Below are 115,343 nucleotides of genomic sequence, written 5' to 3' on the forward strand. Positions count from 1 at the left end.
CCACGGCTATTGAATCTGTGAATACTATCGTGAATGACGATGGCTTCCTGCGGGCGTACAACACCGACTATATCGCTATCGCTAAGCTATTGAGCCAATATCAGGTACCAACTGAAAGCACCTTCATGCTACGAGGCAACGGCGGAATGGCCAAAGCGGTCGTTGCTGCGCTACGCGATGCCGGTTTCAAACACGGCCATATTATTGCTCGTAATGAGACAGCCGGAAAAGCGCTGGCGGAAAACTACGGCTATCAATGGCAGGCCGAAGTGGGCGATTTGACCGCCGATATGGTCATCAACGTGACGCCAATTGGTATGGCCGGAGGCGCAGAAGCCGAGACGCTAGCCTTTGAACCTGCAACCATCGAGCAGGCTAAGATTGTGTTTGACGTGGTGGCTCTGCCAGCAGAAACTCCGCTGATTCGCTACGCTCAAAAGCATGGCAAACAGGTGATTACCGGCGCAGAAGTGATTGCGATTCAGGCCGTTGAGCAGTTTGTTCTTTACACCGGTGTGCGCCCAACCGATGAACAGGTAGAACGCGCCGCCGCTCATGCACGTGGTTGATATGGTTTTCTGACCAGAACGTTTACCTGATTTCAGACGCAAAAAAGCGCGGTATCAAACCGCGCTTTTTATTTGCAACTTGTCGCTTTTGCCTATTGGGCGTTAGCCGCTTCCATTCCGACTAATCCCACTTTGAGATAACCCGCTTTACGCAGCGAATCCATCACGCTCATCAATGTTTCGTAATCCACACTCTTATCCGCCTGGAAGAAGATAGTGGTTTCCTTATTGGACTGCGTTTGCTTATCCAGCGCAACGGCCAGCGTTTCGCGGTCAACCTGCTGCTCACCTACGAACAGTTGGTTATCTGCTTTCACCGACAGGAACACCGGTTTCTCAGGACGCGGTTGTGGCGCGGCAGAGGACGCAGGCAGATCCACTTTGATGTCTACGGTAGCCAAAGGCGCTGCCACCATAAAGATAATCAGCAACACCAGCATGACATCAATGAAAGGCGTTACGTTGATATCATGTAATTCGCCGCTTTCATCAGGATTTTCATTCATGTGCATTGCCATAAATCACCCCGCACGCAGTTGGTGAGCATGGCTTGATGATTTGTCTTCTGCGGTGCTGCTAGCCAGATCCAGATCGCGGCTCAATAACAGCAAGGCTTGCGCGGCAACATCACCCACGTGGGCACGATAAGTCCCGATAAGGCGAGCAAAGATGTTATAGATAACGACCGCAGGAATCGCCGCCACCAGACCTAATGCCGTTGCCAGCAAGGCTTCGGCAATACCCGGAGCCACCACCGCTAAATTAGTGGTTTGCGAATGAGCGATACCAATGAAGCTGTTCATGATGCCCCAAACGGTGCCGAACAAACCGACGAATGGAGAGATAGCCCCGATAGTCGCTAGGAAGCCGGTTCCTTTGCCCATCTGACGGCTCACGGCAGCCACACGACGCTCCAGACGGAAAGAGGCGCGCTCCTTGATCCCGCCATTATCAGTGGATTCTGCCGATAGCTGACGCTCGTTTTCCGCTTCGCGCAGCAACATGCCACTAATGCTTTCCGGCGCAAAATCTTCAGCCTGCGCCAAAGCGTCGCTCAGATTAGTCGCCGAACCGAGTACAATATGCTCATGACGCAGGCGACGACGGGCACGGTACAATTCCATGCCTTTAGAGAATAAAATAGTCCAGGTAACAACCGAAGCCAGCACCAGACCAATCATCACGGCTTTCACCACTACGTCTGCGTGCTGGTACATGCCCCAAACGGACAAATCCATCGCCAGACCTTGTGGAACAACAGGCGCTGCCGGAGTCACAGATTGAACCGCAGGAGCGGCATCCGGCGTTGCTACAGAAGTCAGCTCCGGCTGCGGCAGCGGAGTTGAAACCGCGGCGGTGTGCTGCGTTGACGCGGGCGCCACGCCAGCGGCAACTGCGCTGCTATTACCTGGAGCCGCGAATGCCGGGCCAGATAAACCTGCGATTAACAAGAGCGCCATCACGCCGCGCCCTAACTTCACTCCCCGACCCTGGTTTGCGGCGAATGATTTATGTTCCATACTTTTGCCAGCTGTTTTCACGCTGCGCCTCCACCCAATATGCATATCAATTTAAGGACGAAATCAGTGGCGGATCATATCAAACAAATGACGGATTGATAGTAATTATCATTATTATTTGAGCCAATTTTTCTATCTAAAAGATAATTAAGGCAAACTCGCCGCTCAGAGCGCTCTTTTTCATCGCTAGCCTGCTTCAAACGCTGATAACACTTGGGCTAAACAAATAACAACCATAGGGTTTTATTCACATAAAACTCACTCACCATCGATTTTCTTTAGCAATAAATCATTACTTTCTGTGCGTTTTACAGCATTTTTTTGTGCGTAAACCGCCTTAAACAGCGGCACCCCCTCTTTAAACGCCATCCGGCTAAAAGCGCACTACATCAAATGTTCATCATGCTAATTTAAACAATTAACCCATCAGATAATGGCTGGCAATCAACCCAGACCGACACTAACCAAGCAAGGTGACCGCCCGTATGTCTTCAAAAAAATTAGAAACCACGTTGGTCAGCGCAGGGCGCAGTAAAAAATTCACCCTGGGATCGGTTAACCCAGTGATTCAACGCGCGTCGTCGCTGGTTTTTGACAGTGTAAAAGCCAAAAAGCATGCCACGATTAACCGTGGTAAAGGCGAGCTATTTTACGGTCGCCGCGGCACATTGACTCATTTCGCCTTACAGGAAGCCATGACCGAACTGGAAGGCGGCGCGGGCTGCGTGCTGTACCCTTGCGGCGCAGCGGCGATCAGTAATGCCATTCTGGCTTTCGTATCCGCGGGCGATCATGTATTGATGACCGGATCGGCCTACGAACCGGCGCAGAGTTTTTGCGATAAAATCCTGTCGCGGATGCAGGTCAGTACCCGTTATTTCGATCCGCTGATAGGCAGCGCCATTGGTAAGTTGGTTCAGCCTAATACCAAAGTGGTGTTTTTAGAGTCGCCCGGCTCTATCACTATGGAAATACAGGATATTCCCGCGATAGTACGCGCCATTCGCGCCGTTTCGCCCAAAGTGATTATCATCATGGATAACACTTGGGCGGCGGGTGTGTTATTCAAACCTCTTGATTTTGATATCGATATTTCCATTCAGTCTGGCACCAAATACCTGATCGGCCATTCTGACGCCATGCTGGGCATCGCCGTAGCCAATGCGCGCTGCTGGGAACAGCTGCGGGAAGACTCATATCTAATGGGGCAAATGGTGGATGCCGACAGTGCCTATCTGGCTAGCCGCGGCCTGCGGACGTTAGGTGTACGCCTGAAACAGCACGAAGCTAACGGTATCGACGTTGCCAACTGGCTGGCGCAGCGCCCTGAAGTGGCTCATGTTTATCATCCGGCGCTGCCAGACTGTCAAGGTCATGAATTTTATCAACGAGATTTTTCTGGCTGCAACGGGCTGTTCTCTTTTGAACTCAAGCATCGCCTGACCCAGCAACAATTTGAAAACTATCTCGACAACTTCCACCACTTCAGTATGGCATTCTCTTGGGGCGGCTTTGAGTCATTGATTCTGGCCTACCAGCCGGAAGATATTAAAGCGATACGTAAATATGAAGCCACCGCGCCTCAGGGCACTTTAGTTCGTGTGCATATTGGTTTGGAAAATACTCAAGATTTAATTGAGGATCTGGCCGCAGGCTTCGCTCGTATCGCTTCAGCGCAATAACGTCCCTATCGGTGGGAACTGCGCTAATTTTGTGCGGTTTTCACCGAAGTTAGTCTCTAAACCATCAACAGAATGAATATACCCCGCTAATTTTTAGGTTAATGAGGATAAGATCAATGTGGCCTGAGTCTATTACGGATACACTGTAAAGATTCACGGATTATCTTCCCCACAATAGGCAAACAGGAAAAGAAATGGATGTGTTACGCGAAATCCTTCATGCCTTATGGCAACAGGATTTTAGTAAACTTGCCGACCCCAATGTCATTTGGGTTATCTACGGCATACTTTTTACCACTTTATTTTTAGAGAACGGCCTGCTGCCCGCTTCCTTCCTCCCCGGAGATAGCCTACTGCTGCTTGCTGGCGCTTTAATTGCCAAAGGCGTTATGGCTTTTATTCCTACGCTGATTATTCTTACCATCGCAGCCAGTTTAGGCTGCTGGCTTAGCTATGTTCAAGGTCGATGGCTCGGAGATACTAAGGTCGTCAAAAGCTGGCTATTACAATTACCAATACATTATCGCCAGCGGGCGCACCAACTGTTTGTACGCCACGGTCTAGCTGCCCTGCTCATTGGCCGTTTTCTGGCTTTTGTTCGCACCTTGCTACCTACGCTAGCTGGCATTTCTGGCCTGAATAGTACCCGTTTCCAACTATTTAACTGGCTGAGTGGATTGCTCTGGGTCGGTGCAGTGGTGGGCCTGGGCTTCGCCCTGAGCCAAATTCCGTTAGTAAAACACTACGAAAATCAGGTCATGACCGCACTGATGATCCTGCCGGTAGCCTTGCTGTTGATGGGGTTGGTCGGCTCACTGATTGTGGTGTGGTGTAAGCGTAAAAGCGCCACCGAATAACGCGTTCAGACACGCTGGCTATCCGCTATTCATCGAGCCAGCGTGCCTTAGTTTCACTAGTGACTGCGCTGTTTTGCCCGCTCGTCGCTAGGCGTATGACCAAAGTAACGTTTAAATTCTCGGCTAAACTGCGACGCACTCTCGTAACCCACCCGAATAGCCGCCGTACTGGCCTTCAATCCATCGTGAATCATCAATATTCTGGCTCGGTGTAAGCGATAAGTTTTCAAATATTGCAGCGGAGAGGTATTGGTTACCGCTTTGAAATTATGGTGAAAAGCCGAAATACTCATATTCACTTCTGTTGCCAACTGCTCCACATTAAGATTTTCTGCAAATTGATTCTCAATGCGCCGTAATGCCTTAGCTATCTGATTAAAATGGCTGTGACGATTCACCAACTCCTGTAGCGGCGCACCACAAGGACCGGATAGCACACAAAACAGAATCTCACGCACAATATGCGGCCCTAACACTCGGGCATCCAGCGGTTTGGCCATAACGTCCAACAGGCGCTCTGTGGCACACAGCATCTCTTCCGTAAGCAATGCAGCGTTGACACCATTGGCATTACCTCGGGGTTTATCCAGCTCATCGTCACCAATATCCACCAGCAAATCCTGTAGCATTTGGTGATCAACTTGAATCGATAATCCGGCGAGGGGTTCTTCCGGGCCGGCAAAGGTTTCACATTCAAACGGCAGCGTCACCGTCAGTAACAGATAGTTTTTCGGATCATACTGAAAGATTTTACTCCCCAGATAGCCTACTTTTTTACCTTGAAAGATGATCACAATACTGGGGGTATACATCACCGGCGTACGTGGCTGATGGGCGTTAGAAAACAGCAGATTAACCTTAGGAACGGCGGACGTCGTCAACCCGTTTCCCTGTGCCAGTTGCGCGACTTTCTTTGCCAGTCCCCGCTGAATATCGTCAATGCCCACCATATCAACCTCATATTTCAGAAAAAACAAATCGACACGAATTTTGCTTTATTTCTCTCATTTCCTACAGTGGTTTATAGAAATAGGCAAGAAGTCGGCAGAAATGTGCATTGAGCTATATGGCTAAGTTACCCACAATAGCCCTCAGAGAAATTTGCCCAATAGGTTTTTTCCGTCGCAAGGACGCTGCCTAAGGGTGGGAAGCCCACTGGCTAATTTACTAGCCATTCAAGGTTAATATTGACTATTAGCCTATTAATCAACTACAGGTTGGATTATAAAATCATGCAAAACTTTACTCTTCATACCCCAACTAAAGTACTGTTCGGTAAAGGCCAGATTGCTGAATTAGCGAACCAAATTCCTGCCGGCGCCCGCGTTTTGATTACCTACGGCGGCGGTAGCGTGAAAAGTACCGGCGTGATGGATCAAGTCTATCAAGCATTGAAAAACCATCAATTCGAAGAATTTGGTGGTATCGAACCTAACCCAACTTATGAAACCCTGATGAAAGCCGTTGAACTGATCCGCGCCGGTGATTTCAACTTCCTGCTGGCGGTCGGCGGCGGTTCCGTTTTAGACGGCACCAAATTCATCGCAGCGGCCGTGGCTTACCCTGAAGATCCGTGGCAAATTCTGGAAACTACCGGTAGCAACATCACCGAAGCTATTCCTATGGGTTCCGTGCTGACTCTGCCAGCTACAGGCTCTGAAGCCAATAATGGCGCGGTAGTCAGCCGCCGTAGCACCGGTGATAAACGTCATTTCTTCTCACCGCACGTTCAGCCGCTGTTTGCCATTCTGGACCCAGTAGTCACCTATACGTTGCCTAAGCGTCAGGTCGCTAACGGCGTGGTAGATGCTTTCGTACACACCATTGAGCAATATCTGACTTATCCGGTAAATGCCAAGGTACAAGACCGTTTTGCCGAAGGTTTACTGCTAACCCTAATTGAAGAAGGCCCGAAAGCGCTGGAAAATCCTAAAGATTACGACGTTCGCGCTAATATCATGTGGAGTGCCACAATGGCGCTGAACGGCCTGATCGGTGCCGGTGTACCGCAGGATTGGGCGACTCATATGCTGGGTCACGAGCTGACTGCTCTACATGGGTTAGACCACGCACAGACGCTGGCAGTGGTGTTGCCATCTCTACTTGAAGCGAAAAAAGAGCAGAAACGCGCCAAATTGCTGCAATATGCCGAACGCGTTTGGAATTTGCATGAAGGGACCGAAGAGCAGCGTATTGATGGCGCGATTGCCGCAACCCGTAATTTCTTCGAAACAATGGGTGTACCAACCCGTTTGTCCGGCTACGGTCTGGATGGCAGTACTATTCCAAGCCTAATCAAAAAGTTGGACGAACATGGCTACCGCAGCCTCGGAGAACACGGCGATATTACGCTGGCAGATAGCCAACGTATCTACGAAGCTGCAATCTGATTCAATAACTATCGGTACAACAAAGGGTAAGGAGACATCCTTGCCCTTTCCCTTTCAAATGGACGACGGCAATAGCCTCGTTTTTTCATCCAACATCAAGACTTACTGCTAGGCTTAAATGCCATATCAGCGGTTTTCATTCAGCTGTAGTTCCTGCCCAAGGGATAGCAACAGCCCCCTTTCTGGTACTGCAACACCTTTCGCCCTATTGCATCTCGTTTATCCATGGGAGAGTCATATGTCGAACCAACCGGTTACCCCCTCTGCTGAATCTGATAATCACATCCACGCCTGGGCCGCTCCTGCTGCGGGTCAGCCACTAGAATCCTTCGCATTTGATGCCGGGCCACTGGCTGATGATGATATTGAGGTCAGCATTGATTATTGCGGGGTTTGCCACTCAGATTTATCCATGATCAACAATGATTGGGGCATCACCGCCTACCCCTTTGTCCCCGGCCATGAAGTGGTGGGAAAAATCACTCGTATTGGCGAACATGCCAAAAACAAAGGATTAAAAATCGGCCAGGTGGTGGGCGTTGGCTGGAATCGCGGCAGTTGCATGCATTGCCACCCTTGCGTTTCCGGCGATCAGCATTTGTGCCATGAAGTTCAGCCCACTATTATTGGCCGCCACGGCGGTTTTGCCGACCGGATTCGCAGTCATTGGGCATGGGCAATTCCGTTGCCGGACGGTGTGGATATAGCCAGCGCGGGGCCACTATTTTGCGGTGGAATCACCGTCTTCAATCCTCTACTGCAATACGATGTTCGCCCCACACAGCGAGTGGGCGTCGTCGGTATCGGCGGGCTAGGCCATATGGCGATTCGTTTTATGAAAGCCTGGGGCTGCGAAGTTACCGCTTTTACCTCGTCTAATGCCAAACGTGACGAAGCGCTTTCTCTCGGCGCTCATCGCGTGGTTGCCAGTAACGACAGCAAGGCGCTGGCAGAAATTGCGAACCAGCTCGATTTTATCTTAGTGACTGCAAATGCCTCCTTGGATTGGGATGCCTATGTCAGTACGCTGGCACCTAAAGGTCGGTTGCATTTTGTCGGTGCGATCCCGGAGCCGGTTCCAGTGCATATTTTTGCTTTTATCGGTAAACAGGCTGAGCTGTCGGCATCACCGACCGGCGCACCGGCTCGCTTGGCAGAGATGCTGGCGTTCTGTGCCCGTCACGATATTAAACCTCAGGTTGAACATTTCCCCCTGAGCAAGATAAACGACGCCATTAAGCACTTACATGCGGGAAAAGCGCGTTATCGCGTCGTGTTGGATATGCACGCTTAATGCATAAAATGATTAGCCTGATAATCAATAAATAATTTCGACTACAATAAATAGAGATAGATTACTGAGTGTACGGCTGGCTGCTTCGGCAAGACTGCCCGCAACTTTGAGGAGAAATTCATGACAAATCAACCGATTATTAAACTGCATGATGGCAGCATAATGCCGCAGCTTGGGCTAGGCGTATGGAAAGCCAGCCACGAGGAGGTTCAAACTGCGGTCACCAAAGCGTTGGAAATTGGTTATCGTTCAGTTGATACAGCGGCAATTTACAAAAATGAAGAAGGGGTAGGTTTAGCGCTAAAATCCGCAGCTATTCCTCGAGAAAAGCTGTTTATCACCACTAAACTCTGGAATGAAGATCAGGCTAATCCGCAACAGGCGCTAGAAACCAGCTTGGAAAAACTCCAGTTGGATTATGTGGATCTGTATTTAATTCACTGGCCCGATCCAAAACAAAATCGCTTTGTCGCAGCGTGGCGGGAACTGATTAAACTCAGAGAACAAGGGCTGACTCGCAGTATTGGCGTATGTAACTTCCATATTCCGCATCTGCAACGGCTGCTGGATGAAACCGGCGTCGCTCCGGTGATTAACCAGATTGAGCTACATCCTTTGCTGCAACAGAGACAGCTTCACGCTTGGAATGCCACTCATCACATTGCCACCGAGTCCTGGAGCCCGCTGGCCCAAGGTGGGGAAGGCGTATTTGAACAACCGCTGATTCATCGACTGGCAGAGAAATACGACAAAACTCCGGCGCAAATTGTCATTCGCTGGCATCTGGATAGTGGCTTAATCGTCATTCCTAAATCCATCACGCCGTCTCGTATCAGAGAAAACTTTGAAGTTTTTGATTTCAAACTGGAAAAAGATGAACTCAGCGAGATCGCCAAATTGGACATTGGCAATCGTCTGGGGCCAGACCCTGATAGTTTTTAAATGGTGGCAGCCGAACACCATAACAAAAATTACGCGATTTGGGTCAATAGCCGAACGGTAAACTGGCATCTTGAATCGGCTTTTTAATTTAGCTTTAAAGTCGTCGAGTCAAAGATATCACCCATCAATCCGCCAAGGATGGCGCGGATTGATGCATCGCATGAAAAGGTTCTGGAGTAGGTTAATGAGCTTTCTGCTTAACCCGGCCCGCGTTTGTCGATCTCCCCACGGGACGAGAGCCTGTTAAAGACGATTTGCCCTGGATATTTGCTGCCGCGGTTTTACCTGAACCTGATGACGCTTTACCTGATGACCCTTGACCCGATGTCATTTTATCTGACGTCGCTTTGCGAGACGTAACTTCGCCCGATATTGCTTTGCCTGAGTGGGCATTACCCGACGCAACGTTAGGTGAACCACCCGGCTGACGCTGGCGTGCGATAGCAGTGTGTTTAGTCAGCGCTGGCGTATGGTGACGCAAAGCTCGCCGTGCTTCCCGCTGCTCTTCTATCGTCGGCGCAGGCACCAGACACTCTCGGCGCCCACCGATTAAATGTGCCATGCCCATATCTTCCAAAGCGGTGCGAATCAGCGGCCAGTTGGCAGGATCGTGGTAACGCAGCAGCGCCTTATGCAAACGACGCTGGCGATCGCCTTTTGGCACCACCACGTCTTCACTTTTGTAATCAACCTTAGACAACGGGTTTTTACCGCTGTAATACATGGTGGTCGAGTTGGCCAATGGCGACGGATAGAAGTTCTGTACCTGATCCAGACGGAATCGGTTTTTCTTCAGCCATAGCGCCAGATTAACCATATCCTCATCCCGAGTGCCTGGGTGAGCCGAGATAAAGTAAGGGATCAAATACTGCTCTTTACCCGCCTGTTTAGAATAGGTATCAAACAGTTCTTTAAAACGCTGGTAGCTGCCCATGCCCGGTTTCAGCATTTTCGACAGCGGCCCTTCTTCCGTATGCTCTGGCGCGATCTTCAGATACCCTCCCACATGATGAGAAGCTAGCTCTTTGATATAACGCGGATCTTCTACCGCCAAATCGTAACGCACTCCGGAAGCAATCAGGATCTTCTTCACCCCTCTGAGATCGCGCGCTCGACGGTACAGCGAAATCGTGGGCTGATGATTGGTATCCATATGGGTACAAATCTCAGGATATACACAGGAAGAGCGACGACAAGTTTGTTCCGCACGCGGAGACTGGCAGCGTAGCATATACATATTGGCCGTTGGGCCGCCAAGATCGGAGATAACTCCGGTAAATCCAGGGACTTTATCGCGAATTTCTTCGATCTCGCGAATAATAGAATCTTCCGAACGACTTTGAATAATACGGCCTTCGTGTTCGGTAATCGAACAGAATGAACATCCGCCGTAGCAGCCACGCATGATATTGATCGAAAAGCGAATCATGTCATAAGCCGGTATTTTTGCGTCACCGTAAGACGGATGAGGAACCCGTTGATAAGGTAAAGCAAATACGCTGTCCATTTCCTCGGTGCTCAACGGAATCGCTGGCGGATTAATCCAGATATAGCGATCCCCGTGTTTTTGCATCAGCGCTCGTGCGCAGCCAGGGTTGGTTTCATGGTGCAGAATCCGCGAGGTATGTGCATATAACACTTTGTCTGCCTTAACTTTTTCATAAGAAGGCAGCAAAACATAGGTTTTTTCCCACGGTTTAGGCTTGGCGGCTCGCACCGTCACCGGTTTAGCTTCCTCGGCATCGGCTTTACCCTCCGGCGCGCAGGCTAAGTCATCACCGTAAGGATTCGGAATCGGCTCAATACGCCCCGGTTTATCCAAACGGCTAGAATCTACGCCGCTCCAGCCAGGCAAGGGCGTTTTACGGATCACGACGGTATTACGCACATCCTGAATATCAGCAATTTTCTCACCAGCCGCCAGCCGGTGCGCCACTTCAACCAATGGCCGTTCGCCGTTGCCGTACACTAACATGTCTGCTTTAGCGTCAATAATCACCGAACGCCGCACCGTATCTGACCAGTAATCATAATGGGCAATTCGGCGCAAACTGGCCTCAATACCACCTAATATCACTGGCACGTGCTTATAGGCTTCCTTACAGCGCTGGCTGTAAACCAAAGTGGCGCGATCCGGCCGTTTACCACTTTCATTATTCGGCGTATAGGCATCATCGTGACGCAATTTACGATCGGCGGTATACCGGTTGATCATCGAATCCATATTGCCCGCCGTGACGCCAAAAAACAGATTCGGCTCACCCAACCGCATAAAGTCTTCTTTATTGGTCCAGTCTGGTTGAGCAATAATTCCCACGCGAAACCCCTGCGCTTCGAGCATTCTGCCCACAATCGCCATACCAAAGCTCGGGTGATCAACATAGGCATCGCCGGTCACCACGATAATGTCGCAGCTGTCCCAGCCCAGCACGTCCATCTCCTCCCGTGACATGGGTAAAAAAGGCGCAGTACCATAGCACTCGGCCCAATAAGGCGTGTAGGAAAACAGATCGCGTTCTGGCTGAATCAGGCTGGTACTCATGGCAATACTCTTTAATCAGGAGATGGAGAGGAGGATACGGGTCAGGAAATCATCACAGGGCGGCGATTATACGCATTTATCCATGTAAAGAGGAAGGTTATCGGCGATTTCTTTGATCCCTCACCAACCGGTGGAGGTCGCCCAAGAGAAGATCGAATAGACAAACAAATAGTTGCAGGCAATGAGGCAGACCAGGCGGCGATAAACCGCCCGGTCTTGAAGAGTGGATTAAATCAAAGCAGGTTGTGTCACCAGTTGACCGGTAGAGCCGCGATCGGCCATTTCCAGCGTCTGGCTGTAGAACAAGAATGGGAAATGCTCAGAAGAAACCTGATTGAAATACACCAGCAACTCTACATCGCCATCGACCCAAACCGTATCTTTCCAACCACGGTCTTCCGCCATTGCCGGAGCGCCGTTCACATTTTTCACCAGGAAAGATACACCCTGAATATGGAAAGCCTGTGGCATATCGGCGTGCAGCGTCCACCGTTCCCACGTTCCCTGCTGCGCCTGGGCATCAACCCGATTCATATCCCAAATCGCGCCGTTAATGCCCGGTAGGTTATCGCCCAAACGAAATTCACGAGAGCGTACAACGCTGCCGTCAAGAATTTGGTCGGCCAATAGTCGCATTGGCAAATTATCCGTTACCAGCGGCAGTAAACCCGTCGGCTTCAAGGTCAAAACCAGCGTGGAGATCAAGATACTGGAGGGTTCAAACAGCCCGCGCAGACGATCCATAATACCCGCGGATTCACCGGCAGTGATGGAAACCTCGCTGCCCTGCGACATATCAATCAACACCTCACGTCGCTCACCCGGTGCCAGCGATAACTGTTGTACAGCAACGGGCGCGGGCAGAAAGCCCTGATCGCTAGCCACAACGTGGAAAGGTCGGCCATCGCTGATTTGCAGAGTATAGCGGCGGGAGTTCGAGGCGTTTAGCAAACGTAAACGTACCCATCCACGAGAAACTTCGACAAACGGACTTTGCACCCCGTTAACCAGCAAAGTATCACCGATAAAGCCGCCCTTGGCCGGCGGGTTATATTCCGGTACGCCAAAGCTGTCGAGTCGTTTGTCCTGAATAATAATCGGGAAATCATCAACGCCGTAGTGGCTGGGCAGCGGCAGCGCTTTGCTCACCTCATCCTCCACCAGCCACATTCCCGCCAGCCCGTTATAGACATGGGGAGCCATACGATTAGGCGTATTCGCGTGATACCAGCAGGTGGCAGCGCTTTGACGGATAGGCAGCACCGGAGACCAATCTACGCCCGGGGACATCATGCGCGATGCTCCGCCCATTAAAGTACCGGGAACCTGTAAACCGCTGATAGTCATAGAAACCGGTTCAGACAATCGGTTACTGTAAATCAACTTTACATCATCGCCGCTGTACACTCTGACCGTTGGCCCCAGATAGGAGCCATTGATGCCCCACACTTCCGCCTTTTTACGGCCAGACATGAATGCCCAGTGAGCGCGCTGTAACGTTAAAAACAGCGGTTGACCACGGCGGGATTCCAGCAATGGGGGAACCGGTAAGGGAGGTTGCTGCGTACCGCTAGCCTGTGCCCTCAATGGCAGTGAACCTGCGCACAGCGCTAAGCCCGAAGCCTGAATGAACTGGCGACGACTAAGTGACATATCTTCTCCGTGAAAAGCACTAACAAACCGTATGCAAAAGTTTTGCCCGCCAACGCCGCACGGGTATCAGCGGGCAAAACACTAACGATCAAAGTCGTTTAAAATAAAGGCATTTTTATTCTAGCGTATCCAGTAACATACTGGAGTCGCGTTATTTTTTTTCTGCTGCGTGCTGAGCAACTTCGGCATCAAGCTGCTCAATTTTGGTCGCCATCAGATTACGGCAATGCTCGGCAAGTTCGCGCACTCGCTCTTTACTGTAGCCGCTGGTATCAATAGGTGGCAGCATTTCTACTATCACTAATCCATTATTCCAACGGTTCAAATTAATATTACCATTGGTATTGGAAACACAAATCGGCACGATAGGTACGCCAGCGGCGATAGCAGCATGGAAAGCGCCGGTTTTAAACGGTAGCAGGCCACGACCGCGGCTGCGGGTTCCTTCTGGGAACATCCAGATAGAAATATTACGTTTCTTAACCTGCTCAACCACTTGCGCAATAGTTCCGTGGGCTTTAGCGCGATTATCTCGGTCAATCAGCAGGTTACCGGTCAGCCAATACAGTGGCCCAAACAATGGAATCCACAGCAGGCTTTTTTTACCAACGGTTACCGTACCAGGCTGAACCACATTCGACATGGTAACCATATCGTAATTATTCTGGTGGTTAGCGATATAGATACAGTTGCCATACTCTGCGGCTTCCGCTGGAATACGCTGTTCAACGGTGATACCGAATAATCGGGACATTCGGCCAAACAGGTGTCCGAAGGTCGCAACGTGGCGGGGATTTCGTGGACTGAAAAGACAGTAAATCGAACCGAACACACACACCAATAAGCAATACAAAACCGCCAGTACTGAGCGCAAAATTAATAACATAACAACCTCTTGAAAACCTAATCGACGCTAGTATAGCGGCTGCGATAAAAAAACACCGCGTAGATTCACCGCCATAATAAATTGCCATTACAGAAGGTTCAAATAATCTGGGGAAAAGGCCAACGGCCATGGCTGATCGATCAAAGCGGGTAAACGGATTAAATCAATGCCGATGCGGATTGCCAGCCTGAATATGACTGGCAATCCGCTCAGGGACAATAGTTACGCGTTATTTTCAGGCTGTTCAGGCCGCGCTGGCGCGTCCACTTCAACCCGGTCTATCTTCTGCAACCCTCGAGGCAACGGCGAGCCTTTGCGTCCACGTTCCGCGCGGAATTTCTGTAAATCTTCCGGACGCAGCGTCAGCTTGCGTTTGCCGAAGTACAGCGTCACTGAGGTCTGCGGAGGCAAGACAAACAGCCAAGCCAGCCCGTCTTCCCCTGCCGCCGCCTGCGCCGCCGGAATAGAGACGATCTTATTCCCTTTCCCTTTCGACAATTCCGGCAAATCGGCCACTGGGAACATCAGCATACGTCCAGCCATGGTGATGGAAAGCAACATATCATCTGGGCCATGAATTTCCAGCGGTGGCAACGCTTTCGCGTTTTCCGGTAGCGTAATCATGGCTTTACCCGCACGGTTCTTAGCCACCAGATCGTTGAAAGTACAGACAAAACCGTAACCAGCATTAGAAGCCATCAACAGTTTTTGATCGTCCGGAGCCATCAACACCTGCTCAATGGTCGCTCCCGGAGGCGGCGTTAGCTTACCGGTTAGCGGTTCACCTTGCCCACGCGCAGACGGTAGCGTCAGCGGATCTAGCGCATAGCTGCGCCCGGTGGAGTCAATAAACACCACCGGCTGATTACTCTTGCCGCGAGCAGCGGAGCGGAAGCTATCTCCCGCTTTATAACTTAAACCGCTTGGATCAATATCGTGGCCTTTGGCGCTTCGCACCCAGCCCATCTCAGACAGGACAATAGTTACCGGCTCAGAAGGCACAATATCGTGCTCGCTCATCGCCTTGGCTTCACTACGTTCGGTCAGCGGCGAACGACGATCATCACCATAAGCGACCGCATCTGCCTGAATTTCTTTTTTGATCAGCGTATTCAGCTTGCGTTCAGAAGCCAGTAGCGCCTGCAATTGATCGCGCTCTTTCGCCAGTTCATCCTGCTCGCCACGAATCTTCACCTCTTCCAGCTTGGCCAGATGACGAAGTTTCAGTTCCAGAATAGCTTCGGCCTGCGTTTCGGAAATCCCGAAATGCTGCATGAGCAATGGCTTAGGCTCATCTTCGGTACGAATAATATGAATCACTTCGTCGATATTCAGGAAGGCGACTAATAAACCCTCTAAAATATGCAGACGCTTCAATACCTTATCAAGACGATAGTTCAAACGCTTACGCACGGTATTGCGGCGGAACTCCAACCATTCGGTCAGAATATCTAGCAAGCCTTTCACCGAAGGACGATGATCCAGACCGATCATATTCATATTGATGCGGTAGCTGCGTTCCAGATCGGTTGTCGCGAATAGGTGGTTCATCACCTGTTCGAGATCGACGCGGTTGGTCCGCGGCACGATCACTAGCCGAGTCGGATTTTCATGATCCGATTCATCGCGCAAATCCTCTACCATCGGCAGCTTTTTCGCTCGCATCTGGCTGGCGATTTGTTCCAGAACCTTGGCACCGGAAACCTGATGAGGCAACGCCGTAATCACCGCGCTGCCGTCTTCTTTTTTCCATACCGCGCGCATCCGCACAGAGCCACGACCATTCTGATAAATCTTACGAATTTCGTCTCTTGGCGTAATGATTTCCGCTTCGGTTGGGAAATCAGGGCCTTGTACGAACTCTAGCAATTCTTCCAGCGAGGTCTGCGGCTTATCAATCAACGCCACGACCGCCTGAGCAATCTCCCGCACGTTATGCGGAGGAATATCCGTCGCCATACCTACGGCAATGCCGGTAGTACCGTTCAGCAGTATGTTTGGCAGGCGCGCAGGCAGCATTTTCGGCTCCTGCATGGTGCCGTCAAAGTTTGGCACCCAATCCACCGTTCCCTGCCCCAATTCACCCAGCAGCACTTCGGCATATTTGGATAAACGAGATTCGGTATAACGCATCGCTGCGAACGATTTAGGATCGTCCGGCGCCCCCCAGTTACCCTGCCCGTCCACCAGCGGGTAACGGTAAGAGAACGGCTGCGCCATCAATACCATAGCTTCATAACAGGCGCTATCGCCGTGAGGATGGTATTTACCCAGCACGTCACCCACGGTACGCGCTGATTTCTTAAATTTGGCACTGTTGCTCAGACCCAGTTCGGACATGGCATAGACAATGCGGCGTTGTACCGGCTTTAAACCATCGCCGATAAACGGCAACGCCCGATCCATGATGACGTACATGGAATAGTTCAAATAGGCGTTTTCAGTAAATGTGTGCAGCGGTAAGCGCTCTGCACCGTCATGAGTCAAATCACTCATTACTTAATTATCCTCAGACTCGGGCTAGAAGATCGTGGCTTACAGCCAATCATCACCAGAAGTTCATTATAGATTTCTGCTCGCGATAGTAACTCATCTGCGGGGTAACTGTCACAAATCCAAAGCAATCTACGCGGGCAAACCTGTCCGTTTTCGCCGCAAGCCACGAATTTTGCCATCTGGCGCTTTTGTCGCTAAAAGCGACAGTTAGGATGAATATCCCCACTTTGTTGCTTTTGAGTCAAAACTGTTCTGCTTAACAGCCTATTTTTCTATGCTAATGCAATCATTAGCATACTCTGAATTCGAGATAGGCCAGAAATAATAGTCACGCTGTGTACAGCATGTTGTTTTCACTGGTTGTCTTCACGCCACCCGGAGTATTCCATGAGTAACATACTGATTATTAATGCAAAGAAAGAATTTGCCCACTCAAAAGGGGCATTGAACGATACGCTGACCAAGGTTGCGACCGAGTGTTTGCAAGAAATCGGTCATCAGGTAAAGGTCACGGTTGTTGATCAAGGCTATAATATTGAAACTGAAATTCAGAATTTCCTCTGGGCCGATACGGTTATCTATCAGATGCCGGGTTGGTGGATGGGGCCACCTTGGATTTTGAAAAAGTATATCGACGAAATCTTTACCGAAGGTCATGGCCGTTTGTATCAAAGCGATGGTCGTAGCCGTTCGGAAAACAGCAAAAAATACGGTTCTGGTGGCCTGATTCAAGGTAAAACATACATGCTTTCCGTGACCTGGAATGCGCCGGCAGAAGCCTTTACCGATCCAAATCAGTTCTTCCAGGGCGTTGGTGTGGACGGCGTTTATCTGCCCGTTCATAAAGCGAATCAATTTCTTGGCATGGAACCTCTGCCAACTTTTATGTGCAACGACGTGATTAAACAGCCGGACATCGAAGGTGATATTGCGCGTTATCGCCAGCATTTATCAACGCTGTTCGCCTAAAGCCCAGCCCGATTTGGAGTGGTTATGATTAGCGTTTTTGCAGAAATTCAGGTTAAACCGGGCCGCCGTCAGGCGGTACTGGATTCCTTTGCCCAACTGCTGCCGGACGTATTGGCAGAGAAAGGCTGCAGCGCCTATGTGCCCCTGGTTGATGTGCCAACTCAGCTAGCTTGGCAACACAAAGCACCTCATTCCATTTTTATGTGGGAACAGTGGGCCAGCGTGCAACATTTGGAACAACATCTCGCCATGCCGCATATGAAGCAGCATCAGGAACGAGTGAAGGACGATGTGTTGAACGTAGTCATCAATATTATTGATCACGCCCTGCCAGCCAAAGCCTGATGAATTTATATCGATAACTTTTATGTCTGTCGCTTGAAGTCAGTAACACCCAATCAATGACATATTGATAGATTGCAGATTGCAGATTGCAGATTGGGGCAATATGACAAACAAACTGACCTTTAAGCACGCATCCCACTCCGTGACTGAAGTCAGTAAAAGCGATCAACATCCCCGCAGAATGAAAGCTAAAAAGTGTAATGTGTCTACCGGTTATCCGCCCTCATCGGGTAGCCGGATTTTCCCAATCTACGACTATTTTTCCGCTTTGAGCCAATGGCTACCCTGCAAGCGAATCTGCTCACTCACATAATCCAGAAAACAGGTGATCCTCGCGGCCAGCTGCGTATTGCGATAATAAACCGCATTGATCGGTTGCCAGGCTTCCAGCGTTTGCTCCGCTAGCACCTGTACCAAACGTCCTTCCAACTGATCTTTCTGCGTCATAAAGTCGGACAACTCGACGATTCCTTGCCCATTCAGCGCCAAATGGCGCAAAGTTTCTCCGCTGGATGCCGCCAGGCTAGGCGTTATCGATGAGCGACCGCCGGGCAAATAAGGCAACGCCCACTGATTCAGAAATTCCGGTTGAGTAAATCCTAATAAACTGTGTTCAGCTAGCGCTTCTATCGTTTCTGGCGCGCCGTGGCGCTGAATATATTCCGGGCTAGCCAGAATCCGCAGACGACTGGAACCCAATAAGCGGGCATGAATCGTCGAGTCGCGTAGAGCGCCAATACGTATGGCAATATCCGTTCGCTGCTCCAACAGATCAATATTCAGATCGTCGGTATTCAACTCCAGATCGATCTGCGGATATAACTCGCGAAAACCGCCAATCATCGGCACGATCACATGCTGCATAAAAGGCACCGCGGCATTGACTCGCAGCCTCCCGGCTGGTTTCAGCCGTCGCAGTGCGATTTGTTCTTCGGCATCATCCACCGCGCCAATAATCTGCCGAGCGTGAGCCAGAAACAGCTCTCCTTCCTCGGTTAACTCCAACCGACGCGTGGTACGCCGCAGCAAGGTGGTTTCCAGTTTTTGTTCCAGACGGCTCAGCGCCCGGCTAATACCCGATGTGGTTTGATTGCGCTGTTCCGCCGCCGCCGTGATCGAACCGCTGTCCACCACCGAGATAAAAGCTTGAAGTTCTTCTAAGGTGATTTTCATTATTGACATCCAGGCAAAGATTTAAGCTATTTAACCGCAAAACTCTATAGAAATGAAGCTGTGCTTAACGGCCAGAAACCACGACGCCCGGATCTGCAAGAATGCAGCCGGGCGTCGTTTAACGCAGAGATCCGCAAAAAAGAATTACACTTCGATTTCGGCGGTATCTCCCTTCTCTTGTAACCAATTACGCCGATCTTCGGAACGCTTCTTCGCCAGCAGCATATCCATCACCGCCATCGTTTTATCGATATCAGTATCGTCAACGGTCAGTTGCACCAAACGGCGAGTATTAGGATCGAGCGTAGTTTCACGCAGCTGTAACGGGTTCATTTCACCCAATCCTTTAAAGCGTTGGACGTTAGGTTTACCGCGTTTACGCTTCAACTGATCCAATACGCCGGCTTTTTCTTCTTCATCCAGCGCATAGAACACTTCTTTGCCCAAATCGATACGGTACAACGGCGGCATGGCCACGTAGACATGACCACCGCGCACCAGCGAGCTGAAATGGCGTACAAACAGCGCGCACAGCAAAGTGGCGATATGCAGACCATCGGAGTCCGCATCCGCCAGAATGCAGATCTTGCCGTAACGTAGTTGGCTCAGATCTTCACTATCAGGATCGATACCGATCGCGACTGAAATATCATGCACTTCCTGTGAAGCCAGTACCTCATCCGAGGACACTTCCCAAGTATTCAGGATCTTACCTTTGAGAGGCATGATGGCCTGGTATTCGCGATCTCGCGCCTGTTTCGCCGATCCGCCTGCGGAATCCCCTTCCACCAAGAACAGTTCGGTCATGCTGAGATCCTGCGAGGTACAGTCTGCCAGTTTGCCGGGTAAAGCCGGGCCGCTGGTCAGCTTTTTACGTACCACTTTTTTCGCCGCACGCATCCGGCGCTGTGCGCTGGAAATAGCCAGCTCCGCCAGTTGCTCCGCTGCCTGAACGTTCTGGTTTAGCCACAGGCTGAAGGCATCTTTCACCACGCCAGATACATAGGCCGCGCACTGACGAGAGGACAGGCGCTCTTTGGTCTGACCGGCAAACTGCGGATCCTGCATTTTGACGGAAAGCACATAGGCACAGCGTTCCCAGATATCGTCGGCGGACAGCTTCACGCCGCGCGGCAAAATATTGCGGTATTCGCAGAACTCACGCATGGCGTCCAGCAAGCCTTGACGCAGACCGTTGACATGGGTACCGCCTTGCATAGTAGGAATCAGGTTAACGTAACTTTCTGTCAGCAGATCGCCACCTTCCGGTAGCCATAACAGCGCCCAGTCAATAGCTTCGGTATCCCCAGCGGAAGAACCGACAAACGGCACTTCCGGCAAAGTAATCAGGCCGTTGACCGCTTCCATCAGATAATCGGTCAGACCATCGGCATAACACCAACGTTGTTCGGTGTTATTCACCATGTCTTTAAAAACGATTTCCACGCCCGGACACAGTACCGCTTTTGCTTTCAGCAAATGTGACAAACGGGAAACGGAAAAACGCGGGCTATCGAAAAAGGATTCATCAGGCCAGAAATGCACGCTAGTGCCGGTGTTTCGCTTACCGCAGGTACCAATCACCTGCAAATCCTGCACTTTATCGCCGTTTTCAAATGCCATGCTGTAAATCTGGCCGTCACGGCGAACCGTCACTTCCACTCGACGAGACAAGGCGTTAACCACTGAAATCCCCACGCCGTGCAAACCGCCGGAGAATTGGTAGCTCTTATTAGAGAATTTCCCTCCGGCGTGCAGACGACAGAGAATCAGCTCAATGGCCGGTACGCCTTCTTCCGGATGAATATCCACGGGCATCCCACGGCCATCATCAATCACTTCCAGAGACTGATCGGCGTGCAGAATCACGTCAATACGGCGGGCGTGTCCGGCCAGCGCTTCATCAACACTGTTATCTATCACCTCTTGGCCGAGGTGGTTTGGGCGCGTAGTGTCGGTATACATACCCGGACGACGACGTACTGGTTCTAGACCGCTGAGTACTTCAATGGCATCAGCGTTATAGCTGGATTGAGTCATGGTTTGATTAATGTTCGGCTAAGGGTTGGAGGGCTAGCGGTGACAGCCGGGTGAGTGATTACACTCACCGTATCTGGCGGCGATAACGTCACGCTGTATCAGGCAGTCGTTAGCCCTAAAAAATTCACAATCGGTGAGAAATAGTGTTCAAAGCCTACAAAGGCATGATTTCCACCTGATTCTACCGTTTGTCGACAAGAGGTGTAATAAGCAACCGCCTGTCGATAATCGAGGATTTCGTCCCCGGTTTGTTGCAATAGCCAGAGCAAATCAGGCGATTCCAACGGATCTATTTGCATGACTTTCAAGTCATAAACGTGACGAGACTCTAACACATATTGCTGACCCGTGTAGGGGTTCTGATTTTGCCCCAGATAATCAATCAACAGCTCAAAAGGACGTACCGCCGGGTTAACTATCACCGCCGGAATGCTGAAACACTGGGAAAGCCAAGTGGCATAATATCCACCCAGCGAGGAGCCGACAATGCCCAGATTCTGCCCGGCCTTGCTCATAATGATATCTTCCAGCATTACCGCCGCCTCTGCCGGATACGGTGGCAACTGCGGTACCAACATCTCAATGTGCGGATGATTTTCCTGCAACCAGCTTTTGAACGCGGTGGCTTTCGCTGACTGCGGAGAGCTGTTGAAACCATGCAGATAAAGAAGAGTATTCATTAATAGCCGTCCGCATCCATATTGGGGTTGAACTCGTCACTGTCCAAGCGGCGTACTTCCGTTTCCAGCGTACCGTCCGGCAATAAATCGAGGTAACGCCATCCCGGCGCTACGGTATCCAGAGTAAAGTTAGTACAGTGCGGTTTGAATTGCACACAGGTTGACGGGCTGGCCAGCAGGCGCTTGCCATACCAATCGAGATCCAACTCCTGATGAATATGTCCACACAGCAGCGTAGTGACGCGCGGATAGCGAATCAGTACATCGGCCAGCATATGGGCGTTGCGCAGACTGTGTTGATCCAACCAAGTACAGCCGGACGGCATCGGATGGTGATGCAGCAAAATCAAAGTGTAGCGTTCTGGATGAGCCTGTAAGCAGCGTTCCATCCACTCTAGCTGATGTTCGCTTAACTCACCGTAAGGCACACCAAAGACCTGGCTGTCTAATAAGAGAATCTGCCAATTATTGCCCACAAACGCCTGTTTTGATGGCGCAATATTTGCCTCGGCCAGCACATCTACCATTGCAGGCTGGAAATCATGATTTCCCGGCAACCAAAGGCATGGCGCAGACAAACGGGCAATACCCTGCGCAAAATGCTGATAAGCCGCTATAGACTGATCCTGTGCCAGATCGCCGGTCGCAACGATCAGATCATAGGGGTACTTTTCGGCAATAATTGCATCCAATACCGCACGATAGCTGCGTCCAGTATTGACACCCAGCAAGGTTTCATCCTCACCAGCAAAAAGGTGGGTATCTGTTATTTGTAATATTCTGACCCTGGCCCCACTCGCCATAGGCAGTTCAAACAGGCTTTCCAATTGGTATCCTTGTTTTAAGTCTGTCTAACAAACCGGAACCGCCACAGCTCCATGCGCCAAGCAATAGCGCAACCAGTCAGCAAGAAACTGGTTAATTTGATGCTTTTCGTCCCGTTGATGCAACTTTTTATTCGGATAATCATAACTTGCTTTGAACCGGGAGATCTGCTGACTGGCACACACTTCCGCTACCCTGGCATCATGATAAAGGCGTACCGACATCGAAGGCAGCCCCCAATGGCTGACGATTGGCGCAGTCTGCACAATCTCAACCACCGTAGTGTAGCGAGTCGATTCTAGGATAGTTAACCGATAACGGGTGCTATTGACCTGATAAGCCATGCTTTCATTCACTTCGTCAGTGCGCGGCGTTAAACGACGCAATTGTGCGTAATTCGTTTCGCACACCCGCATCATTTCAGGAAAATCAGGCGTATAGCGTTTAGACATTATTTTTCCCACTCTTTTCTCAGCAACTGATGGTGCAACGCCAGCCATTGTAATGCAATGACCGAGGCGGCGTTATCGATAACACCTTCTTCCACCCAGCGATAGGCCTGCTCGCGGCTAACCACGTGGACGCGAATATCTTCATTCTCCTCTTCCAGACCATGAATACCGGAGGCGGTGGTAGCATCCACTTCACCGACCATAATCGATAAACGCTCGCTGGTACCACCGGGGCTGGCCAGATAACTCAATACCGGTTTACAGCGCCCAACGATGATACCCGCCTCTTCCTGCGCTTCGCGACGGGCGACGTCTTCCACACTTTCCCCCGGTTCGATCATGCCAGCAACCATCTCCAGCAGCCAAGGGGACTCACTGGAATCAAGAGCTGCGATACGCAGTTGCTCCACCAACACCACTTCGTCCCGAACCGGATCATAAGGAAGCAAAACCGCCGCATGACCGCGCTCAAAAATCTCCCTTTTTACCTCACCACTCATTTCACCGTTGAATAGGCGATGGCGGAAGCGATACAGATTCAATGAAAAAAAACCGCTGTAAAGTGACTCACGTGCAATAATTTCCACATCATTCTTATTCAAAGTTACCGGTGACTCTTGGGGCAATGACATATACTTTTCTCCTACCTGAGTATTGTGCCGATATACTAATTTTTTATGACACTCGTTTTACTGATATAAAAAGTAAAAGTCTTCGCGGATAAAAAATGATAAGCGGCGGGCTAGCTATGCTGTCTGAGTTTAAAATAGCAAGCGTGACGGCCTTATGGGAATGGTTGGAAGAATACTGGTTTAAGTTTGTGTTAGATTTAGGTAAATAAAGGCAAGATGGCACAATCAGCCACCTTATCCCATTGGCAGACTCTGATAGAATCGGCAACAATTCGTCTATCGTCAGATACCATGGCAACATTTTGCGCACAACTGCTGCACAACAAGGAATGCAAATGAAGAAACTGCTCCCCCTTCTTATCGGACTGAGCCTTGCCGGTTTCAGTACCATGAGCCAGGCAGAGAACCTGCTGCAAGTTTATAAACAAGCGCGGGACAGCAACCCCGACTTACGTAAATCTGCCGCTGACCGTGATGCTGCATTCGAAAAAATCAATCAATCCCGCAGCCCGCTGTTACCACAGCTCGGTTTAGGCGCAGGTTATACCTATACCAACGGTTTCCGCGATAGCAATGGCATAGACAGCAATTCCACCTCAGGATCGCTGCAACTGACCCAGACCATTTTTGATATGTCAAAATGGCGCGCGCTGACCTTACAGGAAAAAGCTGCCGGTATTCAGGACGTTTCGTTCCAGACCAGCGAACAATCGCTAATCCTGACCACCGCTACCGCCTATTTCAACGTACTGAGAGCGATTGACTCTCTGTCTTACGTTCAGGCGCAGAAAGAATCGGTATACCGTCAGTTGGATCAAACCACTCAGCGTTTTAACGTAGGTCTGGACCCAATCACCGACGTACAAAACGCCCGCGCCAGCTATGATACCGTGCTGGCCGATGAAGTTACGGCGCGTAATAATCTGGATAACGCACTGGAAATTCTGCGTCAGGTTACCGGCGTTTACTACCCGGAACTGGCCTCTCTGAACGTTGAACGTTTGAAAACCGAGAAACCAGACGCAGTCAATAACCTGTTGAAAGAAGCAGAGAAACGCAACTTGGCGTTGCTAACTGCTCGCTTAAATCAGGATTTGGCTCGTGAGCAGATTAAAGCGGCCGAAACGGGCTATATGCCAACGATTGATCTGACCGCTTCTTCTTCAATTACTAATACCCGTTACAGCGGTAGCGCCAGTTCGCAGCAAATCAATAATGACGCTGGTCAGAACAAAATCGGTGTGCAGCTTAGCCTGCCATTATACAGCGGCGGAGCCACCAACTCGGCGGTTAAACAGGCGCAGTACAACTTTGTTGGTGCCAGCGAGCAGTTGGAAAGCGCACACCGTGGCGTTGTGCAGAACGTTCGTTCTTCGTTTAATAACATTTCGGCGTCAATCAGCAGCATCAATGCCTACAAACAGGTTGTGATTTCAGCCCAAAGTTCATTGGATGCCATTGAAGCCGGTTATCAGGTGGGAACGCGTACCATCCTGGATGTGTTGACTGCAACCACCACGCTGTACAATGCGAAACAGCAGTTAGCCAATGCCCGTTATGACTATCTGATCAATCAGTTAAACATTAAATCTGCTCTGGGCACGCTGAATCAGAACGATTTAATGTCGCTGAACGCAGTATTGGATAAGCCGGTTCCAACTGCACCAGACGCTGTAGCTCCTGAAGGCAAACAGCAACCTGCGGGCAGCTACGCACAAACCGCGTCTCAAACTGTACCTGTGACTCAGCCAGCGACAACAACTCGTAGTTCTGGTAATCCATTCCGCAACTGATTCTGACGTCGGCCTTTCCCCAAGGCTGACATTCTTCGGGCGTAGCCTTGTATGCGCCCGATTATTAATTTTCTCATGATTCCCTCTACGTCAGGGACAAGCATTTTTCATCGATGAAAAAAGAGAGCTAGCCCGCAGCATTTCGTATAGCAATGTAAAGTATGCCGCTGACCTACCCCTACGCTTTAATTTTATACATCTTTCCCCTATTCTTATGGCCACGCTATATGACTATAAATGGGATAAAGGGCAAAAAGCCCGGACATAGGACCAATGACGATGAAACGGACTAAAAACATCAATCAAGAGACATTCCGTAAATCCTGGCGTAACTATCGCTTAGCGCCTGTCGCGTTGGCGGTCAGTGCCGTATTTATGCTTGCCGGTTGCGAAAAAACCGATGAAACCGTCTCTCTGTACCAGAATGCGGACGACTGCTCACAGGCAAACCCATCCAAAAGCGCCGAATGCACCGCGTCTTACAATAATGCCTTGCAGGAAGCGGCTAAAACCGCGCCTAAATATGCAACTCGTGAAGACTGTGTGGCTGAATTTGGTGAGTCTCAGTGTACTCAGGCACCGGCTCAAGCCGGTATGGCTCCGACCTCAGCACCGGCGGAAGCTGGCGCAACGGCGCAGCCACAGCAGAGCGGTAGTATGTGGATGCCTCTGATGGCCGGTTACATGATGGGTCGAATGATGGGCGGAGGTGCAAGCCAACCGCTGTTTACCTCTAAATCAGCAGGCAGCCCGGCTAACGGCAAATTTGTTGACGCAACCGGTAAAAACTACGGCCCTGCGACCACCGGTCGTACCATGACCGTGCCTAAAACCGCACTGGCGCCAAAACCTGCGGTAACCAACACCATCACTCGCGGCGGCTTCGGTGAATCAGTAGCTAAACAGACCTCTATGCAGCGCAGCAATGCTTCATCATCCAATTCCAGCTCGCGCAGCATGGGTGGCTAAGGTCTGATTAATGAAACGCTTACCGATTACCGAGCGCCCGGACTGGCGCGAAAAAGCGACCGAGTTTGGCTTTAAATTTCACACCATGTATGGCGAGCCGTACTGGTGTGAGGATGCCTACTACGAATTTACGCTGGCGCAGATTGAAGAGCTGGAAGACACCACGGCAGAATTGCATCAAATGTGTCTGCAGGTGGTAGAAAAGGTCATTAATAGCGATGAGCTGATGGCAAAATTCCGCATTCCTAAACATGTTTGGGATTTCGTCCGCACTTCGTGGCGTACCAACCAGCCTTCTCTGTATTCCCGCCTTGATTTAGCCTACGACGGTAAAAGTCCGGCCAAGTTACTCGAAAATAACGCAGATACACCAACGTCACTGTATGAAGCGGCATTCTTCCAATGGCTGTGGCTGGAAGATCAGATCAACGCTAACAATCTGAGCGGCGATGCAGATCAGTTCAACAGCCTGCAGGAAAAGCTAATAGAACGCTTTACTGAACTTCGGGAAAACCACGGTTTTAGCCTGTTGCATCTGGCCTGCTGTCAGGACACCGAAGAAGATCGCGGTACGGTACAATATTTGCAAGATTGTGCTCTTGAGGCCGGATTACCAACCGAATTCCTGTTTATGGAAGAAATCGGTCTGGGCGAAAAAGGGCAATTTACCGATCTGGATAACCAGGTTATCAGTAATCTGTTCAAGCTCTATCCATGGGAATTCATGTTCCGCGAAATGTTTTCCACCAAGCTGGAAGACGCGGGCGTTCGCTGGCTGGAACCGGCGTGGAAAAGCATTATTTCCAATAAAGCTCTGCTGCCGCTGCTGTGGGAGATGTTCCCTAATCACCCAAATCTACTGCCAGCATACTTTGCCGAAGACAACCATCCGCCGCTGGATCACTATGTGACCAAGCCTTTGTTCTCACGGGAAGGTGCCAATATCCAGATCGTGGAAAATGGCAAAGAGGTGGCCCGCGTGGATGGCCCTTACGGTGAAGAAGGCATGATCGTACAGCAATTCCATCCGTTGCCACGTTTTGGCGATAGCTACACGCTGATTGGCAGCTGGTTGATCAACGATCAGCCTTGCGGTATTGGTCTGCGCGAAGATCGCGAATTGATCACGCAGGATCTGTCTCGATTCTACCCACATATTATTTTGGGCTAATCCCCAAAAATGATGTGCAAAAGGGAAGGCAATCGCCTTCCCTTCTATATTTAGAAAATCACTTATATCTATCCAATCATTAGCCTAAACGAACCGACAGCATACTCAGCGATCCCATTTCGATTCCTTCGGTCGGTAGAGAAATAGCTTCTTTTCCGTCCCAGGTTCCCAAAATATACAGCAGCGGCAAGAAGTGTTCTGGAGTCGGGTTAGACAGCGCCGCGCCCTCATGATCCATAAAATTGACCAGTGGATGGTTATCCCCCTGATAATCAAGGTTATCCCTGACGTACTGTTCAAAAGATTCGGCCCAAGGATAAGGGCTAGCCTCTCCCTGCCAGTTGACCATTCTCAGGTTATGAACCACGTTACCACTGGCCACAATCAGCACACCCTGCTCACGTAGCACCGCCAGCTTACGCCCTAATTCATAGTGATAAGCCGCAGGCTGGGTACCATCAACACTGAGTTGCACCACCGGAATATCGGCGTCAGGATACATTTTAATTAACACTCCCCAGGCCCCGTGATCCAAACCCCATTCGCCGGTATCGGCCATCACTTCGACAGGTTTCAGCAGTTGCTGAATTTGCTCTGCAAGTTCAGGCGAACCGGGAGCCGGATACTGAGTATCAAACAAAGCCTGTGGAAATCCGCCAAAATCGTGAATAGTGCGCGGTTTTCCCATTGCTGTTACCGCAGTTCCACGGGTATACCAGTGGGCAGAAATAGCCAGAATCGCTTTCGGACTAGGAATCGCCTCACCCAACGCACGCCATGCCAATGTATGAATGTTTTCTTCCAGCACATTCATCGGGCTACCGTGGCCGAGAAACAGTGCAGGCATACGAGAGGTGTTCATAGGAAATCCTTACAGTTAAATGAAGTTATCAGGCTCTAGCGACAGGTTGGCCGCCATACCTTGCCAACTACATTACGCGCTTTCTTTTCATTGCACAGCCGGATAACTATGAAGAAGATAGTCAATAAATTTGAATGGATAGCGAGCGAAGGCAAAGCGGGAATCCGCAGCGGAAACAGAAATGAAAAAACCGGGCTATTTTACCTGTTAAGGAAAATAAAACCCGGTTAACTCAGTCAGTTAAATCAGACAGTATTCAGGATGCTGCTCACCAAACTCAGCTGGCTTTCTGCGCATGAGCCAAGCGGTATTCCGCTAGGTCATCAATAGTCACTACTGGCATATCATGCTGTTTAGCAAAGGCAACCACTTCTGGCGCATGAGCCATGCTGCCATCGTCATTAGTCAATTCACACAGTACGCCTGCGGGTTTAAAACCGGCCAGCGTTGCCAAATCAATGGATGCTTCAGTATGACCACGGCGAGTCAGTACGCCACCCGGTTGACCGCGCAGTGGGAAAACGTGGCCTGGTCGGCTAAGATCCGCAGGCGTCGCATTATCCGCAATGGCCGCACGAATGGTGGTCAAGCGGTCAGCGGCAGATACGCCGGTGGTAACACCTTTAGCGGCTTCAATAGTCACGGTGAATGCGGTCTGGAACTGGCTGGAGTTGTTGGTCACCATCATTGGCAGCTCAAGCTGCTGACGACGTTCTTCGGTGATACACAGACACACAATCCCACTGCCGTGACGAATTGTCAGAGCCATTTGTTCTACGGTCATGGTTTCTGCGGCGAAGACAAGATCGCCTTCGTTTTCGCGGTTTTCGTCGTCTAGCACCATCACACCTTTGCCATTACGCAAGGCGTCCAATGCACGTTCTACACGCTCGAAAGGCGTGCCAAAATCTGATAGAAGGGTCTGATTCATGGTAAAAAACCTCATTAAATTATGGATTACCAGAATCAGGGCGGTCTTGAGGAGTGTTCGCCAAATATACGGCAAAAATAACGCAAGCGGGCAGTATGCCCGGCAGATACCGTTACTCTCTCCCATCCGGACTATAACCGTCGGCCCCGGAATTACACCGGATCTGCTGACCTCTACGCTGAATGAAATTAACCACTCAATGTGAGCGCTCGCGGGCTTCCACAATGCGGCACAAAAGTACCTAACTATGGTTTACCGCCGGTGGGGACTTTCACCCCGCCCTGAGAATAAGCCTAAAGACTATAACGCTAATGATTCGTCCGGGCAATTGGCAAAATGCAGAATTAAACCCTGGTCACAAAGGTTTATAGAATTGACGCCAGGTATTACACTATTAGGCAGTCACTAAACATCAAATTAGGGAAATACCATGATTGACCCGAAAAAAATTGAACAAATCGCCCGCCAGGTGCATGAATCCATGCCGAAAGGTATTCGCGAGTTCGGGGACGACGTCGAAAAGAAAATCCGCCAGGTGCTGCAATCGCAACTGACACGTTTGGATTTGGTTAATCGTGAAGATTTCGATGTGCAAACGCAGGTGTTATTACGTACCCGCGAAAAACTGGCCATGTTGGAACAACGGATGAGTGAACTGGAAGCCAAATTTAACACTGCGCCGGTTGCTGCGCAGGACGAAGCAGAGAAAACCGGCGAGTAATGATCTCCGCCGTTCAGCTAAAAGGGGCTTAAATGCCCCTTTTGTCGTTCATAGAAAACATCTGAATCTTAGCCGGTGAGTCAGCTATCAACTGTTGATATCGTTGTCTTTGGCAAAAGGAGCCAAAGTACCGCAAACATAATCAGTGCGTATAAACTTTTCCACCCAATCATCAGCAGCAATATGCAGCACAACAGGCTGCCAATTACCGCCATCCAGCGTGAACGTCCTTTCAATAAGCGAATACCCGCTAACATACACAGCAAATAAATCAGCACAAAAATACCGTTGGCGTAGACGATCAGCATATCCAGCGGCAGAGAAAACCAATAAGTCAGCAACGTAGCAGCCAGACAGCAACCGACTACGGCGCTCAGTGCATTGACCGGCGCTTGCCCAGCGGATAAGCGGGCCAAAGGGCTTTCTGGGCGACTGGCAGCCTGTGACCACACCATGCGAGCAAAGCTTTGGGTATAAATATTCACGCTGGCGAAGCACGCCAGATAGCCAATAATACAGGCGACCCAAAGTGCGTGTTGACCAAAAAGTTGCACCACTATGCCCGGTAGAGATGCGGCTGCGGCCTGCTCTGCGCCATAAGCATGGAAATGTAGTACGGCAACAGTACAACCCCAGTAAACCACTCCGGCCACCAGCATGCCGATCAGCAAGGCGCGAGGAAAATCCCGTTTAGGATGGCGGAATTCTGTCGCCAGATGCGCGAAAGCTTCCAGACCGACAAAACACCAGAACATGACCGCTAATGCATTGAATATATTGGGAGGAGAAACGTCGGCAATCGCTGGCCAGGGTATCTGAGCGGGACTGATTTCCCCCTGCCACCAAATCGCCGCAACCAAAGCGATAATCAACAGGGCGATCAGAGTTTGAATATTGGCGCTAGAACCTGCACTGCGGGTGCCCAGTAGCCAAATCACCAGTAAAGTAGCCAGTTGCACTATCAGCAAGCCGGTAGCGCTCCAACCAAAGGTGGCCTGCCAGAAACCAGCGGCAATCTGCAATGCCGCTGGTAAACCCACAGGAATCACCGATAAAAACAGCCAGCCCGTCACTTTACCCAAACGTGGGCCAAACGCCATATTGACGAAATGAGCCGCGCCGCCAGCACTAGGAAAATGACGCCCCAACGCGGCGAAGGCGATAGCAATGGGGAACACCAGAGCAATCAGTAACGGCCACGCCCATAGGCTGTCGTCGCCCGCCAGCATGGCGGCTAGCGCCGGTACAGCAAATACGCCGGTGCCCAGCAAGGACGTAGATAACAAACCAACGCCCTGCGCCAGCCCCAACTCCTGCTTTAATCCACTCACCATACCGCCTTATTGCCATTGGCCATGGCGCAGCATCCTTACCCTGATTCAGCGGATTGAGCTAACCGCGCCCGTTTTTTATCGACTGAATAATATTAGTCGTGGAAACACCATCTTCAAAGTTAAGTACCTTAACTTCACCGCCGGCGGCCCAGACTTCAGTGCTACCGGCGATATCTTCAGGCTTATAGTCTCCGCCCTTCACCAGTAAATCGGGTAGAACACCAGCAATTAAGCGCTGTGGCGTGTCTTCTTCGAAAGAAACGACCCAATCAACAGATTCCAACGCGCCCAACACAATCATGCGTTGATCCAGCGGGTTAACGGGTCGTTTTTCCCCTTTCAGGCGTTTGGTGGACGCATCGCTGTTAACTGCGACAATCAAACGATCGCCCAGTTTACGGGCATTAGCCAAGTAGGAGACGTGGCCTGCGTGCAGGATGTCAAAAATACCGTTGGTCATGACGATTTTTTCGCCTCGCTGACGCGCCTGAGCCACCGCAGTTTTAAGCTGTTCTTCACTCATCACGCCAAAACCGGTACTGGCACGACCACGGATGGCGTTTTCCAGTTCGATCGGAGAAACCGTTGAAGTACCCAGTTTGCCCACCACGACACCCGCGGCGGCGTTCGCTAGGAAGCAGGATTCTTCCAGCGTTTTGCCAGCGGCCAGTGCCGAGGCCAATACGCCAATCACAGTGTCACCCGCGCCGGTTACATCGAACACTTCCTGCGCCTGAGTAGGTAAGTGCAGCGGCGGTTGCCCCAGTTGCAACAAGGTCATACCCTGCTCGGAGCGCGTCACCAGCAGCGCTGACAGCTCGAAATCAGCAACCAGTTTCATACCGCGACTCACTAACTCATCTTCCGTTTTACACTGCCCAACTACCGCCTCAAATTCAGACAGGTTTGGTGTCAGCAGAGTTGCACCGCGATAGCGTTCAAAATCACTGCCTTTCGGATCGATAAGCACTGGCACCTTAGCCGCACGCGCCAGTTTAATCATCTGCTGAACGCTAACCAGAGCGCCTTTAGCGTAGTCAGAAAGCACCAATGCACCAATATGAGGTAATGCCTGCTGGATACGATCAAACATCGGCTGGGGATCGACACCTTCAAATCCTTCTTCAAAATCAAGGCGGATCAACTGTTGGTTACGGGAAAGCACCCGCAACTTGGTAATGGTTGGATGAGTTGGCAGAGACACAAAATCACAGCGCACGTTGACTTCATTCAGCTTGCTGGTCAACGCCCGCGCCGCATCATCAATGCCGGTTAAGCCAACCAGCTGTGACGCGGCACCCAAGGAGGCGATATTCATCGCAACGTTAGCTGCACCACCCGGACGTTCCTCGATAGTGTCCACTTTCACCACTGGCACCGGTGCTTCCGGCGATATCCGACTGGTCGGCCCATACCAATAGCGGTCCAACATCACGTCGCCAACCACCAGTACACCAGCGCGGCGAAAATCGGGCAGTGTAACTTTCATCCCATAGCTCCAAAACAGGTCATTATATTGTGTCGGATAATATCACAGGCTTTCGTTTACCAATAAAATCGGTTTTGCCTTATTACCTCAGATAGATGAATTTCAGTACAGGCAAGGGGATTTGAATAGCGGTTTTTTCCTCTTTTGCGCAGTGCATGGCAAAAAACCGGTGTCAGAGACAATATCCCTCAATGAAAAGAGCTATCCACTTCCCATCCACTACCAATTTACAGGTAAGAAAAAGGGGCGATATTCGCCCCACAGACTATTCCCAATAAATAATTAATAAAAATCATGAGAAAAGTTAAATAGTTAAATAGTTAAATAGTTATCCCAGCCAATGTTGCCAGCTGGCGACCACCTGTTCTCTCTCGGCAATAAAGCAATCGGCGGCAACTTTGCTGGATCGCTCCTGTAAAGCCAGATGGTGAATCTCATCCCGCATGGTGACGTAGGCTTTGGTTAACGCCGCCGCTTCCTGCTGTTCCATGATGCCATAATTGGCCATCAGCTCGAAAATACGCACGTTATCAGACCAACGGGTTAAACGCGGCTCACCGGCAGCGTAACGCAATACCAGATACTGAGCGATAAACTCGATATCGGTAATACCACCAGCATCGGCTTTAATATCAAAGGTATCCCGCTGTTTACTGCCTAAATGATTGCGCATTTTCTCACGCATTTCGCGCACTTCCTGCTGCAAAGTCAGATCGTTACGCGGTTGACACAAGATACGCTGCCGAATGGCCACAAATTCCTGATGCAAGCTTTCATCACCATACACCATGCGTGCCCGCACCAGTGCCTGATGCTCCCAGGTCCAGGCCTCGCTTTGCTGATATTCTGCAAAGGCTTCGATGGTGCTCACCAGCATCCCTGACTCACCGGAAGGGCGTAATCGTGCATCCACTTCATATAAAATACCCGATGAAGTGCGGGTGCTAAACAGATGCATCACGCGCTGCGCCAGACGCAGATAGAACTGGCGGCCATCGATACTACGCTCGCCGTCCGTCATCACATCTAACGGACAGTCCAACAAGAAAACCAAGTCTAAATCAGAGCTATATCCCAGTTCCCATCCGCCCAGTTTGCCATAGCCAATGACGGCAAAACCGCGCCCTTCTCGATTTTGTAAATGAGTTGGCTGGCCATAGCGTTTGACCATTTGATTCCAGGCTTGTTGAATCACTGCGTCAATAATGGCTTCGGCAAGATAGGTTAAGTGATCGCTCACTTTCATTACCGGCAGCGCTTCAGTGATATCTCCGGCAGCAATTCGTAGCTGCTGCGCCTGTTTAAACTGACGCAACGCTTCCAATTGTTGCTCCTCGTCATCCTCCGGAACCCGTAGTAAATACTGACGCAATTCATCGCGATAAGCGCCAGGAGCAAGGGGTTGATACAGCGAATGAGGGTCGAGTAATTCATCCAACAAAAGCGGGTAGCGAGCAAGCTGGCTGGCCACCATCGGTGACGCGGCGCACAGCTTAATAACGTGAGTCAGCGCTGCATGGTATTCCAGCAACAGCTCCAGATAGGTGGTACGGGTCACAATGCTCAACAACAGTTGAATCAGGCGACTTAGAGCGATATCCGCATCGCGACGCGGACAAACCTCCGCCAGCAAGCGTGGCATCAGTTGATCCAGCTTATCCCGACCGCGCGGCCCTATGGTGCGTTTATCTACATCATGACGGAAAGAAGCTAGCGTGCTAAGGAAGTGTCTGCGCGCATTTTCATCTAAATGCGGAGTCAGAGGCGCCAAATCATCCTCATCTAACGCATCCTGCCACAGACTGTTATACGAAACATAGCAGGAATCCTCGCCTACATCGGGTGTATCGTCGCCAATGAGGTCGTCAAATACCAAACGGACTGCCTGCATGTGATTGTCCAGCGTATCCGCCAGCTCCATCCAATTCCGTTTTCCCATTCCCCACGCCAAACGCGCTTGATTCAGCCCATCACTTGGCAAAGTTTGGGTTTGTTCATCACCAATCGCCTGTAAAAGATTCTCTAAACGGCGTAAAAACAGATAGCTGGTGCTGAGATCGTCAACCTGCCGCTGAGTAAGTAACCCCAGCTCTGCTACCGCTTGTAGCGTGGGCAGCAACGCTCGTTCCTGCAAACGCGGCTCGCGGCCACCGCGAATCAATTGGAATACCTGCGTAATAAATTCGATTTCCCGAATCCCGCCCGCGCCCAGCTTTATATTGTCTTTTAGGCCACGGCGTCGTACTTCGCGGGCGATCATCCCTTTCATATTACGCAGCGATTGAATCACGCTAAAATCTATATAGCGACGGAATACGAAAGGCCGCAGGGTTCGACGCAGTTCCTGGCTATAATCATCCTCCGCACCGCCCATCAGCCGCGCCTTCACCATCGCATAACGTTCCCAATCGCGGCCTTGTTCCTGATAATAGTCTTCCAGCGCGGCGAAGCTCAGCACCAGCGGGCCGCTGTCGCCAAAGGGGCGTAGCCGCATATCGACCCGATAAACAAAACCATCAATGGTTTGCTGATCCAACGCCTTTATCAGCCGCTGCCCTAAACGAGTAAAGAACTGCGCGTTATCCAGCTCCCGACGACCACCTTGGGTATGGCCATTTTCCGGATAAGAGAAAATCAGATCGATATCAGAGGAAAAGTTCAGCTCTCCGCCGCCTAACTTTCCCATTCCTAAAATCAGCAAAGGTTGTGGAACTCCCTCGCGATTACAAGGCGTGCCCCATTCTTTGCAACAGGTTTGATACAGCCAATCGCGGCTGGCAATAATAATGCTTTCCGCCAGCCAGCTCAGCTGTTGCAAGGTTTCTTCCGTGGTACTGGTCTGCAACGCCTGCGACCACGCAATACGCACCATCATTCGCCGTCTGAATAAGCGCAGAGCCTTCATCAGCGCAGCTTCATCCTGTACTTCGCTCAGCACCAAGCGCAGCCAATCCGGGTATCGTTGCCACTCATCCGCCTGCGGCGGCTGCTGGTGTAGCTCATCCAACCACTCGGGATGAATCAACAACATATCACTGACAAAATCACTTAGCGTCAGCACCGCAACGTCTTCTTCTGTTAACGTCCGGCTTATCGGAGGCTCATGAAAACGCTGTACAATACTTTGCGCTTGCACTTGTAATTCTGAGGAAAGTGGCAACATTTCGAATCCCTATACAAAACAGCCTGCAAAAAGCAGGCTGTTAATCAGTTAACGCGCAGCACCGTTGAGCCAGAAAGCTGGCTGGGCCAACGCCTCTTTACGGGCGGTATCACGCCAGTGTCCCTGGCGTTCAACAATAGCCTGTTGCAGACCAAACCAGCCATCAATGTATGGATGCCATTCGCTTTGCGGATAGAAACCGGATAACAGCTGGAAAGAGAGAATCTGACGATTCAAACGAGGTAACTGCGCCAGATAGCCGTCATCATCCATATGATGTGCAAAGGCTTCTTTCAAATCTGCAGCGCTGCGGCTCAGCATAATATCGGTGAAGCGCTTAAAGGAACCTTGTAACTTTGACTGGCCTTTAGCATCGAGGAACGGACGCCAGCCAGCGTTAACCAGCCAAGATGTGAGCGCCAACTTACATTTAAGATAAGTGGTGCTGTAGCACAATTGTTCCGCCTCAGCATTTTTCGCCGCCAGTAAAGGTTCCAGCTCGGTCAATAGTGCCCGCAGCTCAGTGCTGGCTTTACGTGGTACCAAGCCGCCAAATACCGTCATGACCTGACGAATCATCGCTAACGCTTCGATAATCATGGCTTTTGCCGATTCATCGCCACGCAGCCACAGTTCTTCATGGTATTGCCAGTGATCCAACGCCATTTCTAGGCCCGCAGACATTCCCTGCTCAACGGTAGACTTAGGCGCGGGCTGCACCACCAGCAACGGACGAACTTCCCGCGCCGGATTACCTTTTGCCAAATGGTAGCCGCGCGCAGCTTTACTCAGGCTCCCCTGACGCAGACCGCCGTTTTGCGCCAGTTCTGTCGCCAATGCCAGCAGATCCGCCTGATTCCCCTGCTTTAGCTCCAGCTCCACTTCGTGCAATGCTTCGCTGAGATCGTTGGCTGTCACATTGCCCAGATCTAAAGCCAGTTCAATCAGGCTTTGCTGGTAAGTAACTACCCACTTTTCACGCACAAAGTCGGTCTGAAATAGTGGCTTCAGTTCAGCCTGAAGCGCGGCGATATCCCAGCCTTCCGGCCAGATTTCCGCAGGGAACAGCGCCAAATCCAACTCTGGTTTATCAATAGTTACATTATATTCTGGACGCTGATGCAAACCGCCGACCACCTTGCCACCGGTTTTTATTGTCATTTCAAATTGCCCATCACAGCCGCGAATACGCAAACCCATATCATGCTCGCGCAGGCGACCGTCTTCGGTTTCAAAGTAGATATTGGTCAGCGTTTGTGGCGCGAAATGTTCATGTGGCCAGGACGCAATCTGGCCCGGCAAGGCAGCAATGGCTGCTGGAGTAGCGATAAATTTTAATTCTATTTCAACGGTCATAATTTCATTCACACCGATATTTGCGAGATTGTGGGCATTATGCGCCATTCGCGATAATTTGCCTGTTTTACACCGCTTTTTCTGTACGAAAAGTCTCGTGCAGCAGGCGAGTCAAACCCTATTTTAACCTGATTTGCCGAGTCTGCCCTACTAGCTTGATCAGACTAATTTTAGTTTCTGAAAAACCGGCGAAAAATAGCGTCAAACCCGCACAGGCATTGAGAGTAAGATAGTTCTCATTCCGGTTTATGCGTTGCGTCGGCAAACTGAACACTCTACTATCGTTCCATAAATTCACTCATAAACGATGATCTAATGCAGAAATTACGCCTAATTTGTCTCGCAGTGCTAAGTCTTAGCATCAGTTGGGGCGCGCACGCTGAAGAAAAACGCTACATCTCCGATGAGCTAATCACCTACGTCCATAGCGGCCCCGGTAACCAATACCGCATTCTCGGCACGCTAAATGCCGGCGATGAAGTCACCCTGATCAGCGTTAACGAAGCGGCAAATTATGGCCAAATTCGCGACAGTAAAGGGCGTACCACTTGGATTCCAATGGATCAATTGAGTCAGTCGCCAAGTATGCGAGTGCGTTTACCTGATTTGGAACAACAGGTTAAAACCCTGACGGACAAACTGGCTAATATTGATAATAGCTGGAACCAGCGTACCGCTGAAATGCAGCAAAAAGTTGCAGCCAGCGACGGCGTCATTAACGCGCTGAAACAGGAAAATGAAGCGCTGAAAAACCAATTAGTTGTCGCGCAGAAGAAAGTGAACGCCGTCAACCTACAGTTGGATGACAAGCAGCGCACCATTATTCTGCAATGGTTTATGTACGGTGGCGGCGTTGCTGGCATCGGTCTGCTGCTGGGTCTGGTATTACCACACCTTATCCCAAGCCGTAAGAAAAATAACCGCTGGATGAATTAATCGCGGAAACTATAGATTGAATTCTATCGGCTGCCATCAGGCGGCCGATTTCATTTGCTCGCCCCACCTCGCTATACTCTGGTCAGGCCTTAAGCCTCTTATTTCAGAATCATCGATACAATCGGTATCAGGAGAAAAACAGTGAATATCTACCTGGTCGGCGGTGCCGTACGCGACAATTTATTAAATCTGCCGGTCACCGAGCGGGATTGGGTCGTGGTCGGTGCCACTCCTGAACAGTTGCTTTCTCAAGGTTATCAACAGGTCGGCAAGGATTTTCCGGTATTCTTACATCCGGTCAGCCGCGAAGAATATGCGTTGGCGCGTACCGAGCGAAAATCCGGTCAGGGTTACACTGGCTTTACCTGCTATGCCGCACCGGACGTCACGCTGGAAGAAGATTTACTCCGTCGGGATCTGACTATCAACGCCATTGCGCGTAGCGTGGAAGGCGAACTTTTTGATCCTTATCAAGGCCGAAAGGATCTGGAAAACCGCATTTTACGCCATGTTTCTGACGCCTTTGGCGAAGATCCTCTACGCGTACTGCGAGTCGCCCGTTTTGCCGCTCGTTTTGCTCATCTGGGCTTTTCTATCGCTCCAGAGACTCAGGTATTAATGCACCAAATGGCCGACAGCGGCGAGCTTTCGGCGCTCACGCCAGAGCGCGTATGGAAAGAAACAGAAAAAGCCTTACTCACCCAGAGTCCGCAAACCTATTTTCAGGTTTTACGTGACTGCGGCGCGCTGGCTGTGCTGTTCCCGGAAATTGACGCGCTGTTTGGCGTGCCTGCTCCGGAGAAATGGCATCCAGAGATCGATACCGGTATCCATACTTTAATGACGCTGGCCATCGCCGCTCAGATTAGTCCAGAGGTTGATATTCGTTTCGCCGCACTGTGCCACGATTTAGGCAAGGGACTGACGCCCAAAGAATTCTGGCCGCGTCATCACGGCCATGGCCCCGCAGGTGTCAAACTGGTAGAAAAAATGTGCCAACGACTGCGAGTACCCAATCCTATTCGGGATTTGGCAAAACTGGTGGCGGAATATCACGATTTAATTCATACCGTCGATAAGTTGCGACCGGAAACACTGCTCAAGTTGTTTGACGCCATTGACGTCTGGCGCAAACCGGAACGTTTAGAGCAAATGATTATGACCAGCGAAGCCGATGCCCGTGGACGCACCGGCTTTGAAAATAATCCTTATCCGCAAGGCGATTATCTGCGCGCGGCCTATCAGGTTGCTAATGGTGTGTCGATCAAGGAAGTGGTTGCCAGCGGCCTGCAAGGCCTGGCGATTAGGGATGAAGTCAAACGTCGCCGTCAGCAGGCGCTGGCAGACTGGAAACTGGCTCTCGGCGAAACTAACTAGATCAGTGAACCTCAATAAGCAGACGTAAAAAAGCCCTGTAAAATCAGGGCTTTTTTTTGCATTCATTAACTTAAAAAGTTTACATAAATACCCAATACACTGCCGCTGCCACTACAAAACGGTAAATAGCGAAAGGCACAAACGAGATTCGCTTAATCAATGACAGGAAGGTTTTGATAGCAATCAGCGCCACCACGAATGCCGTAGCAAAACCAACGGCAAACATCGGTAAATCGCCTAATGTCAGGAAGTGTAGGCTCTTATACAAATCCAACCCACTGGCACCCAGCATCATAGGTACGGCCAGAATAAACGAAAATTCAGATGCAGCATAACGGCTCACGCCGGTCAGCATACCGCCAGAAATGGTCGCCCCAGAGCGGGAGAAGCCCGGCCACAGCGCTAAACACTGGAAGCAGCCAATCATAAATGCCTGACGGTACGTGATATCGTCCAGACCAACCGCTTTAGGGTTTTTAGGTTTCAACCATTCCGCCGCCAGCAGCAGTAGGCCGCCGACCACTAAGGCGTACATCACACTTTGAGGCTGAAACAGTGACTTTATCGCATCGTGGAATACCAGACCCAAGACGACCGCCGGAATCATGGCCAATAATATGTGCCCAAGCGTTAAATGACCGCCGGTCTGGCCATCGTTAGCCACTTTCTTACCGCCAAAGTGGATACCGATCAGGCCGAACAATCTGCGCCAGAACACCACGACCACGGCCAGAATCGAACCTAACTGAATGATAACTTCGAAAGTTTCAGCTTTCTCACCGGTAAAGCCCAAGAGATGGCCCACGATGATCATATGCCCGGTTGATGATACTGGTAGAAACTCGGTTAAACCTTCGACCACGCCCAGAATAAATGCTACAAACAGCGAATACATATCCGTCATCTACGCTACCCATACCCAATAAGAGAAAACCACAAAAAAACGGCAATGTTATAGAAAAACACTGCCGTTTAAATTCTATTAAATTGAAAACATCAACCGCCGTAATATGACCAGCTTATCAATAGATGGTTTCATTTTTATGGCACTTTGTCGCCAGAAAAATCAGCAGGTTCGCTCACCGCGTTCAATTATTACGCCGACATTGCGAGCTTCTGCCACTGCGCCTGGTTTGCTGACTTTGATTCTCACCCAGGGAGAAGCAAAACGCTGCAATAATATTTCGGCAACTTCTTCTGCCACTCGCTCAACCAGCGCAAAACGCTGCCCCGCGACGTGTTTCAAGATAGCATCGCTGATATCAGCATAGCTTAAACAATCGCTTACATCGTCACTGGCGGCCGCTTTGCGATTATTCCATCCCATTTCGATATCGAACACTAACTTCTGTTTAATAGTCTGTTCCCAGTCATAAACACCGATGGTGGTAATCACGCTGAGTTCTTCAATAAATACGATGTCCATCACGTCATTCTCTGTTTTTGTGCCTACCGGATATCACTTCCAGCCGAATATGCGTATTATCCACTGATGTTGCGATTAAAACGACCATTATTAAACGGGGCGGCGTTATGAGTGCTATCGCGCTTGGTATGATTCTCTTCGCGTATTTGTGTGGCTCAATTTCCAGCGCGATTCTGGTGTGTCGAATCGCTAAATTACCCGATCCTCGTGTAAACGGTTCAGGGAATCCCGGAGCGACCAACGTATTACGCATCGGCGGCCGCACTGCGGCGGCGGCAGTATTAGTGTTTGATGTGATAAAAGGTATGCTGCCGGTATGGATCGCTTATCTTCTGCATGTTTCCCCTCTTTACCTTGGAATTACTGCTATCGCCGCCTGTTTGGGCCATATCTATCCGGTATTCTTTAATTTCCGCGGTGGCAAGGGCGTAGCGACGGCTTTTGGTGCTATCGCCCCCATCGGCTGGGATCTCACGGGTTTAATGACCGGAACTTGGCTGCTAACAGTACTGTTGAGCGGTTATTCCTCATTAGGTGCGATTGTCAGCGCCCTGATAGCCCCATTTTATGTCTGGTGGTTTAAACCACAGTTTACCTTCCCGGTCGCCATGCTTTCCTGCCTGATACTGATGCGTCACCACGATAATATTCAGCGTTTATGGCGCGGTCAGGAAAGTAAAATTTGGGACAAGCTGAAGAAGAAAAGACAGAAGACCGCTGCCGAAGAAGCAGAAGAGCAGGAATTGGATGACTGATTGAGCGCGCGTCCACTCCCGTAACTCCGTTCTGATGACAGAGCGAGAGCGAAGCACAGCGCTAAGGATTGAAAAGCGGAGTGGACTAAAATCCATGAGCATTTTCAATGGCTGCGGCATCACAGCCGCAGTCCTGCTCAAACTTTCGGAAGTTCAGCCAACGGCCAACGCGGCCTCACAGACACCGTCAACTCGCTATTCACGCCAGTTTTCAGCCTGATCATGCCCGCATAAGCGATCATCGCGCCATTATCGGTGCAAAATTCAGGACGAGCGTAGAACACTTCGCCACCACGTTTTTGCATCATTTCGGCTAATTTACGACGCAATGTGGTGTTGGCGCTCACCCCTCCGGCAATAACTAAACGTTTGAAACCGGTTTGATCCAGCGCCCGTCTACATTTGATTGCCAATGTATCCACGACCGCATCTTCAAAGGCGCGAGCAATATCGGCGCGAGTCTGATCGTCATTGCCGTTGGCGCGAATGGTATTGGCGGCAAAGGTTTTCAGGCCGGAAAAGCTAAAATCCAGCCCTGGGCGGTCAGTCATTGGCCGAGGGAACGTGAAGCGGGAAGTCTCGCCTTGTTGGGCCATACGTGACAGCATCGGCCCGCCGGGATAATCCAGCCCTAACAACTTTGCGGTTTTATCGAAAGCTTCACCGGCCGCATCATCAACGGATTCACCAAGCAGTTGGTATTCGCCAATGCCGGTCACGCTGATTAATTGTGTATGACCGCCGGAAACCAGCAAAGCGACAAAAGGAAACTCAGGCGCGTTTTCTTCTAGCATAGGCGCCAACAGGTGGCCTTCCATATGATGAACCGGCACCGCAGGCACATTCCAGGCAAAAGCCAGCGCGCGGCCAATGGTGGCACCAACCAGCAAAGCACCGACCAACCCCGGCCCGGCGGTATAGGCTACGCCGTCAATATCCTCCGGTTTCAGATTGGCTTCTTTTAAAGCAGCCTGAATCAGCGGTACGGTTTTCCGCACGTGATCACGCGAGGCCAGTTCAGGAACTACGCCGCCGTAATCTGCGTGTAATTTGACCTGACTGTATAATTGATTGGCTAACAGACCGGTTTCATCGTCATAAACTGCAATTCCGGTTTCATCGCAGGATGTTTCTATACCCAAGACTCGCATTACATTTCCCATCATTCACGTGCGGCGGACAGTTTACCACAACCATGGGGACAGTCATGGTTTCTGCTATTTACTGTTTATTTAGTTTTTCAGAAAAAAATCATTTCCCTGTGCAATGACCTGATTTCTCTGCGGAAGGACGCCAGAATGTTGTTGAGTCTCACTATAATTGAAAAAATTGTTGATTCGTTCGACCCGAACCGCTGTTTAGTATATAATCAGCCCCCGCCGCACTTCTGACAATAAAACAGTGGTCGGTCAAACAGGGGCGTGCCTGTTTCAATTTGCTGTGGTGCTTTACAACGCAGCATCCATTGAAGTAAAATTCCGCACCATTTTGAGAAGGCTGGCACTTGGCCAGCAGAAACCGATTTCTATTGAGGTGAGAGGCACATGCCGGTAATTAAAGTACGTGAAAACGAGCCATTCGACGTAGCTCTTCGTCGTTTCAAACGTTCCTGCGAAAAAGCAGGTGTTTTAGCTGAAGTTCGTCGTCGTGAGTTCTATGAAAAACCGACTACCGAACGTAAACGCGCTAAAGCTTCTGCTGTAAAACGTCACGCGAAGAAATTGGCTCGCGAAAACGCACGCCGCACTCGTCTGTATTAATTCTTCGGGGGCAGCCCCGCAGCGTGATTTGTTAGTTTCTAAAAACGCGCAGACCGAGTAGTTGCAACGAAGGCCGTGCTTTCCGAAAGGAATGCGCGGCTTATTCTCGTTTATGGACTAGCGAATAGGGGCTTATGGCTGGACGAATTCCGCGGGTATTTATCAATGACTTGCTGGCTAGAACCGACATCGTCGATCTTATCGATGCTCGGGTAAAGCTGAAGAAGCAAGGCAAAAATTATCACGCGTGTTGTCCGTTCCATCATGAGAAAACACCCTCATTCACCGTTAATGGCGAAAAGCAGTTTTATCACTGTTTTGGCTGTGGTGCCCACGGCAACGCGGTAGATTTTCTGATGAATTACGATCGACTGGAGTTTGTCGAAAGTATCGAAGAATTAGCTACCATGCACGGGCTGGAAGTGCCTTACGAGGCAGGAACCGGCAGCACGCAGATCGAACGTCATCAACGACAAAGTCTTTATCAATTGATGGATCAGCTTAGCGCTTTCTATCAGCAATCACTCAATAGCCCATCAGCTAAACAGGCACGTGGTTATCTCGAGCACCGCGGTTTGAGTGAAGATATTATCCACCATTTCGCCATTGGTTTTGCTCCCGCAGGTTGGGACAATGCCTTAAAACGCTTTGGTCGTGATGCCGAAAGTCGTACCGCACTGAACGATGCCGGTATGCTGGTGACTAATGATACAGGGCGAACTTACGACCGTTTCCGTGAACGCGTTATGTTCCCAATTCGCGATAAGCGCGGGCGGGTAATCGCTTTTGGTGGTCGTATTCTGGGGGACGGTGTTCCCAAGTACCTCAACTCACCGGAAACAGAAATTTTTCATAAGGGCCGCCAGTTATACGGCTTGTATGAAGCACAGGTTATTCATCCCAATCCAACGCGTTTACTCGTGGTGGAGGGTTATATGGATGTGGTGGCGTTAGCGCAATTCGGCATTGATTATGCCGTTGCCTCACTTGGAACCTCAACGACGGCTGAACATATTCAGCTGCTGTTCCGCGCCACCGACCAGGTTATTTGCTGTTATGACGGCGACCGGGCTGGCCGAGATGCCGCCTGGCGGGCATTGGAAACCGCGTTGCCCTATTTGAACGATGGCCGTCAGCTACGTTTTATGTTTTTACCCGACGGAGAAGATCCCGATACGCTGGTGCGTAAAGAAGGTAAAGAGGCGTTCGAACAACGGATGGAGCAGGCGCAGCCGCTATCAACCTTCTTGTTCGAAACGCTCATGCCGCAGGTCGATTTGAGCAGCCCCGATGGACGAGCCAAATTAAGTACCTTGGCGCTGCCTTTAATCAGCCAGGTGCCGGGAGAAACGCTGCGGCTTTATCTGCGCCAGCAGTTAGGTAATAAATTAGGCATTCTGGATGACAGTCAGCTGGATAAGCTGATGCCTAAACAGGCTGAGAACACGAATACCTACCAACCGCCCCAGCTAAAACGCACAACCATGCGTATACTTATAGGGCTACTGGTACAAAACCCGCAACTGGCTACACTTATTCCCTCACTACAGGGAGTTGAGCAGGCGAAACTGGCTGGATTACCGCTATTTATTGAGTTGGTAAATACCTGTTTGGCTCAGCCGGGGCTGACGACCGGCCAATTGCTGGAACAGTATCGTGATAATAAATTCAGTCAACAGCTTGAAACCTTGGCAACTTGGAACCACATGATTGCTGAGGAGATGGTCGAGCCGACCTTTGTCGATACGCTGGCGAGTCTGTATGACTCAATTTTGGAACAGCGTCAGGAAACATTGATTGCCCGCGATCGAACACATGGATTAAACGCCGAAGAACGTAAAGAGCTTTGGTCTTTGAATCTTGCGTTAGCCAAGAAAAAATGAACTACCCAACGGCTTAATTGCCGATAAATGCGGGGGCGAATCCCTGCAATATGCCGCCATAGCGGGCAGCGGCGAAAAAAAAAGCCCCAAATGCTATTGTTGGCGGTTTCGCCGACCGACACCAACCCAAATACTCTGAAGTGTGGATACCGTCTTATGGAGCAAAACCCGCAGTCACAGCTGAAGCTACTTGTCACCCGTGGTAAGGAGCAAGGCTATCTGACCTATGCTGAGGTCAATGACCATCTGCCGGAAGATATCGTCGATTCCGATCAGATCGAAGACATCATCCAGATGATTAATGACATGGGTATACAGGTGCTGGAAGAAGCACCTGATGCCGATGATTTAATGCTGGCCGAAAACACCAATGATACCGACGATGACGCGGCTGAAGCTGCTGCACAGGTGTTGTCCAGTGTCGAATCCGAAATTGGTCGTACGACCGATCCGGTCCGCATGTATATGCGTGAAATGGGTACCGTTGAGCTTCTGACCCGTGAAGGCGAGATTGATATTGCCAAACGTATCGAAGACGGTATCAATCAGGTGCAATGTTCTGTTGCAGAATATCCTGAAGCTATTACTTATCTGTTGGAACAATACGATCGCGTTGAAGCTGGCGAAGCCCGCCTGTCCGACCTGATCACCGGCTTTGTTGACCCGAATGCCGAAGAAGATATTGCACCAACCGCTACCCACGTAGGTTCAGAATTGTCCGCCGAAGAGATGGACGATGATGACGAAGAAGATGAAGACGAAGACGACGACAGCGAAGACGATAACAGCATCGATCCGGAACTGGCGCGTCAGAAATTCAGCGACCTGCGTGAACAATACGAAAACGCACGGAAAGAAATCAAGAAAAATGGCCGTAGCCATGCCAGCGCTGCCGCTGAGATTCTGAAACTTTCTGAAGTTTTCAAACAGTTCCGCCTGGTGCCTAAGCAGTTTGACTATCTGGTCAACAACATGCGTACCATGATGGATCGCGTTCGTACTCAAGAACGTATCATCATGAAGCTGTGCGTTGAACAGTGCAAAATGCCGAAGAAAAACTTCGTCACACTGTTTGCCAGCAACGAAACCAGCGATACCTGGTTTGCAGCGGCAGTCGCAATGGGTAAACCATGGTCTGAAAAACTGAAAGACGTAGCGGAAGATGTCCAACGTAGCCTGCAAAAACTGCGTCAGATCGAAGAAGAAACCGGCCTGACCATCGAGCAAGTGAAAGATATCAACCGTCGTATGTCTATCGGCGAAGCGAAAGCTCGTCGTGCGAAGAAAGAAATGGTCGAGGCGAACTTGCGTCTGGTTATTTCTATCGCTAAGAAATACACCAACCGTGGCCTGCAATTCCTTGATTTAATTCAGGAAGGCAACATCGGTTTGATGAAAGCGGTAGATAAGTTTGAATACCGTCGTGGTTATAAGTTCTCGACTTATGCTACTTGGTGGATTCGTCAGGCCATTACCCGTTCCATCGCTGACCAGGCGCGCACCATCCGTATTCCGGTGCATATGATTGAGACAATTAACAAACTCAACCGTATCTCCCGTCAGATGTTGCAGGAAATGGGTCGTGAGCCTACCCCGGAAGAATTAGCAGAACGGATGCTGATGCCGGAAGACAAGATCCGCAAAGTACTGAAGATCGCGAAAGAGCCGATCTCAATGGAAACGCCAATTGGTGATGATGAAGATTCACATCTGGGCGATTTCATCGAAGATACTACGCTGGAGCTGCCGCTGGATTCTGCTACCTCAGAGAGCCTGCGTTCCGCGACTCACGACGTGTTGGCTGGCCTGACCGCTCGTGAAGCGAAAGTTCTGCGTATGCGTTTTGGTATCGATATGAACACCGACCATACTTTGGAAGAAGTGGGTAAACAGTTCGACGTAACCCGTGAACGTATTCGTCAGATCGAAGCAAAAGCGCTGCGTAAACTGCGCCACCCAAGCCGTTCAGAAGTTCTGCGTAGCTTCCTTGACGATTAATCGTCAGCGCGCTTGAGTCAAAAAACCCCGGCTAACCGGGGTTTTTCTTTATCTATTCAGCATCAACTTTCACCGGATTTTTCGATCAGCCGGAAATAAACCTGCCGATAGGCAGCGACTAGCTCGTCCAACGTCGCACGATTCAATCCGCTGGGATTAGGCAATACCCAAACCTCAGTATTACCGATCTTTAGCTCCTGACGCCCCCACTGCATTTTACGTACACCAAAAGCGCTGCTAAAGGCCTGCTTACCTAAAACGGCCAGAACCTGAGGTTGGTATAGGGTTATTTTATCAATCAGCTCCTGCGCGCCCTGACGCAATTCTGCCGCAGATAACTCCGCTGCCGCTACCGTGGGGCGTTCTACCAGCGCGGTAATGCCACAGTCGGTATCCAGTAGCTCTAATTCATCCTCAGGAGCCAACTGGCGTTTAGTGAACCCAGCCAAATGGATGACTTTCCAAAAGCGATTGCTCTTATTGGCAAAGTGAAAACCGCGATTGGCGCTGCTCAGCCCCGGATTAATACCGCAAAACACCACTTTCAACCGTGGTCGCAGAATATCTGTAATCATAGGCACTCCAGAATGAATTCATATCCCATCACTCATTCTATCAACAAATACAACTATCTATATTTGCACATAAAACACGCACATAGCTCGCTAACTGTAGACCTATGGCTAAAAACTACCGTATAATCGCCGCCACATATGGCCCCTTAGCTCAGTTGGTTAGAGCACGCGACTCATAATCGCTTGGTCACTGGTTCAAGTCCAGTAGGGGCCACCAAATTTTAGCTGTTAAATCAGTACATTAAGCCACTTTTAACGAGGTGGCTTTTTTGTATCTGGTAATCAGTGTCGCAAAAGTGTCGCACCGTATCTTCACGTCTACGGCTTCAAAGCTAGGTAACCTATCAAAAACGTATGTTGTTTTTTGTAATTACTGTGGGGTAAATATGGATCGGAAAATTCCTCAACCACTAATTGCTACTGTGGCTGAACATATATCTTCACTAGAAACACACGCCAGCTTAGATAACTTATTTATGTATGCGGATTCGCCCGGTGAGGTGCCAGATGGATCTAAGCACGTCAAAGCACTTGCATGGATTAGAAGAATAAATAAAGAGTGTAAAGACCCACTATCTATCCTTGGAAAACTAATCGAAGGATATATGGAGTCTTCAAATCCAATTGCTACTCCGTCACCATATAGTGATTTTTTATCAGAAGATTGTAGTGGCACAGTAAATTTGGTCACCTCAACATAAAACAGGTGACTTAATGAACAAGAAAACTCAGCGTACTTTCACCCCTGAGTTCAAGCTGGAATGCGCACAGCTGATTGTTGATAAGGGCTACTCATATCGACAAGCCAGTGAGGCGATGAATGTCGGCTCTACCACGCTTGAGTCCTGGGTACGCCAGCTCAGGTGAGAGCGTCAGGGGATTACACCCTCAGCAACCCCCATTACTGCAGAGCAGCAACGTATCCGCGGACTGGAAAAGCAGGTTCGCCGCCTGGAGGAACAAAATACGATATTAAAAAAGGCTACCGTGCTCTTGATGTCAGACTCACTGAACGCTTCACGATAGTTGCCAGACTGAGTGACAGCCACACGGTTGTTAGCCTTTGCTCCGCTCTGGAAATACACCGCAGCAGTTACCGGTACTGGCGAAAACGACGCGATACTGTCAACCCGGCACGAGTCAGGCTGTACAGCGAAATACGCCGGGCGTGGAACCAGAGCCGGGGCTCAGCAGGCACACGCACTCTGGCGGGAATGCTGATCCAGAAAGGCGTTCCGATGAGCCGTTACCGTGCCGGGCGGCTGATGAAATATCTGAACCTGAGCAGTTGTCAGCCCGGAAAACATCAGTACAGAAATGCCCGTCAGGAGCATACCTGCCTGCCGAATCTGCTCGAGCGTCAGTTCGCTGTACCGGAGCCAGACCGGGTATGGTGTGGAGATATTACGTATATCTGGGCAGGAAATCGCTGGTGTTATCTGGCGGTTGTTATGGATCTTTTTGCCCGTAGGGTTATCGGCTGGAGTCTATCAGCGCATGCCGATACCGCACTGATAAGCAGTGCCCTGCGGATGGCCTATGAAACGCGTTGTCAACCGCGTGATGTCATGTTCCATAGCGACCAGGGAAGCCAATATACAGGTCTTAAATATCAACAAGTTCTCTGGTGTTACAGGATAAAGCAAAGCGTCAGTCGGCGGGGGAACTGCTGGGATAACAGTCCCATGGAACGCTTCTTCCGTAGTCTGAAAACAGAGTGGGTGCCGACGAATGGTTACGCGGGGAAGCATGAGGCCCAGCGACAAATTGGCGGTTATATCCTGAATGACTACAATAGCGTCAGACCTCATCATTACAACGGGGGGCTAACGCCGGAAGAATCAGAGAACAGATACCGTTCTTACTGTAAAACCGTGGCCAATATTACTTGACCACTACATTACGACCCACAGTTATTTTTATTAAAGAAATATTTAAATATACAGTTATTACATTTGTAATGATGCATTGTTAATGCTTAAGTTATATAAACATTAAAGGTAAGTGTGTTTTATTTATGTGTTATTAAAATTTCTTATTTATAGATATCATTTAGCAATACAGCCAAATAAATTTATAGTGTCAATAATTTTGACATAAAGTATAATACTATCGCTGGAATGAGCAGAGTCACTTATCCAAATTGATGGTCCAAGTCGTAATTTAAAATTAATATGACACACCCATTTTTTACTTAACATCAGTAAGTATATTTTAGAATAAATAAGGAAATGCAATGTCAAGTTTAATTTATCTCTCTATAAAAGGAAAAGTACAAGGTCTGATCTCCGCAGGATGCAACACAAAGGAGTCAATAGGAAATAAATTTCAAGATGCACATAAAGATGAAATTCTCATATACAATTTTCAGCATATGATAACTAGGCAAGATAATACTAATCATCAACCTGTTATTATTGTAAAGCCAATAGATAAATCATCACCATTACTTGCTAAATGTATAACTAATAATGAAGAATTTGATTGTGCATTTAGTTTTTATCGTACAAATGAATCTGGAGGTATTGAACTTTATTATAAAGTAAAACTTGGTCGTGCAACATTAGCAAGTTTAAAAACCGATTTCCCTCACTCTCTGAATAATAACAATATGACCCCTCAAGAAATTTTATCCATTAAATATAAGGATATATCATGGGCGAATATTGCTTGTTCAACCGAGTCATATAGTATCTGGGATGAAAGGGTATATTAGTGGACAGTTCAAAAGATGTTGCTAAGGATATGGTTTCTGTTATCAGTGAGGAGGCTAGTGGCGGTGGGTGGTTAGTTGGGCTTACTCATGGCCTAGTCGACTTACCCGTCGATTTTTTCTATTTGGGGTATGATTTTTTAGATACGGAACATCGATATCAAAATGATAATGATAAATATAGGTTTGCAGAATTAATTAAATCTGGATTGGCCAACAGAGAGTCTATAGAAAAAATATTAAGATTGGTTTTGGGACAATATTTTGATAAACTGGATAGTCATCAGAAGAAAAAAATACTCGAAACTAAAGTAGCTAAACTTGTTGGTGGGATGATAACTAAGAATATATTATTAGGTGATATTGGTGCGATTCTTGCCTCGAGATTGGCATTTAAGATGGCGAGCGGTTTCGTAATGACTTCTATTCTAGGTTTGGGGGCGATGGTTTCAAGAGCTATTTATACTTCAAGAGCGTTAATGGAGAAATCGCCTAAAATATATTGGGAATTACGAAAGGAAGGTAACCTTGATCTTTTGTATTTTTTGGTTGAAAATTCTACAGAACCATTTGTTAGGGCTTTAGTTTTTTATGACTCAGATAAAGCGTTTTTTGATGATGTGTTTGAAGAATTTATCATAGCTCTGGAGAAGTGATGATTAACTTAATACTTAAAATATTCCCTATGATTTTTCATGGTGTTGGGCAGGCATTTTTTGGCGGTGGAATTATAATGTTTGTTTATTTTATTTTCTTTTCAAACTCAGATAGCAAATTTATTTATGCGGGTATATCTGTAATCTGTCTTATTGCTTCATTTGGGATTTATTTTATTGGAGATAAAATCAGCGATAGATTATTCTGGAGAGAAAAAGATAAACTCTTAAAATATAATAAAAACCCATTTAACAAGTAATGAATATTGGCCTTTCGACCTTATAGCGATGGCTACAGTAATATCGCGGGGAAACCCCAACTGTCTGCGCTATAACACCTGAACGTCGTGGATATAGAAACTCGAAAAGCAGGTATGATAGTTGCTAAGCGACAATGACCTATTAAGAATAGGTTTCTGTAGATTTAATCTGTCAACGCAACACTCTTTTCAATTATCTGTTTTGGTGTTTTGAATTTTAATGTTTTCCTCGGCCGATCATTGAGCTCATCTACGATTTGATTGAACCCCTGTAATGGTCTAATCATTCCGGACACTTTGTTAGAGATATAATGAGCAACACTAACGAGGTGAGAATGCGAAAAAAATCATTTACTCATGAGTTTAAACAAGAGTGCGTCAATCTGGTTCTTCAGCATAAGTACCCGGTGACCCAGGCTGTTGAAACAATGAATATTGGCCTTTCAACCTTTCAACGCTGGCTACGGCAGTATCGCGGAGAGATCCGCGGAAACACACCGATAGCCAGTGCAATAACACCGGAACAACGGCGAATACAAGAACTTGAAAAGCAGGTACGGCAGTTGCAGAACGACAATGACCTGTTAAAAAAGGCTTCGGCCTTCTTCGCCATGGAAATGAACAACGACAAAAAGTCGCGGTGAAACTGAAGAAGGTCGGTGCAAATATCCAACAGGTATGCCGCTGTTTATCGCTCACGCGCAGCGTGTTTTATGTCCGTAGTCGTCGGCTAATGATCAAGCCCGATGTTCTGATGTTGCACGCGGCGGCTAAGCATGTTCACGCTGAAATGGATGCCACATATGGCAGCCGGCGCATGTGCATCAAGTTACGGGAACAAGGTTTTAACGTGGGCAGATACCGCGTTCGGCAGATAATGAAAAACTTATTACTGGTAGCTAAACGGCCTAGCCGTCATCGCTATCCACGTGGTGGTAAATCCGCGGTCGTTGCCGCTAATCTATTGAATCAGCAGTATAATCCAGAGACATTGAATACCTGGTGGTCAGGTGACATTACCTATCTGCGTTCCGCTCAGGGCTGGTTATATCTGGTTATCGTGATGGACTTATGTTCAAGAAAAATAGTGAGTTGGGCCTTCTCAGACAAACCGGACAGCGACTTGACCGTCCGGGCCTTAAGGCTGGGCCTTAACACCAAGCCTACCTGTGCCACGTTGAGCGCTGTTGCTCCACACGTAGTACGCCGTGCTTTTGCTCTTCAGTCCACGTATAGCAGTCTCGGTAAGATTAGCGGCCATAAATCTACCTTTATAAGGATGAGCGTTACCTGACCCGATGCCTATTTCTGGTCAGGTAACGGGTCAGGTAAGGATAGTACAATGGGGAAATGAGAGAACCAATCAGAAACAAAAATAACTTCATAACTGATTGATTATAGACAATTAAAAACACAAACCGAGACAATAGCGAACAATTGAAAACATGCCAATTTTATGACTCACAATCGCTTGGTCACTGGTTCAAGTCCAGTAGGGGCCACCAAATTTTAGCTGTTAAATCAGTACATTAAGCCACTCCTCGAGAGTGGATTTTTGTTTTTCAGAACCTTAATGCCCAAAGTGTCGCCCGCCACCAGACCTGCGGTTCGCGACGACAGTTTGGCGTTTTACCTATTAACCGGCAATCTCTGGTTTTCGCAATTTAGTCTTTCAGGCCTATCTCGCTCGTTACGAACTTTCCGCGCGGTAGCACTTCTCATACAGTTTGCCCTGGACGTAATACCAGAGTTCATTATCCGAGATAACTTGTATTGCCTCCGGCTGCCCGCTCCCTAACACGTGGTAATAGATGCTGCCATCTTCTTGTTTGGCATAGAAAATTTCGTGTCCCGGACGCTGTAGCGATAACAGGTTGGCGTCCCTCTTCATCTCAAGGTGCTCAACCTTACTGTCAAACATCTGGTTTTCGCATACATAATCACTAGCCGATGCCTGGAAAATACATAACGACATTGCAGCCATACCCAACTTCCACAACATTATATTTCTCCCTAACGCGGATAGACTTCCTGAGATAAAAGCTATCATAATGATAAAAAAGAATAACCTAAACGAGAGCTTTAATATAAACACTCAAATTGAATAATACACTTTGCTTATATCTCATCAGCCAAACACCCTTAATTCAGAATGTTTCCCATTTTTTGTCCTATATTTATACGTGATATTAATCTGGTAAATGGGACCCTGTGTTTGGGAGATAATATGAAAAAGAAAATCTTGGTTGTTGTCACCAGCGTTGAGAAATACCCTACTCTTGAGCGCGCAACCGGCCTGTGGCTTGGTGAAGCAGTGCATTTTGTGAAAAAACTGCAAAATGCTGGCTATGAAATTGACTATGTCAGCCCAAAAGGCGGCTACACGCCGATTGACCCTCACAGCCTGAGCATGGCAGATAAAACCGATTGGGAGTGGTATCAAAACAAGGACTTTATGAATAAGCTTGGCGCAACGCTGAAGCCAGAAGAAATTAAACCGGAAGATTATGACGTTATTTATTATGCTGGCGGTCACGGCGTCGTATGGGACTTCCCGGATAATAAACCGCTGCAAGAGATCAGCCGTAAAATATATGAAAATGGCGGCATAGTATCGTCAGTATGTCACGGTGCCGTTGGCCTGCTGAATATTAAACTCTCGGACGGTTCGCTGCTGATTAAAGATAAAACCGTCACCGGCTTCAGTAATGAAGAAGAAAAGCTGGCCGAGCTGGATAAATATGTCCCTTATTTGACCGAAACTGAAATGGTTAAACGCGGTGCTCAGTACAAGAAAGCAGACAAAGCATGGGACGCATTCGCCGTAGCTGATCGTCGGGTGATAACCGGTCAGAATCCAGCTTCTGGCGGCGCGGTTGCCGATGAAGTATTGAAAGCTCTCGGCAACTAAGGTCAGATCGAGCGGCTTGATCCGCCGTGATAATAAGCCACTCTCTGCGAGTGGCTTATTAGTTTCTATCCACTATCCCATGGCCTCAACATCATCAACTCTGGCTCATCCCAATGAAATTAAAAGCAAAAAACCCGCTTACGCGGGCTTATGAATAATGACATCACTTTGGATAATTAACTTTTACAGTCGTTAATCCGTACATCGTTTTTATAGATACAGTTCGAAACCAGTTTACCTTCTTCATTCCAGACCTGCGAAGCGCCCTCCTGCTTACCAGCAACATAATTTGTCACCATTTCTTTTTTGCCATCCGCATACCAGCGTTTTATGGCACCGTTTAACTCACCGTCTTTATAAGGTTTTTCTTCTTTCAACTGGCCGTTGGGATGCCACTGTTTCAGCACGCCAACCTCTTTATGATCGTTATCCCACTGCCATTGCAGCGTTTGCACGCCCTCTTCATTCCATTGACCCAAGCTACGCTGGGCGCCTTTAACGAAAAAGTCTTTGCTTTCAACCTTACCATTTGGGTAATAGCTGATAGACCAGCCTTCCAGCTTGCCGTCTGCGAATACCTGTTCATTACGTAAGGTGCCATCTTCGTAATAGCTTTTCGTCGGCCCATGCGGCTGCCCTTTTACATAGGGGCTGCTGCTGCGTACTTTTCCATTCGGGTAATATTCCAGATTAGTGCCGTCAAAAACGCCGCCGCGATAGCTAAATTTGGCGGATAACTGACCCTTTTCGTCATAGCTCTCATCAATACCATCAACCGGTTTATCATTATGGAAAGTGCTGGATGTCGCTTTGCGCCCGTTCTCATGATAAAGAGTGGTTAAACCTTCACGTAAGCCATTGGCATCTAAGCTGCTGTCTACACTGACTTTGCCATTGCTGAAGTAGGTTTTATAGGGATGAACCATTTTGCCGGAAGCAAAATCTTCCGCATCAATATAACCTTCAACGTGCAGTTTCCCGGTGTTGGCGTCGTAGACTTCCATTTTCCAGGCCTTCAGCTTTTGGTCATAAGGCATTGGCATTTTTTGAACATACTGAGCGTCAGCTTCTCTTACCGGCTCCAGTTCTTCACTCAGATAAAGCATGCCTTTAGTGACCGCTTTCGGAGCAAACTCCGGACAAGTTTGAGCGTTGCAATCGTCAGCGCCATGTACCATGGCTACGCTGCCCTGACAGTCAGCCAAAAACATCAGCATTGGAGTTTGATCGTCCATCAACTCTTTGAGCTTACCCGCAACTGAGCCAAATTCTTTGGCTGGCGCGCCAATAGACTCCGGCGTGATGTAGGCAATATTGTTTCCGCAGGCGTGCTTGGAAGACAGCGTTAAACGCAGCGCCGGGCCGCTGTAATCCATACTTGCCGGTAATTTCGCGTTGGCCTCCATGCCAACAATAATCGCAGGATGGTGAGTTTCCAAACGCGCAGCCGCTGGCCACATTAATGCGATGCTCAGTGCCGATCCCACGCAAAGATTCCAGTGTTTCATTGACTTTCAGTTCCCTCTAAGGTGCCGTTTACGGCTAATTTAAGTGCCAACTTGCTGGCATATCGAACGCAATGTCCGAGGTACTTTCAGCAGCGCTACACGGGCTGCTAATTTTAATAGTGCTATTCGTTGTCGATATTCATATGACCAATCAATGCCAAATAGCCAAAGAATAGAGTGCAATAATATGACTTATTTATGATTGCGATGCAGTAACGCACGAATTGCCAACGTGCCATGCACCGTGAGCATTCCCAGCGCAATGAGTGCCAGCCAGAACGCACCTATTACTTGCCAGAGCTGCTCTTCGGGCTGGACCAATACCACAGGAACAGCGTCTTTTGATAAGCCGGTAGCGCCAATAAAGGACACCTTATGCTCACCGGCGCTACTTGCCTGCGAACGGAAAAAGGCCAGAGTTGGCAACCAGCCCCCCACTTTCTCAGGTGGTTGTACTAACTGGTCTTCCCGATTCAATCCCACAATTTTTACCGCATGTTCACTGGGAACAAAGGCCGCGACCTGTTTACGCAGCACCGGGCGCATATAAATCCCCATCGCATCCGCACTTTGATCCAACATTTCAACTTTATGGTTGCTGGAGAAAGCCGCTGGCTGCTCAAACGCCCCCAGCTCTGCCATTGCCAGTAGGTCATACCAATCGTCGGACTCAGTGCCGTAAGCGTCGTTAATACTGATTCTCAGGCGATCTTTCATATAGTTACAATCAACGTTGGTACAAGCAGTGTTAATCATTGCCAACGCCTGAGGAATATTTGCCATAAAACCATAATGGGTATCATCAACATAGAGTGCGCCGGTCGCCAGACGCGCTACGGTCTCATCCAACGGAATGATGGGTAACCGGTGCGGAACATCCCAAATTAGGCGGCTACAGTCGGCATAGACTTCGTGGTACGGCTTTTGTGAGCGAGTTTCATCGGTGACGTTAATGGTATCCGGTAGAATCATTTCGCAGCGCGCAGTCCCTTCCACCGTAACCAACTCTCCCGGCGGCAACTGAGCGTCCCGTAAAGCCGTAGAAGAAGTAAAATGAACCGGTTCGCTACCTGCAAGTTGGTGATAACCCAGTGCAATTCTAGCTAAAGGCGCTCGCCATTCGCTCCACGCTACCCCTAACACCAGCAACGCCACAATCATGATAGAAATATGATGACGCCAGAACATTGGCCTAACGTTATTCATTCCCTGATCGATAGCCCGACCATTGAAACGTAAAACGGTAAAATCTTCGGTACTGAGATGAACCTCAACCTCACCGGCAGGCGCCGTTATAGCCCCCCAGGACTCAGGGAATACCAGCAGCAGATTGTCTCCCAGCCATAGCAAACCATCCTGCTCATACACTTTCCCACGCATGATGTTCACTGCGCCGGGAAGGCTACGACGACGCAACAGCAAGAAATACCCGAGCGGCAAAAGGAACGCAGCAGCCCCCCACCAGACCCTGACCCACTCGGTGGTCAATGTGCTGGCGAGTAATGCTCCTAAACCAAGTAGAATCAGGAACGTAGGAAAAATGCGCCAGCCGGAACCTTTGCGCAGAATAAATTCACTTTCAGTTTCTTTTCGCTGCCTGATTAGCTTGATTGGCTCGCTGGCAGAATCCTCTGCAATCGGTCCCGGCGTACCCTTGGCCCAGTTCTCCCGCACGGTTTCAGCGCCGATAAGACGCTCCAGCCCCTCTTCAAACCTGAAACTGTTGTTGAGGGAAAGAACTAACCCAAGGTTGCCGATAAAAATCACTTCCGCCCGATTATGGGGCTGTAGAAACGCATCTGAGTCAAAAGGTAAATACACCTCAACGCCACCCAGAGTTTCATGCTTTACCTGCCCGCCGCCGCTCAAACCGTGGCTGAAATACTCACCTTCGATAATCCGCACTTCATGATTATTCAGATCAGACAGATTTGGTGGCTTGCGAAATGGGTCCAATAGCAGCAGCTTATCCGTTACCGGGCCGAAAGTTATCTCTATCGCGGCGAGCTCCGCGCTAGTCAGGCTGCGCACTACAGGAAGTTGTCGAGCCTGTCGTAGTTTAAGGCGATCGCGAAAACGTCTACCGCCGTAGATCAGAACAGAAATAAGGGAAATAACGCAGATAACCAACGGCAAAAACTCGTTAAAACTCATAATCCTTGACGACTCCAGCTTCCATGCTCGATAAAATGTTATCGGCTACGCGGAAAAATCTAAAACCGGTATCGGCGCATTACCGAAACACTTGAACCTTTTCTATCAATGGATAGAGAGGAAATATTCTGTAAGCTGCTATTTTAACCGACACATTTATTTACACTGCGCATACTATCAGTTCCTGACAATACCGAAAGTTATCCTTTTCTTTGGAACCAACCTTTATTCCTTATTTTTTATAAGGATAAATGAGTCTTTTCAGCCCCACCTGCGCTTTCGCCACCTTTATGTTCAAAAAAACGATAATCCGCGGCAGGCTTTAAAACCGCATATTCATGACGGCTATCACATTCGCTACAGAGAAATTTCCCAAGCCAGACCACAGCGTCTAGATTGAAATAAAAATCTCATCCGACCACTTGCCCGATAAGCTGCGAGGAAGGGAAATAATAATAACGATTTGGTGGTATCTGATATGACCAAAGCACCCGATGGAGACTGCAATGATCGCTTATCCCAACCTGCTCGCCCCGCTAGACCTCGGCTTTACTACACTAAAAAATCGCGTTCTGATGGGCTCTATGCATACCGGGCTGGAAGAACTACCCGAAGGCCCCGAACGTATGGCTCGATTTTATGCCGAGCGGGCGGCTGCCGGCGTTGGCCTAATCGTGACCGGCGGTATCGCGCCCAATAAAAAAGGAGTGGTTTATCAAGGCGGTTCGACGCTAAGCGATGAAGATCAGGTGGCTCATCATCAAATTGTCACCGATGCCGTCCATCAGGCCGGAGGGAAAATAGCGCTGCAAATTCTTCACGCAGGACGCTATAGCTACCAAAAACAGCCCGTAGCCCCTTCCGCTCTGCAAGCGCCAATAAATCCTTTTTCACCTCAGGCACTGACTACGGAAGAAATTGAACAGACCATCGCGGATTTTGCTCGCTGCGCGCGGTTGGCTCAGCAGGCGGGCTATGATGGCGTTGAAATCATGGGCTCAGAAGGTTATCTGATTAATCAGTTCCTTGCCGCTCGCACCAATCAGCGTACCGATGAATGGGGGGGAAGTTTCGAAAAACGAATGCGTTTTGCCGTGGAAATTGTGCAGGCAGTGCGTCAGGTAACCGGTGAGAAATTTATTCTGATCTATCGGTTATCCATGCTGGATCTGGTAGATGAAGGCTCAGACTGGCATGAAATAGAACGACTGGCACTGGCCATTGAACAAGCCGGAGCCACTCTGATTAACACCGGTATTGGCTGGCATGAAGCCCGAATTCCGACCATCGCTACCATGGTGCCACGCGCCGGATTTAGCTGGGTAACGCGCAAGTTAATGGGCAAAGTCACGATCCCATTGATCACCACCAATCGCATTAACGATCCGGCGGTCGCCGAAAAAGTGCTGACCGACGGCTGCGCCGATATGGTTTCCATGGCACGCCCTTTCCTCGCCGATCCGGAATTTGTCCGAAAAGCGGCAGAAAACCGAGCGGACGAAATCAATACCTGTATCGGCTGTAATCAGGCCTGTTTGGATCAGATATTTGAAGGTAAGCTGACTTCTTGTCTGGTGAATCCTCGCGCCTGCCGCGAAAGCGAGATGCCGATACAAGCGACACCAATACCCAAGCGTCTGGCCGTTATTGGCTCTGGCCCTGCCGGTCTGGCTTTTGCGACCACCGCAGCCAGCCGCGGGCATCAGGTGACCTTATTTGACGCTGCCGACCGCATCGGTGGGCAATTCAATATCGCCCGACAGATTCCTGGTAAAGAAGAATTTAACGAAACTTTGCGCTATTTCCGGCGACAGCTTGAAATTCAAAGCGTGAATACGATGCTAGGAAAGCATATTCAGGCTGAGGAATTGGCTGAGTTTGACGAGGTTATTCTGGCCTGTGGCATTGTGCCGCGCCTACCCGCGATTGAGGGAATCGATCACCCGAAGGTTCTTACCTATCTCGATGTATTGCGTGATAAAAAACCGGTTGGTCAACGAGTGGCTATTATCGGCGCTGGCGGTATCGGCTTTGATACGGCGGAATACCTCAGTCAATCTGGGGAATCGACCAGCCTGAACAGTGAAGCTTTCAACGCCGAATGGGGAATTGACCAAAGCTTGAATCACCGCGGAGGGTTAGCCCCTCAAGGCCCTGAACTATCGCCTTCTCCACGCCAAATTTTCCTGTTGCAACGTAAAACGAGCAAAGTGGGCGAGGGATTGGGAAAAACCACCGGTTGGATTCACCGCACCAGCCTGACCATGCGTGGCGTAAAAATGCTGAATGGCGTGAGCTATGACCGAATTGATGATGAAGGTTTACACATGACCCGCGGCGAGCAATCGACCTGTCTGCCGGTGGATAACGTGATTATTTGTGCCGGACAGGAGCCACGCAGAGAGCTGTATCAGCCACTGCTGGATATGGGGAAAAAGGTGCATTTAATCGGTGGAGCAGACGTGGCTGCCGAGTTGGATGCCCGGCGCGCCATCGATCAAGGCACGCGATTGGCTTTAGCTATCTGAAATTGCGGATCAAAAAGGGGAGCCTGAGCTCCCCTCTGCACGATTAGAAATCGCTGTAAGACATATCCAGACTGCCTGAACCGCCGCCCTCAGAACGAGAGCCGGCGCTGGTTTTCACCGCTTTCAATACGACAAATTTTTGATTGGAATCGATCGTTTCGCAGTTACCAAACAGGCGATTCAGCTTATGGTAATAGTCCAGATGACGGTTACCAACAATCATTAGCTCGCCACCGGTTTTCAGACAACGTTTCGCATCGCAAAACATCTGCCAGGCAACGTGGTCACTGACGGTATGTTGTTGATGGAATGGAGGATTACAGAAGACCATCTGCAAACTTTCACGTTCAACGCCGGCCAGACCGTGGCTCACCATAAACTCGCAGCGCCCTAAATCCTGCGGTAAATTGCGCTCGATATTCAAACGGCTGGAAGCCACCGCCATATAAGACTCATCCACAAACAGCATTTCTGCATCCGGGTTCTGCTCAACGGCAATCAGCCCGACCACGCCGTTCCCACAGCCCAGATCGGCCATTTTTCCGCTCAGATTGTACGGCAGGTTTTCCATGAAGAAACGCGCGCCGATATCCAGATTGTTGCGAGAGAAAACGTTAGCGTGGTTATGAATTACATAATCAGTGCCGCCCAACGCCCAATCGGTGGTTTCCGGTGTTTCTGTCAGCGGTAAATCAGCCACTTCACAGTGAATCAGTCGGGCTTTTTTCCATGCCAGACTGGTTTTGGTTGGGCCTAAAATACGCTCAAACAGCTGCAAAGTAGAATTGTGTACGTCACGGGCTTTAGCGCCAGCAATAATAATGGTATCCGGAGCCACCACGCGGCGCAGCGCCTGGAGTTGGTGTTCCAGTAATGCCAATGCTTTAGGAATCTTAATCACAACCAACGCCGGCGCCTCAGGTAAGGCATCCATACTGCTCAGCAAAGTCACCGCGTTCTCATCCAAACGGTTCAAACGCAGATTGTGCGCGGTACCCAACTGGCTCATATAAGAGTCGCTGATGCTATACGGATTGGACGCGTGTAATGCGCAGGCCAAAGCACCAAATTGATCGTTGAACAGCAGTACCGGGCGTCCGGCACCTTTATTGATGTCGATGTTTTTTAACAGATATTCATCTGCTGCTTCCCACGCCTGTAGGTTGCTGGAATCTTCCTGCTGTGGGAAACGTTCAAGTCTTAGGCTTTGCGTTTCCAGATCGAGTTGGCTCATCGCCGCTCCTGAATAATAAATTTGGGCTGTTTATCCCCTAAAAAGGGCGATCAGTAAATTGTTTTTTCATGAATAAGGGTTTTATTGATACTGGGCTAACCAGAGGGGAATTCTTCTTATAGTTATATTATTGATGCATAGAGATATATTTAAATAACGAATAAACCTCAAAAAATTCTACAGTTTATCCCATTTTTAGTTCTCTAAGGATATTGCAGCTATCAAATCGAAATAAGCAAATATACAATCCGCCAACTTATTACAACTGAAAAGGTTATATAGCCAATACCGATAATACATTATTAATGAAACAAATTAAAGAACTAATTAATGGGAGGCTGCCTGTGCAATTTCCTATGCTTATCCAGCAATATAACCACGGAAGGTACTCACTCATGGATCTATTCAACACTTTTCCCGACACAATCCCACCAAGCTCGCGTTTATACCAAACTCAACACTCTAAGGCCTTTCATCGTAATTGGTGTGCCAAAGGCATTGCCATAGCGCTGTTGGCAATGAGTAGCGCTAACGCCAGCACAACGTCTTTAGCTTCTCCGCCAACCTTTGAGGCACCCCGCGCCGTGAACACACAGCCTCAGGCTCCTTACTTGCCAGCAGTAACCTCCCGCTGGCCTGATAGTCGAATAGATATTCCTGCCAATGATGCTCTGGAAGTCATTACTTCTGGTGTTGAATATTTTCATAAGTTCCTGACCAAAAAACGCGCCACTGATCTTTATCTAGATAAGATTGCTGGTTCTATATCCTCCATAACGCCATTTAATAATTTATCTCCTGCGCTAGGAATTAATGCTATTGATGATCTTATTACAGAAGAAAATATTTATAATAATATCGATATAATCATTCATTCAATCATTCCAGTGTATGCTATCGATAGCTCGGCCAGACCCAAACCGATTGATTCATCTTCAGATGAAGATATTAATCAAGACGAAACAACCGAAGTAGCGGTTAATACCCCCCCTCAACATGCTGAAGTTGTTCCCAACGACGTAATACACCCGGTTGTGATTAGCCCCAATACAAGCTTTACAGGTTCATTAGATATGATGTCTCCCATCAATTTGAATAACAATCTCTGGACAATGGATGATGAATCCATCATTAAAAGTCTATCTTTGAGCAATAACTCAAAAATAGTCATGTTGCCCAGCAGTAAACTGAGGGGGTATATTTTTTATATGAATGAGTATCTATCTGATAATAGCCAAAATGAAATACACTTCCACACGCAAATTGGTAATAACGAATACCCAGGTGGATATCTTTGGATTAATGGTGACAGCGCAGGCACAACTTTTGTCACTATCCATAATCACATCCATAATCACCGAGTCAACGGTTCAATAAATAAACACGCTCAGGATATTGAACTCATAGAGATTTCAGGCGACGTAAAAGGCAACTTTATTCAGCGTGGCCGCGTGGTATACGGTGCTTATGATTACCGATTGTTACGAGACGGGCCAACGGGGAAAACCTGGTATCTCACGAATAAAGTCTCCCTCGATCCTAGCAGTGCGAACTCTACCGCACGGGTGTACCGCCCAGAGGCGGCAGGTTATATCTCCAACCAGATAGCCGCTAACAAACTATTTATCAGCAATATTCACGATCGCTTTAATCAAACCGAATATGTTGATCCTCTCAGCGGGCAGAGAATGACGACCCACATGTGGATGAAAACATCCGCAGGTATTCATCACTTTAAGGATTCATCGGGCCAGTTAGCCAGCAAATCCACTTATTCCTCTATTCAGCTAGGCGATATTTTGAACCAATGGTCAACCAACGATAACGACGTTGGATACTTTGGTATTACTGGCGGATATGGAAAAGCCAATGCTAATAGCGAATCGAATATTACCGGTTATCGCGCCCGTTCCAATACCCACGGATATAACTTGGGGCTTTACACCACATGGTTTGCCGATCGCTACACTAAGCTAGGAGCCTATATTGATATTCAGGGGCAATACAGCTGGTTTAAAAATAGCGTCGAAACCCAAGGAGAAGCTAACGAGTCATATAAAAGTAAGGGATTTACTACCTCTGTCGAAACTGGTTTTAAACACCAACTGATTGGTCTGGAACAGTTTGGTTTATTTATCCAACCGAAAGCTCAGGCCGCTTGGCTCGGAATTAAAACTAAAAATCATGTTGATGCTTATGGCACGCTGATTTCACCTAAAGACAAGCACCATTGGATGACAAACGTCGGCTTACGCAGTTATATGCTGATCAACTCTGGTGCTTTGTCAGAAAAACGCACACTGTCAGTCAAACCTTATCTGGAGACAAACTGGATCCATAATAGTAAAGCTGCGGGAATCATTATGGATAACGCAAAAATTGATCGTTCGGGTGGAAAGCATATCGCAGAAGTTAAGTTAGGTATTGAAAGTCTCTTTAATAAAAACCTTAATATCTGGGGTAATTTAGGCCATCAAATGGGCAAACAAGGCTACTCTGACACCAATGCGGGTCTTGGCGTAAAATACCTGTTCTAAAGGGCTTCCAGTGCCGGGCGCGCACTCAAAATCCTATCCCGGCATTGGTGCATTTTTGTTTAATTTAGCTGAAAACGGTAGTATCGGCTGATTACCTTCAACGTAAAGCCATCATCGTGAAAATCCGAGCGGTGAGGCTTCTCAGCCAGAGCATACTCAGATGCAGGAATTGACCTATCTGCAAGGTTATCCCGAGCAGTTGCAAGCCCAAGTTCGTCAGTTAATCAACGAACAACGTCTGGGGCAGGTTCTACGCAGCCGTTATCCTCAACCGCATGATTACAATACGGATAAATCACTTTATCAGTACACCATGGATCTGAAGAACCAGTACCTGCGTAACGCTCAACCGCTGAGCAAAGTGGCTTACGACAGCAAAATTCAGGTGATGAAACACGCATTAGGGCTACATACCGCCATTTCACGGATTCAGGGAGGGAAATTAAAAGCCAAGGCTGAAATTCGCGTGGCGACGGTATTTAAAAATGCGCCTGAGCCTTTCCTCAAAATGATTGTGGTGCATGAATTGGCGCACTTAAAAGAAAAAGAGCACAACAAGGCCTTTTACAGCCTGTGTTGCCACATGGAACCGCAATATCATCAGTTAGAGTTCGATACCCGGCTTTATCTGACCCAATTATCTCTGTTTGGCGATATTTACTCATCGCCTAATTGACCTAACGACATCAATAGATTCTCATCGTCAGCCTCTTTTCTGGGCGGCGGTTCAATGACTGACACAGTACACAGATACGGAGCTTTTATGATTCGCTTTGCTGTTATTGGAACAAACTGGATTACCGAACGGTTTATTGATGCCGCCCACCAAAGTGGCAAGATGTCGTTGGCTGCGGTCTACTCACGTCAATTGGAGCAGGCGCAAAATTTCGGCAATAAGTTTGGGGTCAGTGCCTGTTTTCATTCTCTTGAACTCCTAGCCCAGAGCAACGAGGTAGATGCGGTTTACATCGCCAGTCCCAATTCTCTGCACTATTCCCAGGCCTTACTGTTACTCAGTCATAAAAAGCACGTCATTTGCGAAAAATCTCTGGCCTCGAATCTGACCGAGGTTGAAGCCTTAATTGCCTGCGCCAAAGAGCATCAGGTCATACTCTTCGAAGCGTTTAAAACCGCCTATCTGCCTAATTTTAGGCAGCTGCAAAATACATTGCCCAAGTTAGGCCAGCTACGTAAAGCCTTTATCAACTTTTGCCAGTATTCCTCTCGCTATCAGCGTTATTTACAGGGTGAAAATCCTAATACCTTCAATCCCGCTTTTTCTAACGGCTCGATTATGGATATTGGTTATTACTGTCTGGCAAGCGCCATCGCGTTGTGGGGAGAGCCGCAGAGCGTGCAGGCTAGCGCCACTCTTCTGCCCAGCGGAGTTGACGCTCACGGTACGGTCTGCCTGAATTATGGTGAGTTCGACGTCGTATTATTCCATTCCAAAGTTAGCCAATCTACTATTCCGAGCGAAATTCAGGGCGAAGACGGTACGCTCGTTATTGAAAGAATCTCTGAGTGCCATAGCATCACCTATACTCCAAGAGGTCAGGAGAAACAGGATCTGACGCTACCGCAGTATGAAAATAATATGAGGTATGAAGCTGAAGCCTTCGCCGATTTGATTGCTAAAAATCAGATTGAGCATCCAGGTTTAACGCTTTCAGTCAGCACCGCGCGCCTTCAAACTGAAATTCGTCGTCAGACTGGCGTCGTTTTCCCCGCGGATTCGCAACAGCCATCATCATTAAAATGAATGGGTGAGATTGACCAGCACCCTCTTTTAAATTAATTTTGGTGCTGCAAAGGGGAGTAACTTCATTGCCGGTTTGCCGTCATTACGGTGCGAAAGCACTCGGTTACCGGGCAACCTCATCATGTAGAAGCCATTAAATCGCTTTTACATCATCAGGGTTGTAAGTGAGACCTTGCCGGAAGGCGAGGTTTGCTTGCAGCTCAGACATAGCGGCTGGCGTCTTCCGACGTTGGCCGTTTTGTTTTTTTATGAGGTTTACTCTGATGATGAACTCCGTTGGTACGCCCGTACTTTGGGTCGGTTTTGCCGTTATAGTCGCGTTTATGCTCGCCGTTGATCTTTTCCTTCAAGGCCGTCGCGGCTCTCAAACCATGACGCTACGTCAGGCCGCCGCTTGGTCGTTGGTATGGGTGAGCTTGGCTATGTTGTTTAACGCCGGTTTCTGGTGGTATCTGAGTGAAAGCGTAGGACGCGAAATTGCGGATAAACAGGCGCTCGCTTTCCTGACCGGCTATCTAATTGAAAAAGCCTTAGCGGTCGATAACGTCTTTGTCTGGTTGATGCTATTCAGCTATTTTGCCGTTCCAGCCAATCTACAGCGACGCATTCTGATCTACGGCGTACTTGGGGCCATCGTGCTGCGAACGGCAATGATCTTCGCCGGAAGCTGGCTGGTGTCGCAATTTAGCTGGATTCTTTATCTGTTCGGCGCGTTCCTGTTGTTCACCGGTCTGAAAATGGCATTTGCCAAAGAAGATGACAGCCCAATTGGTGATAAACCCTTGGTGCGCTGGATTCGTAGCCACTTACGCATGACTGATGAACTCCACGGCGAACGCTTTGTCATTCGCAAAAATGGTCTGTTGTACGCGACACCTTTGGTGCTGGTGCTGATTCTGGTTGAGCTGAGTGACGTAATTTTTGCCGTCGATAGCATTCCAGCGATCTTTGCCGTCACCACCGATCCCTTTATTGTGCTGACCTCTAACCTGTTCGCGATTCTCGGTCTGCGCGCCATGTATTTCCTGCTAGCAAACGTGGCGGAACGCTTCTCGCTATTGAAATACGGTCTGGCGGCGATTCTGGTATTTATTGGGATCAAAATGATGATTATCGATCTGTTCCATATTCCTATCGGTATCTCTCTTGGCGTCGTTGCCGGTATTCTAGCCCTCACTTTACTAGTGAATGCCTGGGTGAATCACCGCGCCGATAAAAATACACCACACTAACTATGTGGCTCTCTGCCTGATAATCTATTACACGGGGTGCCAGCCACCCCGTATTTATTTGTCAGATACCACTAATCGCCAAATGTTATCTTGATCACACATATGTAAACAAAATGTTATGCAAAGTGATCGACATTATATTTTCCCAATTGTTTCTTTCCAGCCTATTCCATTCCCTTATACTAACCCGGCAAACACACTTGGTTACAGGTTTGAAGAAAAAGTACCCGGTCAGGTTCCGGCCGAGGTATGAAGCCTGTACAACGTCATTCAACACAGCGACATTCAGTTCACTGGGAAGAGGTAAATTGATATTTATGGAAAACAAAAAATCAGGGTTAATTCACTACTTAAGCCGCGGAAGTCTGGTTAAACAAATATTGGTGGGTTTGGTTGCCGGTATCATTCTGGCAAGCGTTTCCCAATCAGCCGCTGTCGCGGTAGGCCTGTTAGGCACCTTATTTGTCGGTGCATTGAAGGCCGTCGCACCGGTATTAGTATTGATGCTGGTAATGGCTTCTATCGCAAATCATAAGCAAGGCCAGAAAACCAGTATTCGCCCTATCCTGTTCCTGTACTTATTAGGAACCTTCTCGGCGGCATTGATTGCCGTCGCCGTGAGTTTCATGTTCCCTTCGACGCTGGTATTGGCAACCCATAATGCCGATATCTCCCCTCCGGGCGGCATTGTTGAAGTACTACGCGGGCTATTACTGAGTATCGTTGCCAACCCGATTCATGCGCTATTGAACGGCAACTACATCGGAATTCTGGCCTGGGCGGTCGGTTTAGGCTTTGCTCTGCGTCATGGCTCAGAGACTACCAAGTCTTTGATTTCTGATATGTCTCACGCCGTTACCTTCGTAGTACGCGTGGTGATTCGCTTTGCTCCTTTGGGTATTTTTGGTCTAGTCGCGTCTACTCTGGCAGAAACTGGCTTCGGCGTATTAATGGGCTATGTGCAACTGCTAGTCGTATTGATCGGCTGTATGCTTCTGGTAGCACTGGTGGTTAACCCACTGATTGTTTTTTGGAAAATTCGCCGTAATCCTTACCCACTGGTGTTTGCCTGCCTGCGTGAAAGCGGTGTAACCGCATTCTTTACCCGTAGCTCTGCGGCCAACATTCCAGTGAACATGGAACTTTGTAAGAAGCTGAATCTGAACGAAGATACCTATTCGGTTTCCATTCCGCTGGGTGCCACCATCAATATGGCCGGCGCGGCAATTACCATCACCGTGTTGACGCTGGCAGCGGTACATACGTTAGGTATTGCGGTTGATTTGCCGACGGCATTATTGCTCAGCGTAGTCGCGACAGTGTGCGCCTGTGGAGCTTCCGGCGTGGCCGGTGGTTCGTTGCTGTTGATTCCATTAGCCTGCGGTTTATTCGGTATTCCAAATGAAATCGCCATGCAGGTTGTGGCTGTAGGCTTTATCATTGGCGTCTTGCAGGATTCAGCTGAAACCGCGCTGAACTCCTCTACCGATGTGCTGTTTACCGCCGCAGCCTGTCAGGCTGACGATGCCAAGCTGGCTAATCCAGACCCGCTAGCAACGCGTTAAATCTTAAGATTTTTCACTTATCCTAAGGGTGGCGAAAGCCGCCCTTTTTTATTCTTTCTTTTCGACCAGAAAAGGATCGATTCCCTGCAACTGCAAACGACGGAAGCGGATGATATTAAAGCCGTTAATCAGCAGAAAACTCCCTTCAATCAGCGATCCACCAATCGAACCCAACCAGATATTATGAATTACCCAACAGGCGGTTGAGCACCACATAATGCAGCGCGTGGTTAAGCCGTGAGTACGGAACAGCGCCCAAGTACTGGCTACGGTGCCAATTATCGGCAAAAGCTCTACTGCATGATGCATTCGCCACAAACCTAACGTTAGCGTCAGAAGGATAAACACAACCATCACTATGCTGCTACGAGTCTTGGTCGAGATCAGCGTGCGTAAGGCGTTAAGCAATGCGCTACTGCCTGCGGCACTGGCTCCCATAAGAAAGAAATGGCCGCCGATGATGGCGCTATAGGCCGAAAGTTGCAGTTTGAAACGTCGTTCATCCCGGTTGAAAAACATGGTAATACCGACAAAAAATGCCAATACACCAACGGCTTGGGCAAACCAATAGAACGTCATGGTGGGGTATTCCTGGTATAGGGGAGTCCCTATCTCTTCTGGCGTAGAACATGGCTAAAACGACACACTTACCGCTAATGGGTGCCAGCGGTAAGTGCACATAAATGAAACGCCGTTTTATTTTAATAACTAACCATAATGGTTACAAGGTGACACCGCTTTTAAAAATAGCTAATTCACGGAAATCATTGGCTTCATTGCGCGCCAGTTTACCATTGGCAATGGCGACGATCAGTTCGACAAACTCTTCCAGTAAAGCATCCATTGAAGTCCCTTTGATTAGTTTTCCCGCATCAAAGTCGATCCAGTGAGGTTTTTTCGCCGTCAGTTCGCTGTTGGTCGCCAGTTTCACCGTAGGCACGAAACCGCCATAAGGCGTACCCCGACCGGTGCTGAATAACACCATATGGCAGCCTGCTCCCGCCAGCGCACTGGTTGCCACCGCATCATTCCCCGGAGCGCTGAGCAAGTTCAGCCCCGGACGTTGCAGGCGCTCGCCGTATTTCAAAACGTCGACTACCTTGCTTTGCCCTGCTTTTTGGGTGCAGCCCAGCGATTTTTCTTCCAATGTAGTAATGCCACCAGCCTTGTTGCCCGGTGACGGATTTTCGTAAATTGGCTGATTATGAGCGATGAAATACTGTTTGAAATCATTCACCATGCTAACGGTTTTTTCAAAGGTTGATTCATCGCGACAACGGCTCATCAAAATGCGTTCTGCACCAAACATTTCTGGTACTTCAGTCAAAACTGAAGTGCCACCGTTAACAATCACATAGTCGGAGAAACGCCCCAACAGAGGGTTGGCCGTGATACCGGACAATCCATCCGACCCGCCGCATTCCAGACCAAATTTCAGTTCGCTGAGTTTACCCGGCACGCGCGAGTCGCCGCGCATTGCCTGATATAGCTCTCGCAGACGCGCCAAACCGGCTTCCACTTCATCGTCCTGCTGCTGGCACACCATAAAGCGAACCCGTTCATTGTCCACTTCTCCCAGCGTGGTTTGGAAAACGTCGACCTGATTGTTCTCGCAGCCTAAACCTATAACCAATACCGCACCAGCATTAGGATGTCGCACCATATTTTGCAGCATGGTTCGGGTATTTTCGTGATCCTGACCGAGCTGTGAACAACCGAACGGATGGCTGAACAAATGCACCCCGTCAATACCTTCCGCCTCGTTGGTTTCCTTCAGAAAACGCTGCTGAATCTGACGCGCGATACCGTTAACGCAGCCAACGGTTGGAATGATCCACAGTTCGTTACGAATGCCTACGTCGCCATTTTTACGACGATAGATCCGAACTTCTCGATCGGCCATTTGCACCGGCAGATCGCTAAATTCTGGCTGATATTGGTATTCATCCAAATCACTTAAATTGGTTTTAGCGTTTTGGGAATGAATGTGCTCACCGGCCTGAATCGGGCTCAGTGCATGACCTATCGGCAAACCATATTTCACAATCATCTGATCCGGCTGGATCAACGTTAGCGCAAACTTATGCCCGCGAGTCACTGGCTGCGCCAGAGTGATCGCTTCGCCATCAATATTGATGACTTCTCCCTGCGCCAGATCCTGTAGAGCAACGGCTACATTATCCAGTGGGTGAATTTTTATCGTCTTTTGCATAGAAAACCTTTAGCTGTAAGTCGCAACCGCCGCTCTCATTCCACGATCCAGGATAGTTTGCAGTTGCTCTGTCACCAGTTCGGCCAACTGAGGTACTGCGGTTAAATCCTGCCCCCAATGATTCACATCAGACAAAACGGCCTGAACCAATGCGGCTGGAGTCATTTCGTATTGCTTCACACTGCTCCATAAGCGGGAGTAGGTTTCCAGCCAGTGAGCATCGTCTTGCAACGGATAGGATTCTCCTTGACGTTCCCCGCGATAAAAGGCGAGCAACGCGGCTAATGCAAAGGTTAAACGCGGCGGCAGCTTGCCCTTTTGCTGCTGGTAAGCCAGAAGCTGAGGCAAAATGCGGGTACGGAATTTGGTCATGCCATTCAGCGCAATTGACAGTAACTGGTGCTGAATGAAAGGGTTACGGAAACGGCTTAATACCGCCTGCGAGAAGGAAAGCAGTTCATCCTCAGGTAAATCTAAAACCGGAACGATTTCTTCAGTAATGGTTTTTTCCACGAAATAACTGATTTCAGTATCATTCATAGTTTGCCCGACGGTATCCAGACCGGCCAGGTAAGCGATGGGCACCAGCGCTGTGTGCGCACCGTTCAAGATGGCAACTTTACGCTCTTTATACGGCTTGATGTCATCCACGATACGTACATTCAGATCCAGTTGATCCAGATGTAGCTCTTTTGCCAACCACTGTGGCCCTTGAATAACAAATAGATAGAAGTATTCAGCCGTATCGAGGAAGCTGTCCTGATAGCCCAATTCAGTCTGTAAAGCGGTCACTTCATCGCGGGGATAACCGGTCACAATCCGATCCACCAACGTTGAGCAAAAAGTATTATTTTCTGTCAGCCAACGGGTAAATCCAGCCGGTAACTGCCAATGTTCCGCATAGCGCAGCACCAGTTCCCGCAAGGTTTCGCCGTTATAATCGATTAGTTCACAAGGCAACAACACCCAGCCTTTATCTGCCGCGCCGTCAAAATGCGTATAGCGCTCGAATAACAAGCGCGTCAGCTTCGCTGGAAATGACGCAGGTGGCGCATCATCCCGTTTATCTTGCTCATTCCAGGCGATACCGGCTTCAGTCGTATTGGAAAAAACAAAGCGAATATTGGCATCGCGAGCCAGTGCCAGATACTCGTCGAACTGACGATAGAGATTGATCTCCCGATTCACCGAACGAATCAGACGAGATTCTCGCACCGCTTCGCCCTGCTCATTCAGGCCGCGAATGACCGTGGTATACAGGCCATCCTGCGTACTCAAGGACGGAGGAAAATCCGTATCTATTGGCCGGATCACTACGATCCCAGCGTTAAGATCGGTATGTTCGTTCAAAAGATCCAATTGCCAATCGACAAAGGCGCGCAGGAAATTGCCTTCGCCAAATTGAATGACTTTGTCAGGGTAACTGCGGCCGGGAAAATCACGACGGTTCAGGGTTAGCATGTTGAATCCACCTCATAACGCGTTCAGCCGTAGACAGGCCAGGAGCGATAAACCGGCATCATATGCACAGCCCGTCGCTTTCCGTCCCGCAGACAGCATTGAATTAAGCAAAAGTTTGAAGGCGGGAGGCCGGTTAGCCCGCCCGCTTGATACCCTACAATTCGATAGCGAAATACTGTTTAGCGTTATCGAAGCAGATGTTTTTCACCATCGCCCCCAGCAGTTCGATGTCTGCCGGTGCTTCACCGTCTGCCACCCAGCGGCCAATCATCTGGCACAGGATTCGGCGGAAATATTCATGGCGTGTATAAGAAAGGAAGCTGCGGCTATCGGTCAGCATCCCGACAAAGCGGCTTAGCAAACCCAACTGCGCCAGTTGGGTCATTTGGCGCTGCATACCGTCTTTTTGATCGTTAAACCACCAGCCGGAACCGAACTGCATTTTCCCTGCGGCGCCTTCGCCTTGGAAATTGCCGACCATAGTGCCAATCACTTCGTTATCGCGCGGATTCAGGCAGTACAGGATAGTTTTTGGTAGCGCATTACGCAGACCTTGCGCATCCAGCAAACGGGAAAGCGGCTGAGCCAGCGGCTGGTCATTAATAGAGTCAAAACCGATATCTGGGCCAACCAGATTGAACATGCGACTGTTGTTATTACGCAGCGCGCCGATGTGATATTGCTGAACCCATTCACGGCGGTGATATTCACCAGATAGGAATAGCAACACGGCGGTTTTAAACTGAGCCACTTCCTCCGGCATTGGCTGAGTTCCCGTCAGACGACGAGCCAGAATACCGTCGAGCGTCGTTTCGTCTGCTTCACCATAGACCACCACGTCCAACGCATGGTCAGAGACTTTGCAGCCGTGAGCGGCAAAGTGATCCATACGTTTGTTCAATGCATCGCACAGGTCGGAGAATTTACTTATAGACGTATCTGCTGCGGCTTCCAGCAGCTTCAGGTAATCGTTAAAGCCGGCGGCTTCAATATTGAAGGCTTTATCCGGACGCCAGCTTGGCAACACTTTGATGTTAAAGCTGCCGTCCGCGGCGATAGCTTTGTGGTGGCGCAGATCGTCAATAGGATCATCGGTGGTGCCGACCATTTTGACATTCATCTGTTGCATGATACCGCGCGCAGAGAAAGCCGGTTGAGCCAACAGCTCATTGCCACGTTGCCAGATTTCTTCCGATGTTTTCGGCGAAAGCAGTTTGCCGGTAATGCCGAAGGGACGACGTAATTCCAGATGAGTCCAGTGATACAGAGGATTGCCAATTGTGTGAGGAACGGTTGCGGCCCAAGTTTCGAATTTTTCCCGATCGCTAGCATCGCCAGTACAGAAACGTTCGGCTACGCCGTTGGTACGCATTGCGCGCCATTTATAGTGATCGCCTTTCAGCCAGATGTCATACAAGTTCTTAAAACGATAGTCTTCTGCGATTTGTTCCGGTGGTAAATGGCAGTGATAGTCATAAATCGGCTGATCTTTTGCATAATCGTGATACAGACGACGGGCAAATTCGGTATCCAGCAAAAAATCTTCGGTTAAAAACTGCGACATATTGGCTTCCTCACATGGCTACATCGTAGAGCACTGTTTTCTGTTATCGCGAAGTTATCACACCAATTTCATTCACCGTCCAGCACTTTTTACAAGACGGTGATCGCAAAAACCTAACAAAATGAACAAATACTCAACATTTTCTATTATTTAGTCCCTTGCAGCACTAAGGCTGGCGAGTTCTATTATTCCCTAATTGAAAAGTGGTTTTTGTGATGTCACTCAACTTTTAAATCTGTATGACAAGTTATTGTTGCGTCGCCCTGAGTTGTCTTATGGATACGCATCCTAAGAGTTCAGGGATAACCAAATCGAAAAAATTACAGGTCGTCGGTGAAGGAATACATCGTCAGTGTCATTTTTCTAACGGCTTAAGACCGTAGTGATACCAGGCATCACAACCTTAGGGGCATCAGCTTGATTTACCCCCTAAGCGTTGAGAGACACGATCAAAAAAGGAGCGTTTAGGTACCACCGGGTGCTCGGGCATCGACTGGATGGACCAAATTGCGCCATGGACTGCCGCCAGACTGCACTCCATAGCAGTAATCTTAGAGACTGGGAGAGATTTAGAAATGCGTAAAATCAAAGGATTACGCTGGTACATGATAGCCTTGGTCACCATGGGCACGATTTTGGGTTATCTGACACGTAACGCCATCGCCGTCGCCGCACCTACGCTTCAAGAACAGCTACATATCACTACGCAACAGTATTCTTATATTATCGCCGCTTATTCCGCCGCTTACACTTTGATGCAGCCGGTTGCAGGTTACGTACTGGACGTCATGGGTACCAAAATCGGCTACGCCATGTTCGCCGTTATGTGGGCGATATTCTGTATGGGTACCGCGTTAGCCAGCAGTTGGGGCGGCTTAGCCATTGCCCGTGGTGCAGTGGGTGCAGCTGAAGCAGCCATGATCCCCGCAGGCTTAAAAGCCAGTAGTGAATGGTTCCCGGCGAAAGAGCGCTCTATTGCCGTTGGTTATTTTAACGTGGGTTCATCCATTGGCGGAATGATTGCTCCACCGTTAGTGGTCTGGGCTATCGTCATGCACAGCTGGCAAATGGCTTTCATCATTACCGGTGTGCTCAGCCTGATTTGGGCTATCTGCTGGTTAATTTTCTATAAACACCCGAAAGATCAGAAACGACTGACGGATGAAGAACGCGACTATATTCTCAGCGGTCAGGAAGCTCACCACTCCACTTCCAACTCGAAAAAGATGTCTGCGATGCAGATAATCCGTAACCGCCAATTCTGGGGTATAGCTATCCCACGCTTTTTGGCAGAACCGGCTTGGGGGACATTCAACGCCTGGATTCCACTATTCATGTTCAAAGCCTATGGCTTTAACCTGAAAGAAATTGCGATGTTTGCATGGATGCCAATGCTGTTTGCTGACCTTGGCTGTATTCTGGGTGGCTACCTGCCTCCGTTGTTCCAAAAATATCTGAAAGTGAACCTGATTGTTTCTCGTAAACTGGTTGTGACTATGGGCGGTCTGCTGATGATTGCGCCTGGCACTATCGGCCTGTTCACTAGTCCTTATGTCGCTATTGCTCTGCTATGTGTCGGTGGTTTTGCTCACCAGTCTCTGTCTGGCGCACTGATTACCTTGTCTTCCGATGTCTTCGGTCGCAACGAAGTAGCCACTGCCAACGGGTTAACCGGCATGGCGGCCTGGACTGCCAGTACGCTGTTTGCTCTGGTGGTTGGCGCATTAGCCGATACATTGGGCTTCAGCCCACTGTTTGCCGCGCTGGCGGTGTTCGACGTGCTGGCAGTAATTGTTATCTGGACGGTGCTGCAAAACCGCCCTGCCGATGACTCACATATCGATCCGATACAACAAGCACCGGCTGAGCAAAATTAACCCATCCGGCGACGCTCTCCAAGAGTGACGCATTACGTACTCACTAGCCCGGCAGAAGCTTGCCGGGTTTGTTTTTTTTCCGCCCTGCACTACCTTTGGTTAAGTATATCTGTGATAGCAATAGCTAGAACCGATCGGGGATAAGTGGTATAACAAGTCCGCGAGATATGCCGTTCGGGATAGCCTCCAAGCCCTGACAACACTGAGTCATAATATTATCTGCCTCAATTGATCCAAGAGCCTTAATCATGGAATTCACAGATACCAGACGGTTATACCAACAGTTGGCCGCAGAGTTAAAACGACGCATCGAAGCTGGTGTATATCAGGTTGGCGATAAGTTGCCTGCTGAGCGCTATATTTCGGAAGAAATGAATGTCAGCAGAACCGTCGTCCGTGAAGCGATTATTATGCTGGAAGTCGAGGGCTACGTAGAAGTACGCAAAGGCTCTGGCATCCACGTCATGTCCAATCAGCAGAAGCATTTGGTCATGCCAAGCAATGAAATTGAATTCGCTGCTGCCGGTCCTTTTGAACTACTTCAGGCGCGCCAGTTAATTGAAAGCAATATCGCCGAGTTTGCGGCAACGCAAATCACTCGTCAGGATATTGTCAAACTGATTGAAATACAGGAACATGCTCGTCAGGAAGATCGTTTCCGGGATTCTCAGTGGGATTTGAAATTCCATGTGCAGGTTGCTCTGGCTACCCAAAATACCGCGATGGCAACCATCGTCGAGAAAATGTGGAGCCAGCGGGTTCATAATCCGTATTGGATCAAACTGCATGAGCATATTGACGATAAATCCATAGAGAGTTGGTGCGAAGATCACGATCAGATTCTGAAGGCGTTAATGCGTAAAGATCCTTATGCCAGCAAACTGGCAATGTGGCAGCATCTGGAAAACACCAAACAAATGCTGTTCCATGCCACCACTGATGATTTCGAATTTAACGTCGATCGTTATTTATTTGCAGAAAATCCAGTGGTTCATCTGGATAATCTGGCGGCCAACAATATGACGATAAACAGCAAAGCCTGAGCCGAATAGTCCCCTCTCCACTATTACCTGCATTTCTCCGCAGGAAAAAGCGAAAAATAAAAGGGATACCGCCTGCATAAATTGCGGTTTCCCTCTTATAACCCTACATAAGCGGGATCACTCTAGTCAGTAAATGTCGAGATCTGTCAGCAAATGTAAGCAGAGAGGCTATTTCTTAAAAGCGGTACAATAAACCATCAATTAACGCCTATATTTCCCTGTTTCATATCCTGCTATTTTGCTAAAGTGACTGCTCTTTTTTTTCCCGCCGCTTTGGGAGCGAAACGCGAAAAATGCGCTGGTTGTTTATCCTGCTTATTGCTGTTTCTTGCTGGACCGGTTCGGTCGCCAGCAAGCCGCTATTGGCTGGGCATTCTGATTCCACGCAGGACGTTTCTTATCGCGCCCTTCAGCGCACTGCAATTCAATATATTAATGTTGAATTCATTACTCAAAACGTCTTCCGACATGATGCGCCACAGCCCGACCAGCTACGTCTTGGCAAGCGGATCAAAAATTTCTCAATTAAAAACCGTCTGGGCACATCTAAATTCACCGGAACAGGCAATACTTTATGGGTAAACCTGAGCTGGCACCCGTCCTGGTTCCTAACTTCACGCAATGCTCAGGCAAAAGAAATCTATAAGCAGTCCCGACAACCGTCGCCATTACGCCAATCTGGCCGCTGGATGCTTCATTCAGCCGCACAGCAAAATCGCGTGGGCGGGTGGAAAGAGAGTAATATCCTGTACAGCGGCGCACTGACTTATCACGACGCCGCAACTCTGTTTCCATTGTCATAAAAATTTATAAGCAAAAAATAGATTTACTGCATACGCATCAACGGATTGGTTCACTTTGGAAGTATCAGCACCTTTATCTGAGCCGCCGCGTGAGCGCAACAAAAACAATGACGTTTTAGGAATACCAGATGGATATCATTAAAGAACTCTTACATGCCTTATGGCAGCAGGACTACGAAACACTCGCTAACCCTTCGTTGGTGTGGGCCATTTATATCCTGCTGTTTGTCATACTTTTTCTGGAAAATGGCCTGCTACCCGCAGCATTTTTACCCGGTGATAGCCTGCTGATTCTGGTCGGCGTACTGATTGCCAAAGGGGCAATGAGTTTCCCAGTCACGCTAGTGGTTCTGACTACCGCCGCCAGTTTAGGCTGTTGGGTCAGCTACATACAGGGAAGATGGCTGGGAAATACCAAGATAGTGCAGGGCTGGTTATCCCATTTACCCGCCCACTATCACACCCGTGCACATAATTTATTCCACCGTCACGGCCTGTCCGCCCTGCTCATTGGCCGTTTTCTGGCTTTCGTCCGGACACTGTTACCGACTATCGCTGGCCTTTCTGGCTTGAGCAACGCTCGTTTCCAGTTCTTTAACTGGGTTAGCGGCCTGCTTTGGGTACTGATTCTGACCGCATTGGGATTCGCGTTGGGTAAAACGCCGGTATTCCGCAAATACGAAGATGAAGTCATGTTCTTCCTAATGCTGCTACCGCTAGCGTTATTGGTTATCGGCCTATTTGGTTCTCTGTACGTACTGTGGCGTAAAAAGCGCAGCGTTCAGGGTGATAAAGGAAATCAGGCGTGATCCAGCTTCTGGCTCGTTTGCGCCGCCCACGCTGGCACTATGCGGTGCTGGCGTTGGGTATGTTGTTGCTCGTCGCGCTGTTTACCCCTGTGATACTGCATACTGAAAGCGCCCTGAAAATCAGCCCTAATCAACAAGGGCTGAGTCTTCCGGACGGGTTCTACCTTTATCAACATCTGGACGAACGAGGCATTCGGATTAAAAGCATTACGCCGGAGGCCGATAGTTTGGTGGTCAGTCTGGAATCACCGGAGCAGCAGAAAGAAGCCATTGAAGCATTGCAGGCTATTTTGCCGAAGGGTTACGTCATCGTGCTGAGTGAATCAACCAAGCGTCATAGCTGGCTGCCAAAATTTGGCGGCGATACGCAAAAAATAGGCTAGCTCAATCCACGTTAGTCCAAATCTCTGTCGGGGGAAACGCTCCCCCGTCCCTCTGATGTCATTTATCCCCCGCGTTCTTTGATTCCCATTCGATATGTATCCGATAGCTATCGAACTGCCGCTACCACGCAACAATTTGAAAAATGAAAGGGATTCCCCAATATACCCCAACAGAAAACTTGGGCGATGTACTATTCAGCGCTATGCTTAACTTAAGTTCGGTAATCACCATTACTAATATGTCTCATTTATTAAGCGGCATGGAGCTAAGACACGCCGTTGTCTTCAGGCTGCAAAAAGGAAGAAATATTATGTTGTTACGCCATTCCCTTCTGCTGGTTTTACCGGTTGTTGCATTCTGCGGCCTGGCTCAGGCTGCTACCGCTAACGGCTGCGATGTCAAAGAGAAAGAAATTCAGCAGCAGATCGATTATGCCAAACAGCATGGTAATACCCAGCGCGTTACCGGGCTGGAAACGGCGCTGAAAGAAGTGAAATCCAACTGTACTGAAGCCGGTTTACAGGCTGAGCATCAGCAAAAAGTGGCTCAGAAACAGCAGAAAGTTGCCGAGCGTCAGCAAGAGCTGAAGCAGGCGCAGGAAACTGGTGACGCAAAGAAAATCGCAAAAAAACAGAAGAAGCTGGACGAAGCCCAAACCGAGCTAAAGCAACTTCAGGCTGAATAGATATTACCCATCGTTTTTAGTAGTCAAAAATCTGGTTTAAAAGCCATTTTATGGTGTTTTTTAGGACGAATCCGCAGGCGGATTAGCATGATTTTCCACAGGTTGGCCTTTCAACCGCTCAGAAAATCCGCTATGTTAGATATTCTTCTCAGTTATGTTAAGGAGTTATTGATATGGCACAAGATAAAAACGCTGAAAATTTGCGCGCCGAACTCAAATCACTGGCAGATACATTGGAAGAAGTTTTGCATTCCTCCTCTGACAAGCCAAAAGCTGAGTTAGATAAATTACGTTCCAAAGCTGAGAGTGCCCTAAAGGACACTCGTGAGCGCCTGAGCGAAACTGGCGACAAAATTGCGGCTCAGACCAAAGAAATCGCCGGCAAGGCTGATAACTACGTCCATGACAACCCTTGGACAGGTGTTGGTATCGGCGCCGCCGTTGGCGTGGTGTTGGGCGTTCTGTTGTCCCGTCGCTAATTATGGCAGAGCAACCTCGCACACAGGGCCCCGGTAAAGGGGTCCTTGATACCATCCATCGCATCGCCACTATCGTGGTTGGCATGGTTGAAACCCGCGTTCGACTGGCGGTAATTGAGCTAGAAGAAGAAAAGGCAACGCTGATTCAGTTGCTGATAATGGCCGGAATTACTCTGCTATTAACCGCTTTTGGTTTAATGAGTCTGCTGGTGTTAGTGATGTGGGCCGTTGATCCCGTCTACCGCTTTATGGCTTTGGCTATCACTACCGGCGTGCTGTTGGGGCTAGCGCTGGTAGGTGTTATCTGGACGCTGGTTAAAGCTCGTCGTTCCACGTTTTTGGGTTCAACCCGGCAACAGTTGGAAATCGATCGGGAATTATTGGAGAAAGACCAGTGAGCCGCCCATTACGGTTAGAAAAGGAAAAGTTGCTGCGTCAGATTGAACAGCAACGCTTGGATCTGGCTAATAGCGCGGCACACTGGATTGAAGTAACCGCGCCTTACGATCGCGGCTGGCTCAAAATCCTTGAAATGCGTAAGTTTCTGGTTCTGGGTTCCAGCCTAATCGCAGTTTATGGCGTTCGCCATCCTAGCCGAATGATTCGCTGGTCCCGCAGGGCGTTAAGCGCATGGGGTACCTTCCGACTTTTCCGTCGCACATTTTCTTCCCGCTAAACTCGCCTGTCGCCACTGTCTCAGACGGCGAGTTTTATTAACTCATTTAATTTATTTTCTTATTCTCATCCCTTCCACTTATCTGTATCAGCTGACCTTTTTCGCACTTTTTGTTAAACCCATCAATTTTTTTGATAAAAACAAACAGTATTACTTGCTAACAACTTTCCTACTTCCCTACTAACATATTATTCATCAACTCGGTATGAAGCTGGAAAGCCAACGGATTGCCACAAAATATTGCCGCTAATGTCAGGCATTAGCATCAACCCTTATTTGGAGTAAGTAGTCGATGAATAAATTACAAGATACCGGTCTGTTGGTTGCACGTATTCTGATGCCAATTCTGTTTATTGTTGCCGGTTACGGCAAAATGGGCGATGCCTATGCTGGAACTCAACAATATATGCAGATGATGGGCGTTCCCGGCTTCTTCTTGCCATTGACTATCTTGCTGGAATTTGGCGGCGGTCTGGCTATTCTGTTTGGTTTCCTGACCCGCACTACCGCTCTGTTTACCGCGGGCTTTACGTTGTTAACCGCGCTGATTTTCCACACAAACTTTGCGGAAGGCGTAAACCAGCTGATGTTCATGAAAAACCTGACCATCGCCGGTGGCTTCTTGGTGCTGGCCGTTGCAGGCCCCGGCGCATTCAGTATCGACCGCCTGCTGGGCAAAAAGTGGTAACTTTCCCCCGCGGCTAATATTCGACGCCCTATCTAATGGTAGGGCGTTGTTATTTTGTCACCTTCCTGACAATGAATAGATTAATACGGCGTTGTTAACCAAGCTTATTTCGCCTTCCTCTTCTCTCTGCGCGATAAAATCTGTGCGCGATAAAATTCGTTATGACCTCTAAATACACAGGAGTACCCAATGGGGCAACTAGTTGACGGCGTTTGGCAAGACATCTGGTACGACACTAAGTCAACCGGCGGCCATTTCAAACGTAGCACCTCGCAATTCCGTAATTGGATCACCCCTGATGGCCAGCCCGGCCCCCACGGTCGCGGCGGTTTTAATGCGGAAAAAGATCGTTATCATTTATATGTTTCCCTTGCCTGCCCTTGGGCGCATCGCGCTTTATTAATGCGCAGCCTTAAAGGGTTAGAATCCCTGATTCCGGTTTCAGTCGTACACCCATTAATGTTGGATAAAGGCTGGACCTTTGGCACCGATTTCCCTGATACCACTGGAGATTCCCTTTACCAATCGGATTACCTCTACCAGTTGTATTTACGTGCAGAACCCACTTATAGCGGACGAGTGACCGTCCCCATACTTTGGGATAAGCAGCAGCAAACCATCGTTAGCAACGAATCTGCCGATATCATGCGTATTTTTAACAGTGCATTTGATGGTGTAGGTGCCGCAAAGGGGGATTATTATCCCGAAGCCCTACGTGTGAAAATCGAAGAAATTAACGGTTGGGTCTACGATGCAGTCAATAATGGTGTGTACAAAGCCGGTTTTGCCACCAGCCAGAATGCATATGATGAAGCGGTAAATACGTTGTTTGTGGCGTTGGATAAATTGGAATTAATTCTGGACCAACAGCGTTATTTAACTGGCAATCAACTGACTGAAGCTGATTTACGTTTATGGACCACTTTGGTTCGTTTTGATCCTGTTTATGTCACCCACTTTAAATGTGATAAACGCCGAATTAGTGATTATCCGAACTTATACGGTTTCCTCCGAGATATTTTCCAGATACCTACCATTGCTGACACCGTTAACCTACCGCATATTCGCAATCATTATTATCGCAGTCATGCCACGATTAACCCCTACGGTATTATTTCCGTCGGGCCAGAACAGGATTTATTGTCGACCCACGGGCGAGATGTTCGTTTTGGTTCAGAGCTATAGTCTTACCAAATACCCTGTTACACCTTTTGCCCTGACGGGCGACCAACGCCCGTCTCACTCTATTCTTAACCACGTCCCAGGAGTTTGGGAATTTCCCGCAGGCACCAGGATTTGGCCTCGCCCATACTGTCCCGCCGCCAGGCCATAATAATATCCACTTCTCGGCTGTACTCCGGCCCAACAACTCGCAAACGACCCGCCTCGATGTCTTTTTCAACCATTTCATAAGGCATGGTCGCCACGCCCAATCCGGCCAGCAACGCACGACGTTTATCTTCAATAGTACTGACCGTTAAACGCTGCTGCTTATCCAATAACTGAACGGTAATGACCGGGCGCTCACGAGCGGTATCTGCCACGGCAATACCTCGGTATTTAACCCGAGTCACTTCTGAAAGCGGCTCCGGTTCTTGATGGATTGGATGATCCGGGCTGGCCACATAGACGCTGGTCACTTTATATAATTTTCGTGAATTGATTTCTGAAGAAGCGCGGAAGTGCATATCTGGTGCGATAACAATATCAGCACGTCCCTGCTCCAATCGCTCCCAAGCACCGGCCAGAACCTCGGTCAAAATTGAAACCTGCGTATTGGCCTTAAGCGACAGTTTGTCGATAAGCGGGAACAGTTTCCAGGCGGGCGACAACGCCTCGCTCACAATAGTAATGTGTGTTTCCCAGCCCCGCGCCAGCGCTTCAGCATCCGTAGTCAGTTTATCGGCAGCTTCCAATAGCACTCGGCCACGATCCAGTAGCATCCGACCAACATTTGTGAATTTAGTGCGATGTCCGGAGCGATCAAATAGCACCACATCCAGCTCTTCTTCAAGCTTTTGCATGGTGTAGCTGAGGGCCGAAGGTACTCGACCCAATTCATCAGCGGCAGCGGCAAAGCTGCCTCGACGATCAATAGCATCCATTACCCGCAACGCTTCTAGCGTTAACGCCCGATCTTTGGCCATCAGTTTTCTCAGTCAGGAAATTTGAATATACCGACCAGATTAACTGGCTAACAATCCTGCGTCCAGACGCTTACCATTTGTCTATCAATTTATAGGGGCAATCATCGTCATGATCACATGCAGAACGGCAAAACAGTGCGGGCAAGCTGACTTTGGTTGGTTACAGGCCCGCTATACCTTTTCTTTCGGTCATTATTTCGATCCCAAACTGTTGGGCTACGCTTCATTGCGAGTACTCAATCAGGAAGTTCTCGCGCCCGGCGCGGCTTTTCAACCACGAACTTATCCTCAGGTGGATATTCTCAACCTGATTTTACAGGGTGAGGCAGAATACAGAGACAGTTTGGGTAATCATGTGCAGGGAAAAGAAGGCGACGTTATTTTATTTTCGCCGCAGTCTGAGGTGAGTTACAGCGAGCATAATCTGAGTAGTTGTAAGCCATTAACCCGAATTCAGCTGTGGTTGAATGCCTGCCCTGAGCAGGATAGTGATTCGAGCCAGCGTCTGGCGCTAGGCAATGAATTTTATCGTTTACTGGCTTCGCCTGATGGCGGTCAGGGGAGTCTGAAACTGCGTCAGCAGATGTGGATTCACCATTTGAATATGGTAGCAGGAGATGAACACAGCATTCAGCTTCACGGCCAACGGGCTTATTTGCAGTCAATTCACGGCACCGTCGAAGTGGAAGGTTCGCAGACGACCGATCTTCAGCGTCTAACCTGCGGTGACGGCGCCTTTGTTCAGGAAGAGCAGCAGCTCACCATTAAAGCCCAAACGCCGCTACGCGCACTATTAATCGACCTACCGGTATAGGTACCTATTCAAATAACAGCAGCCCCCCAAAATCGCATCACGCTGAATGTTAGGGCGTCGCGAACTAGCAAGTTGGGGTGCGCCTAGCGCGCAGGAACCGGAACCTACACAACGTAGGTGAGGACTCTGAGCTCTGCGTTAGCCCAAAATGGCGACGCGGTCGATTACCCAATAAAAAACCCCTTGTGAGGATAACCTCACAAGGGGCTCTATAATAGAGGGAGTTGACCGGTAAGCCGGGTTCTGTCGTGGACAGTCATTCCTCTAGGCCAGCAATCGCTCACTGGCTCAAGCAGCCTACCCGGGTTCAGTACGGGCCGTACCATGTGAACCCCTATTTGGCCTTGCTCCGGGTGGAGTTTACCATGCCACGGACTGTTGCCAGCCGCGCGGTGCGCTCTTACCGCACCCTTTCACCCTTACCTGATCCCACTTGCGCGGGCCATCGGCGGTTTGCTCTCTGTTGCACTTGTCGTAGGCTTGCGCCCCCCAGGCGTTACCTGGCACCCTGCCCTATGGAGCCCGGACTTTCCTCCCCTCCACCTGTCTCCCCCGAGAGGGACTACAGTGAAGCGGCGACTGTCTAGTCAACTCCGCGGCGGATTATAGTCACATTGAAGCAGAATGTCATCTTTCCCTTGAAACAAAGATTTATAGTGATTGATTATCAAACAAAGTGATTTTATCGAACGAGCCTTAACTCTGTTTTGAATATGTGGTGATAAATGAAGTCATCACCCGCCAAATCGGGGCAATTTCTTGCGCGTTATTTTCTCTTCCTCCCCTGCCGCGTGAATTATCTGTTTTCACTTTATTACCACTCAACAAACCCGTAGAGAACTGTAAAGACGCTGACAAAAATTACCTTTTCAGTCAGAGGAATACGTAGAGTTTATTCGCTAGGATTAGAATAGTCAGGCCAACATTTCGAGCGTTCTGGGAGCTGTATTATGAAACGTATTGCGCTGCTCATTGCTCCACTTGCCGCAATTTTTTTGCTCAGTAGCTGCGTGGTGGAACCCGCCCGCTATCGCGAATCTGAATTTGCGGCGCCGCCGGGCATAGTTTATGTCGCACCTGAATATCCAATGCCAGGGCCAGGCTATGTTTGGCGCTATCACGCAGGTCATTCGTGGGGCTGGTATCACCCCGGGCATGGCTGGCATCGCGGTTGGAAATAATGTGTAAAGATCATGACAAAAGCCGGACATCGCACCCGGCTTTTCACATGACTGCTTACCGCGCAGCGTCTTCTTCTGCATCGCTCTGCTGGTCGAGTGCATAGCGGTATAAGGCATTTTTCTTCACGCTGTGGATTTCTGCCGCCAGCGCCGCAGCTTTCTTCAGTGGAAGCTCTTTTTGCAGTAATGCCAGAGTGCGCAGTGCCTCAGCTGGCAATGCGTCGTCAGCCAGCGCTTTGTGTCCTTCGACGATCAGCACCATTTCCCCCCGTCGCCGCATGTCATCTTCCTGCACCCAAGCCAGCAATTCGCCCACTGGCGCACCGTGGATTGACTCCCAGGTTTTAGTCAACTCTCGCGCCAGCACCACGTAGCGTTGTGGGCCAAGAACCGTCACCATGTCCTGCAAACTTTCCAAGAGACGATGGGTCGATTCATAGAAAATAAGCGTTCGTGGTTCCTCAATCAGCGCCTGCAAGGTATCCTTACGGCCTTTGGTTTTTGCTGGCAAGAATCCTTCGTAGCAAAAACGATCTGAGGCAATCCCCGCCGCTGACAACGCAGCTATAGCCGCGCAGGCTCCGGGCAAAGGTACGACCCGAATACCCGCTTCACGACAGCGGCGCACTAAATGGTAGCCGGGGTCGTTGATTAATGGCGTTCCCGCATCGGAAACCAGAGCTATACTTTGGCCTTCTTGCAGCTTCGCCAGCAGTTGGTCAGCTTTTTGTTGTTCGTTATGGTCATGAAGCGCAAACAGGCGCGCGTTGATAGCAAAGTGTTGCAACAGCAAACCCGTGTGGCGCGTATCTTCTGCCGCAATCAAATCAACGCTTTTCAGTACCTCTAACGCCCGGTGGGTGATGTCCCCTAAATTACCGATTGGGGTGGGTACCACGTAAAGCGTAGATGCAGAAATCACTGCTCGATCGTGTTGATTCATTGTTTCATCCGGATTACCGATTTAATATTGAGCATCTTGAAAAAAACATCACTGGATACAGTATGCTTTCCTCAACATCCGTTCGTACCAAAGCAGGAATTTTTATTCCTGCTGTTCTGGCCGCTCTTGTCCTGGCTGGCTGTTCTGGCCTGGCCCCACAGACTCCGCCGCCGTCAAATATACAGGACGAAGCAAGCGCGAACTCTGATTATTACCTGCAACAATTGCAGCAAAGTAGTGATGATAACAAGGCTGACTGGCAATTACTCGCCATTCGTGCCCTGCTACGTGAAGGGAAGCTGCCGCAAGCCAGTGAGCAACTGAATACATTGCCTGAAAAAATGAGCGACACTCAGCGTCAGGAACAGCAGTTGCTGGCCGCCGAGTTATTGGTTGCACAGAAAAATGCCCCTGCCGCCGCCGCAATACTGGCTAAATTAGACGCCAGCACATTATCGGCAAATCAGCAGGTTCGCTATTATCAGGTGCTGATCGGCTCTAGTCAGGGTAAACCGACTCTGCCGCTCATTCGTGCCTATATCGCTCAGGAACCGCTGCTTAAAGATAAGGCTCATCAGGATAACATCGACGCCACCTGGCTGGCGCTGGCGCAGCTGACGCCTCAGGATCTGAATACGCTGGTGATCAATGCCAATGAAAATGTCCTGCAAGGCTGGTTGGATCTGTTGCACGTATATCAGGATAACCGTCAGAACCCTGATTTATTAAAAGCGGCGATCAAAGACTGGCAAACTCGCTATCCACAAAATCCGGCGGCGAAATCATTACCTGCCCAACTAACTCAGATTGTGAACTTCACTCAGGCGTCCACCGCTAAAATAGCGCTGCTGCTGCCATTAAGCGGTCAGGCGAAAGTTTTTGGCGATGCTATTCAACAAGGTTTTATGGCAGCGCAAAGCGGCCTGCCAGCGCCTGCACCAACCGCAGAACCGACCCTTGACGCAAACGCGCCAGTTGACGGTGAGGCCGCAGCAACGCTGGAAGCCCCTGCTCCGGTTGCCGCGCCTGTCGCTGCCAGCAATGCGCAGGTAAAAGTCTATGACACCACTTCTCAGCCAATCGCTGCGCTGCTAGCTCAAGCACAGCAAGATGGTGCCACGCTGGTTGTCGGCCCGTTGCTGAAACCGGACGTCGAACAATTAACCGCTACGCCGACCACGCTGAATATTCTGGCGCTGAATCAGCCAGAAACCGCCAAAGACAGCCCAAATATCTGTTACTTCGCTCTGTCGCCGGAAGATGAAGCGCGTGATGCCGCCCATCATTTATGGCAGCAGCAGAAGCAAATGCCACTGTTGCTAACACCTCGTGGTGCTTTTGGCGATCGTATCGCCAGAGCCTTTGCCGAAGAATGGCAGAAGCAAGGCGGCCAGACCGTACTACAGCAGAGTTTTGGTTCCACCGCAGAGTTGAAGCAGTCCATCAACAGCGGCGCGGGTATTCGTCTGACCGGCCAGCCAATTTCTGTTACACCGACAGCAGCTTCGCAGTCAGTGACTATCGCCGGTTTGACTATTCCAGCACCGCCGGTTGAAGCGCCGGTGATTTCCACTTCCGCGGGCGGGAACGTGGATGCCGTGTATATCGTGGCAACGCCGGACGAGCTGACGCTGATTAAACCTATGATCGATATGGCGACCACGACTCGCAGCAAACCCTCGCTGTACGCCAGCTCGCGCAGCTATCAGGCCGGTGCAGGCCCGGATTACCGTCTGGAAATGGAAGGCGTTCAGTTCAGCGATATTCCGCTGATGGCCGGCGCCAACCCTGCGCTAATGCAGCAGGCTTCCTCCAAGTTTGCTAACGACTATTCGCTGGTTCGTTTGTATGCCATGGGGATGGATGCTTGGACTTTGTCTAACCACTTTGCTGAAATGCGCCAAATTCCAGGCTTTAAGGTATCAGGCTCGACCGGTGAACTGACCGCATCATCAAACTGCGTGGTTAACCGTAAACTGCCTTGGTTGCTCTACCGCCAAGGAATGGTTGTTCCGGCGCAATAACCGGCATTTTCAACCTGACTTTAGCGCCCCTGTTTCCGAGCGGGGGCGAAAATAATGGATTAAAACATGAGCCAAAGGGATACTGGCGCAAGTTATGAACGACTGGCTCGCCGCCATCTGGAACAAGCCGGTCTGGTCTTTCAGTCCGCCAATGTGAGCGTTCGCGGCGGCGAGATTGATCTTATTATGCGCGACGGGGCGACCTGGGTATTTGTCGAGGTGCGCTTTCGTCGGAATGCGACCTTTGGCGGCGCAGCGGCCAGCGTGACTCATACCAAACAGCAGAGGTTATTACGTGCTGCGGCGGTTTGGCTGGCACAGCGCGGAGCCAGTTTTGACACATCATCTTGCCGTTTTGATGTTATTGCGATTACAGGTAACCAGTTAGAATGGTTGCCTAATGCTTTCAATACGGATTGATCATTTTTCTCCGGCCAAAGCCGGGCAATTCATTTTACTGAGTGGGTTAAATCAACGTGCTGGATAGAATCAAAGTCTGTTTTACCGAAAGTATTCAAACCCAGATTGCTGCGGCGGAAGCCTTACCTGACGCGATATCACGGGCGGCGATGATGCTGGTTCAATCACTACTGAATGGTAACAAGATTCTTTGCTGCGGCAATGGAACCTCGGCGGCAAACGCCCAGCATTTCGCCGCCAGTATGATCAACCGATTCGAAACCGAGCGACCAAGCCTGCCAGCTATCGCGCTGAATGCCGATAATGTGGTGTTGACCGCGATTGCCAATGACCGTTTGCATGAAGAGGTTTACGCCAAGCAAGTACGTGCTTTAGGCCAGGCCGGAGACGTTCTGTTGGCCATTTCCACTCGTGGTAACAGCCGTGATATTGTGAAAGCAGTTGAAGCAGCCGTAACCCGCGATATGACGATTGTCGCGCTCACGGGTTACGACGGTGGCGAACTGGCAGGCCTATTAGGCCAGCAGGATGTTGAAATTCGCATTCCTTCTCACCGCAGCGCTCGGGTGCAGGAAATGCACATGCTTACAGTGAATTGTTTGTGTGATCTGATTGATAACACTCTATTCCCTCATCAGGACGATTAAAGGAGCATAAATGAAGGTTAGTTTCCCATTTTTTGCCGTGCTGTTTAGCGCGTTGCTATTACAAGGCTGTGTTGGTGCCGTCGTAGTTGGCAGCGCCGCTGTGGCGACCAAATCCGCAACTGACCCTCGCAGCGTCGGTACTCAAGTTGACGACGGTACACTAGAAGCCCGTGTGACCAACGCATTGAGCAAAGACCAGCAACTGAAAAAAGAAGCCCGCGTCGTCGCTACGGCTTACCAAGGCAAAGTACTGCTAACCGGGCAAGCACCGACGACCGAATTGGCAACCCGAGCCAAGCAAATAGCCGCTGGCGTTGAAGGCACCAGCGAAGTGTACAACGAGATTCGTCTGGGCAAACCGGTCGATCTGGGCACCGCTTCATCAGATACCTGGATTACTACCAAGGTTCGTTCGCAGATTCTCACCAGTGATTCGGTTAAATCTTCTAACGTCAAAGTCACCACCGAAAATGGCGAAGTGTTCCTGCTCGGTCTGGTTACGCAGCAAGAAGGACAATCTGCCGCGCAGATCGCCAGTAAAGTTGGCGGCGTCAAACACGTCACCACCGCCTTTACCTACGTCCAATAATTGACTCGCCGAAAAGCAAAAGGGCCTAGTTGATACTAAGCCCTTTTTGTTTCTGCCTACGCAATCTAGCTGCCGTTTTACAGCGAATTTTCCTGTAGGAAAGTTTTACCGCCCAGTTGACGCATCTGGCGTAAGATCCACTGTTGACGGCTCATTACGTAGCCTGAGGGTGCATGTGCCTTAAAGCGATGTGGATTCGGCAACACTGCCGCCAGCAGTGCCGCTTCAGAAGCGCTTAACCGGCTAGCAGGCTTATGAAAGAAATGCTGGGCCGCAGCCTCAACGCCGAAAATACCGTCGCCAAACTCCACAATATTTAAATAAACCGTCAGAATGCGCCTTTTGGTCCACACCAGCTCAATTCCAGCCGTCAATCCGGCTTCCAACCCTTTACGCACCCAACTGCGTCCATCCCACAGAAACAGGTTCTTCGCCGTTTGCTGTGATAACGTCGATGCGCCTCGGATGCGTTTTTGATTGCGCTGATTGTGCGCCAGAGCCGATTCAATGGCGCCCATGTCAAATCCCCAATGGTCAGGGAATTTCTGATCTTCCGCCGCCATCACGGCCAAAGCCATGTAAGGGGAAATTTCGCTCATAGGCACCCAATCCGAATGCGCCACGTAAGAAAAATCGCCGGAAAACCAGGCTCCAAGCTGCCTTTCGACCATCACCATGGAAAAGGGCACGGGCAGGAAAGCAAAAATCAAAATAGCGGCCAGCCAAAAGCCCAACAGAGCCAAAATGCCACGCTTTAGACCACGCCAGATCCATCCTATCCCGTATTTGCCCAATTTCATTCGATTAAGCCCAGCACCTTACTCACCAGTTTGTTGATTCCGACGGCAGCTTCAGAGATAGAACCGGCCAACATATAGGCAGGCGTGGTAACGACTTTATGCTCTGCATCCACCACAACATCTTCCACCGGGCAAACAATATGTTCCCCCCCCATGACCTCAATAGCATCGGCAGTATTGATATCATTACCAATGGTCAGGCGAATTCGCTCCCCCAACAGTTTTGGTAACATCGCAGGGGCAATACACATAAATCCAATTGGTTTACCAGACTTATGCATTGTTTGAGTAAGCTTATATAAATCTTCGTCTACAGAACATGCCGTTCCTTCCGTTGCGAAGCTACTCAGATTCTTCGCTGCACCGAATCCACCGGGTACAATTAATGCATCCAACTGCGCCGGATCGGCGGCAGAAAGTGGCTGAATCTTACCTCTCGCGATACGCGCAGACTCGACTAAAACGTTACGACTTTCGCCGGTAATTTCACCAGATAAATGATTAATAACATGGAGTTGTGGCTTATCCGGCGCAAAGCATACTGCCTCAACTCCGGCGCGGTCTAAAGCCAGCAATGTTAAGACGGACTCATGTATCTCTGCGCCATCGAAAACACCGCATCCACTCAACACTACACCGACTCTTTTCATCACAATCCTCCTTTTGTTTCGCTGTCAATCGCTTAACCTGTTCTAGTGACAAACAACAATCTCTATCACATATTTTAATGAATCTTGTAACAAGAGCGCTTACATTTGCTATGTTGTTGCTTGTATGATGTATCAACGAATCCATAAAACCTGCGGACACACACAGAAATTAATACGCAGGTTCACGTTTTCCCTGGTGTTGGCGCAGTATTCGCGCACCCCGGCCTCGGTCGGGGTTATTTTTTTTCAGCTTCCGCAGTCCACTCACGCAGTACCTGAACATCGTTACGCCATTCCAGTTTCAGCTCATCAATCCAATCTTGAACGTTATCCCACCATGCAGGCAATGAAGGCGTTTGAATCTGCTGTGCCAGTTGCTGCAAATGTCGTAACCCTACCGAACCTGCCGCCCCTTTAATTTTATGCGCTTCTTCGGCGATACCTTTTTGGTCACGAGCGGTCATGTTGGAATCCAACACCGCCAGATAACCCGGCATCATCTGCTCGAACATTTCCAGACTCTGATGAATCAGCTGTGGTCCCACCAAATCGATGTATTGCTCCAACATCACGGTATCGAGTAACGATTCATTAGTTTGCATCGGTTTATGTTCCTGTTTTTTTGTGGAGTGGGAAGGCTGATGATCCCAGAGCTGTTTGATCATTGCCGTTAAAGCAGGAACAGACAGCGGCTTACTCAGCACGTCATCCATTCCGGCATCAAGATATTCTTTTTTATCTTTTAGAACGTTAGCCGTTAGCGCCACCAGCGGCGGCAAGTGGCAATTGCCATAATCTGCGCGAATTTTGCGAGCAATATCCAGCCCTGTCATATCCGGGAGTTGAATATCCAATAGCACTAAATCAAAGTCATCCGGGTTAAACATATCCAACGCATCCTGGCCATTCATCGCCACCTCAACGCTGTTACCCAATTTTTCCAACACCGAGCGCGCCACAATCACGTTGAGTTCGATATCTTCCACCAGCAGTACGTGCAACGCAGGCAGCGGCATATTTTCATCAGACGGCACGCTAGTCACCTCATCCTGCACCGCAGGCGCCTTGATAGACAGCGTAAAGCAGGAACCGATACCCTGAGTGCTTTTCACGGTGATATCGCCGCCCATGCTCTGTGCCAGCCGTTTGGATACCGCCAGCCCGATTCCGGTTCCGGTAGCCGGACGCCCGCCGTTGCTGTCTTTCACCTGATAATACATAGCGAAGATCTTGTCTTGTTCATCCTGCGGAATTCCCATGCCGGAATCTTCCACTTCAAAGATCAGTCGGTCAGGATTTTCTCGCCGGATACGTACCACTATCTGCCCTTCCTGAGTGAATTTCACCGCATTACCAATCAGGTTCCACAAAATCTGGCGTAGGCGAGTGCCGTCTGTGATGACTTTCTCCGGTAATAGACCCTGAGGTTCCATCAGGAATTTCAGTCCTTTAGGTTGAACCAGTAAACCGGACAGGTTTTCCAGATCGGTCATAAAGCCGGTAAAGTCGATCGGTTGGTTGTCCAATTGTACTTTGCGCCGTTCCAACTTATCCATTTCGATAATATCGTTGAATATATTGCCCAAAGTGATGGCGCTTACATGAATGGTTTTGAGGTATTTCAGCTGTTCATCGTTTAAATCGGTATCCAGCAAAATACGACTCAGGCCGACGATGCCATTAAGCGGCGTACGCAGCTCATGGCTGATTGTTGAGATGAAAGTGGTCTTATCCCTACTGGCGTTCTCCAGCGCGTCTTGGTAGCGCTTACGCTCGGTTATATCGCGGCCAAAGCCCATTAGACCATGCCGTTTACCCACGCGATCGTAAAACGGTACTTTACGCAGTTCAAAGCAGGCCTTACGCCCATCGGGGTACACCAGCCACTGTTCGTAGGTCAAGGAAACGTTGTGGCGGAAGACCTTTTCATCGGTTTCCATAACTTTTTCGGCAATATCTGGCGCGTAAACTTCCTGTGGCGTCAAGCCGACCAGCTGTTTCTCACTTTTACCGGTCAGCAGCTCCATTGCGCGGTTACAGCCGGAAAATTCATTATCTTCGTTACGGTAGTAGACCAAATCGGGGGATGCATCGAGGAAGGAGCGTAACAGTGCGGATTGTTGCCCTAATTCCACCTGCGCCTGCTCCCGATGCCCCATTTCCTCTTTCAGCTTATCCACAACCTGTAGATGGGCTTTCTCCGCTTTCTCACGTTCGATAATTTCCAGATTTAGCTGCGAGATATTTTCCTGCAATTGCTGATTCAGTTCCCGATCGCGATAACGCATGATTTCCAGTTTATCTACCAGTCTGGATAAGCGCTGACGGGATTCCTCCAGCTGTTCCACCACAACTGACAGGAAATAAACCGCCCACGGCGTGATTAACAGCCCGAAAAAGATGGAGCGAACAAAATCGATGCTTTCGACCGAGCCGCGTAATACCAACGTGACGGCCATTTGCACCACCATCGCCAATATTACCAGCACCGAAGCCAGCAGCAGCGAGAAGCGCACCAGCCCTAACTTCACCATTAAATCAACGTAATACTGGGCTAATACCCTGATTTGCTTCATAACCACTCCCATCAGACTTCATGCGATAAATCATACCGTAAAACCAGAAATAGATAAGGCGGGTTGCCAAGAAGTGTGGAAAAGACTGCAAATCAACGGGAAATTGCGAAAGCTTAGACTGGCGATAGCCTGCAGACATTCTAAAAATAATGGGCAATACGCAGTAGCCGATCACCTACAAAGCGGAAGCTTGCCCTCCATGGGCTAACATATACCGATTCAACTCCACCATACCGGTCCAGCGATTTTCACACCACAGCGGAGCAAGCAACGTCGGGCGACGAGCACTGGCGGAAATTCGGTGATAGACAATATCGGCGGGCGTATGACGAATCATTTCTCCGGCGGTCACTACATAGTCTTCCAGAGCCAGCTCTGGCAAGCGCCCTGCTCGCCAGGCTTTAGCCATAGTGCTGCCTTCCACGATATGAAGCGGATGCAGTTTTAGTCCATCCACGCCGGTATCCACGACTTGTTGCAGAGTTTGCAAGCCTTGCGCTTGATTTTCGCCGGGCAAGCCAACGATCAAATGGCAGCACACTTTCAGACCGCGCGCTCTGGCACGGCGAGCCGTTTGTTGGTAGCTGGCGAAATCATGGCCGCGGTTAATACGTTTGAGGGTTTTATCATTGGCAGTTTGTAACCCCAGTTCCAGCCAGACTTCGTAACCTTGCCGATGATAACCACTCAGCAAGTCTAATACCGCATCCGGTACACAGTCTGGTCGGGTTCCCACACAAATCCCAACGATATCCGCTTCGGTTAAAGCCTGCTGATACATGGCTGCCAGCGCATTAACTTCGGCATAAGTGCTGGTATAAGCCTGAAAATAAGCCAGATAGCGATTAGCTCGGTTAACTTTCTTCGCCTGCGCTTCCAACTGCTCGCTTATGGTTCGCTGCTGCATTTGTTCGTCGGCAAACGAAGCCACCTGGCAAAATGTGCAACCGCCACGCCCTAGGGTGCCATCTCTATTCGGGCAGCTAAAACCGCCGTGGAGCGTGAGTTTATGGATTTTTTCACCATAACGGCGCTGTAAATCCGCACCAAACATATTGACTAATTGCTGCAACTGCATAATCTGGAGGATGCCTGTCGTAAAAGTCGCTTAGCCTAACCGGTCAGGGTGTTCCGTGCGATGACAGAGATCAACTCCCACTCCCTCGGGTGCAATTTCGCATAAGCATTCACTATAAATGCAAATAAAATCATTTAGCTGTCAATTAATTTTTCTAATCTCGGCAAACGCCTTAGTGCATCTATTACAAATTGATGAAAAATAGTTTTAAATATCATAAAATAATAAAATCATAGCATATCACTCTGACATCCCCACCAGCACTAGCATGGTGCAGAGATTTGACGATTGCACTATAGTGAGACAGCTCACATTTCCACTGCCCATCAACGACTCTTTCACAGGGTCAAAAATGCATGAATTATTTTTATAATCATCGAGATAAATCATTTTTTTGTGATCTGGATATATCTTAGGCCTATATTTGACCTCAGTATTCTTTCTCGCTAAGTTGGAAGTCCGCTGGAAGCTTTCTAGACGGGCAAACGTCTAGTCATAATTATGCAGTTATTTAAGACTCCCTCTTAAAACAAGTCATATACCACTTGTGAGACCATCACGAGAGGTCATTGACGGAGGGCGGAAAAGCAGATTTGCCGCGCCAGGCGCGCCTGTCAGCCCACCCGTCACCGTGAATTGTCCCTCGCAGTCGGTTGTGAGAGTCACGCAGAGCCTGGGGAGGTTCACTGATATGTTGTACGATAAATCCCAAGAGAAAGACAATTGCGGTTTTGGTCTCATCGCCCACATAGAAGGCGAACCAAGCCACAAGGTCGTGCGTACCGCAATACACGCGCTGGCCCGAATGCAACACCGTGGTGCGATTCTCGCTGATGGTAAAACTGGCGATGGCTGCGGTTTACTCTTACAAAAACCGGATCGTTTTTTCCGCATGGTCGCCGAAGAGCGCGGCTGGCGTTTGGCGAAAAATTACGCCGTTGGCATGATATTCCTTAGCCAAAACGATGAACTGGCTAGTGCAAGCCGCCGGATCGTTGAAGAAGAGCTACAAAACGAAACCCTTTCCGTGGTGGGCTGGCGCGAAGTGCCGACCAACCCTGATGTTCTCGGTGAAATCGCCCTTTCCTCTCTGCCGCGTATCGAACAGATTTTTGTTAACGCTCCGGCCGGATGGCGCCCGCGCGATATGGAGCGTCGTCTGTTTGTCGCGCGTCGCCGTATCGAAAAACGCATCTCAGATTTAGATTTCTACGTTTGTAGTTTCTCCAATCTGGTGACGATCTATAAAGGCCTATGTATGCCTGCAGATCTGCCACGTTTTTATCTGGATCTGGCAGATTTACGCCTCGAATCGGCCATTTGCCTTTTCCACCAGCGTTTTTCCACTAATACCGTGCCGCGCTGGCCGCTGGCTCAGCCGTTCCGCTATCTGGCACACAACGGTGAAATCAATACTATTGCCGGTAACCGTCAGTGGGCGCGCGCGCGTGCTTATAAATTTAAAACGCCGCTCATTCCCGATTTGCAAGACGCTGCGCCTTTCGTCAACGAAACCGGTTCAGACTCCAGCTCGCTGGATAATATGCTGGAATTGTTCCTCAGCGGCGGGATGGATTTGATTCGCGCTATGCGTTTGCTGGTACCACCGGCTTGGCAAAATAACCCGGATATGGATACCGACCTACGTGCCTTCTTCGACTTTAATTCCATGCATATGGAACCGTGGGATGGCCCAGCCGGGATCGTGATGTCTGACGGGCGCTACGCCGCCTGTAACCTCGACCGTAACGGTCTGCGCCCGGCGCGCTACGTGATTACCAAAGACAAACTGATTACCTGTGCTTCCGAAGTGGGGATCTGGGATTACCAGCCCGATGAGGTGGTAGAAAAAGGCCGCGTTGGCCCCGGCGAACTGATGGTGATCGATACGCGCAGCGGCAAGATCCTGCATTCGGCCGAAACCGATAACGATCTGAAAAGCCGCCATCCGTACAAAGAATGGATGGAGAAGAACGTTAAGCGCTTGGTGCCATTTGAGGATCTGCCGGAAGATCAGGTCGGCAGCCGCGAGCTGGATGATACTCAACTCGAAACCTATCAAAAACAATTCGGTTACACCAACGAAGAGCTGGATCAAATCATCCGCGTATTAGGTGAGAACGGTCAGGAAGCGACAGGCTCAATGGGCGATGACACCCCATTTGCCGTGCTTTCCAGCGGCCCGCGCATTATTTATGACTATTTCCGCCAGCAGTTTGCACAGGTTACCAACCCGCCGATCGATCCGCTGCGCGAAGCCCACGTGATGTCACTGGCTACCAGTATTGGCCGTGAAATGAACGTATTCTGCGAGGCCGAAGGTCAGGCGCATCGTTTGAGCTTTAAATCCCCTATTTTGTTGTATTCGGATTTCCAGCAGCTCACCACGCTAGAAGGCGAGTATTATCGCGCCGATCGCTTGGATCTGACGTTTGATCCGAGCCAGCAAGATCTGCAACAGAGTGTTTTATCACTGTGTGACGAAGCAGAGCGTAAAGTTCGCGATGGTGCCGTAATGCTGGTGCTCTCCGACCGCTCAATTTCCCAAACCCGTCTGCCGGTGCCCGCACCAATGGCCGTGGGTGCGATTCAGACCCGATTAGTAGAAAAAAACCTGCGCTGCGATGCCAACATCATTGTTGAAACCGCCAGCGCCCGCGATCCGCATCACTTCGCCGTATTACTCGGCTTTGGTGCTACCGCTATTTATCCTTATTTAGCTTATGAATCATTGGCTAAATTGGTCGACACACAGGCCATAGATAAAAAATACCGCGATGTGATGCTCAACTATCGCAACGGTATTAACAAAGGCCTGTATAAGATCATGTCCAAAATGGGCATTTCAACGATCGCATCTTATCGCTGTGCCAAGTTGTTTGAAGCCGTAGGTCTGCACAAAGAGCTGTCTGAACTCTGTTTCCAGGGCGTGGTTAGTCGTATCGGAGGCGCTAACTTCAGCGATTTCCAGCAAGACCTACAAAATCTGTCCAAACGCGCTTGGTTGAAGCGTAAACCGTTGGATCAAGGCGGGTTACTCAAATTTGTCCATAATGGCGAATATCACGCGTATAACCCGGATGTGGTCAATACGTTGCAGAAAGCCGTTCACAGCGGTGAATACAGTGATTACGAAGCTTACTCAAAACTGGTTAACGAACGTCCAGTGGCTACGCTGCGCGATCTCTTGGCGATCAAGCCGCAAGGTACGCCGATCCCAGTAGATCAAGTGGAACCAGCAGAATCTCTATTTACCCGTTTCGATACGGCGGCAATGTCTATCGGCGCGCTCAGTCCGGAAGCCCACGAATCATTGGCTATCGCTATGAATAGTTTGGGTGGATTCTCCAACTCCGGCGAAGGTGGCGAAGATCCGGTGCGCTATGGCACCAACAAAGTCTCGCGAATCAAACAGGTAGCATCCGGTCGTTTTGGCGTCACTCCGGCGTATCTGGTTAATGCCGACGTTATTCAGATCAAAGTAGCCCAAGGGGCAAAACCGGGTGAAGGCGGCCAGTTACCGGGTGATAAAGTGACCCCTTACATCGCTAAACTGCGCTATTCCGTACCGGGTGTGACGCTAATTTCTCCGCCACCGCACCACGATATTTACTCCATCGAAGATTTAGCACAGCTGATTTTCGATTTGAAGCAGGTCAATCCGAAGGCAATGATTTCGGTGAAACTGGTTTCCGAGCCGGGAGTCGGCACTATCGCCACCGGCGTGGCCAAAGCCTATGCCGATTTAATTACCATCGCCGGTTACGACGGCGGCACTGGTGCCAGCCCGCTTTCATCAGTGAAGTACGCCGGTTGCCCGTGGGAACTGGGTCTGGTGGAAACTCAACAGGCACTGGTTGCTAACGGTCTGCGTCATAAAATCCGTTTACAGGTGGACGGCGGCCTGAAGACCGGCGTTGATATTGTCAAAGCAGCGATTCTGGGCGCAGAAAGCTTCGGTTTCGGTACGGGGCCTATGGTGGCTTTAGGCTGTAAATACCTACGTATTTGTCACCTGAATAACTGCGCCACCGGTGTAGCAACTCAGGATGAAAAACTGCGTCGCGACCACTACCACGGCCTGCCGGAGCGCGTAGTAAATTACTTCCAGTTTATCGCCAGAGAAACGCGCCAGATAATGGCCGAACTGGGCGTAAGCCAACTGGTTGATTTGATTGGTCGTACTGATATGTTGATCGAGCTGGATGGCATTTCCGCGAAGCAGAACAAGCTGGACTTGTCACCGTTGCTGGCCACTGCCAAACCACATCCTGGCAAGGCGCTGTACTGTACCGAAAACAATCCTCCGTTCGACAAAGGCTCACTGAACAAAGCGTTGCTGGAACAGGCTGAACCGCATATTGAAGCCAGACAAAGCAAAACTTTCTACTTTGATATTCGCAACACCGATCGCTCGGTTGGCGCCGCACTGTCAGGGGCGATCGCCGCGAAGCATGGAGATCAAGGGCTGGCGACCGATCCGATCAAAGCACATTTCTCCGGTACCGCCGGGCAGAGCTTTGGCGTATGGAACGCCGGCGGCGTTGAATTAACGCTAACCGGTGATGCCAACGACTACGTCGGCAAAGGCATGGCCGGCGGCCGCATTGCGGTTCGTCCTCCGGTGGGCTCGGCTTTCCGTAGCCATGAAGCCAGCATTGTCGGTAATACCTGTCTGTACGGTGCAACCGGCGGCAAGTTATTCGCCGCAGGTCGCGCTGGTGAGCGTTTCGCCGTGCGTAACTCCGGCGCTATCACCGTAGTTGAAGGCATTGGCGATAACGGCTGTGAATATATGACCGGCGGCGTCGTCTGCGTGCTCGGTCGCACCGGTATCAACTTCGGTGCCGGTATGACCGGTGGCTTCGCCTATGTATTGGACGAAGACGGCGAGTTCCGTAAACGCGTTAACCCTGAGTTGGTAGAAGTATTGGATGTCGATGAACTGGCTATCCATGAGGAACATCTGCGCGGGCTAATCACTGAACACGTTCAGCTGACCGGGTCCAGCCGTGGCGAGGAAATCTTGGCTAACTGGCCAGATTGGGTTAGTAAATTTGCCTTGGTGAAACCAAAATCCAGCGATGTGAAAGCACTGTTGGGTCACCGTAGCCGTTCCGCAGCTGAGCTGCGGGTTCAAGCGCAGTAAGGGGTTAAAATGAGCCAGAATGTTTATCAATTTATCGACTTACAGCGCGTTGACCCGCCGAAAAAACCGCTGAAGATCCGTAAAATAGAATTTGTAGAGATTTACGAACCGTTCTCGGAAACCCAGGCAAAAGCGCAGGCAGACCGCTGCTTATCCTGCGGTAATCCTTACTGTGAATGGAAATGTCCGGTACATAACTACATCCCAAATTGGCTCAAACTGGCCAACGAAGGACGCATTATGGAAGCCGCGGATTTGGCACACCAGACGAATAGTCTACCGGAAGTCTGCGGCCGGGTTTGTCCGCAAGATCGCCTATGCGAAGGTTCTTGTACGCTAAACGATGAGTTCGGGGCGGTTACCATAGGTAATATCGAACGTTATATCAGCGATAAAGCCATAGAAATGGGCTGGAAGCCGGATATGTCCCACGTCCATCCAACCGGTAAGCGTGTGGCTATTATCGGTGCAGGTCCTGCCGGGCTAGCCTGTGCTGATGTGTTGACCCGCAACGGCGTACAAGCGGTAGTTTTCGATCGTCACCCTGAAATCGGCGGTCTGCTGACCTTTGGTATTCCAGCCTTCAAGCTGGAAAAAGAAGTGATGATCAAACGGCGCAAGATCTTCTCCGAAATGGGCATTGAGTTCCGACTGAATACCGAAGTCGGCAAAGACGTGGCGATGGAAACTCTGCTTAACGATTACGATGCGGTATTCCTCGGCGTGGGAACTTATCAATCGATGCGCGGCGGATTAGAAAACGAAGGGGCAACCGGCGTCTACGATGCACTGCCATTCCTGATTGCCAATACCAAACAACTCATGGGTTACACAGCAACCTCGGACGAACCTTACGTGAATATGGAAGGTAAACGTGTGGTGGTTCTGGGTGGAGGAGATACCGCAATGGACTGCGTGCGCACCTCAATCCGTCAAGGCGCAACGCACGTTACCTGCGCCTATCGCCGTGATGAAGTGAACATGCCAGGCTCCAAGCGAGAAGTAAAAAATGCTCGCGAGGAAGGCGTCGAATTCAAATTCAATCTGCAACCGCTCAGCATTGAAGTAAACGATGCGGGTAAAGTTTGCGGCGTGAAAATGGTTCGCACCCAGTTGGGCGCACCGGATGCGCAAGGCCGCCGTCAGGCTGAACATATTGCCGGTTCTGAGCACATTTTGGATGCCGATGCGGTAGTCACTGCCTTCGGTTTCCGTCCACACAGTATGGAATGGTTAGCCGCTCACGATGTCAGTTTGGATAAACAGGGGCGTGTAGTTGCGCCAGAGAGCGCCGATAACGCCTTCCAGACCAGCAACCCAAAAATCTTTGCCGGCGGCGATATTGTCCGCGGCTCAGACTTGGTGGTCACCGCTATTGCCGAAGGTCGTAAAGCTGCCGAAGGGATTATGGGATATCTGGAAGTCTAAATTTGCCCGTAGGTAGAAAGAAACACACGAAAAGGGCTGATATTCAGCCCTTTTTTATTTCACTCTCATATAAATGGTGAGCCATAATTTGTGATTAACTGTATATCAAATGGAAGTGTTCAATCGGCCCACCTAATCAGGTAACTAATCCTTGGGAAAAAAGATTTTCCCCTGATCGTCTGAAGGGCTAACTTTCTTAGAGATATGTAGAATTTCGGTCTTTTTACCCGCTAGTGGTAATAAACTAAATGAACCATTGAAAATACCTGAGTAATAGGCCTTACCCCCCATCATACGCTCCCCGATATTCACTCTATCTTCTGCTAATAACTCTATTTCACGATTATCTGAGCCTTTAATACGCTCAAATGTCATTTCTTTTGCCTTAATAATCGCATGTTCTGCAAAATTGAGCTCACCTAATGTTATGTTTTCTTTTGCTGTCATATCAATATTTGCAGCATTCACCGAGGCATCACTCCTAGTTTTGTTAATGCTTTTTCCTGCACTCATGATGACCTTCTGCCTAGCACTAAGGCCGCTAGTAGAGATATTACCAGACATGCTGGCCAGATAAACATTTCCACCAGAAATAGAACCTTCTGTTGCTAAACTATCGACCGGTGCTAGATTTATTATTCCGTTAGACTCAAGAGTCGTGGCATTTAACTTACCAAAGGTCTTTATCGTAATATCTTGCTCAGCTCTAATATCCTTAACAAGCAGCGTATTTCTGGAATCACTACTATATTTGACTGAATTGATGCTGCTGTCAGAATTTGATGAAAAACCGCTAGATACAGAATTCACAACACCTTTTAAGGTATCAGCTTTATTGAAAGGGTTCTCTAAATTATAATCACCTCCTTTCGTTATTTCATTACCTACAGTGATAGTTTTCGCTATAATTTCCGCCCCTTCGCGACTGCTTTGTACTACGCTCCCCCCGCTATTTAATACAATATCTTTTGCATTGAGCATGCCTTTAATATTAGTCGCAACACCCGAATCAATATCAATAGTCCCATTACCGCTATTCAAACTCCCCGCCAAATGCTCAATCCTCTCGCCAATCAATTTAATTCGACCATTATGACTTTCTACGACACCGGCATTAATAACATTTCGATTTGTCACGGAATTCCGCGCATATGGCGCTACCGGTATTAATCTAACATCTGAAAATTCAGACCTTTTATCTTTATTATTCCAAGATGCAGGATCAACTTTTACCGACATGCCACTCCCTCCAACTGATAGTGTCATTTCATCACCAGCAGTCAATAACACTTCATTTCCTGAATCAATAACGCCTTCATTACCTACGGCAGCGCCCATCATCACAACATTATCTTTAGCCGTGATTTCCCCCCGGTTAACAACTAAACCACCACGGGTATCCCCAGAAAATGCGATATTTCCATCAGGTGCAGCCATGAAAATATCATTAGTTGAATTCAAGCTAGACAGAACCAAGCTACCCACATCAATTTTGGCACCGTCGGTAATGGTAACGCCTCGCGGGTTAACGACAAAAACCTGCCCGTTAGACAATAAATCCCCTTGAATATAAGTCTCAAATGGTTCGCGAACACGATTTAAAACCGCAGAGTTAGTATTAGGTTGTTCAAATTTAACGGTTTCACCTGGTGCTATACCGAAGTTAGTCCAGTCAATTACCGCTCTGTCACTATTCTGCGTAATAATAGTAGTATTCTCAGGGCTTTTCTCACCAATAATTGCATTACCCGCCGTGACCTCCCCAACGCCTAATGCATAAACCTGACCACTTAATGTAAGGCTAATACAAATGGCGAGTGGTGTGGCTATTCCATTATTTTTCATGACAACTCCTTTATATGCAGCAATATCTATCCCTGATTAGAGATAGCCCCGCGAAATAATCGCGAAAGATGTTTATATGAATATATAATCAACTCAGATAATAATTAAAGGCAAAGGGCACAACCGATTGATTCAATAAATCCAACTCAATTAAGAAATGGTTATTATGAATTTATTATTAGAAATTAATCGAGCCGGTTAACCACCATCGGCTGCGTTCGGTAGCGCCGAGTAAATTATCTACTGCACCAACCCGCCGGGCATGAGTAATATCAATATTTCCTCGATAGTGCTGATAAGTCAGCCCTGCGCCATAACCTTGTAATAAAACATGATTAGATTGACCGATTCTTTTATTTGCTAATAAAGAACCTTGGGCATAATCATAGAAAGCATGAGTACTAATTCCAGGGTATAACGTAGCGAGATCCAACCGTAATGCTGGGGATAAGGAAAAACCCCGGTCTACGCTAATCGTATTCACATCATAAGCCCGGACAGCCAATGGACCACCTAACGCCATTTTTTCCACGCTGTCCGTATTCTGATGACTAAATTGCCCGGATGCACGCAGACTAGCGCCAAAATAATCGTTGAGTCGCTGCAATCCCATACCGCGGGCTTCCCACTTCCAAAATTCCCCACGGTTAGGATTATCTTGCATCGCATCCCTTAACGTTCCCCGAGTTAATCCTCCACGATAGTTAACAATATTAGGTTGTCCAAACCATCGGTGACGATAGTCCCCGTTGAGACTCAAACTTATTGAGTCTTGCTCGCGGTGAGAAGTAAAGGTCAATATTTTATCCCTCATCCACTTATAATCCCCTTGTACACCCAGAGATAAATTATTACCCGCAGTACGGATAACCGGCCAAGAGCTATATAGCGACAACACATCAGCATTACTGTCGATAAAACCGGTAAATCTTCCACCCGGCTGCGACTCAACCCGACTATAGGAAATACCGCCCCGTGCGCCCTGATAACCTAAGGGTAAATCATAGGTAATATTACCCAAGATGGTTTTAGCATCATTGGAATCTTTATTTTGCAGGAACTGCGGAGCATAGAGCACCATTCCCTGTAAGCGATCCGCCGATCCTGTTGGGTTATTAATGGTCATCCGAGCCAACGTACGGATGCGACCGGAATAACGCCCCCCATGATTATCCATCATCAAACGTCCGCTAATCGCTGGCTCTGATGCCACGCTCACGCTCAGCTGCGAGCCACCCACCTGTTCACCCGGTGATAATATTGAAGTTAATGGCCCGACTCCTGGCTGATCGCCTAAGCGCAGCAGTACGCTTTCCATTTGACGAATATTTTCAGGATGCTTATTCCCTGCCTGTAGGAATTTATTTATCAAACTATCGCGCACGCCAGATTGATTGTTGTGTAGATGAACTTTCTCTAACCGCCCTTGCACCACCTGAATATAAACATGACCTTCAGTGATATCCTGTTCTGGCAGATAAGCAAAGCTAAGAAGGTCGCCACCTTTGCGCATTATCCTTTCTATTTCCAATGGAATAGCCTGCAGCTGGGATACGCTCATATTCTGATTCTGTCGTGCAACCAATAGCGTATTGACCTGTTCCCGATAGCGCTCTGGTAGAGATCTCACACCTAGCGTTGCCACTCGCAGCATTTGCCCCGTATCGCTTTTCGAATCGGATTTTTCGCGTTGGTCAATTACAGGTTTCTGCTGCACCCGCGTTGCTTCTGGGGACAATAGCTGTTCATTGTCCTGTAAAATAGCCGCACTACCTGTAACCATTCCTGATACAGACGGGGTATTTGCCCAACTTTTCTGATTCAAACCTAATAACACAAAATAAAATAAAAAATAATGAATAGAGTGAATAATAAATCTATTGTTTTCGCGCATGGGAGAATATCCAGTCATAGTATAAATTCCTTTTAAATGCGCATAATCACTCCTTGCATTCCAATCAATGAAATCGATAGATATTAATTATATAAATACCCACAACTAAATCATCAAAGTTAACAATGAATGCTTTGCGTTTTAATATTCAAATCAATAATATTATTTCAACGTAGCCACATCATTAACTCACTACTTAATTATAATTTCAATTAATTAACCACAGCAATTTTTGAATTAAGAACATTCTGCTTTATAAGATTCACGATATAAATATAACCAATAAAATACAACGTAATACATATCAATAAAGATTGATTATATTATTAAATGCATTGGATATAAAAATAAAAAAATTGTAACAATCAAGTCCACCATATTCATCGCGATCTATACATAAATAGCTATAATGACTAGCTTATCTTCGTATATGCGCAGATATTGGCACAGGTTAGCTATTGAACAAGTTAATTATTTAAATTTGTTATAGTTACAACCCGTTATTTTGATCAAGGATATAGATGATGAAAACCCCTTTGCTATTACTCGCCGGTGGTTTACTGGTCACCAGTTTCAGTTCTCTGGCTATGTCACTGAATTATCAGGAAGTCGGCTATAACATTGAAGCACGAGGAGCCAAAGCAGTAGTAGCAGAACTGGCTAAATCTGGGCAACTGTCGGCGGTAGAAAATAATATCAAGCTGGGTGATGATAACTGGATTGCGATGGCGCCGAAGCTGGTAGAAGGTGGGAATCAGAAATTTGCGCAAGGTGTTAAATCAGCACTCTCTTCTGCCCTGATTTATAATCCGGCGGCGGTCTTGAAGGCCGTAGGCGATAGTCATTCGTTGGCTTTGTCCGACGTCTGTACTGCCCCGGCTGATGCAACAGATAGCGCTGCCAAAATCAGCTTCAAACAACGAGCTTCTAGAACTCTATCGACTATCAGAAATAGCGATATGATGACCACGCGGGATAGTTGCATAGCCGAATTGCAGAAACTGTCTTAACGATTAGCTTCCGAGCCAGAAACAACAAGGGCGGCCTAAGCCGCCCTATCAGAATAATACGCAGATCACTCGGATGATTATTTCACAACCCGCAATGCAGGCCGTCCACCCCTTGGAGGCGGCGGTGGCTCATCATCCGGATCGCTGCTGTCCAGCTTTGCTTGCGTCTCATCGGTGACCAGCACCAAGCTTTCGCTCGGCGCATTTTCTTCGTTCTGGTCATCCATCTCGGCAAAATAACCTTCTGCGTCGGCATCATAAGCAGCTTCAGGTTCAAACATCGTACCCGCGCCGTTTTCTCTAGCATAAATAGCCAGAACTGCGCCCATAGGTACCACAACCTGACGGGGTACACCGCCAAAACGGGCATTGAAACGGACATATTCATTACCCAGTTCCAGATTGCCCACTGCCCGCGGCGCGATATTCAATACAATTTGACCATCACGGGCAAATTCCATCGGAACCTCTACGTCGGGCCGTGTCACATCTACCACTAGATGAGGTGTAAGCTCGTTATCAATCAGCCAATCATAAAATGCGCGCAGCAGGTAAGGACGGCGCGGAGACATATCTGACATCTCCATAACCATTAACCTTGGATGCGCAAACGCATTTCGCGCTCAGGTTCAGTCAGCGAGGCTAGGAATGCATCACGTTCGAACACGCGAGTCATATAGCCTTTCAATTCTTTTGAACCTGCACCGCTCAGCTCAATACCCAGTTCAGGTAAACGCCACAGCAGCGGTGCCAAGTAACAGTCAACCAGGCTAAATTCTTCGCTCATGAAATATGGCGTCTGACCAAAGATTGGAGCAATGGCCAACAGCTCTTCGCGCAGCTGGCGACGTGCTGACTCTGCTTCCTGACCGGTTTTCTGCTCGATTTTGTACATCAGTGAATACCAGTTTTTCTCGATGCGCAGCATCATCAAACGGCTTTCACCACGGGCAACCGGATACACAGGCATTAATGGAGGATGTGGGAAACGCTCATCAAGATATTCCATGATGATACGGGATTCATACAGAGTCAGCTCGCGATCGACCAGCGTAGGTACCGTTTGGTAAGGGTTGAGGTCAATCAGATCCTGCGGCAGGTTATCCATCTCAACCTGCTCAATCTCAACGCTGACACCTTTCTCCGCCAGTACGATACGTACTTGATGGCTAAAAATGTCGGTCGGGCCAGAGAACAGCGTCATTACCGAACGTTTGTTGGCAGCGACAGCCATGAAAACCTCCAAGTTTATCTAGAAAACAGTGCGAATAGCCAACGCAACGGCTGCTATCCTGAGTAGTTTTACCGCCAGTTCACTGTCTCGACCAATACGCCGTTAATAAGCCTTGGGCGAGATAATCATTCAGCCAGGGAGATAAACGGACGTCAACAGCTCGGCGAACAGGCACAAAAGTGTGTGATAGTTTACCAGATTTTGCTTGTTTTGTGGGGATGGTGCAGTGATTTCATGGTGATTTGTCTGACGACTCGCAGTTTAGACCGCATAATCGCAGCACCCGATGGGGATTAGCTCGAATTTTAGGCATAAAAAAACCCGGTGAAACACCGGGTTTTTAGCATTAATCTGATGCCGTAAAGGCAAAAAATTAACGTTTGGAGAACTGTGGACGACGACGTGCTTTACGCAGACCCACTTTCTTACGCTCAACTTCACGCGCATCACGCGTTACGAAGCCAGCTTTACGCAGTTCACCACGCAGAGACTCGTCATACTCCATCAGTGCACGGGTGATACCGTGACGGATAGCGCCAGCCTGACCAGAAATACCACCACCTTTAACAGTGATGTACAGGTCAAACTTACCAACCATGTCTACCAGTTCCAGCGGCTGACGAACTACCATGCGGGCAGTTTCGCGGCCGAAGTAAACTTCCAGGCTACGTTGGTTAATAACGATATTACCGCTACCCGGCTTAATAAAGACGCGTGCGGAAGAACTTTTGCGGCGACCAGTGCCGTAGTATTGATTTTCAGCCATTGCCATAATCCCGATTAAATGTCCAGAACTTGCGGTTGCTGTGCCGCATGGGTGTGCTCAGTGCCCGCGTAAACTTTCAGTTTACGGAACATTGCACGACCCAGCGGGCCCTTCGGCAGCATGCCTTTAACCGCGATTTCAATCACACGCTCAGGACGGCGGGCAATCATCTCTTCAAAGGTCGCTTGTTTGATACCACCGATGTGACCGGTGTGATGGTAATAAATCTTGTCTGTACGCTTGTTGCCGGTTACAGCAACTTTATCTGCGTTCAGAACGATGATGTAATCACCAGTATCAACGTGCGGGGTGTATTCCGCTTTATGCTTGCCGCGCAGGCGACGAGCCAGTTCAGTAGCGAGGCGACCTAAGGTCTTACCGTTCGCGTCAACAACATACCAGTCGCGTTTTACGGTTTCTGGTTTAGCTGTGAAAGTTTTCATTAAAAGCTTACCCAATTATAAGTTACACGTTGGTGAACACCCAAACGCTCAAATCAACAGTTGAGGCTCACACGACCATCAAGTCCAGCAAACCTACCCCTTCGAATAGCCTATGCTGGCACTATAAAGTTTTTGGGAAAAAAACTTTATTGTAACGTGGGGTCGCAAGATTATAGAGAAGTCGGTTGCAAAGATCGAACTGTTTTTGGCGTGAGAAGCATAAAATTACAGGTGTTCAATCGGGCGATCAACAATCGCCCTGGCGCAGAATAGCATGTTTAACCAGCAATGTGCGAGCAACGACGTCAATATACTGCAACCTGACGTTTTACGGCAGATGGGGCAGTTTAAGGTACTCTTCACTCTGCATCTCTTGTAGGCGGGATAAACAGCGTTGATACTCGAATTTTAAGCGATCTCCCTGATAAATTTCAAACATCGATGCTTCCGCAGAGATAATCAGCTTCACCCGGCGCTCATAAAACTCATCAACCAACGCTAAAAACCGGCGCGCGGCGTTTTCTTCCTTCGCCGTCATCAGACGCAAATTGTGAAGTAATACCGTGTGATATTCGCGGGATAGCGCGATGTAATCCAACTGACTGCGAGCTTCTTCACATAATGTATGAAAATCTATCGCCAACACGCCATCAGCTGCACTAATAGCTGCCAGCGGGCGGTGATTGATCTCCAAAACCGGCATTTCCTCCCCCGCTTTCCCCGCCAGCTTAATAAACATCTGACGCATGTTTTGTTCGGCTTGCGGGTTTAATGGCGTGAGATACAGGTGTGCCTGCGTGAGTGTCCGTAACCGATAATCAATACCGGCATCGACGTTCATCACTTCGCAATATTCTTTAATCAGGGTAATCGCAGGAATGAAGCGCGCTCGCTGTAAACCGTTTTGATAGAGATTGTCCGGCGGTATGTTAGAGGTGGCGATCAACGTGATACCGCGAGCAAACAGAGCCTGCAGCAGCGTAGCCAGCAGCATGGCGTCGGTGATATCCGAAACAAAGAATTCATCAAAGCACAACACATCGGTTTGAGCTTTAAATCCGTCGGCAACTATTTCCAGCGGATTTTCATGGCCTTGCAGCTCGGCAAGTTCCTGATGAACCCGCAGCATAAAGCGATGAAAATGCAGCCGAAGCTTACGATCACCCGGCAAACTGTGGAAAAACAGATCCATTAGCCAAGTTTTTCCGCGCCCGACGCCGCCCCACATATATAACCCCTGCACCGGGGGAATCGCCGCTAACGCGTCGTTTCTTCCTAATAAACGACTCAGGCGACCACGCAGACCCAGCGTTGGTGTCGGCCGATTTGCCCGCTCACACAAAGCTAAATAAATCTGCTCCAGTTGCTCAACCGCCTGACGCTGAACCTCGTCGGGTTGATATTCTCCAGCGGCTAAAGCCTGCTGATAACGTGCTGTAGGTGTACTAAGTTGCATGTTTTTCAACAATCCCTGATAAAATATTTATCTGTTTTTCGCTGCGCTTTTATGCTGATTTGTCTGGTAATCGACGCATTTAACGACGGTAACACCATCGGAAAAAGTATGATAACCATAGGCAAAGTTGCATCAGGATTCCACTCTGACAAGGTTAACGGTTATAGTGGGTATTATTAAGTGAAAAAGCCCTACCGAACAATGAAGTCAAAAAAGGAGTCATTATGACCTGGGAGTATGCGCTTATTGGGTTAGTTGTTGGTATCGCCATCGGTGCGGTAGCCATGCGCTTTGGCAATCGTAAATTGCGTCAGCAGCAAGTGCTGCAAAACGAACTGGAAAAGAGCAAATCCGATCTGGAAGAATATCGTCAGGAGTTAGTTGGCCATTTCGCCCGCAGTGCAGAATTGCTGGATAATATGGCTCGTGATTATCGTCAGCTGTATCAGCACATGGCGAAAAGCTCGAATAACCTGCTGCCTGATTTACCGATGCAGGACAACCCGTTCCGCTACCGTTTGACCGAATCCGAAGCGGATAACGATCAGGCGCCGGTAAAAATGCCGCCGCGCGATTATTCTGAAGGAGCGTCCGGTTTGCTGCGTCCTGAGCATCAAACACGCGATTAATTCGACCTATCAATAGGTTGCCCAGATAGCGCACTCTCCGCGCTATCTGGTTATCTTTCATTTACCCTTCTTTTACAGTTCTATACTTACCACTCCTTGAATCACCGCCACCCGGCCCCTATATGATGGAATATCACGTGGTCGCTTCTGGCGGTAATCGCAGTAGCTTTTTGAAATAAGTGAATTTTTTACCGGCCCAACGGTCTTAGCTTTCAGTGGACCTATGCCGCAATATCACTAATTCATTCACCGTTAGGTATTGAGAGAGTTTAATCCAATGAAAAAAAAGTCATTACTTCTTAGTGCACTAGCTATGAGCGTTGGCCTTAGCCTTGCCGCTGCACCGGCGGTTACCGCCGCCCCCTTGTCAATGGCCGTTGCCGGACAACCTTTGCCAAGCCTTGCTCCAATGTTAGAAAAAGTCCTGCCAGCGGTAGTCAGTGTCCATGTGACCGGCACTCAAGCGCAGCAACAGCGTTTACCGGAAGAGTTTAAATTCTTCTTCGGCCCGAATGCGCCGATGAGTAAAGAAAGCATCCGCCCATTTGAAGGCCTAGGCTCAGGCGTGATTATTAACGCCGAGAAAGGCTACGTGCTGACTAATAATCACGTTATCAATAATGCAGATAAAATCCGCGTTCAGTTGAATGATGGTCGTGAATATGATGCCAAACTGCTGGGACGCGATGAGCAAACCGATATTGCTCTATTACAGATTACGGATGCCAAAAACCTGAAAGCGATTCCTATGGCAGATTCAGACAATCTGCGCGTTGGTGATTTCGCCGTTGCGGTCGGCAACCCATTTGGTTTAGGCCAGACCGCTACATCCGGCATTATTTCCGCTCTGGGCCGCAGTGGCCTGAATCTGGAAGGGCTGGAAAACTTTATTCAAACAGATGCTTCTATCAACCGGGGTAACTCCGGCGGCGCGCTGGTTAACCTGAACGGCGAACTTATCGGGATTAACACGGCCATTCTGGCTCCGGGCGGCGGTAACATCGGGATCGGCTTTGCCATTCCGAGCAATATGGCACAGAACCTAAGCCAGCAGCTGATTGAGTTTGGCGAAGTCAAACGCGGCATTTTAGGTATTAAAGGCAGCGAAATGACCGCTGACATGGCTAAAGCCTTTAATATCGACGCACAGCGTGGCGCATTTGTCAGCGAAGTTATGCCGAAATCGGCTGCGGCGAAAGCCGGTATTAAAGCCGGTGACGTTTTGGTTTCTGTCGATGGCAAGCCAATTAACAGCTTCGCCGAGCTTCGCGCTAAAGTCGGAACAACCGGACCGGGTAAAACCATCAAAGTTGGCTTACTACGCGACGGCAAACCGCTGGAAGTCTCGGTAACGCTGGAAAATAGCAACCCGACCTCCACCAGCGCCGAAACCCTGTCTTCATCACTACAAGGCGCGTCGTTGAGCAACACCGAAATTAAAGGCGTAGGCAAAGGTGTTAAGGTCGATAACGTCGCCAAAGGTTCCCCAGCCGCACAGGCCGGGTTACAGAAAGATGATGTGATCATCGGCATCAACCGTCAGCAAACTAAAGATATCAGCGAGTTACGGAAAGCGCTGGCCACTAAGCCTGCGGTGATGGCGTTGAATATCATCCGTGGCAACGAAACCATTTATCTATTATTACGTTAATTTGTAGAAAAATCGGACACAGCACAATGCTGTGTCCGGTTAACTCATGCTATTCTGCCATCACCTATCTTTCATGCCTTAAACCTCATGTTTATTAAGCTATTGCGATCCACCATTATTGGGCTGATTGTTGCCGGTATCTTACTGGCTGCGCTGCCCGTTTTGCGTTCGCCCGGTCACCTGTTCGCCGGAAAAGCAGAGAGCACAGATAGTGAAGTTCCCGTTAGCTACAACCTTGGAGTGCGCAGAGCCGCGCCTGCGGTAGTCAATGTGTACAACCGTAGCATGGGCGCCACCGCTCAGGACGGTCTGGCCATTCGCACTTTGGGTTCTGGCGTGATCATGAGTGACAAGGGCTATATTCTTACCAACAAGCACGTGGTGAATAACGCCGAGCAAATTATTGTGGCTCTGCAAGATGGGCGCGTGTCCGAAGCCTTGCTGGTTGGCTCCGACAATATGACCGATCTGGCCGTGCTAAAAATCGATGCGGGCAATTTGCCGGTTATACCGATTAATAACCACAGAATCCCACATATTGGCGATGTGGTTCTTGCCATAGGTAACCCTTATAATCTAGGGCAAACTATTACTCAGGGCATTATCAGCGCGACCGGACGCATAGGTTTAAGCGCTTCCGGTCGACAAAACTTCCTGCAAACTGATGCATCAATCAATCAGGGCAACTCGGGGGGGGCGCTGGTTAATTCTCTCGGTGAATTGGTGGGAATTAATACGTTATCTTTCGATAAAAGTAGCAACGGCGAAACGCCGGAAGGCATTGGCTTCGCAATTCCTACCGTTTTAGCCACTAAAGTAATGGAAAAGCTGATTCGCGATGGACGAGTCATTCGTGGCTTTATCGGCATTACCGGCGGTGATTATCCGCCGTTCCACGCCAATACCCGCAATACCTCCTCAAATCTGGAACGCATTCACGGTATTAAAGTGAATCAGGTTTCGCCTAATGGCCCAGCGGCGGCGGCAAATATGCAGGTCGGTGATATCATCCTTAGCGTGAATAACAAGCCAGCAATCTCTGCGGTAGAAACCATGGATCAGGTGGCCGAAGTGCGTCCTGGCACCACCATTCCCGTGGTTATTCTGCGCAATGGCGAACAAATTACCCTGAACGTAACTATCAGTGAATATCCAGACAGCTGATTGGATTAGATAATCTGAGTTACAGGCGAAAAAAGCCGGTCAGTTGAGAAACCTGACCGGCTTTTTTTATCTCTGGGTTCGGTTAAATCTGGCATGACGACATACCTGCCAGATTTAAACTCAGTTAGCTAAGCCGCAGCGAAGTTTACTCCCCTTGCACTCGTTCGATGTTGGCACCCAACGCACGCAATTTGTCTTCAATGCGCTCGTAACCGCGATCGATATGATAGATACGGTCAACAATAGTTACACCATCAGCGATACAACCCGCCAATACCAAGCTGGCTGAAGCCCGCAGGTCTGTTGCCATAACCTGCGCGCCAGAGAGCTGCTCAACGCCGTGGCAAATCACGGTGTTGCTTTCGATTTCTGCACGAGCGCCCATACGGATCAATTCGGGAACGTGCATAAAGCGGTTTTCGAAGATAGTTTCGGTAATCACGCCAGTACCTTCGGCAACCAGATTCAGCAGGCTGAATTGCGCCTGCATATCCGTCGGGAACCCCGGATGTGGCGAGGTACGCAAAGTCACGGCCTTAGGACGTTCACCGTGCATATCCAGACTAATCCAGTCCTCACCAACTTCAATATCCGCACCGGCTTCACGCAATTTCGCCA

97 protein-coding genes, 1 tRNA gene, 1 other RNA gene, 5 pseudogenes and 1 riboswitch (2 of these 105 cut by a window edge) are annotated in these 115,343 nt (G+C 49.1%); of the genes and pseudogenes, 56 read left to right on the top strand and 48 right to left on the bottom strand.

Annotation, left to right across the window (positions count from 1 at the left end):
* Positions 1–569 carry the 3' portion of a shikimate 5-dehydrogenase gene (locus AD970_RS07885; protein ID WP_049597765.1) on the top strand. It extends 250 nt beyond the left edge of the window, so only the last 569 of its 819 coding nucleotides appear in the window; its start codon lies beyond the left edge, outside the window; its stop codon occupies positions 567–569.
* A gap of 92 nt (positions 570–661) precedes the next feature.
* On the opposite strand, the gene exbD is transcribed toward AD970_RS07885, so the two are convergent.
* Together exbD and exbB are read right to left on the bottom strand one after the other, a co-directional pair.
* Positions 662–1,087, bottom strand: coding sequence for a TonB system transport protein ExbD (gene exbD, locus AD970_RS07890; protein ID WP_049597766.1), 426 nt, complete (start codon positions 1,085–1,087; stop codon positions 662–664).
* 3 nt (positions 1,088–1,090) lie between these two features.
* Positions 1,091–2,110: a tonB-system energizer ExbB gene (exbB, locus tag AD970_RS07895; protein WP_072080617.1), complete on the bottom strand. Its 1,020-nt coding sequence runs from the start codon at positions 2,108–2,110 to the stop codon at positions 1,091–1,093.
* Positions 2,111–2,574: 464 nt separating this feature from the next.
* On the opposite strand from exbB, the gene metC reads away from it, so the two are divergent.
* On the top strand, positions 2,575–3,771 hold the full coding sequence (gene metC, locus AD970_RS07900) for a cystathionine beta-lyase (RefSeq protein ID WP_049597767.1): 1,197 nt from the start codon (positions 2,575–2,577) through the stop codon (positions 3,769–3,771).
* Between the two features lie 194 nt (positions 3,772–3,965).
* Positions 3,966–4,628, top strand: a complete 663-nt coding sequence (locus AD970_RS07905) for a DedA family protein (RefSeq protein ID WP_049597768.1) — start codon at positions 3,966–3,968, stop codon at positions 4,626–4,628.
* Positions 4,629–4,684: 56 nt separating this feature from the next.
* Here AD970_RS07905 and AD970_RS07910 read toward each other — a convergent pair whose 3' ends face one another.
* Positions 4,685–5,578: an AraC family transcriptional regulator gene (locus AD970_RS07910; RefSeq protein ID WP_049598101.1), complete on the bottom strand. Its 894-nt coding sequence runs from the start codon at positions 5,576–5,578 to the stop codon at positions 4,685–4,687.
* A gap of 282 nt (positions 5,579–5,860) precedes the next feature.
* On the opposite strand from AD970_RS07910, the gene yqhD reads away from it, so the two are divergent.
* The 3 genes from yqhD (at position 5,861) to dkgA (ending at position 9,254) form a co-directional block, all read left to right on the top strand.
* On the top strand, positions 5,861–7,018 hold the full coding sequence (gene yqhD, locus AD970_RS07915) for an alcohol dehydrogenase (RefSeq protein ID WP_049597769.1): 1,158 nt from the start codon (positions 5,861–5,863) through the stop codon (positions 7,016–7,018).
* Between the two features lie 238 nt (positions 7,019–7,256).
* Positions 7,257–8,312, top strand: a complete 1,056-nt coding sequence (gene ahr, locus AD970_RS07920) for an NADPH-dependent aldehyde reductase Ahr (protein ID WP_049597770.1) — start codon at positions 7,257–7,259, stop codon at positions 8,310–8,312.
* 120 nt (positions 8,313–8,432) lie between these two features.
* Entirely contained in the window at positions 8,433–9,254 is an 822-nt protein-coding gene (dkgA, locus tag AD970_RS07925) for a 2,5-didehydrogluconate reductase DkgA (protein ID WP_049597771.1), read from the top strand.
* A gap of 181 nt (positions 9,255–9,435) precedes the next feature.
* On the opposite strand, the gene AD970_RS07930 is transcribed toward dkgA, so the two are convergent.
* The 4 genes from AD970_RS07930 to parC all read right to left on the bottom strand — a co-directional run bounded on the left by AD970_RS07930 (position 9,436) and on the right by parC (position 16,831).
* Positions 9,436–11,796, bottom strand: a complete 2,361-nt coding sequence (locus tag AD970_RS07930) for a YgiQ family radical SAM protein (RefSeq protein ID WP_049597772.1) — start codon at positions 11,794–11,796, stop codon at positions 9,436–9,438.
* A gap of 228 nt (positions 11,797–12,024) precedes the next feature.
* Positions 12,025–13,449, bottom strand: a complete 1,425-nt coding sequence (gene ftsP / locus AD970_RS07935) for a cell division protein FtsP (RefSeq protein WP_049597773.1) — start codon at positions 13,447–13,449, stop codon at positions 12,025–12,027.
* A gap of 151 nt (positions 13,450–13,600) precedes the next feature.
* On the bottom strand, positions 13,601–14,335 hold the full coding sequence (locus tag AD970_RS07940) for a 1-acylglycerol-3-phosphate O-acyltransferase (RefSeq protein ID WP_049597774.1): 735 nt from the start codon (positions 14,333–14,335) through the stop codon (positions 13,601–13,603).
* Positions 14,336–14,557: 222 nt separating this feature from the next.
* Complete coding sequence (parC, locus tag AD970_RS07945; RefSeq protein ID WP_049597775.1) at positions 14,558–16,831, bottom strand: DNA topoisomerase IV subunit A; 2,274 nt, start codon at positions 16,829–16,831, stop codon at positions 14,558–14,560.
* A gap of 387 nt (positions 16,832–17,218) precedes the next feature.
* Here parC and AD970_RS07950 point away from each other — a divergent pair, with 387 nt between their 5' ends.
* Both AD970_RS07950 and AD970_RS07955 read left to right on the top strand, forming a co-directional pair.
* The gene (locus AD970_RS07950) at positions 17,219–17,800 is read left to right on the top strand and encodes an NAD(P)H-dependent oxidoreductase (protein WP_049597776.1); all 582 of its coding nucleotides are present in this window, start codon (positions 17,219–17,221) and stop codon (positions 17,798–17,800) included.
* 24 nt (positions 17,801–17,824) lie between these two features.
* Entirely contained in the window at positions 17,825–18,145 is a 321-nt protein-coding gene (locus AD970_RS07955) for a putative quinol monooxygenase (protein WP_049597777.1), read from the top strand.
* Between the two features lie 255 nt (positions 18,146–18,400).
* Here AD970_RS07955 and AD970_RS07960 read toward each other — a convergent pair whose 3' ends face one another.
* The 6 genes from AD970_RS07960 to nudF all read right to left on the bottom strand — a co-directional run bounded on the left by AD970_RS07960 (position 18,401) and on the right by nudF (position 23,947).
* A complete protein-coding gene (locus AD970_RS07960; RefSeq protein ID WP_049597778.1) occupies positions 18,401–19,318 on the bottom strand; it encodes a LysR substrate-binding domain-containing protein in 918 nt (305 codons plus the stop codon).
* A 144-nt stretch (positions 19,319–19,462) separates the two neighbouring features.
* On the bottom strand, positions 19,463–21,358 hold the full coding sequence (gene parE, locus AD970_RS07965; protein WP_049597779.1) for a DNA topoisomerase IV subunit B: 1,896 nt from the start codon (positions 21,356–21,358) through the stop codon (positions 19,463–19,465).
* Positions 21,359–21,456: 98 nt separating this feature from the next.
* Complete coding sequence (yqiA, locus tag AD970_RS07970; protein ID WP_049597780.1) at positions 21,457–22,038, bottom strand: esterase YqiA; 582 nt, start codon at positions 22,036–22,038, stop codon at positions 21,457–21,459.
* On the bottom strand, positions 22,038–22,865 hold the full coding sequence (cpdA, locus tag AD970_RS07975) for a 3',5'-cyclic-AMP phosphodiesterase (protein ID WP_049597781.1): 828 nt from the start codon (positions 22,863–22,865) through the stop codon (positions 22,038–22,040). Before cpdA ends, yqiA begins: the two co-directional genes overlap by 1 nt.
* A gap of 24 nt (positions 22,866–22,889) precedes the next feature.
* On the bottom strand, positions 22,890–23,315 hold the full coding sequence (locus AD970_RS07980) for a DUF1249 family protein (RefSeq protein ID WP_049597782.1): 426 nt from the start codon (positions 23,313–23,315) through the stop codon (positions 22,890–22,892).
* Complete coding sequence (gene nudF, locus AD970_RS07985; RefSeq protein ID WP_049597783.1) at positions 23,315–23,947, bottom strand: ADP-ribose diphosphatase; 633 nt, start codon at positions 23,945–23,947, stop codon at positions 23,315–23,317. The genes AD970_RS07980 and nudF overlap by 1 nt, the downstream gene beginning before the upstream one ends.
* Before the next feature lie 335 nt (positions 23,948–24,282).
* Here nudF and tolC point away from each other — a divergent pair, with 335 nt between their 5' ends.
* The 3 genes from tolC (at position 24,283) to AD970_RS08000 (ending at position 27,880) form a co-directional block, all read left to right on the top strand.
* Positions 24,283–25,740, top strand: coding sequence for an outer membrane channel protein TolC (tolC, locus tag AD970_RS07990; protein WP_049597784.1), 1,458 nt, complete (start codon positions 24,283–24,285; stop codon positions 25,738–25,740).
* Positions 25,741–26,019: 279 nt separating this feature from the next.
* Positions 26,020–26,709: a DUF1190 family protein gene (locus AD970_RS07995; RefSeq protein WP_049597785.1), complete on the top strand. Its 690-nt coding sequence runs from the start codon at positions 26,020–26,022 to the stop codon at positions 26,707–26,709.
* A 10-nt stretch (positions 26,710–26,719) separates the two neighbouring features.
* On the top strand, positions 26,720–27,880 hold the full coding sequence (locus tag AD970_RS08000; RefSeq protein WP_049597786.1) for a glutathionylspermidine synthase family protein: 1,161 nt from the start codon (positions 26,720–26,722) through the stop codon (positions 27,878–27,880).
* A gap of 79 nt (positions 27,881–27,959) precedes the next feature.
* Here AD970_RS08000 and ygiD read toward each other — a convergent pair whose 3' ends face one another.
* The gene (gene ygiD / locus AD970_RS08005) at positions 27,960–28,742 is read right to left on the bottom strand and encodes a 4,5-DOPA-extradiol-dioxygenase (RefSeq protein ID WP_049597787.1); all 783 of its coding nucleotides are present in this window, start codon (positions 28,740–28,742) and stop codon (positions 27,960–27,962) included.
* Between the two features lie 277 nt (positions 28,743–29,019).
* On the bottom strand, positions 29,020–29,673 hold the full coding sequence (gene ribB / locus AD970_RS08010) for a 3,4-dihydroxy-2-butanone-4-phosphate synthase (protein WP_049597788.1): 654 nt from the start codon (positions 29,671–29,673) through the stop codon (positions 29,020–29,022).
* 110 nt (positions 29,674–29,783) lie between these two features.
* Positions 29,784–29,966, bottom strand: a riboswitch (FMN riboswitch).
* A gap of 137 nt (positions 29,967–30,103) precedes the next feature.
* Here ribB and ubiK point away from each other — a divergent pair.
* Positions 30,104–30,394, top strand: coding sequence for a ubiquinone biosynthesis accessory factor UbiK (gene ubiK / locus AD970_RS08020; protein ID WP_049597790.1), 291 nt, complete (start codon positions 30,104–30,106; stop codon positions 30,392–30,394).
* A gap of 80 nt (positions 30,395–30,474) precedes the next feature.
* Here the strand turns inward: ubiK and yjeH are convergent, their stop codons facing one another.
* The 4 genes from yjeH to AD970_RS08040 all read right to left on the bottom strand — a co-directional run bounded on the left by yjeH (position 30,475) and on the right by AD970_RS08040 (position 37,736).
* Entirely contained in the window at positions 30,475–31,725 is a 1,251-nt protein-coding gene (yjeH, locus tag AD970_RS08025) for an L-methionine/branched-chain amino acid transporter (protein ID WP_049598103.1), read from the bottom strand.
* Positions 31,726–31,786: 61 nt separating this feature from the next.
* Entirely contained in the window at positions 31,787–33,217 is a 1,431-nt protein-coding gene (gene hldE, locus AD970_RS08030) for a bifunctional D-glycero-beta-D-manno-heptose-7-phosphate kinase/D-glycero-beta-D-manno-heptose 1-phosphate adenylyltransferase HldE (RefSeq protein ID WP_049597791.1), read from the bottom strand.
* A 328-nt stretch (positions 33,218–33,545) separates the two neighbouring features.
* On the bottom strand, positions 33,546–36,380 hold the full coding sequence (glnE, locus tag AD970_RS08035; RefSeq protein WP_049597792.1) for a bifunctional [glutamate--ammonia ligase]-adenylyl-L-tyrosine phosphorylase/[glutamate--ammonia-ligase] adenylyltransferase: 2,835 nt from the start codon (positions 36,378–36,380) through the stop codon (positions 33,546–33,548).
* A gap of 48 nt (positions 36,381–36,428) precedes the next feature.
* Positions 36,429–37,736: a CYTH domain-containing protein gene (locus tag AD970_RS08040; protein WP_049598105.1), complete on the bottom strand. Its 1,308-nt coding sequence runs from the start codon at positions 37,734–37,736 to the stop codon at positions 36,429–36,431.
* Positions 37,737–38,051: 315 nt separating this feature from the next.
* On the opposite strand from AD970_RS08040, the gene AD970_RS08045 reads away from it, so the two are divergent.
* A complete protein-coding gene (locus AD970_RS08045; protein WP_049597793.1) occupies positions 38,052–38,672 on the top strand; it encodes a TIGR04211 family SH3 domain-containing protein in 621 nt (206 codons plus the stop codon).
* 141 nt (positions 38,673–38,813) lie between these two features.
* Positions 38,814–40,049, top strand: a complete 1,236-nt coding sequence (locus AD970_RS08050) for a multifunctional CCA addition/repair protein (RefSeq protein ID WP_049597794.1) — start codon at positions 38,814–38,816, stop codon at positions 40,047–40,049.
* A gap of 79 nt (positions 40,050–40,128) precedes the next feature.
* Here AD970_RS08050 and bacA read toward each other — a convergent pair whose 3' ends face one another.
* Entirely contained in the window at positions 40,129–40,953 is an 825-nt protein-coding gene (bacA, locus tag AD970_RS08055; RefSeq protein WP_049597795.1) for an undecaprenyl-diphosphate phosphatase, read from the bottom strand.
* 162 nt (positions 40,954–41,115) lie between these two features.
* Positions 41,116–41,475: a bifunctional dihydroneopterin aldolase/7,8-dihydroneopterin epimerase gene (gene folB / locus AD970_RS08060; protein WP_049597796.1), complete on the bottom strand. Its 360-nt coding sequence runs from the start codon at positions 41,473–41,475 to the stop codon at positions 41,116–41,118.
* Between the two features lie 107 nt (positions 41,476–41,582).
* On the opposite strand from folB, the gene plsY reads away from it, so the two are divergent.
* The gene (gene plsY, locus AD970_RS08065; RefSeq protein ID WP_049597797.1) at positions 41,583–42,230 is read left to right on the top strand and encodes a glycerol-3-phosphate 1-O-acyltransferase PlsY; all 648 of its coding nucleotides are present in this window, start codon (positions 41,583–41,585) and stop codon (positions 42,228–42,230) included.
* Positions 42,231–42,367: 137 nt separating this feature from the next.
* On the opposite strand, the gene tsaD is transcribed toward plsY, so the two are convergent.
* Complete coding sequence (gene tsaD, locus AD970_RS08070) at positions 42,368–43,381, bottom strand: tRNA (adenosine(37)-N6)-threonylcarbamoyltransferase complex transferase subunit TsaD (protein ID WP_049597798.1); 1,014 nt, start codon at positions 43,379–43,381, stop codon at positions 42,368–42,370.
* Between the two features lie 393 nt (positions 43,382–43,774).
* Here tsaD and rpsU point away from each other — a divergent pair, with 393 nt between their 5' ends.
* The 3 genes from rpsU to rpoD all read left to right on the top strand — a co-directional run bounded on the left by rpsU (position 43,775) and on the right by rpoD (position 47,871).
* Entirely contained in the window at positions 43,775–43,990 is a 216-nt protein-coding gene (gene rpsU / locus AD970_RS08075; RefSeq protein WP_001144069.1) for a 30S ribosomal protein S21, read from the top strand.
* A gap of 134 nt (positions 43,991–44,124) precedes the next feature.
* Entirely contained in the window at positions 44,125–45,873 is a 1,749-nt protein-coding gene (dnaG, locus tag AD970_RS08080) for a DNA primase (RefSeq protein WP_049597799.1), read from the top strand.
* A 156-nt stretch (positions 45,874–46,029) separates the two neighbouring features.
* On the top strand, positions 46,030–47,871 hold the full coding sequence (gene rpoD / locus AD970_RS08085; protein WP_049597800.1) for an RNA polymerase sigma factor RpoD: 1,842 nt from the start codon (positions 46,030–46,032) through the stop codon (positions 47,869–47,871).
* Positions 47,872–47,933: 62 nt separating this feature from the next.
* On the opposite strand, the gene mug is transcribed toward rpoD, so the two are convergent.
* Positions 47,934–48,446: a G/U mismatch-specific DNA glycosylase gene (mug, locus tag AD970_RS08090; RefSeq protein WP_049597801.1), complete on the bottom strand. Its 513-nt coding sequence runs from the start codon at positions 48,444–48,446 to the stop codon at positions 47,934–47,936.
* Between the two features lie 140 nt (positions 48,447–48,586).
* On the opposite strand from mug, the gene AD970_RS08095 reads away from it, so the two are divergent.
* The 6 genes and pseudogenes from AD970_RS08095 to AD970_RS08120 all read left to right on the top strand — a co-directional run bounded on the left by AD970_RS08095 (position 48,587) and on the right by AD970_RS08120 (position 52,075).
* Positions 48,587–48,663 (top strand) — tRNA-Ile (locus AD970_RS08095).
* A gap of 169 nt (positions 48,664–48,832) precedes the next feature.
* Positions 48,833–49,147 carry a hypothetical protein gene (locus AD970_RS18785; protein WP_235786921.1) on the top strand — a complete coding sequence of 105 codons (315 nt, stop codon included), beginning with the start codon at positions 48,833–48,835 and terminating at the stop codon, positions 49,145–49,147.
* 13 nt (positions 49,148–49,160) lie between these two features.
* Positions 49,161–50,338: pseudogene (locus tag AD970_RS19590) on the top strand (IS3 family transposase).
* Positions 50,339–50,682: 344 nt separating this feature from the next.
* Positions 50,683–51,162, top strand: a complete 480-nt coding sequence (locus AD970_RS08110) for an Hcp family type VI secretion system effector (RefSeq protein WP_049597803.1) — start codon at positions 50,683–50,685, stop codon at positions 51,160–51,162.
* Positions 51,162–51,815 carry a hypothetical protein gene (locus tag AD970_RS08115; RefSeq protein ID WP_049597804.1) on the top strand — a complete coding sequence of 218 codons (654 nt, stop codon included), beginning with the start codon at positions 51,162–51,164 and terminating at the stop codon, positions 51,813–51,815. Before AD970_RS08110 ends, AD970_RS08115 begins: the two co-directional genes overlap by 1 nt.
* Positions 51,815–52,075, top strand: coding sequence for a hypothetical protein (locus AD970_RS08120; RefSeq protein ID WP_049597805.1), 261 nt, complete (start codon positions 51,815–51,817; stop codon positions 52,073–52,075). Before AD970_RS08115 ends, AD970_RS08120 begins: the two co-directional genes overlap by 1 nt.
* Before the next feature lie 164 nt (positions 52,076–52,239).
* On the opposite strand, the pseudogene AD970_RS20095 reads toward AD970_RS08120, so the two are convergent.
* Positions 52,240–52,320, bottom strand: a pseudogene (locus AD970_RS20095) (hypothetical protein); the annotation flags it as partial.
* 90 nt (positions 52,321–52,410) lie between these two features.
* Here AD970_RS20095 and AD970_RS08125 point away from each other — a divergent pair.
* A complete protein-coding gene (locus AD970_RS08125) occupies positions 52,411–52,719 on the top strand; it encodes a transposase (protein WP_049597806.1) in 309 nt (102 codons plus the stop codon).
* A gap of 110 nt (positions 52,720–52,829) precedes the next feature.
* Positions 52,830–53,159: pseudogene (locus AD970_RS20100) on the top strand (IS3 family transposase); the annotation flags it as partial.
* A 60-nt stretch (positions 53,160–53,219) separates the two neighbouring features.
* On the opposite strand, the pseudogene AD970_RS19830 reads toward AD970_RS20100, so the two are convergent.
* Positions 53,220–53,336, bottom strand: a pseudogene (locus tag AD970_RS19830) (Arm DNA-binding domain-containing protein); the annotation flags it as partial.
* Positions 53,337–53,765: 429 nt separating this feature from the next.
* The gene (locus AD970_RS08135) at positions 53,766–54,077 is read right to left on the bottom strand and encodes a hypothetical protein (protein ID WP_049597807.1); all 312 of its coding nucleotides are present in this window, start codon (positions 54,075–54,077) and stop codon (positions 53,766–53,768) included.
* Between the two features lie 225 nt (positions 54,078–54,302).
* On the opposite strand from AD970_RS08135, the gene AD970_RS08140 reads away from it, so the two are divergent.
* The gene (locus AD970_RS08140; protein ID WP_049597808.1) at positions 54,303–54,986 is read left to right on the top strand and encodes a type 1 glutamine amidotransferase domain-containing protein; all 684 of its coding nucleotides are present in this window, start codon (positions 54,303–54,305) and stop codon (positions 54,984–54,986) included.
* 176 nt (positions 54,987–55,162) lie between these two features.
* Here the strand turns inward: AD970_RS08140 and AD970_RS08145 are convergent, their stop codons facing one another.
* Both AD970_RS08145 and AD970_RS08150 read right to left on the bottom strand, forming a co-directional pair.
* On the bottom strand, positions 55,163–56,494 hold the full coding sequence (locus AD970_RS08145; protein ID WP_072080621.1) for a toxin-antitoxin system YwqK family antitoxin: 1,332 nt from the start codon (positions 56,492–56,494) through the stop codon (positions 55,163–55,165).
* A 192-nt stretch (positions 56,495–56,686) separates the two neighbouring features.
* Positions 56,687–58,648 (bottom strand): IgaA/UmoB family intracellular growth attenuator, encoded by a 1,962-nt coding sequence (locus AD970_RS08150; protein WP_049597811.1) that lies wholly within the window; start codon positions 58,646–58,648, stop codon positions 56,687–56,689.
* 506 nt (positions 58,649–59,154) lie between these two features.
* Between AD970_RS08150 and AD970_RS08155 the strand changes: the two genes are divergently transcribed.
* On the top strand, positions 59,155–61,176 hold the full coding sequence (locus AD970_RS08155) for an NADPH-dependent 2,4-dienoyl-CoA reductase (protein ID WP_049597812.1): 2,022 nt from the start codon (positions 59,155–59,157) through the stop codon (positions 61,174–61,176).
* Between the two features lie 43 nt (positions 61,177–61,219).
* On the opposite strand, the gene rlmG is transcribed toward AD970_RS08155, so the two are convergent.
* Entirely contained in the window at positions 61,220–62,410 is a 1,191-nt protein-coding gene (gene rlmG, locus AD970_RS08160) for a 23S rRNA (guanine(1835)-N(2))-methyltransferase RlmG (RefSeq protein ID WP_049597815.1), read from the bottom strand.
* Between the two features lie 395 nt (positions 62,411–62,805).
* Between rlmG and AD970_RS08165 the strand changes: the two genes are divergently transcribed.
* The 5 genes and pseudogenes from AD970_RS08165 to sstT all read left to right on the top strand — a co-directional run bounded on the left by AD970_RS08165 (position 62,806) and on the right by sstT (position 69,506).
* Positions 62,806–64,947 carry an autotransporter family protein gene (locus AD970_RS08165; RefSeq protein WP_049597816.1) on the top strand — a complete coding sequence of 714 codons (2,142 nt, stop codon included), beginning with the start codon at positions 62,806–62,808 and terminating at the stop codon, positions 64,945–64,947.
* Between the two features lie 154 nt (positions 64,948–65,101).
* Positions 65,102–65,623 (top strand): annotated as a pseudogene (locus AD970_RS08170) (M48 metallopeptidase family protein); the annotation flags it as partial.
* Between the two features lie 87 nt (positions 65,624–65,710).
* Entirely contained in the window at positions 65,711–66,709 is a 999-nt protein-coding gene (locus AD970_RS08175; RefSeq protein ID WP_049597819.1) for a Gfo/Idh/MocA family protein, read from the top strand.
* A 263-nt stretch (positions 66,710–66,972) separates the two neighbouring features.
* On the top strand, positions 66,973–67,941 hold the full coding sequence (locus AD970_RS08180; protein ID WP_049597821.1) for a TerC family protein: 969 nt from the start codon (positions 66,973–66,975) through the stop codon (positions 67,939–67,941).
* 317 nt (positions 67,942–68,258) lie between these two features.
* Positions 68,259–69,506, top strand: a complete 1,248-nt coding sequence (gene sstT, locus AD970_RS08185) for a serine/threonine transporter SstT (RefSeq protein ID WP_049597822.1) — start codon at positions 68,259–68,261, stop codon at positions 69,504–69,506.
* Positions 69,507–69,554: 48 nt separating this feature from the next.
* On the opposite strand, the gene AD970_RS08190 is transcribed toward sstT, so the two are convergent.
* The 4 genes from AD970_RS08190 to uxaC form a co-directional block, all read right to left on the bottom strand.
* The gene (locus AD970_RS08190) at positions 69,555–70,085 is read right to left on the bottom strand and encodes a YgjV family protein (RefSeq protein WP_049597824.1); all 531 of its coding nucleotides are present in this window, start codon (positions 70,083–70,085) and stop codon (positions 69,555–69,557) included.
* Positions 70,086–70,227: 142 nt separating this feature from the next.
* Positions 70,228–71,718 carry a UxaA family hydrolase gene (locus AD970_RS08195; RefSeq protein ID WP_049597826.1) on the bottom strand — a complete coding sequence of 497 codons (1,491 nt, stop codon included), beginning with the start codon at positions 71,716–71,718 and terminating at the stop codon, positions 70,228–70,230.
* Between the two features lie 9 nt (positions 71,719–71,727).
* The gene (locus AD970_RS08200; protein ID WP_049597828.1) at positions 71,728–73,179 is read right to left on the bottom strand and encodes a tagaturonate reductase; all 1,452 of its coding nucleotides are present in this window, start codon (positions 73,177–73,179) and stop codon (positions 71,728–71,730) included.
* A gap of 154 nt (positions 73,180–73,333) precedes the next feature.
* On the bottom strand, positions 73,334–74,743 hold the full coding sequence (gene uxaC, locus AD970_RS08205; RefSeq protein ID WP_049597829.1) for a glucuronate isomerase: 1,410 nt from the start codon (positions 74,741–74,743) through the stop codon (positions 73,334–73,336).
* 575 nt (positions 74,744–75,318) lie between these two features.
* On the opposite strand from uxaC, the gene AD970_RS08210 reads away from it, so the two are divergent.
* The 11 genes from AD970_RS08210 to AD970_RS08260 all read left to right on the top strand — a co-directional run bounded on the left by AD970_RS08210 (position 75,319) and on the right by AD970_RS08260 (position 83,372).
* Positions 75,319–76,620 carry an MFS transporter gene (locus AD970_RS08210; protein ID WP_049597831.1) on the top strand — a complete coding sequence of 434 codons (1,302 nt, stop codon included), beginning with the start codon at positions 75,319–75,321 and terminating at the stop codon, positions 76,618–76,620.
* A 248-nt stretch (positions 76,621–76,868) separates the two neighbouring features.
* Positions 76,869–77,663 carry a transcriptional regulator ExuR gene (gene exuR / locus AD970_RS08215; RefSeq protein WP_049597832.1) on the top strand — a complete coding sequence of 265 codons (795 nt, stop codon included), beginning with the start codon at positions 76,869–76,871 and terminating at the stop codon, positions 77,661–77,663.
* Positions 77,664–77,956: 293 nt separating this feature from the next.
* Positions 77,957–78,466: a hypothetical protein gene (locus tag AD970_RS08220; protein WP_049597833.1), complete on the top strand. Its 510-nt coding sequence runs from the start codon at positions 77,957–77,959 to the stop codon at positions 78,464–78,466.
* 128 nt (positions 78,467–78,594) lie between these two features.
* Positions 78,595–79,275 (top strand): DedA family protein, encoded by a 681-nt coding sequence (locus AD970_RS08225; RefSeq protein ID WP_049597835.1) that lies wholly within the window; start codon positions 78,595–78,597, stop codon positions 79,273–79,275.
* The gene (gene mzrA / locus AD970_RS08230; protein WP_049597838.1) at positions 79,272–79,658 is read left to right on the top strand and encodes an EnvZ/OmpR regulon moderator MzrA; all 387 of its coding nucleotides are present in this window, start codon (positions 79,272–79,274) and stop codon (positions 79,656–79,658) included. The genes AD970_RS08225 and mzrA overlap by 4 nt, the downstream gene beginning before the upstream one ends.
* Positions 79,659–79,969: 311 nt before the next feature.
* The gene (locus tag AD970_RS08235) at positions 79,970–80,344 is read left to right on the top strand and encodes a DUF1090 domain-containing protein (protein ID WP_049597839.1); all 375 of its coding nucleotides are present in this window, start codon (positions 79,970–79,972) and stop codon (positions 80,342–80,344) included.
* Positions 80,345–80,517: 173 nt separating this feature from the next.
* Positions 80,518–80,823, top strand: a complete 306-nt coding sequence (locus tag AD970_RS08240) for a DUF883 family protein (protein WP_049597841.1) — start codon at positions 80,518–80,520, stop codon at positions 80,821–80,823.
* A gap of 2 nt (positions 80,824–80,825) precedes the next feature.
* A complete protein-coding gene (locus AD970_RS08245) occupies positions 80,826–81,221 on the top strand; it encodes a phage holin family protein (protein ID WP_049597843.1) in 396 nt (131 codons plus the stop codon).
* Positions 81,218–81,499, top strand: a complete 282-nt coding sequence (locus tag AD970_RS08250) for a YqjK-like family protein (RefSeq protein WP_049597844.1) — start codon at positions 81,218–81,220, stop codon at positions 81,497–81,499. Before AD970_RS08245 ends, AD970_RS08250 begins: the two co-directional genes overlap by 4 nt.
* 292 nt (positions 81,500–81,791) lie before the next feature.
* The gene (locus AD970_RS08255; RefSeq protein WP_049597845.1) at positions 81,792–82,187 is read left to right on the top strand and encodes a DoxX family protein; all 396 of its coding nucleotides are present in this window, start codon (positions 81,792–81,794) and stop codon (positions 82,185–82,187) included.
* 189 nt (positions 82,188–82,376) lie between these two features.
* Positions 82,377–83,372, top strand: a complete 996-nt coding sequence (locus tag AD970_RS08260; protein WP_049597847.1) for a glutathione S-transferase family protein — start codon at positions 82,377–82,379, stop codon at positions 83,370–83,372.
* A gap of 65 nt (positions 83,373–83,437) precedes the next feature.
* On the opposite strand, the gene AD970_RS08265 is transcribed toward AD970_RS08260, so the two are convergent.
* On the bottom strand, positions 83,438–84,334 hold the full coding sequence (locus tag AD970_RS08265; protein WP_049597848.1) for a LysR family transcriptional regulator: 897 nt from the start codon (positions 84,332–84,334) through the stop codon (positions 83,438–83,440).
* A gap of 109 nt (positions 84,335–84,443) precedes the next feature.
* Between AD970_RS08265 and AD970_RS08270 the strand changes: the two genes are divergently transcribed.
* Complete coding sequence (locus tag AD970_RS08270) at positions 84,444–85,148, top strand: pirin family protein (protein WP_049597850.1); 705 nt, start codon at positions 84,444–84,446, stop codon at positions 85,146–85,148.
* Positions 85,149–85,364: 216 nt separating this feature from the next.
* Here the strand turns inward: AD970_RS08270 and rnpB are convergent.
* Positions 85,365–85,743, bottom strand: an RNA gene (gene rnpB, locus AD970_RS18485) — RNase P RNA component class A.
* Positions 85,744–86,098: 355 nt separating this feature from the next.
* On the opposite strand from rnpB, the gene AD970_RS08275 reads away from it, so the two are divergent.
* Positions 86,099–86,329: a hypothetical protein gene (locus AD970_RS08275; protein ID WP_049597852.1), complete on the top strand. Its 231-nt coding sequence runs from the start codon at positions 86,099–86,101 to the stop codon at positions 86,327–86,329.
* Positions 86,330–86,384: 55 nt separating this feature from the next.
* Here the strand turns inward: AD970_RS08275 and rsmI are convergent, their stop codons facing one another.
* Entirely contained in the window at positions 86,385–87,272 is an 888-nt protein-coding gene (gene rsmI, locus AD970_RS08280; RefSeq protein ID WP_049597853.1) for a 16S rRNA (cytidine(1402)-2'-O)-methyltransferase, read from the bottom strand.
* 62 nt (positions 87,273–87,334) lie between these two features.
* Here rsmI and AD970_RS08285 point away from each other — a divergent pair, with 62 nt between their 5' ends.
* From AD970_RS08285 to dolP, 4 genes are all read left to right on the top strand, one after another.
* Positions 87,335–89,296, top strand: a complete 1,962-nt coding sequence (locus AD970_RS08285) for a penicillin-binding protein activator (protein WP_049598107.1) — start codon at positions 87,335–87,337, stop codon at positions 89,294–89,296.
* A gap of 66 nt (positions 89,297–89,362) precedes the next feature.
* Complete coding sequence (locus tag AD970_RS08290) at positions 89,363–89,716, top strand: YraN family protein (RefSeq protein WP_049597855.1); 354 nt, start codon at positions 89,363–89,365, stop codon at positions 89,714–89,716.
* A gap of 56 nt (positions 89,717–89,772) precedes the next feature.
* The gene (diaA, locus tag AD970_RS08295) at positions 89,773–90,363 is read left to right on the top strand and encodes a DnaA initiator-associating protein DiaA (RefSeq protein ID WP_049597857.1); all 591 of its coding nucleotides are present in this window, start codon (positions 89,773–89,775) and stop codon (positions 90,361–90,363) included.
* A gap of 10 nt (positions 90,364–90,373) precedes the next feature.
* Positions 90,374–90,952: a division/outer membrane stress-associated lipid-binding lipoprotein gene (dolP, locus tag AD970_RS08300; protein ID WP_049597858.1), complete on the top strand. Its 579-nt coding sequence runs from the start codon at positions 90,374–90,376 to the stop codon at positions 90,950–90,952.
* Positions 90,953–91,029: 77 nt separating this feature from the next.
* Here the strand turns inward: dolP and mtgA are convergent, their stop codons facing one another.
* The 4 genes from mtgA to AD970_RS08320 all read right to left on the bottom strand — a co-directional run bounded on the left by mtgA (position 91,030) and on the right by AD970_RS08320 (position 96,056).
* A complete protein-coding gene (gene mtgA, locus AD970_RS08305) occupies positions 91,030–91,752 on the bottom strand; it encodes a monofunctional biosynthetic peptidoglycan transglycosylase (RefSeq protein ID WP_049597860.1) in 723 nt (240 codons plus the stop codon).
* Entirely contained in the window at positions 91,749–92,402 is a 654-nt protein-coding gene (gene elbB / locus AD970_RS08310; protein ID WP_049597861.1) for an isoprenoid biosynthesis glyoxalase ElbB, read from the bottom strand. Before elbB ends, mtgA begins: the two co-directional genes overlap by 4 nt.
* 236 nt (positions 92,403–92,638) lie before the next feature.
* Positions 92,639–94,978 carry an aerobic respiration two-component sensor histidine kinase ArcB gene (gene arcB / locus AD970_RS08315; protein WP_049598109.1) on the bottom strand — a complete coding sequence of 780 codons (2,340 nt, stop codon included), beginning with the start codon at positions 94,976–94,978 and terminating at the stop codon, positions 92,639–92,641.
* 175 nt (positions 94,979–95,153) lie between these two features.
* On the bottom strand, positions 95,154–96,056 hold the full coding sequence (locus tag AD970_RS08320) for a TIGR01212 family radical SAM protein (RefSeq protein WP_049597862.1): 903 nt from the start codon (positions 96,054–96,056) through the stop codon (positions 95,154–95,156).
* Between the two features lie 691 nt (positions 96,057–96,747).
* On the opposite strand from AD970_RS08320, the gene gltB reads away from it, so the two are divergent.
* Together gltB and AD970_RS08330 are read left to right on the top strand one after the other, a co-directional pair.
* Complete coding sequence (gene gltB, locus AD970_RS08325) at positions 96,748–101,205, top strand: glutamate synthase large subunit (protein ID WP_049597864.1); 4,458 nt, start codon at positions 96,748–96,750, stop codon at positions 101,203–101,205.
* Between the two features lie 9 nt (positions 101,206–101,214).
* Positions 101,215–102,633 (top strand): glutamate synthase small subunit, encoded by a 1,419-nt coding sequence (locus tag AD970_RS08330; protein ID WP_049597866.1) that lies wholly within the window; start codon positions 101,215–101,217, stop codon positions 102,631–102,633.
* Positions 102,634–102,777: 144 nt separating this feature from the next.
* Here the strand turns inward: AD970_RS08330 and AD970_RS08335 are convergent, their stop codons facing one another.
* Together AD970_RS08335 and AD970_RS08340 are read right to left on the bottom strand one after the other, a co-directional pair.
* On the bottom strand, positions 102,778–104,478 hold the full coding sequence (locus tag AD970_RS08335) for a two-partner secretion domain-containing protein (protein WP_049597868.1): 1,701 nt from the start codon (positions 104,476–104,478) through the stop codon (positions 102,778–102,780).
* Positions 104,479–104,656: 178 nt separating this feature from the next.
* The gene (locus tag AD970_RS08340) at positions 104,657–106,261 is read right to left on the bottom strand and encodes a ShlB/FhaC/HecB family hemolysin secretion/activation protein (RefSeq protein WP_162199320.1); all 1,605 of its coding nucleotides are present in this window, start codon (positions 106,259–106,261) and stop codon (positions 104,657–104,659) included.
* A 635-nt stretch (positions 106,262–106,896) separates the two neighbouring features.
* On the opposite strand from AD970_RS08340, the gene AD970_RS08345 reads away from it, so the two are divergent.
* Positions 106,897–107,382 (top strand): hypothetical protein, encoded by a 486-nt coding sequence (locus AD970_RS08345; RefSeq protein WP_049597871.1) that lies wholly within the window; start codon positions 106,897–106,899, stop codon positions 107,380–107,382.
* A gap of 77 nt (positions 107,383–107,459) precedes the next feature.
* On the opposite strand, the gene sspB is transcribed toward AD970_RS08345, so the two are convergent.
* From sspB to zapE, 5 genes are all read right to left on the bottom strand, one after another.
* Positions 107,460–107,969 carry a ClpXP protease specificity-enhancing factor gene (gene sspB / locus AD970_RS08350; protein ID WP_049597873.1) on the bottom strand — a complete coding sequence of 170 codons (510 nt, stop codon included), beginning with the start codon at positions 107,967–107,969 and terminating at the stop codon, positions 107,460–107,462.
* Between the two features lie 5 nt (positions 107,970–107,974).
* On the bottom strand, positions 107,975–108,616 hold the full coding sequence (gene sspA, locus AD970_RS08355) for a stringent starvation protein SspA (protein ID WP_049597875.1): 642 nt from the start codon (positions 108,614–108,616) through the stop codon (positions 107,975–107,977).
* A 373-nt stretch (positions 108,617–108,989) separates the two neighbouring features.
* Positions 108,990–109,382, bottom strand: a complete 393-nt coding sequence (gene rpsI, locus AD970_RS08360; protein WP_049597877.1) for a 30S ribosomal protein S9 — start codon at positions 109,380–109,382, stop codon at positions 108,990–108,992.
* A gap of 14 nt (positions 109,383–109,396) precedes the next feature.
* On the bottom strand, positions 109,397–109,825 hold the full coding sequence (rplM, locus tag AD970_RS08365) for a 50S ribosomal protein L13 (protein WP_049597880.1): 429 nt from the start codon (positions 109,823–109,825) through the stop codon (positions 109,397–109,399).
* 328 nt (positions 109,826–110,153) lie between these two features.
* Complete coding sequence (zapE, locus tag AD970_RS08370) at positions 110,154–111,281, bottom strand: cell division protein ZapE (protein WP_049597881.1); 1,128 nt, start codon at positions 111,279–111,281, stop codon at positions 110,154–110,156.
* Positions 111,282–111,505: 224 nt separating this feature from the next.
* Between zapE and zapG the strand changes: the two genes are divergently transcribed.
* From zapG to degS, 3 genes are all read left to right on the top strand, one after another.
* Positions 111,506–111,910: a Z-ring associated protein ZapG gene (gene zapG, locus AD970_RS08375; protein WP_049597883.1), complete on the top strand. Its 405-nt coding sequence runs from the start codon at positions 111,506–111,508 to the stop codon at positions 111,908–111,910.
* 277 nt (positions 111,911–112,187) lie between these two features.
* A complete protein-coding gene (gene degQ / locus AD970_RS08380; RefSeq protein WP_049597884.1) occupies positions 112,188–113,561 on the top strand; it encodes a serine endoprotease DegQ in 1,374 nt (457 codons plus the stop codon).
* Between the two features lie 87 nt (positions 113,562–113,648).
* A complete protein-coding gene (gene degS / locus AD970_RS08385; protein WP_049597885.1) occupies positions 113,649–114,725 on the top strand; it encodes an outer membrane-stress sensor serine endopeptidase DegS in 1,077 nt (358 codons plus the stop codon).
* Positions 114,726–114,870: 145 nt separating this feature from the next.
* On the opposite strand, the gene murA is transcribed toward degS, so the two are convergent.
* Positions 114,871–115,343, bottom strand: the 3' end of a protein-coding gene (murA, locus tag AD970_RS08390; RefSeq protein ID WP_049597887.1) for a UDP-N-acetylglucosamine 1-carboxyvinyltransferase. It continues 787 nt past the right edge of the window; only the last 473 of its 1,260 coding nucleotides appear in the window; its start codon lies off the right edge, out of view — the gene reads right to left on this strand; its stop codon occupies positions 114,871–114,873.

It is taken from the genome of Yersinia nurmii, assembly GCF_001112925.1.
Lineage (GTDB): Bacteria > Pseudomonadota > Gammaproteobacteria > Enterobacterales > Enterobacteriaceae > Yersinia > Yersinia nurmii.

Bases quoted from the DNA above. Each gene is read 5' to 3' on its own strand.
- plsY (WP_049597797.1), top strand. From the start codon at position 41,583: ATGAGTGCTATCGCGCTTGGTATGATTCTCTTCGCGTATTTGTGTGGC.
- exbD (WP_049597766.1), bottom strand. From the start codon at position 1,087: ATGGCAATGCACATGAATGAAAATCCTGATGAAAGCGGCGAATTACAT.
- AD970_RS08255 (WP_049597845.1), top strand. From the start codon at position 81,792: ATGAATAAATTACAAGATACCGGTCTGTTGGTTGCACGTATTCTGATG.
- AD970_RS08150 (WP_049597811.1), bottom strand. From the start codon at position 58,648: ATGAGTTTTAACGAGTTTTTGCCGTTGGTTATCTGCGTTATTTCCCTT.
- yqhD (WP_049597769.1), top strand. From the start codon at position 5,861: ATGCAAAACTTTACTCTTCATACCCCAACTAAAGTACTGTTCGGTAAA.
- AD970_RS08190 (WP_049597824.1), bottom strand. From the start codon at position 70,085: ATGACGTTCTATTGGTTTGCCCAAGCCGTTGGTGTATTGGCATTTTTT.
- AD970_RS08120 (WP_049597805.1), top strand. From the start codon at position 51,815: ATGATTAACTTAATACTTAAAATATTCCCTATGATTTTTCATGGTGTT.
- parC (WP_049597775.1), bottom strand. From the start codon at position 16,831: ATGAGTGATTTGACTCATGACGGTGCAGAGCGCTTACCGCTGCACACA.
- AD970_RS07955 (WP_049597777.1), top strand. From the start codon at position 17,825: ATGATTAGCGTTTTTGCAGAAATTCAGGTTAAACCGGGCCGCCGTCAG.
- hldE (WP_049597791.1), bottom strand. From the start codon at position 33,217: ATGAAAGTTACACTGCCCGATTTTCGCCGCGCTGGTGTACTGGTGGTT.
- ygiD (WP_049597787.1), bottom strand. From the start codon at position 28,742: ATGAACACCTCTCGTATGCCTGCACTGTTTCTCGGCCACGGTAGCCCG.
- arcB (WP_049598109.1), bottom strand. From the start codon at position 94,978: ATGAAGCAAATCAGGGTATTAGCCCAGTATTACGTTGATTTAATGGTG.
- AD970_RS08345 (WP_049597871.1), top strand. From the start codon at position 106,897: ATGAAAACCCCTTTGCTATTACTCGCCGGTGGTTTACTGGTCACCAGT.
- gltB (WP_049597864.1), top strand. From the start codon at position 96,748: ATGTTGTACGATAAATCCCAAGAGAAAGACAATTGCGGTTTTGGTCTC.
- AD970_RS08290 (WP_049597855.1), top strand. From the start codon at position 89,363: ATGAGCCAAAGGGATACTGGCGCAAGTTATGAACGACTGGCTCGCCGC.
- AD970_RS18785 (WP_235786921.1), top strand. From the start codon at position 48,833: ATGGATCGGAAAATTCCTCAACCACTAATTGCTACTGTGGCTGAACAT.
- AD970_RS07905 (WP_049597768.1), top strand. From the start codon at position 3,966: ATGGATGTGTTACGCGAAATCCTTCATGCCTTATGGCAACAGGATTTT.
- AD970_RS08195 (WP_049597826.1), bottom strand. From the start codon at position 71,718: ATGCAAAAGACGATAAAAATTCACCCACTGGATAATGTAGCCGTTGCT.
- tolC (WP_049597784.1), top strand. From the start codon at position 24,283: ATGAAGAAACTGCTCCCCCTTCTTATCGGACTGAGCCTTGCCGGTTTC.
- dnaG (WP_049597799.1), top strand. From the start codon at position 44,125: ATGGCTGGACGAATTCCGCGGGTATTTATCAATGACTTGCTGGCTAGA.
- rlmG (WP_049597815.1), bottom strand. From the start codon at position 62,410: ATGAGCCAACTCGATCTGGAAACGCAAAGCCTAAGACTTGAACGTTTC.
- AD970_RS08265 (WP_049597848.1), bottom strand. From the start codon at position 84,334: ATGGCCAAAGATCGGGCGTTAACGCTAGAAGCGTTGCGGGTAATGGAT.
- AD970_RS07950 (WP_049597776.1), top strand. From the start codon at position 17,219: ATGAGTAACATACTGATTATTAATGCAAAGAAAGAATTTGCCCACTCA.
- AD970_RS08275 (WP_049597852.1), top strand. From the start codon at position 86,099: ATGAAACGTATTGCGCTGCTCATTGCTCCACTTGCCGCAATTTTTTTG.
- rpsU (WP_001144069.1), top strand. From the start codon at position 43,775: ATGCCGGTAATTAAAGTACGTGAAAACGAGCCATTCGACGTAGCTCTT.
- AD970_RS08175 (WP_049597819.1), top strand. From the start codon at position 65,711: ATGATTCGCTTTGCTGTTATTGGAACAAACTGGATTACCGAACGGTTT.
- parE (WP_049597779.1), bottom strand. From the start codon at position 21,358: ATGACTCAATCCAGCTATAACGCTGATGCCATTGAAGTACTCAGCGGT.
- AD970_RS08140 (WP_049597808.1), top strand. From the start codon at position 54,303: ATGAAAAAGAAAATCTTGGTTGTTGTCACCAGCGTTGAGAAATACCCT.
- AD970_RS08245 (WP_049597843.1), top strand. From the start codon at position 80,826: ATGGCAGAGCAACCTCGCACACAGGGCCCCGGTAAAGGGGTCCTTGAT.
- folB (WP_049597796.1), bottom strand. From the start codon at position 41,475: ATGGACATCGTATTTATTGAAGAACTCAGCGTGATTACCACCATCGGT.
- dolP (WP_049597858.1), top strand. From the start codon at position 90,374: ATGAAGGTTAGTTTCCCATTTTTTGCCGTGCTGTTTAGCGCGTTGCTA.
- AD970_RS08145 (WP_072080621.1), bottom strand. From the start codon at position 56,494: ATGAAACACTGGAATCTTTGCGTGGGATCGGCACTGAGCATCGCATTA.
- AD970_RS08340 (WP_162199320.1), bottom strand. From the start codon at position 106,261: ATGGTTACAGGTAGTGCGGCTATTTTACAGGACAATGAACAGCTATTG.
- mtgA (WP_049597860.1), bottom strand. From the start codon at position 91,752: ATGAAATTGGGCAAATACGGGATAGGATGGATCTGGCGTGGTCTAAAG.
- exuR (WP_049597832.1), top strand. From the start codon at position 76,869: ATGGAATTCACAGATACCAGACGGTTATACCAACAGTTGGCCGCAGAG.
- AD970_RS07910 (WP_049598101.1), bottom strand. From the start codon at position 5,578: ATGGTGGGCATTGACGATATTCAGCGGGGACTGGCAAAGAAAGTCGCG.
- AD970_RS08335 (WP_049597868.1), bottom strand. From the start codon at position 104,478: ATGAAAAATAATGGAATAGCCACACCACTCGCCATTTGTATTAGCCTT.
- nudF (WP_049597783.1), bottom strand. From the start codon at position 23,947: ATGTCATTGCCCCAAGAGTCACCGGTAACTTTGAATAAGAATGATGTG.
- sspB (WP_049597873.1), bottom strand. From the start codon at position 107,969: ATGGAGATGTCAGATATGTCTCCGCGCCGTCCTTACCTGCTGCGCGCA.
- AD970_RS08225 (WP_049597835.1), top strand. From the start codon at position 78,595: ATGGATATCATTAAAGAACTCTTACATGCCTTATGGCAGCAGGACTAC.
- AD970_RS08135 (WP_049597807.1), bottom strand. From the start codon at position 54,077: ATGTTGTGGAAGTTGGGTATGGCTGCAATGTCGTTATGTATTTTCCAG.
- AD970_RS07980 (WP_049597782.1), bottom strand. From the start codon at position 23,315: ATGTCTAAACGCTATACGCCTGATTTTCCTGAAATGATGCGGGTGTGC.
- rsmI (WP_049597853.1), bottom strand. From the start codon at position 87,272: ATGAATCAACACGATCGAGCAGTGATTTCTGCATCTACGCTTTACGTG.
- elbB (WP_049597861.1), bottom strand. From the start codon at position 92,402: ATGAAAAGAGTCGGTGTAGTGTTGAGTGGATGCGGTGTTTTCGATGGC.
- AD970_RS08040 (WP_049598105.1), bottom strand. From the start codon at position 37,736: ATGACCGTTGAAATAGAATTAAAATTTATCGCTACTCCAGCAGCCATT.
- ftsP (WP_049597773.1), bottom strand. From the start codon at position 13,449: ATGTCACTTAGTCGTCGCCAGTTCATTCAGGCTTCGGGCTTAGCGCTG.
- AD970_RS08125 (WP_049597806.1), top strand. From the start codon at position 52,411: ATGCGAAAAAAATCATTTACTCATGAGTTTAAACAAGAGTGCGTCAAT.
- degS (WP_049597885.1), top strand. From the start codon at position 113,649: ATGTTTATTAAGCTATTGCGATCCACCATTATTGGGCTGATTGTTGCC.
- ribB (WP_049597788.1), bottom strand. From the start codon at position 29,673: ATGAATCAGACCCTTCTATCAGATTTTGGCACGCCTTTCGAGCGTGTA.
- AD970_RS08110 (WP_049597803.1), top strand. From the start codon at position 50,683: ATGTCAAGTTTAATTTATCTCTCTATAAAAGGAAAAGTACAAGGTCTG.
- AD970_RS08240 (WP_049597841.1), top strand. From the start codon at position 80,518: ATGGCACAAGATAAAAACGCTGAAAATTTGCGCGCCGAACTCAAATCA.
- AD970_RS08260 (WP_049597847.1), top strand. From the start codon at position 82,377: ATGGGGCAACTAGTTGACGGCGTTTGGCAAGACATCTGGTACGACACT.
- AD970_RS08320 (WP_049597862.1), bottom strand. From the start codon at position 96,056: ATGCAGTTGCAGCAATTAGTCAATATGTTTGGTGCGGATTTACAGCGC.
- AD970_RS07995 (WP_049597785.1), top strand. From the start codon at position 26,020: ATGAAACGGACTAAAAACATCAATCAAGAGACATTCCGTAAATCCTGG.
- AD970_RS07940 (WP_049597774.1), bottom strand. From the start codon at position 14,335: ATGTTATTAATTTTGCGCTCAGTACTGGCGGTTTTGTATTGCTTATTG.
- yqiA (WP_049597780.1), bottom strand. From the start codon at position 22,038: ATGAATACTCTTCTTTATCTGCATGGTTTCAACAGCTCTCCGCAGTCA.
- AD970_RS08210 (WP_049597831.1), top strand. From the start codon at position 75,319: ATGCGTAAAATCAAAGGATTACGCTGGTACATGATAGCCTTGGTCACC.
- mug (WP_049597801.1), bottom strand. From the start codon at position 48,446: ATGATTACAGATATTCTGCGACCACGGTTGAAAGTGGTGTTTTGCGGT.
- degQ (WP_049597884.1), top strand. From the start codon at position 112,188: ATGAAAAAAAAGTCATTACTTCTTAGTGCACTAGCTATGAGCGTTGGC.
- rpoD (WP_049597800.1), top strand. From the start codon at position 46,030: ATGGAGCAAAACCCGCAGTCACAGCTGAAGCTACTTGTCACCCGTGGT.
- AD970_RS08165 (WP_049597816.1), top strand. From the start codon at position 62,806: ATGGATCTATTCAACACTTTTCCCGACACAATCCCACCAAGCTCGCGT.
- AD970_RS08155 (WP_049597812.1), top strand. From the start codon at position 59,155: ATGATCGCTTATCCCAACCTGCTCGCCCCGCTAGACCTCGGCTTTACT.
- bacA (WP_049597795.1), bottom strand. From the start codon at position 40,953: ATGACGGATATGTATTCGCTGTTTGTAGCATTTATTCTGGGCGTGGTC.
- AD970_RS08045 (WP_049597793.1), top strand. From the start codon at position 38,052: ATGCAGAAATTACGCCTAATTTGTCTCGCAGTGCTAAGTCTTAGCATC.
- AD970_RS08270 (WP_049597850.1), top strand. From the start codon at position 84,444: ATGATCACATGCAGAACGGCAAAACAGTGCGGGCAAGCTGACTTTGGT.
- AD970_RS08000 (WP_049597786.1), top strand. From the start codon at position 26,720: ATGAAACGCTTACCGATTACCGAGCGCCCGGACTGGCGCGAAAAAGCG.
- zapE (WP_049597881.1), bottom strand. From the start codon at position 111,281: ATGCAACTTAGTACACCTACAGCACGTTATCAGCAGGCTTTAGCCGCT.
- AD970_RS08180 (WP_049597821.1), top strand. From the start codon at position 66,973: ATGATGAACTCCGTTGGTACGCCCGTACTTTGGGTCGGTTTTGCCGTT.
- glnE (WP_049597792.1), bottom strand. From the start codon at position 36,380: ATGTTGCCACTTTCCTCAGAATTACAAGTGCAAGCGCAAAGTATTGTA.
- dkgA (WP_049597771.1), top strand. From the start codon at position 8,433: ATGACAAATCAACCGATTATTAAACTGCATGATGGCAGCATAATGCCG.
- AD970_RS08330 (WP_049597866.1), top strand. From the start codon at position 101,215: ATGAGCCAGAATGTTTATCAATTTATCGACTTACAGCGCGTTGACCCG.
- AD970_RS07960 (WP_049597778.1), bottom strand. From the start codon at position 19,318: ATGAAAATCACCTTAGAAGAACTTCAAGCTTTTATCTCGGTGGTGGAC.
- sstT (WP_049597822.1), top strand. From the start codon at position 68,259: ATGGAAAACAAAAAATCAGGGTTAATTCACTACTTAAGCCGCGGAAGT.
- sspA (WP_049597875.1), bottom strand. From the start codon at position 108,616: ATGGCTGTCGCTGCCAACAAACGTTCGGTAATGACGCTGTTCTCTGGC.
- ahr (WP_049597770.1), top strand. From the start codon at position 7,257: ATGTCGAACCAACCGGTTACCCCCTCTGCTGAATCTGATAATCACATC.
- rpsI (WP_049597877.1), bottom strand. From the start codon at position 109,382: ATGGCTGAAAATCAATACTACGGCACTGGTCGCCGCAAAAGTTCTTCC.
- uxaC (WP_049597829.1), bottom strand. From the start codon at position 74,743: ATGTCGCAGTTTTTAACCGAAGATTTTTTGCTGGATACCGAATTTGCC.
- AD970_RS08235 (WP_049597839.1), top strand. From the start codon at position 79,970: ATGTTGTTACGCCATTCCCTTCTGCTGGTTTTACCGGTTGTTGCATTC.
- AD970_RS08220 (WP_049597833.1), top strand. From the start codon at position 77,957: ATGCGCTGGTTGTTTATCCTGCTTATTGCTGTTTCTTGCTGGACCGGT.
- zapG (WP_049597883.1), top strand. From the start codon at position 111,506: ATGACCTGGGAGTATGCGCTTATTGGGTTAGTTGTTGGTATCGCCATC.
- AD970_RS08285 (WP_049598107.1), top strand. From the start codon at position 87,335: ATGCTTTCCTCAACATCCGTTCGTACCAAAGCAGGAATTTTTATTCCT.
- tsaD (WP_049597798.1), bottom strand. From the start codon at position 43,381: ATGCGAGTCTTGGGTATAGAAACATCCTGCGATGAAACCGGAATTGCA.
- AD970_RS08200 (WP_049597828.1), bottom strand. From the start codon at position 73,179: ATGCTAACCCTGAACCGTCGTGATTTTCCCGGCCGCAGTTACCCTGAC.
- AD970_RS07930 (WP_049597772.1), bottom strand. From the start codon at position 11,796: ATGAGTACCAGCCTGATTCAGCCAGAACGCGATCTGTTTTCCTACACG.
- ubiK (WP_049597790.1), top strand. From the start codon at position 30,104: ATGATTGACCCGAAAAAAATTGAACAAATCGCCCGCCAGGTGCATGAA.
- rplM (WP_049597880.1), bottom strand. From the start codon at position 109,825: ATGAAAACTTTCACAGCTAAACCAGAAACCGTAAAACGCGACTGGTAT.
- metC (WP_049597767.1), top strand. From the start codon at position 2,575: ATGTCTTCAAAAAAATTAGAAACCACGTTGGTCAGCGCAGGGCGCAGT.